The organism is Methylopila sp. Yamaguchi (assembly GCF_002897035.1).
Taxonomy (GTDB): domain Bacteria; phylum Pseudomonadota; class Alphaproteobacteria; order Rhizobiales; family Methylopilaceae; genus Methylopila.
Genome location: NZ_BAUX01000006.1, coordinates 112,772 through 221,932 on the forward strand (window position 1 = coordinate 112,772; position 109,161 = coordinate 221,932).

Below are 109,161 nucleotides of genomic sequence, written 5' to 3' on the forward strand. Positions count from 1 at the left end.
CACCCGGATCATCAACGAGGTCCGCGGCGTCAACCGGGTCGTCTACGACGTCACGTCGAAGCCGCCGGGCACGATCGAATGGGAGTAATTTTGGCTGCCTGTGCGCCGCATTAGCTTACAGTAGCGAACGCGGCGGCGCTCGCGTTTCGCGGGACCGGCTTACGGCAGGGGCGGTTTTGTCCTCCGCCAAGACATCACGACCGTCAGCGGCACAGTAGCTCCTGACGGCGATTTAGCTGATCGAGACGGGCTGTAAGTTCGGGGCGAGCAGCGCGTCTTCGCGCCGCTGCGCCACGGGACGCCGGGCCCTCAGATCGGACCGGAGCGGAGAGAGCTCGGCTGTCACGGCGAGTCTGAAAACGCCGGCGTGGGATCATCCACCTTTCAAAAATCTTCGCCGGCGGCCCGAAGAGGCTCGGAGAGCTCGACGGGCGGGCGCTCCGATTCCTGAGCGGTGGACCCCGGCGGCGAAGCGTAGGGCCCTCGGCGCGGTCAGCCGGCGAGGGCGGCGCTCTCCGTTCCGCGCGGATCAGACCTGGGCCATGCCGCCGTCGACCGGCAGTTCGGCCCCGGTGACGAAGCTGCTCTCGTCGCTGGCGAGGAACAGCGCGGCCGAGGCCACTTCGTCGGCGCGCGCCATACGGCCGAGCGGGATCAGCTTCGTCAACGTCTCGCGCACCTCATCGGAGACGGCCGCCATCATGGCGGTGTCGGTCGGTCCGGGCGCCACGACGTTGACGCGGATGTTGCGGGGCGCCAGCTCGTTGGCCCAGGTCCGCGCGAACGAGCGCACGGCGGCCTTGGTCGCACCGTAAACGCCATAGCCCCTCGTGCCGATCGCGTCGGCGATCGAGCCCACCAACACGATCGAGCCGCCGTCCGGCATGATCGCCGTGGCGGCCTTGGCGGCGAACAGGAGCGCGCGCACGTTGAGATCGAAGGTCCGGTCGAAATGATCTTCGCTGACCTGATCGAGGGGCGCGAACTCGGAGACGCCGGCGTTGACGGCGAGCACGTCCACCCGTCCGGCCTCGCGGCTCGCCGCGTCGAAGAAGGCGGCGAGCGCCGTCAGGTCGGCGGCGTCGAGGCGGCGCGCGCGCACCCTGCCGGCTCCAACCTCCACCTCGCCCTCTTCGGCGCGACGACTGGTGGCGTAGACTGTGGCGCCTTCGGCCGCGAACCGCTCCGCGATGGCGCCGCCGATGCCGCCATGGCCGCCGATCACGACGGCGATCTTTCCTGAGAGCCTGCTCATATGTCCTCACATCATCGGTGATGACGAGGAAGTATCGATTGCATATCTAATCACAAGAAGGCACCGGGTGGTGCGTAGATATCGAGGCGTATACCCATGGCCAAGGATGTGCTCGCGCTGCCGCTCGATGTCGCCGCGACGCGGCCCATCCTCGAACACATCGCCAACAAGTGGACTGTACTGATCTTGAGCGTGCTCTGCACGCGGCCGGCGCGGTTCAAAGACCTCAAGCGCCGGCTCGACGGCATCACCCACAAGGCATTGTCCGAGGCGCTGAAGCGTCTGGAGCGCAACGGCCTTATCAGCCGCAAAGTGCTCCCGACTCAGCCGATCGGCGTCGAGTACGCCATCACCGATCTCGGCTGCTCGCTCCGCGAACCCTTCGCCGCCCTCTACACGTGGTCGCTCGCCAACGGCTCCGCGATGGAGAGCGCGCAGTCCGCCTACGACGCATCGAGACGAAACGGGGACAACTCAATATAACGTTGCGAATATTCGCTCAGCCATGAAGTCGATGAAGGCGCGCACTTTCGGGGCGCGCGCCGACATCGCAGGCCAGACAAGCGAAACACTGCCACGGTCCTCAGTGTAATCCGCGAGGATGGCCTGAAGACGTCCCGCCGCGATGTCGTCCCGCACGAGATAGCTTGGCGCCTGAATGATCCCCAATCCGCTCAGCGCGGCGGATGCGAGCGCCTCGCCGTCGTTCAAGATGATGGCGGGCTTGATCGGCTTCGTCAGGCGTGAAGGCTTGAACGCCCAGACCTCCGGCCGTCCGGTCGTGGGGAACCGGTAATGGACGCAGCAATGCTTATGGAGGTCTGCGGGATCCTGAGGGATCCCGTGTTGTGCGAGATAGGCAGGCGAGGCGCACGTGATGAAGGTATGGGGGCCAATCCTTCGCGCGCTCAGCGTCGAATCGTCCAGTTCGCCAAGTCGTAGCACCACGTCGTAGCCGCCCTCGATGATGTCGACCTTCACGTCGTCAAGACTGATGTCGGTCGTCACGTCGGGGAAACGGATCTGAAAATCGCGAAGCGCAGGCATGACGACCTTGCGTCCGATCACCGTGGGCACGCTTATCTTGAGCCGGCCCCGCGGCGCTTTATGGAAAAGATGAAGTTCCTGCTCGGCGTCTTGCAGGTCTTTCAAGATCCGCACGACATAGCGGTGCAGGACGTCGCCTTCGCCGGTGACGGCAAGCGATCGGGTCGTGCGGTTCAGCAGGCGCAGGCCGAGGCGCGTTTCAAGTCGCTCCACCGCCTTGCCGACGGCTGACGCAGACAGCCCCAGCTTCCTCCCTGCGGCCGCGAAACTGCCGGTCTCCACGGCGGCTGAAAACGCGACGAGGCCGCTGAGGGACTCGATTGAAAGCATTGCCGACATAATGTCCGGGATATTCCGACGGATATCCCCATTCCGTCAATCGCAGCCAACATCCAAGATTAGAGCAAGACCCCGCTGCGAGACAGGCCCACGGCGCCAAGCCGCGTGGCGAGCCGCGAACATCGAGCGGGGCGCGGCGATTTCGATGCCGCTGTTCCAAGCAACGCCCGAAAGGAGAAACCTGTGATGTGCACTGAAGCGCGCGCTCTTGAGCGGAAGTCGTCGACCACCGAACCCGCGTCGACGTCGTCGCCTTTGGCGGCGCTGCGTTCGATCTTGTCGAACCCGACCGATCTTGACTTCGTCGAGCAGTTTACGACGGACGACTTCGTCTACGTGTCGCTCAACTATGACAATCCGGAACTAAGGCGGATCATGCCCTGGGCCGGAACCAACGAAGGCACGAAGGGGCTGGTTCAGACTTTCCTCGACGTCGGCCGCTATTGGACCGTCAACGACTTCCAGATCCAGGACAGCTTTGAAAACAAGGACGGCGCGGCGATCTTCGGCTACTTCACTTACACCTCGACCCTTTTGGGCAAGACGGTGACCTCGCCCTTCGCCGTTCTGGCGCGTGGCGAAAACGGCAAGCTGTCCTACGTGCAGTTCATGGAAGATACCTTCGCGACCGTCCGCAGTTTCAGGGAGAGCGGCGAGTATCTTATCAAAGCAAGTCCCTACGGGCACGCGACCAGCGTCTGAGATCAAGGTCCGGCAGGTAGAAGGCCCCCGAACGCTTAGCTTAAAACAGGCCAGAAGCGCTCCGCCGGTCCCCTCAGGCCGCCCCGGTCGAGCGCGAAGGCGCGGACCGCGCTTCGGAAGTCGTCCGTGAAGCGGAAGATCACCGGGATCTGGCTTCGATAGCAGGCGATGGCGTCCAGCCTCGGCTCGATGGCGGCTCCGATTGGAACGAGCACCGGCTCCGCTACGTGGTCGCGAACGGCGTCAAGCCGTCGATCGACGCCCTCCGGCGTGTGGATGGCGTAGGGGCAATCCTCGTAGGCGAAAACCTCCACACCGCGCCGGGCGAGCCGGCGCCCCGCTTCAAAGACGAGCTGATGGTCCACGTGAGAGCCTATGCCTAAGGGCACGAAAACCCGATCGCCGTCACGCCATTCGGGCAGCTGGGTCAGTTCGTCGGCCAGAACCTCTCCAAGCTCTTCCTCCTCGGCGTGCAGGCGACCGAAGAGCTCCTGGTCCGAGGTGTAGCGGTCGCCGCGGTAGATCGCGTCGGGGAGGCCCAGCCACCGCGCTTCGCAGCCGAGCGTCTTCGCGGCGGCGGCGTCCTCGGCCCGTCGCGTCGACAACACGCTGTCAGGCTCCTCGAGCCGCCACCGGGCGTGCTTCCAGGCGGCGAACTCGCCCACCATCGCGTCCACGAGTTCGCTTGCAAAGACGGTCACCATCCGTGGCGCCCACCCCCGCTCCGCGAGAGCGGCGACCACGCCGCCGCACGACAAAGGCACATCGTCGTAGTGGGGGCTCACGAACAGGCTGCGTGCTTGCAGGAGATCGACTGCTGCGGCTGTCATAAACGCGGTTCTAGTCCTCGTTCTCATGATCGATGGCGGCGGTGATGCGGTCCCAGCCGGCCAGGGCGAGTTCCGCGACAGCCGCGAGCTCGGCCCGATCCGCTCCGTCGCGGGCGCGGATCGCCATGCCGCTTTGCACCGTCTGCACCAGTCTTGCCAGCTTTGTCGTGTCCACGATCGCCGGCAGATCGCCGTCGCCCTTCGCTTGGTCGAAGCGCGCCTTGAGGATGTCGAAGCCTCCCGCGCGGGTGGCTCGCATAAGATCGCCGAGTTCGGCATGGCCTTCGCCGCCCACCGTGGCGAGCGTCGCCATGCAGCCGTGCGGCAGATCGCAGTCCGCGCCCGTCATGGCGACGGCGGAATCCTGGAGGAAGGCCAGCGCCGCTTCTCTCGCGGTCGCCGCTTTCCGGAAGCGGGTCCAGACCAGCCCCTCATAGGTCGCGCAATAGTGCTGAAGCGCTTCGGCGTAGAGCGCGTCCTTCGAGCCGAAGGCCGCGTAGAGGCTCTTCGTCCCGATCCCCATCGCCTCGGTCAGATCGGCGACCGAGGCGGCCTCGAATCCTCTGATCCAGAACAGCCGCATCGCGGCGACCAGCGCTTGCTGGCGGTCGAACTCTCGCGGCCGGCCGCGTACGGGACGCGTCGGCGACGGAGGCGCTGGTGCTGCGGCGTCATTGTGCATCATTCACTGCATAAATCTGTTGACCGCATGCCGCAACCGACCTACCGATTTATGCATCGACCGCTGCATAAAAGGAATCCGTCGTGGATCTGATTGGAAAACGCGCCTTGGTGACCGGGGGTTCGCGGGGCATAGGGGCGGCGATCGCGCTCGCGCTCGCGGAGAACGGGGCCGATGTCGCCTTTACTTACCAGCGCTCGGCGGAACGGGCTGCGACGGTGGTTCGTTCCATCGAGGACAACGACCGGCGTGGACTCGCCATCCAGGCGGACAGCGCCGACCCCGACGCCATACGCCGGGCCGTCGCCCAGACGGTCGGCGCGCTCGGCGGACTCGACATCCTCGTCAACAGCGCGGGCGTCGCGATCGCCGGGATGACCGCCGATCTGTCGCTGGCCGATCTGCAGACCATGCTCGACGTCAATGTTCGCGGGCCGGTGCTGTTCGCCCAGGCGGCGATACCGCACCTCGCGGCCGGAGGCCGGATCGTCTCCATCGGCTCGTCCTTGGCCGAGCGCGTGCCGTTTCCCGGCGTCACGGCCTACGCGATGTCGAAGTCGGCGCTTCTGGCGTTCACGCGAGGTCTTTCGCGGGAGCTCGGCCCTCAAGGCGTCACGGTCAACCTCGTTCTGCCGGGCTCGACCGACACGGACATGAATCCGGCTGACGGCGAGAACGCCGACTATCAGCGGAGTCTCACGTCCCTGGGCCGCTTCGGCGAGCCTCGCGAGGTCGCGAGCGCCGTCGCGTTCCTGGCCAGTCCCGCGGCCTGCCTGATCACGGGCGCGGTCCTCAACGTGGACGGCGGCTTCGCGGCCTGAGCCTGGGCCTGACCGGATGAGCGCCGAGCGACCCGGGGTGGTGCGGGTCGCGCCCCGCAACGGGCTCGCTGGCCCGCCACGAAGTCCGCCACCGCGCCGAGCGGCGGAGGCGCAAGGCGATGAGAGCGCCTAGCGCCTTGCGGCGGGATCCACGCGACGGCGCAGGACCATGCCGCCGTGATGCAAAGTGTCGGGGTCCACGAAGTCGCCGTCGGCGGTGAAGCCGGTGTCGTCCCAATACTCGATATGAGTCCCGGTCACTTCGTACCGGCCCTCGTAGGCGCGCTCGCGTACGCCCCGCGCCTCGACATAGCGGCCGGTCGTCAGAAGCTCGTGACGCACGCGGCCGTCGTCCGTCACCCACATGCCGGCATAGGGGGGGTCGGTTCGCATGGCGGCCTCCTCCGCGTGTGCTGATTGGGTCAAGAGGGCGGCGGTCGTCAGGACGGCAAGCGCGTGGCGCATGGTCAGCTCCTAGAGTTCTGCTGTGGCTGTCGGCTGCGTAAGCCGGCTATTGCGCGCGCGGCTCGTTGTTCTCGACGACCTGCTGGTAGGCGGCGAGATCCAGGAACGCCTCGGCCTCGACGACCAGGCCGTCCTTCATCCGCAGCATCCAGAGGAACCGGTTGCGGTAGGGCGCGCCCGAGGTCGTCGTCGCTGACCCGTCGAAGCGGATGAGGACCGTGTCGCCGACGGCGTAGATGCCGCGCACCTCAGGGACGACCGGCGTGGCGAGACGGCTCGTGAGGGGTTTCGACGCCCGCTCGACGAAGTCGGCCTGGTTGCGGTACGTGCCAGCGACCGGGCCTGAGCCGTGGATTGTCCAGACGACGTCGGGGGCGAGGAGCGCGGCGAAGACGTAGGTTCCGCCACGCCATTTCTCGAAGGCGTCGCGGACGATGGCCTTGTTCCGCATTTCGACCGAGGTGTCGTGTGTCTCCGCGCCCGGCTCGGACGCCGTGATTTCGGCGTGCGCCGGCCCGATGACGGCGAGGAGCGCCAAGGGCAAAAGCAGCCCGCGGCCCGCGACGGCAAGGCGGGAGCGCAGCAATGAGATGGTCATGGGATCGGTCCTTTCGCTGGCACGCGGGGGGGGGGGTCTCGTCTCGTCGTGGTCGATCAGAAGCCGAAGAGGCGCTCGGACTCGTCGGGCGTGATGCGGCGTGTGCTGTTGTGCTCGCGCACGATCTTCCAGGCGGCGCCCGTGCATCGCCACACCAGCGTCGAGCGTGCGCGGATCGCGACGATCGGCTGGCCTTCGGCGGGCTCGAGCCGCGCCGCGAACTCGAGCGTTGTGGTCGCCAGATCGCCGCGGACGATCGTCTCCGGACCGTCCAGGACGAGGTGGTGGGCGCGGCGCAGCGCCTGAAACGATCGCTCCCACAGCGCGCGGTACTCCTCGGCCGAGCGGGCGATCCGGTGATCGGGAGCCATGTCGTCATAGAGCGCGACGTCATCGGCCTCCCAGTCGTAGTACTTCCCGAGCTTCTCCCGGAAGTTCCAGGACTGGCCGGCGACGGGCTTGTCCCAGCCGACGAGGATCCACTCCTTGTGAAGTTCGGGGGCCGAACTCGCGCCTGAAGCGGCGCATTGCGCGGCGGGCGCCGATTGCGCCTGCGCCGCGATGGGGGCTGCGAGCGTGATGGTTCCGGCGGCGATGAGCGAGGACAGGCGGACACGCATCTCGTTCTCCTTCGACGTCAGGCGCAGCGAGCTACGGACGCTTGCTGCGGAACCGAGGGACCGCTGCGAGGCATGCAGCGCGTCGTGGAACGAGAACTAGAGATGGCCGGCGGAGCGAACAATTTGCCCAATCGTGACTGCGCCGGTAACATCAGATTACCAATGTCAGTCGATCTTGCCGGACTTTCCGTCTTCCTGGCTGTCGCGGAGACGCGGAGCTTTCGCGCGGCCGCCGAGCGGCTCGGCGTGACCCGGCCAGCCGTCAGCCAGACCCTTCGTCGGCTCGAGGATCGCCTCGGCGTCGCGCTGGTGCAGCGGACGACGCGCAGCGTCAGCCTGACCGAGGCCGGCGAGCAGCTGTTCCAACGCGTCGCGCCGGCGATCGCCGAAGTCGGCCTCGCTTTGGACGCCGCAGCGGATCGGGACAGCGCGCCGAGCGGCCTTCTGCGGCTCGCCGTGTCCTCGATCGCGGAGCGGTTCATCTCGGGGCCGCTGCTCGCGGGCTTCACCGAGGCCTATCCGGCGGTTCAGATCGACGTGACCGTCACGGACGAGGAGTTCGACATCGTCGCGGAGGGCTACGACGCCGGCGTGCGGCTCGGCGAGGTGATCGACCAGGACATGATCGCAATCCCGGTGTCGGGCGAGCAGCGCCAGACCGTGGTCGCCGCGCCGGCCTATATCGAGCGCTTCGGCGCGCCGTCGCATCCGTCCGAGCTGGCGCGGCATCGCTGCATCGGCTGGCGTCCCGCGCCCCAGACGGCGCCCTACCGCTGGGAGTTCGGCGAGGGCGGGCGGGAGTACGACGTCGCCGTCAATCCCGAGATCACCACCAACGACATGTGGCTGATGATCCGCACGGCCTGCGCCGGGGGAGGGATCACCTTCGGCATGGAAGAGACCTTCAGGCCCTACGTCGCCTCCGGTCAGCTGGTCCCTCTGCTCGAAGATTATTGCCCGCCCTTCGCGGGCTTCTTCCTCTACTTCCCCAACCGCCGGAATCTCGCCCCGAAGCTTCGGGCGCTGGTCGACCATGTGAAGCGGTCGCGATAGCGACGAAGGACCAACCCCTCTGCGCCGCCGTAATCGCACCGGCGAACGAGCGCGCCGTTTGCGGGATCGCCGCCGCGCCGCCCCTCCGGAGAGGGAAGTTCAAGGTTCTGATCGCCGGCCCCATGGCGACGATCAGAACATGCCGTTCGCGTTGGCCGCATGGTCGGGCACAATCTGCAGCACATCCAAGTGCTCGACGATCTTCCCCTGATCATCGAGCCTGAAGATATCGATGCCTGCGTAGTCATGATCGCCGGGCCAGCGCTGCAGGCAGTGAAGGACGACGTAGTCGTCCTCGGCCACCGCCCGCTTGATCTCGACGTGTTTGCCCGGCCACTCCCGGGCCATGCGCTCGAAATAGGCGATGAAGCCATTCTTGCCGCTCGCCACATGCGGATTGTGCTGGATGTACTCGTCGCCGACGAAGCGCTCCACCGCCTCGGCGGGTCGGAAGGCGTTGAACATCAGCTCATAGAAAGCGATCACGTTCGCCTTGTTGCGCCGCGGATCATGCACGACCGGCTCCTCTCCGCCGATTGACGTTCAGCCGGAAATGCGGGCGATGACCTTGATCTCGAAGTCGAAACCGGCCAGCCAGTTCACCCCGACCGCCGTCCAGTTCGGATAGGGCGGCTCCGGGAAGACTTCGCTCTTGACCTGCATGATCGTGCCGAACTGGCGTTCAGGATCGGTGTGGAAAGTCGTGACGTCGACGATGTCGTCCAGCCCGCATCCGCCCGCCTGCAGAGTGGCCTCGAGATTGGCGAAGGCCAGGCGAACCTGAGCCTCGAAGTCCGGTTCGGGAGAGCCGTCGCTGCGGCTGCCGACCTGACCGGACACGAACAGGAGATCGCCGGATCGGATCGCGGCGGAGTAGGTCTGCGACGTGTAGAGGTCCTGCCGCCCTGCGGGGAAAACGGCGTCACGCTGGCTCATCTTGATGTCTCCTATCGTGGACCGCCGAAAGCGGCGCCGATGGGCCGGGCCCTCAGGCGCGCGCCCACGCTCGAAGACGCATTGAAGCACGGCCCGGGCTGAGCGGACGACAAACGAGTTCCTCGCTTGGCCCTTTGCGGCGCCCGGCGGAACATGCCGCGACCCCCTGCGCGAAACGTCTGCAGCCCAGGGCGCCCCCGGAACCACAGCGCCGCCGCATGCGTTCACGCAACGGTGAGGGGTTAGAAGGGCCGGGCGTTTCAGCGGCGGCCCCGCTCAGGGAGGTGCTCCGCTATGCTTTGGACCATTATCGCGGTTCTGTTCGTTCTCTGGATCCTCGGCTTCGGCGTGTTCCACGTCGCCGGCGGCCTGATCCATCTTCTGCTCGTCGTCGCAGCCATCGTTCTGGTGCTGCAGCTGATCAACGGGCGCCGTACGATCTGACGGACGGTCGCCTGGCCGTCCCGATCTCAGGGGAAGGCCATGACGACGGCGGTCACGATCTACGGCATCAAAGCCTGTGACACGATGAAGAAGGCGCGCGCTTGGCTAGAGGCCGAGGGCGCGCCTTTTCAGTTTCACGACTACAAGACCGCCGGCGCGCCGCGGGAGAAGCTTGAGGCCTGGGCCGCGGAGGTCGGCTGGGAGACGCTGCTCAACCGGGCCGGCACGACGTTCCGCGGCTTGCCCGACGAAGACAAGCAGGGGCTGGACGAGGCCAAAGCTCTTGCGCTGATGGAGGCGAAGCCCTCTCTCATCAAGCGGCCGGTGCTGGAAGGCGCGGGCAGGCTTGTGGTGGGCTTCAAGCCCGAGACCTACGCCGCAGCGTTCAGGCGCTGACCGGCACCTCCGACACGTCCACCCACTCCGCGCCGACGATCTCGGCCATGCGCTCCGGCGCTACGGCGAGCGAGCTGCGGGAGGAGCCGGCGGCGGGGATCACGGTCTCATAGGCCTTCAGAGACACGTCGCAGTAGACCGGCAGCGGCGTGGCGAGCCCGAACGGACAGACGCCTCCGACGGGATGGCCGGTCAAGGCCGCGACCTCCTCCAGTCCCAGCATCCGCGGCTTTCCGCCGAACGCCGCCTTGGCCTTCTTGTTGTCGAGCCGCGCGTCGCCGCGGGTCACGACCAGCAGCACCCGCTCGCCCACCCGGAGCGACAGCGTCTTCGCGATCTGCCCCGGCGCGCAGCCATGCGCGGCGGCCGCCTCCGGCACGGTCGCCGTGCTGACCTGGTGCTCGACCACCGCGATGTCGGGCGCATGCTCGGCGATGAACGCGCGGACGCTGTCGAGGCTCACGGGGCGACGCTCCGGATGAGGGGGGAGGGGGCCGACCCTAGCCGATCCCGCGCCGCGCGCCACCCGTCAGCGGACGATGACCACCTTTGCGTTCGCCAGCCCGCGGGCGCGCACCAGAGCGTAGAAAATGGCGGCGTTCTTCGGATGCAGGCGGACGCAGCCGTGGCTCGCGGGCCGTCCGAGCGAGCGCACGTAGCCTGTCGCATGGATGGCGTAGCCGCCGTAGAAGAACACCGAATGCGGCATCGGCGACATGTCGTATTTGCGCGAGTACCACATCCGCTCGGTTCGGATCGGCCGCCAGCTGCCGGTCGGCGTCACGAAGCCGCGCCGGGCCGTGGAGACCGGCCAGGAATAGGCGAGGGTCCCGTCGACGGTCACGTCCACCCGCTGCTGCGAGAGGCTGACCCTTGCGATGACGGAGGCCTGCGCCGGCGCGCACATGAAAGCAGCCGCGACGGCGATCGCAGCGAACAACGTCCTGACCATGAGAGCACACCCCGAAACGCCGCAACCTGCGGTTCCGCGACTGTGGCGTAAATGAGGCGAACTGTCGAATCGCGCTGGTGGGGCCGGAGACGCCAGGCCTGATTTCGCGCTGCAGCCGGGCGGACGGCTTCGGGGCCAGCGCGTCGACGACGCTCCAAAGAGCCTTTAGATTTAACCCGTTCCAGACGGGTGGGGCTGCGATGGCGATTCTGGCGTTCGGGTTGGCGCTCTTTCTCGGAACGCACCTCTTCACACGGGCGGCGGGGCTTCGCGCCGCCCTCGTCGCCCGGCTCGGCGAGACCGGCTACAAGGGGCTCTACTCGCTTGCGTCCGCGGTCGGGCTGGCGGCGATCATCTACGGCTACAGCCACGCGCCCGCCGTCGCGCTCTGGAGCCCGCCGGGCTGGACGCGCCACATCCCGATCACGCTGATGTGGCCGGCGTTCGTTCTGCTGCTCGCCGCCTATCTGCCGGGCAAAATCCGGGAGCGCGCCAAGCATCCCATGCTTGCGGCGGTGAAGCTCTGGGCCTTCTCCCATCTCTGCGCCAACGGCGATCTCCCCAGCGTCCTGCTGTTCGGCGGCTTCCTCGCTTACGGGGTGATCGCCCGCATCCTGCTGAAGCGCCACGAACGCGCGCACGGCGCCCCGGCGCGCCGGGGATCGTGGCAGAACGACGTGGTGGCGGTCGCGCTCGGCACGGTGCTGTACGCCTTGTTCGGGGCGTTCCTGCACGCGGTCCTGATCGGCGTGCCGGCTTTCATCCTGTAGGGGCCGCCGCGCAAAGCGTTTGCCGCCGCGGGGGCGCGCCGCTATGGTGCGCGCCGCGCCGGGGGCGGCTTCGCCCCGCGGCCGCGCGTGCGTTTTCAAGACGTCAGGATTGCGTAAGGCCAGATGACCGACATTTTCCATGAGGTCCAGGACGACCTCCGCCGCGAGCGCATGAAGGCGCTGTGGGATCGGTTCGGATGGCTGGTCGTCTCCGTCGCAGTGCTGATTGTCGTCGGCGTCGGCGGGTGGCGCGGCTACGAGTACTACCAGGGTCGGCAAGCCCAGGCCGCAGGAGACCGTTACCAGGCGGCGAGCCGGCTTGCGGCCGACGGCAAGACCGACGAGGCGCGCGCCGCCTTCGCGAGCCTGGCGGCCGACGGCCCGAAGGGCTACCAGGCCCTGGCCCGTTTGCGTGAGGCCGACGTGGCGACGACCAAGGACCCGGCCGGCGCCCTCAAGATCTACGAAGGCGTGGCGAACGACGGCGGGGTCGATTCCCTGCTGCGCGACGCCGCTCGCGTGCGCGGCGGCTACATCGCCGTCGATCATGCCGCAGCCGCGGACGTGCGCCGGCTTGTCGAGCCGCTTGCGGTCGACGCCAGCCCGTGGCGGCATACGGCGCGCGAACTGATCGGCCTCGCGGCCTTCAAGGCGAACGACGTTACGGAAGCCCGCCGTCAGTTCGAGGCGATCGTGGCCGACGCCGAGGCGCCCGCGGGCGCGCGGCAGCGCGCCGACCTGATGCTTGCGGTGCTGCCGCCGGCCGCGCCGGCGCCCGCCGCCAAGGACGCGAAGTAAGTAAGTTCGTCGAGTGATGCTCCGGCCGGGGGACCACCGCCGGCCCGTTCAAGGGGGATGCCGCTTCCGTGACCGACCGTTCGAAACGTCTTCTGCGCCTGGCCGTCGTGGCGGCGCTCGCCGGCTCCGCCGCCGGTTGCGACACGCTCTCCAACATGAACCCCTTCGGCGAGAAGAAGACGCCGCTGGCGGGCGAGCGTCGCCCGGTTCCCCAGGTCGCGCCGAACCCGCCGGACACGGTGCCGCAGCCGCTCTCGGCGCTGCCGGCGCCCTCCGCCGCTTCGTTCGCCTGACCGCCTGACGGCCGCCTCTCGGCCGCCGGCGCGGATCAGGCGCCGGACCTGGGGTCTCCACCCAAGAAGGCCGCCGTCACGTGACAGATGCTCCCTCGCCCCTGCGTCCCATGCCGGTCGTCGCCGTCGTCGGGCGGCCGAACGTCGGCAAGTCGACGCTGTTCAACCGGCTCGTCGGCAAGCGGCTCGCGCTCGTCGACGACCGGCCGGGGGTGACGCGCGACCGCCGCGAGGGGGAAGGCCGCCTCGGCGACCTGACGTTCCGCATCGTCGACACCGCAGGCCTCGAGAACGCCGCAGAGGGCTCGCTCGAGGCCCGCATGCGGGCGCAGACCGAGGCGGCGATCACGGAAGCCGACATCATCCTGTTCATGGTGGACGCCCGCGCCGGCGTGACGGCGGACGACGAGCGCTTCGCCGACGTCGTGCGCCGCGCCATGCGCCCGGTCATCCTGCTCGCCAACAAGGCCGAAGGCCGGGCGGGCGTGGACGGCGCCTATGACTCCTATCGTCTCGGTCTCGGCGACCCGCTGCCGATCTCCGCCGAACATGCGGAAGGCCTCGGCGATCTCTACGACGCGCTTGCGGCGCTCATGCCTGAGCCGGACGACGAGGAGGACGCGGAAGGCGAGGGCGCTCCGCTGCGCATCGCCATCGTCGGCCGCCCCAACGCCGGCAAGTCCACGCTGGTGAACCGCCTCGTCGGCTCAGAGCGCATGCTGACGGGCCCGGAGGCCGGCATCACCCGCGATTCGGTCTCGATCGACTGGGAGTGGCGCGGCCGCCGCGTGCGGCTGGTCGACACCGCGGGCCTGCGCCGGAAGGCTCGGGTGATCGACAAGCTCGAGAAGCTCTCGGTCGCGGACGCGATTCGCTCGATCAAGTTCGCCGAGGTCGTCGTCGTGCTGCTCGACGCGACGATCCCGTTCGAGAAGCAGGACCTGTCGATCGCCGATCTGGTCACCCGCGAAGGGCGGGCGCTGGTCATCGGGCTCAACAAGTGGGACCTCGTCGAGAACCGCAACGAGCAGCTCAAAGCCCACGGCGAGTCGCTCGAGCGTCTGCTGCCGCAGGTGAAGGGCGTGACGCTTGCGCCGCTTTCCGGCCAGACCGGGGAGGGCGTGGACAGGCTGATGACCGCGATCGTCAAGACCCACGAGGTCTGGAACCGCCGCGTCTCGACCGCTGCCCTCAACCGCTGGCTGGAAGAGGTGCTCGAGCGGCATCCGCCGCCCGCGGTCGCCGGCAAGCGCATCAAGCTGCGTTACGCCACGCAGCCCAAAGCGCGGCCGCCGTACTTCGTCGTCTTCGGCACCCGCACGGAAGAGCTGCCGGACTCTTATGTCCGCTATCTCACCAACAGCCTGCGGGAAACCTTCGACCTGCCGGGCGTGCCGATCCGCGTGACGTTCCGCCAGCCGGACAATCCGTACGACAAGAAGTGAGCCATCGGTGTCGAAGCGCACGCGTTCGGAACAGTTTCAACGCGCGCTGCGGCCGATAACCGAATTTGTCGAACGTCGCCGGGTGGCGGCGCCGTCGCTTGCCAGCATGGATCGTGCGGGCCTTCGCGCCGCGGCGTTCGGCTTCTCCACCTACAACATCGGCGACGATGTCCAGTCCTATGCGGCGCTTGCGCGCCTGCCGCGACTCGACGCCCTGATCGCGCGCGACCGTATGGCGATCGAGGCTCTCGACGGTCCCCATCTCGCGATCTTCAATTCTTGGTTCAAGCAAGGGCAGGACTACCGTCTGCCGCATCGCTCGATCGAGCCGGAGCTGTTCGGATTCGCCCTGGGCGCGGACAAGTTGCTCACAAGCCCGTGGCGGGGATGGCTCGCGGCGCGGGGACCGGTCGGGGCGCGGGACACGGACAGCGTCGACCTTTTGAGGTCAGCCGGGATCGCCGCGGACTGGGCCGGCTGCCTGACCCTTTTCATTGGGAAGGGGCTGGCGCCGGTTCCCGCGTCGGAGCGGCGGGGCGTGCTCATCGTTGACCTGCCGCAGGAGGCGATCGACGCTCACGTGCCGGCGGAGTTGCGCGAGGGCGCCGAAATCATCAGCAACTTCCTTCCCGCTTTGATCCGTCTCGATCCGTTGATGCGGTTCGCGACGCTCGCGCGACTGCTCGAGCGGCTGCGGACGGCGAAGCTCGTTATCACTCGGCGGCTCCACATCGCGTTGCCGAGCGTAGGCTTCGGCACGCCTGTCGTGGCGCTGCCCGACAGCGACATCAGCAACGCCCGCCGTCGCTTCTCCGGCTTCGACGAATTCCTTCCGACCGCGTTCCTGGACGATGCGCCGGGGCTGGCGGCCCTCGACTGGTCGACCGTCCGGCCGTCGCGCATTCCGGCCTCTCTCGCCCGTTCCGAGGAAGCCTTGGAAAGCCGCCTCGCCGTCCGCTTTGGCCAGACGGCGCCGGCTCTGATCGCGCCGCTCTATGACGGAGCGCCGTTGACGCTGCGCAATCCCGGGCTCGGCCCGGAGCCGATGACGGTTACGCTCTCCATGCGCGGACTCCGCCGCGACTGCCGTCCGACGTGGTGGTCGACCGAACGGATCGAGCTGGACCTGCCCTGGTTCTCCGGCGTGGAGCGCTTCATGCTCGATGTGGCGGTGACGGCGCGGCGAACCCACGCCTCGACTCGCGTCGGCGCGCTTCCCGATCTGCTCCTGCGGTGAGCGCCAAAGCCGTTCGGCGCGCCTTTCAGATCAGGCCGGCGTCGCGGTAGAGCGCGGCGACGCGGTCGCGCTCGGTCTCTAGGAAGGCGGCGTAGGCTTCGCGCTTCAGCCGCAGCGGAAGCCAGTGCCGGCGCCCCAGGACGTTCGCCCAGGCCGGCGTCTCCAACAGCAGACTGACCGCTTCCGCGATCTGGCCGACCAGGCTGGGGTCCATGGTGTTCGGCGCGGCGAGGCCGCGCCAGTCCACAAGCTCCAGGTCGACGCCGCTTTCCCGGAAGGTCGGCGCGTTGAAGCCGTCGACGCGCGCGCCCGCCGAGATCGCGAGAGCGCGCACCGAGCCTCCCTTCAGCTGTTGCGCGTAGGCCGGCACGCCGCCCGCGACCACGCTGATCGCTCCGCTCATCAGCGCGCGGAACATCTCGCCCGGCTCGTCGATCGCGGTGTAGCGCAGCGCCCTCGGACCGAGTTGGTAGGCGCGCGCGAGCGACAGGCAGAGCATGTGGCTCGCGCTGCCGAGCTCCCGGCCGGCGATGAGGGTCCGCGACGGGTCGCGGCGGAGCGCGGCCGCGAGGTCATCGAGCGTCTGCAGCGGCGATTGCTCGGGCACCAGCAGCACGAGGTGTTCGCCGCAGACCCGCTGGACGGCGGCGGTGTCGTCGAGCGTGATCGCCCGCCTCGCGAGGATGGACGCCCCGAGCGTGCCGAGGCTCGTGGCGAGGAGCAGCGGCTTCGTCTTCGGAGTGTTGACGAAGCGCTCGAGCCCGACGACGCCGCCCTGGCCGGGCGCGTTGGTGACGGCGGCGGAGACCGCGCCGTTCATCTGGTTCAGGCCCTCGGCGAGGGCGCGGGCGACCTGGTCGAGGCTGTCGCCGAGCGAGGCCGGGGCGATGATCTCGACGGTCAGCGCCGCGTGGGCCGCGCGCGGCAGCGCGCCCGTCGCAAGGAGCGCCGCGATGGCGCGGCAGGCCGTGCGGCGGTCTGGAGCAAGCATGAGGAGGCCTTGGTGCTGCGCATGCGGCCCGCGCGTGGGCTGCGCGGGGAGGGCTGGGGTTCTCGCGCGCCGACGCGCCGCGTCAAGGGCGCGCCGCGGTCAGTCCATCCGGGCCTGGATCTCGCGGCCGAGCGTGAAGGCGAGCTGCTCCAGGATCACCGGGCTCTCGCAGACGTAAGTCAGGGCCTGCGAGCGCTCGTCGTAGATCCGGGTGTCCCAGTCGCGCGCCTGCTCCTTCTGCTGGAACTCGGGGGAGTTCTGCGTCGCCATGTCCTTGCGCTCGGAAGCGAGCTTGAGGCTCTCCTGCTTGATCTTCTCCGACAGCGCGCGCTGCTTGCGGGCGTAGCGCTCGATGCCGGCCAGGATGGCGGAACGCGTGGTGTTGAGCTCCTCGAAGGCGCCGGCGAAGAGCAGCGTCAGCTTGGCGTTCTTCTCCGCCCCCGCGTCCTTCGCGAACTTGTCGATCGCAGCGGCGGCCTCCTCCGGCTTCGTGCGGCGGGCGACGATGACCGGCACGAGGTCGGCCACGGCCTCGTCCTGCCGCCAGGTCTCGAGCGCCTGCTCGAGCGGAGGGCCGCTCCACATCTGGCCGTAGCCGAGCGCGCCGACCTTCGGCTGGATGCAGGGCCAGTCGGGATCGGCGGCGGCGCGGCGGTCGCCGCCGGGCTGCGCGGCGCGCGGCGTCGGCGCGGGCAGCGGAGTCTTGGGGCCATCGGCCGCGGGGGCGGCGGCCGGGGCCTGCGCGCCCTGGGCGAAGGCCTGCGGGGCGAGGCTCGCGCCTGCGAGCAACGCCGCGAGCGCCGCAGCGGTCAGGCGGCGAAGCGGAGTGGTCATCGGTCGTCTCCCGAAGCATCCGGCGGTTCGGGGAGCGCGCGCGACGCGCTTCCTCCGCCTTCTCGTTCTGTGGGGAACTTAAGCGCGAAACCGCGCGCCGCCAGCCTCATTTGGCCGCATCCGGCCCGCCTCGGCGGCCCGTCAGCCCGGCGGAGGGATCATAGGCGTAGATCGCGGCCAGCAGGCAGGCCGCGCCGAACCCCGAGACCACCGCAAGCGAAGTCCACTCGACCTGCCCATAGAGCGCGAAGCGGATCAGCTCGACGGCGTGGGTGAAGGGATTGTAGCTGCAGATGTGCCAGAGCAGCACGTTCGCCTGCTGGATCCGCCACAGCGGATAGAGCGCCGAGGAGGCGAAGAACATCGGGAAGATCACGAAGTTCATCACGCTGGCGAAGTTCTCGAGCTGCTTGAAGATCGACGACATCGCAAGCCCCATCGCGCCAAGCATCAGCCCGCTCAGGATCAGCGCCGGCAGCACGGTGAGGTAGCCCCACAGGCTGTCGGGCTGCACGTCCCAGAAGTAGGCGACGGCGAGGAACGCGTAGGCCTGGAGCAGCGACACCGCCACGCCCGCGACGAGCTTGGACACCAGCAGGAACCAGCGCGGGTAGGGGCTCACGAGCAGGATGCGCATAGCGCCGACCTCGCGGTCGTAGACCATGGAGAGCGACGACTGCAGCCCGTTGAACAGCTGGATCATCGCGATCAGTCCGGGCGCGATGTAGACCTCGTAGAGCACGTAGGTCTCGTAGGGCGGGATGATCGATACGCCCAAGGTCGCGCGAAAGCCGGCGGCGAAGATGAACAGCCACACCAGCGGCCGCACCAGCGCCGAGAGGAAGCGGCCGCGCTGGTGGACGAAGCGCAGGCTCTCGCGCCAGACGATGCCGCCCATGCAGACGAGATAGCCGCCGAAGCTGACGTCCCGCGCGGGCAGGAAATCGGGCGAGCGCTCGCTGAGCGCGACAGGGGCGCGGTCGACGAGGCTCATGCCGCTGTGTCCGTCTTGCGTTCGGCGGCCGTGTTCGGCCGTTCGGTCTCGGCCACGGCGGCCATGAAGGCGGTCCCGACGTCCTCGCTTCCGCCGCGGGCCCGCAGGTCGTCGATCCGGCCCTCCAGCAGCACGCGGCCCTTGTGCAGCACCACGACGCGGTCCGCCGCCTCGATCTCGTCCACCAGATGGGTCGCCCACAGCACGCCGATGCCGTCGTCGTCGATCAGCCGGCGCACCTCGTCGAGGATCGCCCGCCGCGACCCGATGTCGAGCCCGACCGTAGGCTCGTCGAGGAGCAGCAGGCCGGGCCCGTGCAACAGGGCGCGCGCGATCTCGACCCGTCGCATCTGCCCGCCTGAGAGCGCCCGGACCTTTTCCTTCGCGCGCGCCGCAAGTCCCACCCGCTCGAGAACGGCGAGGCTGCGTCGCCGCGCCTCGGACCGCCCGATGCCGTGCAGCGCGGCGTGGTAGAGCAGGTTCTGCAGGACGCTCAGCTCCAGGTCCAGCGTACGCGACTGGAACACGACCCCAAGCCGCGACAGCGCGCGGCTTGGCTGTTGACGGACGTCATGGCCAAGCACCGCGATCGCGCCGCTGCGGTTCTCGTAGAGCCGGGTGATGAGCGAGAACAGCGTGGTCTTGCCCGCGCCGTTCAGCCCCAACAGGGCGGTGAAGGCGCCCGAGGGCGCCGTGAGGCTCACGTCGTCCAGCGCCTTCTTCGCCCCGAAGGCGTGGGTGACCCCGGAGACGCGCAGCGCCGGAGCGCGCGTCTCGGCTGCGATTTCGCTCATGCCGTTTCCGCTTAGCCGTTCGGTGTTCAGGCCGTCGGTCCAGCGGGCTTAAGAGCCCGCGGGCTGGCGGAGGTTATGGCGCCCGGCTCTCGCAGGAAAACCGGGCGAAAAGACGAAGCTTCAGGGAACCGCGACCGCGCCCCAGGGCGAACGGCCGACGGTGACCGACTTCGTCACCTTGTCCGACGCCACGTCGACGATCGAGATGTCGTTCGAATTGCCGTTGGTCGTGTAGAGCCGCGACTCGTCGGGCGAGAAGGCGAGCTGCCACACGCGCTGGCCGACCAGCAGGTACTTCTTGACCGCGAAGGTCTCGGTGTCGACCACCGCGACGCGGTTGGCGGGTCCCAGCGCGACGAAGGCGGTCTTGCCGTCCTTGGTGATCTTGACGCCCACCGGCTGGATCGCTTCGGCGGTCACGCCCGGGATCTCGAAGGTGATCTTCTTGAGGATCTGGTGGGTCGCCGGATCGATCACAGAGACGGTGCCGCCCACCTCGGCCGAAACCCAGACCTGCTTGTTGTCGGCCCGGAACTCGGCCACGCGCGGACGGCTGTCGACCACGACGTTTTCGACGATCTGGTTGGTCGCCGTGTCGATGAAATGAGCCATGCTCGTCGTTTCGGACGTGTTCACGAGGATCTTGCCGTCGGGGCTGATTCCCATGCCCTCCGGCTCCACGCCCACCGGCACTTCCGCCAGCTTCTGCGCCGTGTTCACGTCGACGATCGTGACCATGTTGTCGTCTTCGTTGGCGATGTAGAGCGGGTTGCCCGAGGGGTGCAGAACGAACAGCTCCGGGTCGGGTCCCGAGGGCAGGGTCTTCACCAGCTTGTGGGTCGTGCTGTCGTAGACTTCGACGCGGTTGTCGTCGCTCGTGCAGACATAGATCAGCTTGCCGTCCGGGCTCGCGGTGATGCCGCGGGGGCGGCGGCCTGTCTTGATGGTCTCCACCACCTTCAGAGTCGCGCCGTCGATCACCGACATGGTGTGGTCGCGCTCGTTGCTGACGAAGATCTTCTCCGCCGAAGCCGGCCCTGCGAAGGCGAGCAGGGCGGCGGCGGCGGCGCCGGCGGACAGCAGCCGGGCGGTTCGGGAAGGCCTGCGGGGCGGCGCGTCGGTCGTCATGAGGTCTCTCCGGGAGAGGGCGCGCGGTCCGTGCGGCCGGCGCTTCGTGTTCTGGGGCGTTCGATCGGCGATCGGACGTCGTGTCGGTCAGAGTGTCCAGTTAGTCACGGCTTGGACATGCGGCAGGTCGTTTCCGGCCGGTCGTAGCCCATGGTGTCAAGCAGGTTGGTCTGGTGCAGGAAGCCCTCCTGCGGCGAGACCGACACGAGCGCCGCCGGCTGGGCCAGCAGAATGGGTTGCCGCAGCTGGTTGTCCCAGTCGCGGTAGCTGAAGGACTGCCCCTTGAAGCCGGCGAGCTCGAAGGTCGGTCCGAAGATGAACTCGCGGAGCTTCTTGGGATCGTTGGTCTTGGTGCGGGTCGCGGATTCCCCGATGGTGCGCATGGCGAGCCACATCTGGAAATCGAGCGGGCGCATCACGCGCTTCGACTGCTTGTAGAACCGATTCTGGAGCTGCGAGGCGCCCCAGTTTTCGAGCGTCGCGTGCCAGGTGGTCGGCGTCAGGCCGGCCGTGCCCGCGGTCGGCCGCGGGTCCCATGTGCGCCAGCCAATCAGTTCGCCGAACTCGCCAAGTTCGTCGGCGATCATTGCGACGTCGTAGGCGACGTTCTGGGTGAACACCGGCACGTCGTTCTGGGCGCTCACGCGGGCGTCGGGCCCGAAGTTCCAGGTCCGCTCCTCGACGATCTTGGCGCCGAACTTCTTCGCGGAGCGCCGGATGTCGGCCGCGTATTTGCGGTCCTCCTCGCGCCGCCCGGTGAGCAGCAGCCAGTTGGTCCAGCGCTTCCACACCAGGTACTGGGCGAGGGCGTCGGTCAGCATCGCGCGGTTGGGCGCCGTATGAAGCACGTTCGACCGGCAGTCCTTGCCGCGGAGCTCGTCGTCCGGAGCGCCGGCGTTGAACAGGATGACGTCGCGGTCCTTGACCGCGTCGGACATCTTGAGAAGCTGATCGGCCGGGACCGCGAGCACGATAAAGGTCGCGCCCTGCTCCAGCAGCCGGTTGAACGCGGGCATCGGGTCCTCGCCGAAGGGGACGAGCTCTTCGACGAGCTGGAAGTCCTGCTTCAGGAAGCGGCCGGTGGTGTTGTTGTCGACGATCCCAAGACGTGCGCCGGCGATGCCGTCGTCCTCGGGGGGAAGCGTGGCGATCGTGTCCCACCACGGCGGCGGCGTCGGAAACTGCCGAAGCACTCCGAACTTGAAGGGCATGGGCGCGGCGGCCGGCTTCGCGGCGGGGGCGGGGGCCGCCGGCGTCGGAGCCGCGGCGGGAGCCTGTGCGGAAGCGGAGGGCGCGACAAGGCTCAGCCCGAGCGCGACGATGAGCGCGCGCGCGGCGACGCTCCGCCGGCGGGCGACCGCGGCCTTCGACAGGACCATGCACGAACCTCCCTGCGGGCGGTTGATCCGCCGCATTGTTAGACCGACCGCGATAAAGCGCGATACGCGTTCAGCGCCTGAGCTAGATCGCAACCGGGAACAATTCCACCTGTACGTCCGTAGGAACGCAATATATAAGAAAATAATAAGTCATGACGTTTGCTTGAATAACCTGCAAGGGGTTGCAACTCTATCCTAAGCTCCAATACCCAGCGGCGGCCGGCTCTGTCGTAATCCGGCGAATGCCCAATAAACCGAACAGCGCCGCCAAAACGGCGGCATAGGGAAACCGATGATGCGATTCGTGTCCTGGACGGCTGCGGCTGTCGCCTGCGCAGGGGTCGCGGCGTGACGAACCGCCACATGTGTGCGCTCACCCGGCGCAGCGCCGTGCTGGGCGCCGGCGCTCTCGGCGTCGCGCTTGGGGCAGGTTTTGGCCCGGTCCGGGCCGCCCGGCCGCTGCGCCTCGCCACCTTGAAGTTCGGGACCGTCAACTGGCTGCTCGACACGGTCGCGGCCGAAGGGCTCGACGTCCGGGAAGGCGTGACGCTGCAGCGGACGCAGCTCGCCTCGACGCAGGCGCTGACCGTGGCGCTGCAGGCGAACGACGCCGACCTCGTGGTCAGCGACTGGACCTGGGCGATGCGCCGGCGCGCGGACGGCGAGAAGGTGCAGTTCGCGCCCTATTCCAGCGCCCTCGGAGCGCTCGTCGTCGGCAAGGAGTCGAAGATCAACGGACTTGCCGACCTGAAGGGCAAGAAGCTCGGCGTCGCCGGCGGACCGCTCGACAAGAGCTGGCTGCTGCTGCGGGCCCGCGCCCACGACCTTGTCGGCGGCGACATCGCCACCATGCTGGAGCCGGTGTTCGGCGCGCCGCCGCTGCTGTCCGAGCAGCTGCGGCTCGGTCGGATCGACGCCGTGCTGACCTACTGGCAGTTCGCCGCCCGCCTTGACGCCGAGGGGTTCCGCAAGCTGACGGACGTCACCCAGCTTATGGGCGAGCTCGGCGTGACGCCGCCGCCGCCGCTCGTCGGCTTCGTCTGGCGCGAGGAGCTCGCGAACGCCGAGCCCGGGGCGCTTTCCGGCTTCTTCCGCGCGGTCGACGCCGCCAACCAGATCCTGAAGTCCTCGGACGCCGCCTGGGACCGGCTGAAGCCTTCCATGCAGGTGAGCTCGGACGCGGAGTTCGCGCGCCTTCGGGAGTACTTCCGAGCCGGCGTGCCGGGTCCCTGGACCGAAGCGCAGCTCGCGTCGTCGAAGAAACTCTATGATCTGCTGGCGGATCTCGGCGGCGCCGACGTGGTCGGCGCCAATCCGCGCTTTGATCCCGCGCTGTTCTGGTCGCCGAAAGCGTAAGGGGCGGTCCTTGGCCTTTGCAGGACGGCTTGGTTGGTCGGCGCTGTCGCTCGGCGTCTTCGTCGCGCTGTGGTGGATCGCGGCGCTCGTGGTCGACAGCCGTCTGCTGCCGGACCCGCCGACGGTTGTCCGGGCGCTGGTCGTCGCGGCGGAAACCGGCGAGCTCATCTTCAACCTGCTTGTTACCCTCGCCCGCGTCGCCGCGAGCTTCGCGATCGCCATGCTCGTCGGCTCGGCGCTCGGCATCCTGCTCGGCCTGTCGCGCACCGCCGACCGGCTGCTCAGCCCCTGGGTGGTGCTGTTCCTCAACCTGCCGGCGTTGGTCATCATCATCCTGGCCTATGTCTGGTTCGGCCTGAACGAGTCCGCCGCCATTCTCGCGGTCGCGATCAACAAGATCCCCAACGTCGCCGTGACCCTGCGCGAGGGCGCGGTGGCGCTTAGCAGGGACCTCGCCGAGATGGCCCGGATCTACCGCTTTGGTCGCTGGAAGACGCTCCGCCACGTCATCCTGCCGCAGCTCGCGCCGTTCTTCGCCGCGGCCGCCCGGTCCGGGCTCGCGCTGGTCTGGAAGATCGTGCTGGTGGTGGAGCTTCTGGGACGTCCCAACGGCGTGGGCTTCGAACTGCAGAGCTCGTTCCAATTGTTCGACGTGGCGACCATCCTCGCCTACGCGCTCGCCTTCGGGATGATCGTCCAGGCGATCGAGCTCGGGTTGATCCAGCCCTGGGAGCGGGCCGCCAACAGGTGGCGCCGATGACCGCCGTCTCAATCGAGATCGCCGCCAAGACCTTTCCGGCATCAGGCGGAGCGCCTGCGCGCCGGCTCTACGCGGATTTCTCGCTCGAGGTGGCGGACCAGTCGTTCACCGCGCTGCTTGGACCCTCGGGCCTCGGCAAGACGACCCTGCTGAACCTGATCGCCGGCGTCGACCGCGACTTCGAGGGGCGCGTAGCGTTTTCCCGCGAGGAGCCCCGGATCGGGTACGCGTTCCAGAGCCCGCGGCTGCTGCCGTGGCGGACCGTGCTCGAGAACGTTACCCTGCCGTTACCCAAAACAGCCGCGTCGTTAACCCGCGCGCTCGGTTTGTTGACCGAGATGGGCCTGGGCGACGCCGCCGACGTCTACCCCGAGCGTCTCTCGCTCGGCATGCAGCGTCGCGTCGCGCTCGCCCGCGCCTTCGCGCTCGAGCCCGACTTGCTGCTGATGGACGAGCCCTTCGTCTCCTTGGACGAGGCCAACGCCGACCGCCTGCGCGACCTGCTCGCAGAGCTGATCGCGCGGCGTCCGACCACGGTGCTGTTCGTGACTCACGACAGCCGGGAAGCCGTCCGCCTGGCCGACCGGCTGGTGGTGCTGGCCGGTCCGCCCGTCCGGGTTGAGCAGGACGTCGCGGTGACCCTGACGCCCGAACAGCGGACCATGCCCGGCGAGGTCGACCGGTTTCGTGAGGCCTCGCTGGGACTTAGGCGCGGCGCAGTGGCGTGAGGCCCGTCAGAACGCCCCCGGAAATCCGCCGCCGTCGATCAGGATGTTCTGGCCGGTGACGTAGCCGGCCTGGGCGGAGCAGAGGAAGGCGCAGAGCTGGCCGAACTCCTCTGGCTGGCCGAAACGCTTGGCCGGATTTCCGCCGCGGCGCTTGTCGGCGACCTCCTCCGGCGTCACGCCCAGCAGCTTCGCCTCCGCCGGAAAGCCCCCGCGCAGGCGGTCGGTGTCGAACATACCGGGTAGGATGCCGTTGATGGTCACGTTGCGGTGGGCGACCGTCCGCGCCACGCCAGCGAGGAAGGCCGTGAGGCCCGCGCGGGCGCCGCTCGACAGGTCGAGGCCCACGATCGGGGCCTTCACCGAAGCCGAGGTGATGTTGACGATGCGGCCGAACCCGCGCTCCGCCATGCCGTCGATCACCTGCTGGATCAGCTCGATGGGCGTCACCATGTTCGCCACCACGCCCTTCAGCATGGCGTCGCGGTCGAGCTCGCGGAAATCCTTGCGGGGCGGACCGGCGTTGTTGTTGACGAGGATGTCGGGGTTCGGAGCCGCGGCTAGCAGGGCGGCCTGACCCTCCCGCGTCGCCACGTCGCCGACCACCGGGATGATCTGGGCGCCGGTCGCGTCGCGGATTTCAGCCGCGGTCTTTTCCAGCGACGCGCCGTCGCGCCCGTTGATCACGACGGTGCAGCCTTCGGCGGCGAGCGCCGTCGCGCAGGCGCGGCCGAGGCCCTTGCTCGATGCGCAGACGATGGCGGTGCGGCCGGCGATGCCGAGATCCATGGGGAGCTCCTTGATCTAAAGGCGGCGCGCGGGCCGCTCGACGTGAGACCGGACCTAGGCCACCACGCCCTACGCGTAAAGCGCCGAAGACGGCCTTGCGCAGCCATGAGCCACACGCGCGTCGGCCGCGCTTTGAAGTTTTCGCAAAAGAGATCGATTTAGTGTAAGCGCTTGCGGCCCGCGCTCGGGCCACTCCCGAGCGACGCCTTGCGCCGCAGGTCCCGTCCCGCGGCGGCCCGATCCGAAAGGCCTCTATCTGTGTCGATCGACCGTCAGTCTCATCTCAAGCGGCTCGAGGACGAGAGCATTCACATCATGCGCGAGGTCGCGGCCGAGTTCCGCAACCCGGTGATGCTCTATTCCATCGGCAAGGACTCGTCGGTGATGCTTCATCTTGCGATGAAGGCGTTCTACCCGTCGAAGCCGCCGTTCCCGCTGCTGCACGTCGACACGACCTGGAAGTTCCGGGAGATGATCGCGTTCCGGGACGAGACCGCGCGGCGGCTCGGCCTGGAGCTGATCACCTGGACGAACGCGGATGGCAAGGCGCAGAACGTCAACCCGTTCGACCACGGGTCGTCCTACTACACCCACGTCATGAAAACCGAGGCGCTGAAGCAGGCGCTGACGCATTACGGCTTCGACGCGGCCTTCGGCGGCGCCCGTCGCGACGAGGAGAAGTCGCGCGCCAAGGAACGGGTGTTTTCCTTCCGCACCGAGACCCACGGCTGGGACCCGAAGAACCAGCGGCCGGAGCTCTGGCGGCTCTACAACGCCCGCATCCATAAGGGCGAGTCGATCCGGGTGTTTCCGCTCTCCAATTGGACCGAGCTCGACATCTGGCAGTACATCCTCGCCGAGGAGATCCCGATCGTTCCTCTCTACTTCGCGGCGAAGCGGCCGGTGGTCGAGCGTGACGGCATGCTGATCATGAAGGACGACGACCGCCTTGTCCTGAAGGACGGCGAGTCCGCTGAGGAGCGCCTCGTGCGGTTCCGGACGCTCGGGTGCTATCCGCTGACCGGCGCTCTCGAGTCCGACGCCGCGACCCTGCCGGAGATCGTGCGCGAGATGCTGATCGCGCGGACTTCCGAACGCTCGGGCCGGCTGATCGACCACGACGAGTCCGCTTCGATGGAGAAGAAGAAGAGGGAAGGGTACTTCTGATGGCCGAGCTCGCGATCGCCGAGAAGGCCGAGGCCTTCGTCGACTACCTCGCCGCGCAGGAGCGCAAGGGCCTGCTGCGCTTTCTCACCTGCGGCAGCGTCGACGACGGCAAGTCCACCCTGATCGGACGCCTCCTCTACGACACCAAGCTGATCTTCGAAGACCAGCTTGCGGCGCTCGAACGCGACAGCCGGCGGCACGGCACTACGGGCGAGGACATCGATCTCGCGCTTCTCGTCGACGGCCTGGAAGCCGAGCGCGAGCAGGGCATCACGATCGACGTCGCGTACCGCTTCTTCACGACCGACAAGCGCAAGTTCATCGTCGCCGACACCCCCGGCCACGAGCAGTACACCCGCAACATGGCGACCGGCGCATCCACCGCCGACGTCGCCGTGTTGCTGGTCGACGCCCGCCATGGCGTCGCGGTGCAGACCCGCCGGCACGCCTTCATCGCCTCCCTGCTCGGCATCCGCCACGCCGTGCTGGCGGTGAACAAGATCGATCTCGTCGACTTCGACCAAGGTCGTTTCGAGGAAATCCGCGCCGAGTTTGAGAGCTTCGCCAAGGGGCTGAAGTTCGACACGCTGGTCTCGATCCCGCTGTCCGCGCGTTACGGCCACAACGTGCTCGGACGCTCCGACCAGATGCCCTGGTACGGCGGACCGACGCTGGTCGAGCATCTCGAGACCGTTCAGATCGAGGATCGCGTCAGCGCCCAGCCGTTCCGGATGCCGGTGCAGTGGGTCAACCGGCCGAACCTGAACTTCCGCGGCTTCTCCGGCACGATCGCAAGCGGCGCGGTCCGCGTGGGCGACAGCGTCGCCTCGGCGGTCTCCGGACGAACCTCGACAGTGGCGCGCATCGTCACGATGGACGGCGATCTTCCGGAAGCCGGAGCGGGCGACGCCGTGACGTTGACGCTGGCCGATGAGATCGATGTCTCACGCGGCGATCTGCTAGCGGCCGCCGAAGCCCGGCCTGACGTGGCGGATCAGTTTTCCGCGCATCTGGTCTGGATGAGCGACGCTCCGCTGTTCCCGGGCCGCCCCTATCTGCTCAAGATCGGCGCGAAGTCGATCACGGCGAGCGTCACGGAGATCAAGCACAAGATCGACGTGAACAGCTTCGAGCACCTCGCGGCGAAGGAGCTGCATCTCAACGAGATCGGCGTGGTCAACGTCTCGCTGGCGGCGCCGGTCGCCTTCGATCCCTACGAGCTGAACCGCGACACCGGCGCGTTCATCATCATTGACCGGCAGACGAACGCGACCGTCGGCGCGGGCATGATCGATTTCGCCCTGCGTCGGGCGACCAACATCCATTGGCAGGCGCTCGACGTCGACAAGGCGTCGCGCGCGGCGCTGAAGGGGCAGAAGCCGGCGATCCTATGGTTCACCGGCCTGTCCGGCGCGGGCAAGTCGACCGTCGCCAACCTTGTCGAGAAGCGGCTCCACGCCATGGGCCGGCACACCTACGTGCTCGACGGCGACAACGTCCGCCACGGCCTCAACCGCGACCTTGGCTTCACAGACGCGGACCGTGTGGAGAACATCCGACGCGTGGCGGAGGCGGCCAAGCTGTTCGTCGACGCCGGCCTCATCGTGCTGGTGTCATTCATCTCGCCGTTCCGCGCCGAACGCCGGATGGCCCGGGACCTCGTCGAGGCGGATGAGTTTCTTGAGGTCTTCGTGGACACGCCGATCGACGTCTGCCGCACGCGCGATCCCAAGGGTCTTTACGCCAAGGCCGACGCCGGCCAGATCAAGAATTTTACAGGCGTCGATAGCGCCTACGAGACGCCTGAGCATCCCGAGATCCATCTCGACACGGTTGCGGCGACGCCGGAGCAGATGGCGGACGAGGTGATCGGAGAATTGAAGGCGAGAGGATTGATCGAGGTCTGACCGGCGAAGAGCGCCCTCGACTACTGCTCGCGAAAAAGGCGCCGCTCAAAGAGCGCGCCTTTTTCAGACGATCAAAGATTAACGCGACGCCAGAGGGCTTTCTAGACGGTCTTGCTTTTGGAGAGCGTCAGCGATCAGCGTTCTAAGGGTGATGATCCGACGGCTGGGGCGTTCGTCGTTCGGTCTAATCTCTTTGTCGTGGGTCTTTCGTTTCATCTGCCCGCTCTAATCGTTGTTTGTTGCTGTAACAACGCGTGTCGGACGTTAAGGTTTCAGGCGAAGATCAGGCGCGCAACCTCACCATTCGTCGTCCCTGTCGGCTTCCTTGCATGTGTAGCCGATGAAACAGTCCGGCTCGTCGGATGCGCGGACCCAGGCGGCTTCCGTGACCTCGGTCGGCTGGCAGAAGCGGCCGTCGCGAACGAAGCGGTCATAGGTGCGTGGCCCCGTGCTGATGACCGCGGCGCCCGAGCGCTCGAGAAGCGCATGCAGGCGCGCGCAGGAGAGCGAGGGGGCATAAGGGCGACCTTGCGCGGCGGCAGGAACCACTACGCCGACGACCGCTAAGACGACCACGGCCCGAGCGAGCCTTTGGAGGACGCGATGAGTCATTAGGCCTGAACGTCGAAACGGCCCAGGAGTTTCATCGAGCTCCCTCAGCTTTTCGGCTCGTCGCGGCGCAGAAGATAAGAATCCATGATCCAGCCGTTCGCCGCGCGCGCTTCGGCGCGGCGACGGGCGATCTCCGCTGCGACAGCCTTCAGCCGGCCGGAGATCAAGATCTCGTCCGGGGTCCCGACATAGGCGCCCCAAAAGATCTCGAAGGCGTCGCTTTCAGCGAGCGCCTCGTAGGCGTCTTCAGCGTCGAGCATCACCACCACGCTGTCGACGTCCTGAGAGAGCCCCGCGGCGAGCCGGCGACCCGTGGTGATCTCAACCGGCGAGCCGATCCGGTTCAACGTGGTCCGGTGTTTGGCGACGAGCGCCTGGATGCTGCTGATGCCGGGGATGACCTCCCACGCAATGTCATGCCGGCCGCTGTCGGCGATCGCGCCGACGATCCGGATCGTGCTGTCGTAGAGCGAGGGATCGCCCCATACGAGGAAGCCGCCGCATTCGCCCTCTGAGAGCCCGGCGATCAACTGTTCGAACACCTCCTGCTTACGGGCGTTGAGGTCCTGCACCTGTCCGGCGTAGTCGCCGTCGCGGTCACGCTCGGGACTGACCGCCTCGATGAAACGATACGGCCGCTCGGTGAGGTGCTGGCGGCAGATCTCCTTGCGCAGCGCGATGAGCTTGTCCTTGGCCGGACCCTTGTCCATCAGGAAGACCGCGTCGACCTGGTTCAGCGCCTTGACGGCCTGGAGGGTGAGGTGGTCGGGGTCTCCTGCGCCGATCCCGATGATCTTGATCGTCTTCGCCACAGCGTCCTCCGGTCCTCGTCGACGCCGCCTCTTACCAGTCCCGGAGGCCGGGGAAAACGCGACGTGTCGCCGAGCGGACGGTCCCGGCGCCGCGGAGGTCAGATCTGGTAGACGAAGCTCGTCATGCCGTCGCCGCCGAGGTCGCGCATCTCGGCGAGCGTGCGATGGTCGAGCACGCCGGCGATCGCTTCGCGCACCTCCAGCATCATCATTCGCACCTCGCAGCGCCCGATGTCCTCGCAGTCCTGGCAAGGCGAAAAGGCGGAGCGGCTGGCGCAGGGCAGCGGCGCGAGCGGCCCGTCGAGCACCCGGATGATCTCGCCGACGGTGATGCCCTCGGCGTGCTGCGCGAGCATGTAGCCGCCGGACTTCCCCTTTTTGCTGCTGAGGAGGCCGGCGTTGCGCAACTCGCCGAGAATGGCGTCGAGGAACTTCTTCGGGATGCCGTTTCGGTCCGCGATTTCGGCGACGAAGGTGGAGCGGCCCGGCGGCAGGCCCGCCAAGTCCACCATCGCCTTCAGTCCATACTTGGCCTTCTTGGTTAGCATGGGAGCGCGCTCACACGGTCGGACTGGGCATGGGAAACATCGAACATAATCACTCTATGGAATAAATAGACATTATGGGCAAGGAAGGTATGGCCTGAGCCGGACTGTCCTCAACCCAGCTCCGGCGCTGGCCTTTCCGCCGACACGCGCTAGCTCGCTCGGTCCGCCATGAGCCTGACCGGAGCCATCGATGAAGCCGCACGTCACCTGCCTGATGTTGACCTCGCTCGATGGGCGCCTCGGCTCCGGGCGTTCCGGCCCGGGCGCCGAGGAGGAGATCAAGGCGCGCGGCCGGGCCTTTGAGGCGGCGCACGACGAACTCGGCGGCGACGGGTGGATCATCGGTCGCGTGACCGCTCAGGAGATGTCGAAGGCCGCGCCGCATCCGCCGGCGGAGCCCGGACGGCCCGCGCGTCCGGCGCACGTCGCCCGCCGCGACGCAGGGGCCTACGGGATCATCCTTGATCCTTCCGGCAAGGTGCATTTTGAGAGGGGCGACATCGGCGGCGACCATGTGGTCGTGCTGCTCGGCGGCGAGGTAAGCGACGCTCATCTCGCTGAGCTCGCGGCGGACGGCGTGTCCTACCTCGTTGCGGAGGGCCCAGAGATTGATCTCGCCGCGGCGCTTGACGTCCTAGCCCGCGAGTTCGGCGTGAAGCGTCTGCTGCTGGAGGGCGGCGGCGGGGTGAACGGCGCTTTCCTGAAAGCCGGCCTCGTGGACGAGGTCGTCGTGCTGGTGTGGCCGTCGATCAACGGCGTCACCGGCGAACGAGCGATCTTCGAGGCGGGGGAGGAGGGGCTGGCCAACGTTCTGTCGCTGGAGCTCACAAGCTTCGAGGCGCGCAGCGGCGTGGTCTGGCTGCGCTACGCCGTCGCGCCGCGGTCGTCCTGAACGCCGCCTTCAGCGGTAGATCGGGAAGGCGCGGCAGAGCGCGCGCACGTCGTCCCGGATGGCGGCGAGGGCCGCCGCGTCGAAGGGAGCGCTGACGGCGGCGGCGATCCAGTCGCCGATGCGGCGGAATTCGTCGACGCCGAAGCCCCGCGTCGTTCCCGCGTTGCTCGAGAGTCGGAGGCCTGAGGGCGCCTCGGCGGGCCGAGGATCGAACGGGATCAGGTTCTTGTTCGCAGCGAGGCCCGCGCTCTCCAGCGCCTTCGCGGCGACGTCGCCGTCGACGCCCTGATTCACCAGATCGACCAAAACCATGCTGGTGTCCGTTCCGCCGCCGACGAGACGCACGCCCGCCGCGGCCAGCGTCTCGGCCAAGGCGCGGGCGTTGGCGACGGCCGCCCTGTTGTAGGCCTTGAACTCGGGGCGGAGCGCCTCCCCGAAGCAGGCGGCTTTGCCGGCGACGACGTGGAGCATCACCGAGCCCTGAACGCCGGGGAAGATGCCGTAGTTGATGCGGTCGGACAGCGCCTCGTCGTTCCAGAGCGCCATCGCCCCGCGCGCCCCTCGCAGCGATTTGTTGGTGGTCGACGTCACGACGTGGGCATGCGGAAACGGATCGGGATAGACGCCGGCTGCGACCAGCCCCGCGAAGTGGGCCATGTCGACCATGAGCCAGGCCCCGACCTCGTCGGCGATGGTCCGAAACCCGGAGAAGTCCAGCGTCCAGGCGTAGGCGGAGCCGCCGGCGACGATGATCTTCGGCCGATGCTCGAGCGCGAGCGCGCGCACCTCGTCGAGATCGACGCGCTCGGTCTCGCGACTCACGCCGTAATGGACGATCCGGTAGTCTCGCCCAGTCAGCGTCGCGGGGTGGCCGTGGCTGATGTGGCCCCCGGCGGAGGTCTTCATCGACAGGATGACGTCGCCGATCCCGAGTAGGCCGAGAAACACGCCGTTGTTGGCGTTCGAGCCGGAATGGGCCTGGACGTTGGCGAAGCGGCAGCCGAACAGACGCTTCACCCGCTCGAGCGCAAGCGCCTCCACAGCGTCCGCGAACTCCGCCCCGCCGTAGTACCGGGCGAAGGCGAAGCCTTCGACGGTCTTGTTGGTCATGACCGAGCCCTGCGCCTCGAGCACCAGCCGGGAGACGAGGTTTTCGGAGGCGATCAGCTCGATCCCGTCCTGCTGGCGCTCGAGCTCGCCCCGCAAGGCGGCGGCGAGCTCCGGATCGGCGTCGAGCCCTTCGGTGAAGTAGCCGTCGTGGACCACGGACATGACGATCGAACCTCCGGAGCCGTCTGGTCGCGGCGACTCGTTCGCCGCGGCGATCCCGCCAAGTCATCGGGGCTTCAGAGGTCGGCGGCAACCGTCCGCGCGACGCCGCTTTGCGCCGCCCGACCTGGAGGACGTCATCGCCTTCGCAGGCGATGCATCCGTAAGGGCTGGCGCAGGGTCGCTCCGAGAGCCGTCGGCTCCGAGAGCGTGGCGAACAGCCGCTCGACCTCGCCGCGCGCCGCGGGCAGGGCGCTTCGGCGGGCCGGATCGACGGCTACCAGCCGCTCAATGAATTGCTCGACGTCGCGGAAGGGCTCCACGCGCTCGAACTCCTCGATCGACGCCAAGATCAATGGCTCGCCGTCGGCGCAGGCGTGATCCAGGGCGGCCTGCGCGGCGGCGCGGATCGCCGTCTCGTCCTCCAACGGGCGCATGGCCTCGAAGAACGTGCCTTCCGCTAAGGGCTCCACGATCACGATGGGAGCGTCCGGGGCGGCGACGCGGGCGATCTCGGAGAGCGCGGCGGCGAGGCTCTCGCTCGGCACGTGATGCAGGCTGTTCAGCATCACGACGCCGTCGAAGCTGGCGTCGGCGAAGGGCAGGGCCTCGGCGCCCGACTGCTCGACGCGCAGGTCAGGCCCCGCCTGGCGCGCGGCGAAGACCGCGGCGCCGTCGGGATCGACGGCGGTCATGCGTGCGCCCCGACGCGCGAGCGCCGCAGACAGCCGGCCCTGGCCGCAACCCACGTCGAGGATCGCGCGTCCCTCGAGGGGCCCGAGCGCGGCGAGGATTTCGGCCGCGGTGTCGGCCACGCGGCGCGCCACGGGTCAGGCTTCAGCCGGAGCGAGCGCCGCCGCGACCTCGGCGCGGATCGCCGCGGTGTGCTCGCCGAGCTCGGGCGGGCGCGCGCAGGTGGTGTTGGCGGTGAGAGGCGAGGTCGGCAGGTCGAAGGTCTCGCCGGAGGCGAGCGTCGCCGTCATGCGGGTAAGGGCGGGGTGGGCGGCCATGTCGCGCACGTCCGACACCTTGGCCCAGGCGAGTTGGTTCGCCTCAAGCCGCGCGATCATCTCGGCTCGCGTCGAAGGACCGAAGGTCTCCTGGATGATGGCCGCGAGCGCGTCGCGGTTCTCCACCCTGAGAGGATTGTCTGCGAAGCGCGGATCGGCCACGAGGTCGGGCCGGCCCAGCGCGCCTTCGCAGAATCGGACCCATTCCGCCGGGCTCTGCACCACGATGACGACGCCCCCGTCCACGCAGTCGGCGACGTGGTAGGGGAAGATCGACGCGTGGCTGAGCCCGGTGCGGGGGGTGATCCGGCCCTGGTGCTCGTAGTGCAGGAACGGCACCGCCATCCACTCGGCCATGGAGTCGAACATCGCGATTTCGATCGCCTTGCCGCGGCCGGTGCGCTCGCGCTCGTAGAGCGCCTGGAGGACGGCGGCGTGGGCGTTCATACCGGTGCCGATGTCCGCGATCGAGACGCCGACCTTCACCGCCTCTTCCGGCGTTCCGGTGACGCTGCAGATGCCGCTTTCGGCCTGCACCAGCATGTCGTACGCGCGCAGGCCTCGGGCAGGGGTCGACTGCCGGTAACCCACGATGTCGAGCGCGATCAGGCGGGGATGGCGCGCGACGAGATCCTTGGCGCCGAGACCGAGCCGCACGCTGGCGCCCGGCGCGAGATTCTGCACGAACACGTCGGCCTTCGCGACCAGCGCATGGGCGAGCGCCAGATCCGCCTCGGACTTAAGGTCCAGGGCCGCGCTCTCCTTGCCTCGGTTCAACCAGGCGAAATAGGCGCTGATCCCCTTCACGCTGCGGTCGTAATGCCGCGCGGTGTCGCCTTCGATCCGCTCGAGCTTGATCACCCGCGCGCCGGCGTCGGCGAGCCGCATCGTGCATGTCGGAGCGGCGACCGCCTGCTCAAGGCTGACGACGAGGAGGCCTTCGAGCGGACCGGTCATCGGGAATCCTTCAGTACGAGCGGGGCAGGCCGAGGACGTGCTCGGCGATGTAAGACAGCACGAGGTTCGTCGAGATAGGCGCCACTTGGTAGAGGCGCGTCTCCCGGAACTTGCGTTCCACGTCGTACTCCTCCGCGAAGGCGAAGCCGCCATGGGTCTGGATGCAGGCGTTCGCGGCTTCCCAGGAGGCGTCGGCGGCCAGCATCTTCGCCATGTTGGCCTCGGGCCCGCAATCGAGGCCGGCTTCGAACTTTTCGGCGGCCTCGCGGACCATCAGCTCCGCCGCACGCATGGCGGCGTAAGCCTTGGCGATGGGGAACTGGACGCCCTGGTTCTGGCCGATCGGCCGGCCGAAGACGCTGCGCTCGCTGGCGTAGGCCGTCGCTTTCCGGATGAACCATTTAGCGTCGCCGATGCACTCGGCGGCGATCAGGATGCGTTCGGCGTTCATGCCGGAAAGGATGTAGCGGAAGCCCTTGCCCTCCTCGCCGACGAGGTTCTCGGCCGGCACGCGGACGTCGTCGAAGAACACCTCGGTGGTCGCGTGGTTCATCATCGTCCGGATCGGCCGGATGGTCATGCCGGCCTGCTTCGCCTCCGCCATGTCCAACACGAACACGGACAGGCCGTCCGTGCGCTTGGCCGCCTGCTCCTTCGGCGTGGTGCGGGCGAGCAGGAGCATCAGGTCGGAGTGTTCGGCGCGGCTGGTCCAGATCTTCTGGCCGTTCACGACGTAGTGGTCGCCGTCGAGGCGGGCGAAGGTCTTGATCGAGGAGGTGTCGGTGCCGCTGGTCGGCTCGGTCACGCCGAACGCCTGCAGGCGAAGCGCGCCGGAGGCGATGCCGGGCAGGTACTTGGCTTTCTGCGCGTCGCTCCCGTGCCGGAGCAGCGCGCCCATGATGTACATCTGGGCGTGGCAGGCCGCGCCGTTGCAGCCCTGCAGCTGGATTTCCTCGAGCACCGCCGCCGCGGCGGAGAGCGGCAGCCCGACGCCGCCATACTCCTCCGGAATGAGCACGGAGAGATAACCGGCCTCGGTCAGCGCCTCGACGAAGGCGGAGGGGTAGGCCATCTCGCGATCGAGCCCGCGCCAGTACTCGCCCGGAAACTGCGCGCAGAGCTTGGCGACGCTCTCGCGGATCTCCGCATAGGTCTCGCGCGCGGCTGTCGTCATGGCGTCTCGTGCTCCCTGATGAGGGGAAGCGTTAGCGGCGCCCAGCCATGCCCACAAATAGCAATCGTGGCTTTGAGGTATCGCGTTCTGATCTAGCTCGCGTCACCCTCGGTCGGGCGCGAGCTTGTGGCCAAGCCAGACGCCCCGCCCGACGAGGTCCGCCGCGATCTCCATGAAGGCGTCGCCGACGAAGCGAGCGGCGGGGCTCACCGGTCGATCCGCTGGAAACGCCAGAACCACCCGGCGGGTGGGAGCGGGATCAACAAGAGGAGCGGCGGAAAGCTCTCCGCGCTCGACCTGCGCGTAGATCGGCGCGAGCGGCAGGATCGTGGGCCCGAAGCCGCCGCGCACCAGCGCGATCATGCCGCCAAACGAGTCCGCCTCGACGCTGGCCGTGAGCGCGATCCCGGCCTTGCGCGCGCAGTCCTCGACGATGGCGCGCAGGCCGTGACGTGGGCTCGGCAGCACCAGGTCGCGCCCCGCGAGGCTTGCGAAGGCGACCGCCTCGCTACGATCGAGCCCTTCCTCGCCTGCGCCGACCAGAAGCAGGCTTTCCGTCATCACCGGGCGAATGCGCAGCGAGCGCATGGGCTGCGGGTCATAGGAAATGCCGATGTCGACCTCGCCGCGCTGCAGCCAATCCAGCACATGGCCGGAGAAGGCGGATGCGAAGCGGATGGCGAGCTGGGGATGCTCGCGCTTGACCCGGGCGGCGACCGGCACGGTCGCGATCTCGGCGACGGTCGAGGTCATGCCGATCGTGACGGCGCCGCGATAGGACGAGCCGCCCCCCGAGGTCGTGGCCCGAATGGCGTCGAGTTCAGCCATGATGCGGGTCGCGTGGGCCAGCACGTCGCGCCCCACGTCGGTGATCTGCATGCCGCGGCCGTGGCGCTCGAACAGCGGCTGGCCGATCTCCTGCTCCAGCATCCGGATCTGCCGGCTGAGCGCGGGCTGCGCGATGCGCAGCCGATCCGCCGCCTTGCTCAGGCTGCCAAGCTCGGCCACGTGGATCAGTGTTTTGAGCTGGTGGACGTCCATGTCCCGGACCTATCGCCGAATGCTAAAGCTGAGTTCGCGATATAACATTTCTCGATGGTCGCGCCCTCCGCTACCTCTTGGGATCGAGGCGCCGCTCGACCGGCGCCCGTGACAGGTCCGAAACAGGGCCGATGGGAGGATGGGAATGGTCTTCAGGCGCCTCGCCGCTGCGGCGGCCTTCGCTTTCGTTTCGACAGTCGCGCCGGTGTCGGCGCAGGACTTCCCCAAGGGACCGGTCACAATGCTGGTGCCGTTCGCAGCGGGCGGACCTACCGACGTGGTCGCCCGGCTCGTCGCGCGGGTGATGGAGAAGGAGCTCGGACAGCCGGTGCTGGTCGAGAACGCGACGGGGGCCGGCGGCACGCTGGCGTCCGGCCGGCTCGCCCGCGCGGCGCCCGACGGGCAGACGATCCTGCTGCACCACATGGGCATCACCACAAGCGCAACGCTCTATCGCAAGCTCGCCTACGATCCTAAGACCGCCTTCGGCTTCGTTGGTCAGGTCACGACAGTTCCGATGCTGCTGGTGAGCCGGCCGAACTTCGAGCCGGCCGACTTCAAGGCGCTGCTCGCCTACATCAAGGACAACAAGGACAAGGTTTCGCTCGCAAACGCCGGCCCCGGGGCGGTGAGCCACATCTGCGGCATGCTTTTCATGCAGCTGACGGGCGTGAAGCTGACGACCGTGCCCTACAAGGGGACCGGCCCCGCGATGACCGACACGATGGGCGGACAGGTCGACCTGCTGTGCGACCAGACCACCGGCGCGACGGGTCCGGTGAAGACCCATAAGGTGAAGGCCTACGCCACCGCGACCGCCGAGCGCATCCCCGTGCTGCCGGACGTGCCGACCGCCGCCGAACTCGGCCTCAAAGGCTTCGAGGTCGGCGTCTGGCACGGCATGTACGTTCCCGCCGGGACGCCCGCGCCGGTGGTCGACAAGCTCAACGCCGCTCTGAAGGCCGCGCTCCACGATCCCGAGACCGTCAGGCGCTTCGCTGAACTCGGCACGGCGCCGGTGTCCGACGCGGAAGCGACGCCGGAGGGCCTGAAGGCGAAGTACTTCGCCGAAATCGACCGCTGGGCGCCGATCATCAAGGCCGCCGGCGAATACGCCGACTGATCGTCCTTGCCAGGCGCCCCCGCCGCGTTCCGGCGTGGGCGCGGCATCCCGGAGAGCCGACCCCATGACCGAGAGCCTTCCCGCCTACAAGATCGTCGGCGAGCGCCGCTTCCGCGAGACCTCCGGTCTCTATTTCGAGGATTTCGAGCCCGGCGATGTCTACGAACATCGGCCAGGCCGGACGCTCCTCGATGTGGACAACGTGTGGTTCACGCTGCTGACCATGAACACGCAGCAGGTCCATTTCGACGCCGCCTACGCCGACAAGACCGAGTGGAAGAAGCTGTTGGTGGACTCGACCTTCACGCTGGCGCTGCTCACGGGGATGAGCGTCCGCACCGTGAGCGCGAAGGTGGTCGCCAATCTCGGCTGGGATAAGGTCAAGGCGACCGCGCCGGTGTTCGCCGGCGACACGCTCTACGCCGAGAGCACGGTGCTTTCGAAGCGCGAGTCCAAGAGCCGACCGCAACAGGGCATCGTCACGGTGCTCACCCGCGGCGTGAACCAGGACGGCGCCGAGGTGATGAGCTTCGAGCGGACCATGCTGGTGTACCGCCGCGGTCAGTCGCCGGAAGAGGCCGCGAATTACTGAGAGTCTCTCTCCAGAGGTCGACGCCAGGGAGCTCCGATAAGCGATCGCCGGGTTCCGTCAGGCGCGGCCTCGCTCGGCAAACTTTCCTTGAGGCGGAGCGTTGGGTTGATCCGGGGGCAATCAACCGGAGACTGACATGAGCGACCTGACGATCACCGACCTCGCGGAAAAGATGCGCGACATCGATTTCGCGATGCTCTTCACAACGACTGACAACGGCGCGCTGGCGGGCCGTCCGATGAGCAACAACCGCGACGTCGAATACGCTGGGGATTCTTTCTACTTCACCTTCGAGCAGTCTCGGACGGTGGCCGACGTCGAGCGCGATCCCAAGGTCGCGCTGTCATTCCAAGGGTCCAAAGGGCTTCTGGGCAAGCCGCCGCTCTTCGCCTCCGTGCAAGGCGTCGCCGAACTGATCCGCGACAAGGGCGCGTTCGCGCAACATTGGACCAAGGATCTCGACCGCTGGTTTCCGGACGGCGTCGATACGCCGGGGGTCGTGCTGATCAAAGTGCGCGCCGAGCGTATCCACTACTGGAACGGCGAAGACGCCGGCGAGATCCGTCCCTGACGGCTGCTTAGCTCGCCCTCTCGCGGCTGAAAAAGCGAAAGGAGCGCCGACAAGATCGACGCTCCTCGCCTCAGTTCAACTTGCCTGCCGGATCTCGTCGCGGCTCGGAAGCCGCCAGTTCGGCCGAATGTAGTGGCAGGTGTAACCGTTGGGAAAACGCTCGAGATAGTCCTGGTGCTCGGGTTCGGCCTCCCAGAACGGCCCGACTGCTGCAACCTCGGTGACCACTTTGCCCGGCCAGAGCCCGGACGCGTTGACGTCGGCGATCGTCTCCTCGGCGATCTGACGCTGGACGTCGTCCACATAGAAGATCGCCGATCGATAGCCGAGGCCGCGATCGTTGCCCTGACGGTTCAGCGTCGTCGGGTCGTGGATCTGGAAGAAGAACTCCAGCATCCGTCGGAAGCTCGTGATCTTCGGGTCGAAGATGATCTCGATCGCTTCGGCGTGGGTGCCGTGGTTCCGATAGGTGGCGTTCGGCACGTCGCCGCCGCTGTAGCCCACCCGGGTCGAAACCACGCCCGGCTGCTTCCGGATCAGGTCCTGCATGCCCCAGAAGCACCCGCCGGCCAGAACCGCGCGTTCGGTGGTCGTGCTCATCGCCGTCTCCTTGGGTTGGATCATGGGCAGAATATCGGGACGACCGAGAGACTTTTCAAAGCGCTTGATCAGGCGCGCGAAGGGCCGGGCTTCTCCAGCATAATGCGCGAGCTCTTTTCGACGAAGTCGCGGATCGCGCCGGACATCATCGACAGCATCAGAGGCACCTCGATCTCGCCCCGGACGAGCGCGTCCTCCACCTCGATGGCGACGCGGACGGACTGCCCCATGGCGGAGATCTGAAGCGCCAGCTTGTCTTCGGCTGTCCATGAGGACGAGACCGTCCCGCCGCCTGGGATGTGCCTCTCCAAGGCGGGGAGCCCGTTTTCGATCCGGCGTTTCGCTTCAGCCCGGCCAAGGCTGTGGGGGATCTCGAATTTCAATGCGCCGCTCCCGTCCGTTGACGGGCGCTGCCTATCACATTTTGGCGCGGCCCAGGATGACGCGGGCGGGGAAGCGCTCTCACGCTCCGCAGTTCCGGCGGCGCGAGCCGAGAGCGGTCTAAACGGGCGCGCCGTTGTTGCGGGTGATCTGCACCTTGGGCCGACCCTCCACGCCGCCGAAGCTCCGGTAGACGTAGTCGGTCTTGCCCGAGTCCGCCGCCTTCAGCGCGAGCGAGGTGATCTTGGCGTGGAACGGCGACAGCGAGCAGGCGGGATCGGCGTTCGCCGGGTCGCCGGTGATCGCCAGCGCTTGGCAGCGGCAGCCCCCAAAGTCGATCTCCTTGCGCGGGCAGGAGGTGCAGGGCTCCTTCATCCAGCTCGTGCCGCGGTAGGCCTCGAACGCGGAGCCGTGCTCCCAGATCTCCGACAGGCTCTTGTCGGTGACGTAGTCGAACACGAGGTGGGGGATGGTCTCGGCCGCGTGGCAAGGGAGCACCTTGCCCTGGGGCGTCACGTTCAGGGACTGCTTTCCCCAGCCGCCGACGCAGGGCTTCGGAAGGCGGGCGTAATAGTCAGGCACCACGGCGTCGATGACGAGCTTCCCCTGAAGCTCCTCCCGCAGCCGCTCGACGGTGGCCGCGGCCGCCATCACCTGCTCGCGCGTCGGCATGAGCATGTTCCGGTTCTCGAGCGCCCAGCCGTAGTACTGGGAATGAGCGATCTCGACCCGCCGGGCGCCGAACTCCAGCGCCATGTTCACCAGCGCCTCGATGTTCTCGATGTTGGCGCGGTGGATCACGGCGTTGATGGTCAGCGGCAGACCAAGCTCGAGCACTTGGCCCGCAAGAATGCGCTTCTTCTCATGCGCGCCCTTGAGGCCCGCGATGCGGTCGGCGTTGTCGGGCAGCGCATCCTGGATCGACAGCTGGACATGGTCGAGGCCGGCGTCCGCCAACTCCTTGAGCTTGTCGTAGGTGACGCCGATCCCTGACGTGATGAGGTTGGTGTAGAGCCCGACCTTCACCGCATGGGCCGTCAACTCCACGATGTCCCGGCGCGCCGTCGGCTCGCCGCCCGACAGGTGGAGATGAAGCACGCCCATGGCGGCGGCTTCCGAAAACACCCGCTTCCAGGTCTCGGTGTCGAGCTCCAGCGAGCGCTTCTCGAGGTCCACGGGATTGGAGCAGTAGGGGCAGGACAATGGGCAGCGGTGCGTGAGTTCCGCCAGCATCCCAAGCGGCGCCGGCGGCGGCACGCGGGTCGCCGTGGACGGGTTCGGAACGGTCATGTCGTTCATCGCGCGTTCCTTTCCATCGTGCCGAGACTGCGTCCTTCATGGCGCCGTCCCAGCGAAGCGCGTCCGGCCTGAACGGCTCTAGGCATGGCCGCTCGGAAATTCCCTCGCCGTCGCCTCAGTTCAGATCCAACACGCGCTTGGCCTGAAGATCGGCCAACATCTTCTTCACGTCAGCCTCAATCGTCTCGCGGGGGGCCGCATAGGCGGTCGCGAGATCGTCGACGATCGCCGTGACGGTCCGAACGCCGTCGCAGCGTTCCAGCACCGCGACTGCAATCGCGTCCGGCTTCAGCACGCGCTCGGGCGCGAGCAGGAGCCATTCGTTGCGCACCTCGTCACGGCGAAGACGCACGCCGCGCGGAAGTTTCGGAACCGCGTCCGAGGACACCTCGATCATTCCGCGGCCTGCTGGGCGTCGCCGCGCTCGGCCCGGAACGCGTCCGGCCAAGGCTTGGCGTAGATATAACCGTGCTCCAGAGCGTCGAGCATGCTCCAGAGCATCGAGCACTTGAACTCAAGAGCCGCGATCGCCGCGTCCTGATGCTCGCGGGTCTTCGCATGCTCGAACACGTAGGCGAGGGCGAAGTCGCTGTCGCGTTTGGCCTGAACCGGGCGCTTGTTGAAGTAGGCCAGCGTCTCAGGCGTCACGTAGTCGTAGTGCGCCAGCATGCCCTCTGAGCGCACCTTGATGACGGACGGGGAAAACAGCTCGGTCAACGAGGAGGCGATCGCCTCGAGCAGCGGGCGGTCGCGGCAGAACGAGATGTAGGCCGTCACGGCGAATTTGGTCGCGGGGAGGGCGAGCCGGCCAGACATCACGGTCTCGCGGTCGAGGCCAAGATCGTCGGTGAGCTTCAGCCACTTGGCGATGCCGCCCTCGCCCTCGCGCTCACCGTCGTGGTCGATGATGCGCTGACGCCATTCACGCCGCATGGCGGCGTCCTCCAGCCGCGCGAGGATTTGGGAATCCTTCTGCGGGATGCAGGCCTGATAGAGGTACCGGTTGAGCGCCCAGGCCTCGACCTCGGTGCGAGTGCACTGGCCTGATTGCAAACGGATCTGGAAGGGATGCCGGCTGTGGTACCGCCGGGCGCCGACGTCGCGAAGACGCGCCTCGAGTTCGGCGTTTGAGAGAAGGTCTGCCATCGCGAAGTCCTCCGCAGATCTCAAGCCGCGGTTGTTCCGCGGTCTTCGAACGTCCGTTCCGAGGCGAGGCCGCCCAGCGCGACCTCCAGCCCGTCTTCCGACACCCGCCATCCCGCCGCCTCGACCGCCTCTCGCTCCGCCGAGCCGTCGACCAGGATGCGGTTGGTGTTGTTGATGTGAATGTAGATCTTCTGACCCACCTGCACACTGTCGAAGGCGTGCAGCGATCCGCCTTCCCCCGAGATCGGCACATGCCCCATGCGGCGTCCGGTCTTTACGCCGACGCCCGCCTGGCGCATTTCGTCGTCCTCGAACACCGTGCCGTCGAAAAGCAGCGCGTCTGCGCCGTCGACACGGGCAAGCACGCCGGCGTCGACCGTCGCGCATCCCGGTATGTAAACCAGAGTCGTCCCGTCGCGCGTGATCTCGACCCCGACCGTGTCGCCGCCGGCGTCGCCGATGGTGAGGTTCTCGGTCTCGAGATAGAGCGGCACCTTCCCGGGGACCCCGAAGAACTCGATCGTCGAGTCGTCTATCCGGAACGGCTTGTTCAGCGCCACGACTTCGCGCGCGACCATGTCCTTCGCCAGCACGCCAAAGATCGGATTGGCGTCCAGAATGCCGGAGATCTGCGAGGTTGCGTAGACAGTTAGCGGCGAACGCTCACGCAGCGTGATAAGGCCATCGACGTGGTCCACGTCGCCGTTGGTGAGAACCACGGAACGGATGGGTGTCTCTCGCAGCCCTGTCGGCTGCAGCAGAGGCGTCGCCAGAATCTGGGAGCGAAGGTCGGGAGACGCATTGAAGAGCGTCCAGCGCCCGGCTCCAGTCTCGACCGCGATGGACGACTGCGTGCGACGCTTCACGCGTGGATCGTTCTTCCACGCCAGATCGCACACCGGACAGCGGCAATTCCACTGAGGAAAGCCGCCGCCGGCGGCAGATCCAAGGACGACAAAGCGCAACGTCATGATGTTAATCCGCCGCTGCGCCTGTCATCCCTTACTACAATCCAACTAAGCTCAGAGCTCAGCCGGGCTGTAGGACGTGACTTCGAGGCCCACCGGGGTCTCAGAGACGATCGGAGCGGTCCAAATGGCCATTGTAGCCTCCTTCGGGGTTTCCTAAGACTTCCGCGCCGACGGATAGCATCCGGTTCGATTTGGCGCACGGTGGAATATAGCTTCCGCGCCACCCCGCCGCCATAGAACTCCGCCTTAAATCTTGGTAATGCGGAAGCCTTTTTCTCAAGAACCTCTTACGTTTGCGTCGGCCATGGGGACCGGCGACGGCGCGTCGTCGCCGCAATCCCGCCGTGCTCTTGGCCGCGTCTCATTTTGCTGCAACCGATCGCATCGGCGCCGGGTCGACGGCATCATCCGTTTGTCGGAGGCGGGGAGATCGGTCCGGCAGATTGATCGGTTGACCGTTCGCTTGACGCGTCAAGCGGGGTTGATCATTGTCCCGCGCCATGAAGGCCGAGCCGTCGACCCGCATCAACCGGATCGTCATTATCTGCGGTTAGCTGAAAAGCGGGCCGCGGCGGTTTTTTCTTGATCTTTGGATGAGAGAAGAACGACCTCCCGGCCGATGAGGAGGACGGCGCTTGTCTGCGCTTAAGATCTACAACTCGCTGACCCGCACGAAGGATGACTTCGCGCCGATCGATCCCACGAATGTGCGGATGTACGTGTGCGGGCCGACGGTCTACGACCGCGCCCACATCGGCAACGCGCGCCCGGTCATTGTCTTTGATCTCATGTACCGGCTGCTCCGCCATCTCTACGGCGCCGAGCATGTGACCTATGTCCGCAACGTCACCGACGTGGACGACAAGATCAACGCCCGCGCCGCCGAGCGTGGGATCAGCATTCGCGCGTTGACCGAAGACACCGCCCGCGGGTTCCGCGAGGACGTGGCGGAGCTTGGGACGCTGCGGCCGAGCCACGAGCCGCGCGCGACCGAGTTCATCTGCCGCGGCGCGGACGAGCTCGACATGGTGAAGCTGGTCGAGCGCCTGATCGCCCGCGGCCACGCCTACGAGGCGGACGGGCACGTGCTCTTCGACGTCGCGTCGATGCCCGCCTATGGCCGCCTTGCGCGTCGTTCGCTGGACGAGATGGAAGCCGGCGCCCGCGTCGAGGTCGCCTCATACAAGAAAGGCCCGATGGACTTCGTGCTGTGGAAGCCTTCGAAGGAGGGCGAGCCGGCCTGGACGTCGCCCTGGGGGCAGGGCCGTCCGGGCTGGCACCTCGAATGCTCCGCGATGTCCGCCGCGCTGCTCGGCGAGACCTTCGACATCCACGGCGGCGGCATCGACCTGATCTTTCCGCACCACGAGAACGAGATCGCCCAGTCGACCTGCTGCTTCGGCCGGGACACCATGGCGAACGTCTGGATGCACAACGGTTTCCTGCAGGTGGAGGGCGAAAAGATGTCGAAGTCCCTCGGCAACTTCGTCACTATCCGCGAGGTGCTGGCCGACTGGCCGGGCGACGTCGCTCGCCTCGCCATGCTCTCGGCCCATTACCGGCAGCCGATCAACTGGACGCTCAAGGGCCTCCAGGAGGCCGAGCGGACGCTCGCGCAATGGTTCGACGCCGCGGCGGGCGAGGCTGACCCGCGGCCGGCCGAGACCGTGGTCGAGGCGCTGTCAGACGACCTCAACACGCCGAAAATGATCGCCGAGATTCATCGCCTCAAGTCCGAGGGTCGCCGCAAGCCGCTCGCCGGGACGCTCGCCTTCCTCGGTTTCCGGCCCGATGTGCTCGCTGACTGGCAGGCGGCCAAGGCGCCGGAGCTCAGCGTGCCTCAGGAGGAGATCGAGCGCCTCGTCGATGCGCGGCTCGAGGCTCGCCGTGAGCGAAACTGGGCCGAGGCCGACCGGATCCGCGACGAGTTGCTCGCCAAGGGCGTCGTGCTGAAGGACGGGGCCGGCGGCACCACGTGGGAGGTCGCCCGGTGAGCGACGCGTCGTGACCCGCGAGCGGGTCTATCTGTTCGACACGACGCTGCGTGACGGCGCGCAGACGGCGGGGGTCGACTTCACGCTCGCGGACAAGATGGCGGTGGCGACGATGCTCGACCGCTTGGGCGTCGACTACGTCGAGGGCGGCTACCCCGGCGCGAACCCTACCGACACGGCGTTCTTCTCAGAAAACCGAACCACGCGGTCGACGTTCGTGGCCTTCGGGATGACGAAGCGGGCCGGGCGGTCGGTCGAGAACGACGCCGGCCTTCAGGGCGTGCTGCAGGCCAAGGCGGCCGCGTGCTGCTTCGTGGGCAAGAGCTGGGATTTCCACGTCGTCCATGCATTGGGGATCACGCTCGAAGAGAACGTCGATCAGATCCGCGAAACCGTCGCCGCCGCAATCGCGGCGGGGCGGGAGGCGATGATCGATTGCGAACACTTCTTCGACGGCTACAAGGCCAATCCGGATTACGCGCTGGCCTGCGCCAAAGCGGCCTACGACGCCGGCGCGCGCTGGGTGGTGCTGTGCGACACCAACGGCGGCGCGACGCCGGACGAGGTCGCGGCGATCGTAGCCAAAGCCAAGGCGGTGGTGCCGGGCGCGAACCTCGGCATCCACGCCCACGACGACATGGGCCTCGCCGTGGCGAATTCGCTCGCCGCCGTCGATGCTGGCGTGCGGCAGATCCAGGGCACGCTGAACGGCCTCGGCGAACGCTGCGGCAACGCCAACCTCGCAACGCTCATCCCTACGCTCAAGCTGAAGCCTGACTACTCCGAACGGTTCGAGATCGGCGTGTCGGACGAGGGTCTCGCCACCCTGACGCAGTTGTCGCGCGCCTTCGACGAGCTCTTGAACCGGCCGTCGAACCGGCACGCGCCTTACGTCGGCGCGAACGCCTTCGCGACCAAGGCGGGCATCCACGCCTCGGCCATTCTGAAGGATCCTCGCACCTACGAGCACGTCTCGCCGGAAACCGTCGGCAACCACCGGCGGCTGCTGGTGTCGGACCAGGGCGGCAAGTCCAACCTCGTGTCGGAGCTCTCCCGCATTGGGGTGGAGGTCGACAAGGCGGATCCGCGGCTCGACCGGCTGCTCGCCGAGGTAAAGCGACGCGAGGCGGAGGGCTACGCCTACGAGGGGGCCGACGCCTCCTTCGCCCTCCTGGCCAACCGCGCGCTCGGCCGCGTGCCGGATTTTTTCGCGATCGAAAGCTTCCGCGTGATGGTGGAGCGCCGCCACAACGCGCTGGGCGAACTCGCCACCATGTCCGAGGCGGTCGTGAAGCTGACCGTGGACGGCGAGACGCTGATCACGGCGGCTGAGGGCAACGGTCCGATAAACGCGCTCGACGTGGCGTTGCGCAAGGATCTCGGGCGCTACCAGCCTTACATCGCCGACCTCAGGCTCACGGACTACAAGGTCCGCATCCTGAACGGCGGCACGGAAGCCGTCACCCGCGTCCTGATAGAGTCGACCGATGGCGACGGCGTCGTTTGGACCACGGTCGGCGTGTCGCCCAACATCATCGACGCCTCGTTCGAGGCGCTGGTCGACAGCCTGACCTACAAGTTGCTGAAGGCGGGCGCGCCAGCGCCGCAAGGCGCCGTTCGCCAGATCGGGCCGGCGGACTAGCGCCGGCCAATCTCCCGGTCCTCGACGCCGCGGTCCGAGCCGAGAGCCGGCGTCTCGGAGGGGGCCGCCGGCGCGGGCACCTCCAGCCGTCGGCTCGCCGCGGCCTGAGCCGGCGGGAGCGCGGCGTTTTACATTCGGGCGTCGAACTCCGACAGCGCTCCGGATGGAGGCTGCGGAGCGTAGGTCGCGACCCAGCGGACGTTCTGACGGAGCACGGCGAAATAGGCGCCGAAGTTCGCCGAGCGCTCGGAACGACCCGGCTCGTTCCAGTACCATGCGCCGGAATGCCAGAAATTGTAGGGCGAGGTGTTGACTCGCTCGTACGTCCCCGTGCTGTAGAAGACGCCGGGATTAAACGCGTAGCGGGGCCAGCTCACCGGCTGCGTCGAGAGAAGCGCGCCGGCCTGAATTGATTGAGGAACCGCGCGTAGTCGAGCGGCGACAACCGCCACCCTCCGTAGGAGCTCACGATCCTGACCGATCCATGGCGCTTAACAGTAGGTGATGCCACCTAGGCGTCGTAACGGAACCTTACGAGTCAGACCCGTAGCCCGCGGCTTTGAGCGGTTCGGAGGAAAATTGACGACGGTGCAGGATGACTGTCACGAGCGTCGTCGTCACGAGCAGCGCCCAGGGGCTGACGAACCAGCCGATGTAGGCCAACGAGAAGAACAGTCCGCGGAGGCCCCGGTTGAAGTGCCGTCCAGCCTCGATGTTCATCCGCGCCGCGCGCTCCAGCGCGACGTCCATTTCCGGCGTGTCGATCTCCTCGCGCGGCGGAGCGCAGACGATGAGGATCGAGCCGTAGTTGAACAGCCGGTACGCCCAGACGAACTTGAAGAAGGCGTAGACCAGGATGGCGGCGAGGCCGAGGATCTTCGCGTCGTAGACCTCGCGGGTGGTCACGAGGCCGAAGGGTAGGGCGGCGAACACCTCGACCGCCTCGCTGCTCGCGCCGAGAGCCGCCAGCGCGCCGCCGATCGCGATGAGAGAGGTCGACGCGAAGAAGGCCGACCCGTTCTGAAGCCCCTGCATCGTGATCGAATCCGGCATCCGGTTCTCGCGCGCCGCCATCCGCCGCATCCAGTCCCGGCGCCGTTCGGCCATCACGGAGTTCAGGCTGCGCCGCGACCGTTCCGACCACGTGTAGTGGCCGAACCAGACGATCAGAAAGTAGATTACGGCGGCGATGTCGAGCGGCGAGCCGGTCAAGGTCATGCTCGGGAGTTTAAGCGCGGCGCGCGGCGGATGCGCAATGCCGCCCGGCTCACAGCAGCCCGAGAGAGCGGAGCTCGGCCACGAGATGCGGCGGGAGGCCGGGCGCCGCGGCTTCGTCCGTCGCCGCGTCCTTCGGGGCGTCGGCGCCCGGCAGGTAGCGCCAGCCCTGAAACGGACGCCGCGGCGCGGGACGCGTGGCGATCAGCTCCGGCGACAGCACCAGATCGCACCGCTCGATCCCATCGGCGCCTTTGGCGGAGCGAAGGTCGACGAGAGGCTGGCGAACCAGGATGACGCCCTTGATCACCCAGTAGAGCGAGCCCCCGTCGAGCAGCTCCGCGGCGCGCTTCGGCGCCATCCGGGTGGTGTGAACCTGCTCTTCCGGCAGTCCGCGACGCCGCTTCTCGGCCATGCGCTCCACGACCCACGACCGCAGATCCTCGACCGAATCGCAACCGACGCAGAGTTTCTGGAGGTGGAGCGGCATTAGGGTCTCACGGCCGGGGACGTTGTCACCTTAGCCCGTCGCGCTTCCTGTGCGGGCGCCGAGTTCAATGCGTCCACAACAGAGCCGGTACAGCCGTTTAGATGCCCGGAGCGCGTTGCCAGCCGGAAACGTCGAGCTTGTTGCGCAGGCCCTTGCAGGGCTGCACCGTGACGCCGGGCACCACCGGCACGCGGCGCCGGTTCGCTTCCGACAAACCCCGCATTGTTTCCGCGCAGGCGATGATGGTGAGGCCGGGAGCCTTCAGACGCGCGATGTCGCGCTGGACGGTCGTCGTGCCGGGGATCACCGAGATGACGCCCCGGTTCGCAAGGATCAAGTTGAACTTGCGGCCGCGTCCGCCTCTGACGAAGTCCGAGCCGGCCCTGAGCGCGCGCTGAAACCCGGCGGGATCGTGGTTCTCGACGGTGGCGTACTGTTCGTCACCCGGCGCAGCTTGAACGGGCGCGGCGAAGCCGAGGAGCAGCGCCGCCGCGGCGATGGCGGCGGCCGGCAGTAAAGGCGAAAACGTCATAAGCGTCCTCCGGACGAAGGGGGCGATCTGCGTCGCCCTCCCGTTCATTCCTCGTTCGAAAGCAGTCCCCTGAAGACATGCTCCAGGAAGTTGCGCTCCTGCCCGGCGGTCGGCGTGACCTCGCCGATGAAGTCGAAGAGGCGTCCGTCCTTGAGGCCGAAGTTGGCGATTCGCTGAACACGGCGGTTCTGGTCGAAATAGACCGCGACCACGCGTTGATCGGTGATCGTCGGATTCATGAAGGCGACCGAGCGCTTGGTCGTCTGGGAGATGTAATAATAGACCTCTCCCTTCAGCGTCGCGGTCGTGGAAGGCGTGCCGAGCACCACGAGCACCTGCTCCTGGCTCGAGCCGACGGGCACCTGCTGCAGGGAGCTCTCGGAGAGGACGTAGCCCTTTTGCTGCGTCTCGGCGCAACCGGCGAGCGCGACTGAGGCCAGTCCGAGAACGAGCGTCGCCGCGGCGGCGCGCCCGGTGGCGGTCGTCTTCCCAAGCGAGATCGGCATGTGCTGGACTTCCTCCCGAAACGCGGCACGCGCAACTCATGACGGGTTGACGCGCCCGTCGCCGGACTTGTGCCACCGCCGCACTTGGCGTAACCCGCGGCACGGCCCAGTTCAACAGGCGAAAGCGGCTGCGGTCCGCAGCCGCGCAGCGGTTCCAAGGCGACGACGGGCGATGGTGTTTGGTCTGTTCCAGCGGCGCGATGCGCCCACGCCGTCCACGACCGAGCGCGTCTACGGGCTGATCGTCGCCCAGGCGCGCGCGCCGATCTTTTATCGAGAGCTCGGCGTGCCCGATACGGTGATGGGGCGCTACGAGATGATCGTGTTGCACGCCTTCTTATATTTCCACCGGCTAAAGGCGGCTGAGCCCGCCGCGAAGGACGCGGCGCAGGACGTGTTCGACCTCATGTTCTCCGAGACGGACTCGGCGCTGCGCGAGATTGGCGTCGGCGACCTGACGGTTCCGAAGCGGATCAAGAGCATGGCGGGCGTGTTCTACGCGCGCGCCGCGGCCTATGACGCCGCGCTGACCTCGGCCGACGACGCTGACCTCATAGCGGCGCTCGCGGCGGGCCCGTTTGAAGGCGCCGACGCGCCGGGCGCCCGGCCGCTTGCGCGCTACCTCCGCTTGTCGGTCGAGGCGCTCGCGGCGCAGTCCGTTTCCGCGCTCGTTCAATCCGGACCCGCGTTCCCGCAGGCGGAGGCTTCATCATGACCGCATCGCCCTTGTCCCGCCCGATCGCTGTGGCGGACGTCGGTCCGAATGGCCTCACCGTGGACATCGTGGCTGACGCGGCCGAACGCGCGGCCTTGGCGAAGGCCAATGAGGCGATCGCGGTGGAAGACCTGCGCGCCGAAGTCACGATGCGGCCGTTCGGGAAGGACGGGGTCGCCGTCTCGGGCCGCGTCGACGCCAAGGTCCAGCGCATGTGCGGCGTGACGCTCGAGCCGTTCGTCGAAACGGTCAGCGAGCCGATCGACGTCCGTTTCGCTCCGGCCTCCGAGGTCTTGGCGGTCGAGGAGGGCGGCGAGATCGAACTTGGGCCGGACGACCCGCCGGACCCCTTCGTGGGCGGCGTGATCGACGTCGGCGCCGTGGTGTCCGAGTTCCTGACGCTCGGCCTCGATCCCTACCCCCGCAAGCCCGGCGCGACTTTCGAGCAGCCTGAGGATCCGGACGGCGACGGATCGCCGTTCGCCGAGCTCCGAAAGCTCAAGCGTCCCGATGACGGGGGGTGAGCGCAACGTTCGCCGAGGGTTGCCACCCCGTCGCCAACCGTTATGGTCCGCGCGCGCCGCGCTCCCCCGGGCGTTTGCCCGCGTCCGCTGAGAGATCTCGTCTTCTGCGCCCCATGACCGACACAGTCCGCCTCGCCCTCGACGCCATGGGCGGCGACCATGGCCCCTCAGTCGTCGTGCCGGGCGCCGCGCTCGCGCTCGCGCGCAAACCGGACATGACGTTCCTCTTCGTTGGCGACGAGGCGAAGATCCGGCCGCTCGTCGACGCCGAGCCGCGGCTGGCCGGGCGCTGCGAGATTCTCCACACCGACGTCGCCGTGCGCATGGACGACAAGCCGAGCGTCGCGCTCCGCAAGGGGCGTTGGAAGTCGTCGATGTGGCTCGCCCTCGACGCGGTGAAGACCCATCGCTCCGACGCGGTCGTCTCCGCCGGGAACACCGGGGCGCTGATGGCTATGTCCCGATTCTGCCTGAGGATGATGGCGGACGTCGAGCGCCCGGCGATCGCGGCGATCTGGCCGACGCTCCGCGGCGAAAGCATCGTGCTCGACGTCGGCGCGACCATCGGCGCCGACGCCCGACAGCTCGTCGACTTCGCGGTGATGGGCTCCGCCATGGCGCGGATCCTGTTCGATCTCGATCGGCCGACCGTCGCGTTGCTCAACGTCGGCGTGGAGGAGATCAAGGGCGTCGAGCAGGTGAAGGAAGCGGCCCGCATCCTGCGCGAGGAGGATTTCCCCGCCCTCGACTTCCGCGGCTTCGTCGAGGGCGACGACCTCGGCAAAGGCACAGTCGACGTGGTCGTGACGGAGGGTTTCTCCGGCAACATTGCGCTCAAGACGGCGGAGGGGACTGCGCGTCAGATCGCGGAGTACCTGCGCTCGGCCATGGGCCGCACCTGGCTCTCTAAGCTTGGGTACCTGTTCGCGCGCGGGGCCTTCGACACGCTCAAGGAAAAGATGGATCCCCGAAAGGTGAACGGCGGCGTGTTTCTCGGTCTTGACGGCGTGGTGATCAAGAGCCACGGCGGGACCGACGCCGAAGGGTTCGCCTCCGCGGTGGAGGTTGGCTACGAAATGGTGCGGTACGATTTGATGACGAAGATCCGGCAGGGGCTGCTTCACGACCACGGGGCCGACGCGCCCCCGCCGTCGCCGGCGTCTCTCGCGGGAGCGGCGTCGTGAGCCGCATCCGGTCCGTGGTGCGCGGTTGTGGGGCGTATCTCCCCTCGGAAGTGCTGACGAACGCCGATCTGGCGAAGACGGTCGACACGTCGGACGAGTGGATCGTCCAGCGCACCGGCATTCGCCAACGCCACATCGCCGCCCATGGCGAGATGACCTCCGATCTCGCGCTCTTCGCCGCGCGCGAGGCGCTCGCGAACGGCGGCGTCGAGGCGTCGGAGATCGACCTCATCATTCTCGCGACGGCGACCCCGGACAACACCTTTCCGGCGACCGCCACGACCGTTCAGGCGGCGCTCGGCATCACGCACGGTTTCGCGTTCGACGTGCAGGCGGTTTGCTCCGGATTCCTTTACGCGCTTGCGACCGCCGACAAGTTCCTCATGTCGGGCCAGCACAAGCGCGCGCTGGTCATCGGCTCGGAAACGTTCTCGCGCATCCTCGACTGGACCGACCGCGGCACCTGCGTGCTGTTCGGCGACGGCGCCGGCGCCGTAGTTCTCGAAGCCCAGGAGCAACCCGGCGAGAGCAGCGACCGAGGCGTGCTGACGACGCATCTGCGCTCCGACGGGCGGCACAAGAGCAAGCTGTTCGTCGATGGCGGTCCGTCGTCCACCGGCACGGTCGGCCATCTCAGGATGGAGGGTCGCGAGGTCTTTCGCCACGCCGTCGGCATGATCACCGACGTGATCGAGGACGCCTTTGCGGCGACCGGCGAGACCGCGGACAGCATCGACTGGTTCGTTCCGCACCAGGCCAATCGCCGTATCATCGACGCGAGCGCCCAGAAGCTTCACATCGCGCCGGAAAAGGTGGTGCTGACCGTCGACCACCACGGCAACACCTCGGCCGCTTCCATACCGCTGGCCCTCGCGGAGGCGTGCGCCGACGGGCGCATCAAGCAGGGCGACCTCGTGCTGCTCGAGGCGATGGGAGGCGGGTTTACCTGGGGATCCGCCCTTGTGCGTTGGTGAGCGTTCGACGAACGAAGGAGCGGCGCACGTTGACCATCGCTCCCGTGCTGAATAGCCTTTAGCCTCAATAACCTCTCGCCGCGAAAGCGAGAGGGCGGGCGGCCATCCGGGGGAAGCGATTGATGACGGGGCGCACGGTGACGCGCGCTGATCTGTGCGAGGCGGTCTACCAGAAGGTGGGCCTGTCGCGGACCGAATCGGCGTCTCTGGTCGAAATGGTGCTGGCCGAGATCGGGGACTGCCTCGAGCGTGGCGAGACGGTGAAGCTTTCGTCGTTCGGCTCGTTCGTTGTGCGCGGCAAGGGTCAGCGCGTCGGGCGGAATCCGAAGAGCGGCCAGGAAGTTCCGATCCCGCCCCGCCGGGTCATGGTGTTCAAGCCGTCGAACATTCTCAAGGACCGCATCAACGGCGCCGCAGGCGCCGCCGCCAAGCCTAAGTCGCGCTCGAAAGCCAAGGCGAACGGCGCGGCCTGACGGAAAGAGGTGAGCTGTGGAGAAGGGTCCCGAAGCCTTCCGCACGATAAGCGAGGTCGCCGAAGAGCTTGGCGTTCCGCAGCACGTGCTGCGCTTCTGGGAGACCCGTTTCCCGCAGATCAAGCCGATCAAGAGGGGCGGCGGACGCCGCTACTACCGCCCCAACGACGTCGATCTCCTCACCGGCATCAAGCGCCTGCTGTACGGCGAGGGCTACACGATCCGGGGAGTCCAGCGGATCTTGAGAGAGCAGGGCGGCCGGAAGGTCGCGGCCTATGCGGAGGGCGGCGCGCCTGCGTCTGACGCCGCGGATCAGGATCCGGCCGAAGCGCGCGCCGACCGCGCCGCGGAGGCCGAAGCGTCGGTCGGTTTGCTGGGCTTGCAAGCCGGGCCGGAACTCTGGGCGCCGCAGCGCCGGCCCTTGTCCGAGGTTTCCCCTTCCGCCCAAGTGACGGCTCCTGCGCCAGCCGCCGCCCCCGCTCGCGTGGAGCCCCTGCCTGAATCCGCTCCGAAGCGCGCGACATTCGCTCTGCCGGAGGGTCACGCGGAGCGGCTGCGAGCGGCGCTCGCCGAGCTCGAGGCCTGCCGCCGTCTGCTCGACGAACGGCTTTAAAGCTCCACATAGGGTTGCGTACGTGTCGCCCCGCCCGTTAACGGAATGTGAGTGGTATCCGAGGGGAGATGCGCGGGATGGCGTGGGATTCGAGCGTTGCGTAGACGAAAGCCCCCCGGCGTGCGCCGGTCGTTGTTGGCCGGCGCGGCTGCGGCCGCGCTGTGCGCGGGAGGAATCGCGCACGCTCAGCAGGACGCGCCGCCCGCCGCAACCTCCGCCGCGGCGACCGCCGTCGCCGGCGTCTCCTACGTCACCACCGTCTCCGTCGTCGGTGGAGACGCCGCCGTTCAGAAGATCGTCGACGACACCTCCACCCTCAAATCTCTTCAGAAAGATTCGCCGCCGGGCGCCGCCGGGCTCGTCGGGCGCGCCAAGGTCGACATAGAGCGGCTTGCGGCCGCGCTGATGGCCACCGGGCGCTACGGCGCGATCGTCGACGTGACCATCGCCGGCGTCTCCGTTACGACGACCAGCGCGCCTGACGTGGCGCAGCGGTCGCGACGACCGGTGCCAGTGGTGATCAAGGTCGACCCGGGTCCGGTGTTCACAATCGGTCGCGTCGCCATCCGCAATGCGGAGCGCTCCGTCGTCCTGCCCCGGATCGAGCCTCAGAAGATCGGCCTCTCAGCCGGGGCGCCGGCGCCCTCGTCGGCGGTCTTCGGCGCAGAGGCCAAGATCGTCGACCAGTTGCGACGCGATGGCTATCCCTTCGCCAAGGTCGCGAACCGCGAGGTGATCGCCGACCACGCGGCGAAGAAGCTGGACGTGACGATCGACGTCGCGGCCGGACCCCGCTCGCCGTTTGGCGAGGTTTCGATCAACGGCACGAAGGACGTCGACCCGGCGGTGGTCCGCGGCCGCGTGCCGTTCGAACCCGGCGACCGGTACGACCCGGAGAAGATGGTCGAACTGCGGGACGAGCTTGCGAAGCTCGACGTGTTCTCCTCGATCCGCGTGAAAGAGGGGACCGCGCCCGACGCCCAGGGGCGCGTGCCGGTGACGATCGACGTGGAGGAGAAGAAGTTCCGCTACGTCGGCGCGGCCGCGAAGTACAGCACCACCGACGGAGCGAGCGTCAGCGCCTACTGGGGCCACCGCAACCTGTTCGGCGGCGCGGAGAAGCTGCGCGTGGAGGCGAGCGCCTCGCGCCTGATCAGCAACGATCCGAAGGACTACGAATACGCGGTCAAGACCTCGTTCGAGAAACCCGGGATCTGGGGCGGCTTCGACGACCTGCTGGCCGAGGTTGAGGCGATGCGCGAGCGTCCCGACGCCTACTGGCGCGACGGCGCCCGCGCCGCCGTCGCCATCCGCCGGCGCCTCACCAGCGACCTCTCGATCCAGGCGGGTCTCGAGGTCGAGGGCTCGACGATCCGGGACACCTTCCGCGAGAAGGATTTCCTGCTGGTCGGTCTCCCGCTCGGCGCGACGTTCGACAACACCGACAGCAAGCTCGACCCGACCGAGGGCTTCCGCGCCACCCTGACGGCCGCGCCATACTTCAACACGACCGGCGACGCGCCTTCGCTGAACATTATCAAGGGGCAGGTCTCGGCCTACCAGAAGCTGGACGAGGACGCCCGGTTCATCGCCGCGGGGCGCATCGGCTTCGGCTCGATCATCGGGCCGAGCGCGATCGAGGACGTGCCGGCGAACCGGCGGTTCTTCGCAGGCGGCGGCGGTTCGGTCCGCGGCTTCGCCTACCAGAGCGCCAGCCCCTACTGCGATTCCTCGCGGCCCACGCCTAAGCGGGCCCTCGACTGCAAGAAGGACACGCCCGTCGGCGGCCGAAGCCTGCTCGAGGCGTCCGCCGAGATGCGGATCAAGATCACCGACACCATCGGCGTGGTCCCCTTCGTCGACGCCGGCGCCGCCTTCGACAAGACCTATCCGGACTTCGGCGAGAACATCCGCGTCGGCGCGGGCGTCGGCCTGCGTTATTACACCGCGATCGGACCCATTCGATTCGACGTGGCGACGCCTGTCATGGGCAAGACGAAAAACGATCCGCTGGTCGCATTCTACGTGAGCGTCGGACAGTCGTTCTGACGAAGCAGGGCCTGGATAGACGGTATCCCTGTACATCAGGCGTCCGCGCAGGCTCTATGGACGAACAGTCCGCCCAATCAGCGCCGCGAGGCGATCCGGGGCGGCATGCGAACGGAATCCGATGGCCATTCTGAAGCGCGCGCTGATCGTCCTCGTCGTCCTGCTGATGATCCCGGTCGTTCTGGTCGCTGGGCTCTTCGTCTTCGCCCGCACCGAGACGGGTCTCGCGACGATCGCGAATCTCGCCCAGACCTACGGCAGCACGGCCGACTCGAAGATCGCGATCGGCAAGATCGAGGGATCGTTCCCGGATGATCTCACCATCCGCGACCTCGCTCTGGCCGATCGCGATGGCGTCTGGCTGACGATTGACCGGGTGCGTCTCGCCTGGGCCCCGCTCGCTCTGTTTTCTCGCAAGGTGCAGGTCGAAGCGCTGGAGCTCGGTCGCGTGGACGTCGCGCGCGCGCCAAATCTGCCGGCCTCGACCGAGCCGGAACCGGTTTCCGATCCCAACGCGCCGCTGATCCCCGACCTGCCCGTCGAGATCGAGTTGAAGCGCCTTGCGGTGGACGATCTCAATCTCGCACAGGCGCTCATGGGCGTGCCCGCGCGGCTCGCCGCCGACATGTCCGCGTCGCTGCGCAACCCACGGGACGGGGTCGACGCTCGCTTCGACGTGCGCCGCATCGATGGCGTTGCAGGGCGGATCAAGGGCTCCGCAAGCTTCTCCCCGCAGACCGAGCGGTTTCAGATTTCGATCCGCGGCGGCGAACCCGCCGGCGGGCTGATCGCGCGGCTGGCCGACATGCCCGGCCAACCTCCAATCGATTTAGGGATCGAAGGCGGCGGAACGCTCGACGCGCTGCGCGTGCAGGCGGCGCTGACGGCGGGAGACCGGGGCCGGCTCGATGCGGTGGTGGAGTTGGCGGGCGAGGGGGCGGGACGCAGGGTCAAGCTCTCGCTTGACGGCGACGTCGGACGCATCGCGCCGCCGGCCTACGCCGCGCTCGTGGATGGCCCGACGAAGGCGAACATCGACGCCTTCGTGCCCACGGAAGGCGCCATCCGCATCGCGGACGCCGTGTTCGATCTTCCCGCGGCCCGCCTCGCGGTCAAAGGCGCAGTCGATCTGGCCGCCGAGACGCTCGACGTCGCCTATGACCTCAAGGCGGGCGACGCTTCGCGCTTCGCGGCCCTGCTGCCGCCGGGGATCGCCTGGGGCGCCATCTCCGCGGTCGGTTCCGCGAAGGGGCCGTTCACGCACCCCCACATCGTGGCGACGGTCGACGGGACCGGCCTGAACGCGACGCAAGGCGGCGCGGCGACCGCGCATATCACTCTCGACGCGGAGCCGAACGGACCGCTTACCGACGATGCGACCCGAATTGCGGCGAAGGGAACGATCGACGCCAAGAGCGTCACCTTCGCCGACGACCGGCTGCTCGCCGGGGCGGGTCGGGACCTAACGGCGGCCTTCGACTTGGTCGCCACCGTCGCCGGCGCCGCGGACATCGCGAAAGCGGACGTCGCGCTTGGCGACATCAAGGCGTCTTACGCCGGCGCCGTCTCCGCGGACATGGCGAAGGGCAAGATCATGCTTGCGGCCGCAGATCTCTCGCCTTTGTCCGCGTTGGCGGGGCGCGCCTTGGCGGGGTCCGCCAACCTCGCGGCCGACGTCGATGTGGCCTTCGATCTGTCGCGGCTGGCGGTCGCGGCGAACGGCGAGGGCAAGGGTCTGAAGGTCGGCGTCGATCAGGTCGACGCGCTGACCGGAGGCGACCTCGCGATCACGGGCGGAGTGGTGCGCGCCGAGAACGGCTCGTTCGCGTTCAACGGTTTGAAGCTCACCGGCAAGCACGTCTCGCTGGCGGCGGACGGCTCCGCAACCCTGCAGGACGCCGACGTCACCTTCCGCGCCGAGGTCGAGGATCTCTACCTCGTCGATCCCCGCGCGGCCGGCCGCGCCACGCTCGACGGCAAGCTTACCGGCCGGCTCGACGATCTCGCCGTGACGGCGAAGCTCGCCGTTCCCGAGGGTCGGGCGATGGACCGTGTGATCAAGGACCTCACCGTTGACGTCGATGCGACGGACGTGACCGGCGCGGTCGGCGGGGTCGTCCGTCTCGGCGGCTCGCTGGACGGTAAGCCCGTGCGTGGCCAGGGGCGGCTCGTCACCGAGGCCGACGGCGCGCGCAGGCTTGAGGACGTCGACCTCGTCGTCGCGACCGCGAGCGTCAAGGGCGGCGTCTCGATCACTCCCGCAGGGCTTGCGACCGGCCGGATGGCGATCGCCGCTCCCGACCTCGCGGAAGTCGGCGCGCTGGCGTTAATGGAACTCGGCGGTCGGCTGTCCGCGGACGTCGGGCTTTCTGTCGAAAACGGCGTGCAGAAAGCGGTTGTGACGGCGAACGGCGCCGACATCGCCGCGCCGGGCGCTCGCGTCGGCAAGATCGACGTCGCGACCACTGTGCTCGATCCCACCGGCAAGATCACCGTGGACGGCGTCGTCAACGGATCTGGGATCGCGGTGGGGGGGCAAGTCGTCGAACGTCTCGCGATCAAGGCGAAGGGCGCGCCGGACGGCATGGACGTGACCGCCGACGTGACGGCGCTGGGCACCGCGGCCTCCGCCGCCGGTCGCGTGGTCTATGCGCCGGCTGAGACTCGCATCGACCTGTCCAAGCTCGATCTGAAAGGCGGCGGCCAAGAGGCGACCCTCGCAGGCCCCGCAAAAGTGCGACTGATCGGACCGGACGTGTTCATCGACGCCTTCGCATTGAAAGCGGGACAGGGCGGCGCCTTGGACCTATCGGGCAAGGCGGGCCAGACGCTCGATCTCTCCGTCGTCATTCGCGATCTGCCGCTTGCGCTCGCCAACGCCTTCGCGCCGGACCTTGGCGTGCGCGGCGCGCTGGGCGCGACGGCCAAGGTCACCGGACCCGCCACGGCCCCCGTCGCCGACTTCGACGTGACGATGCGCGACCTCTCCATGTCGCAGACCCGCGCGTCCGACGTCGGGCCGCTGACGGTCGCGACCAAGGGGCGCTACGTCGGCGATCGGGTGACAACCGACACCACCGTAACTGGCGCCGGCGGGTTGCGGCTGACGGCCGTCGGCTCGGCGCCGATCGCCGCCGGCGATCTCGACATGGACGTCTCGATCCGGGCTCTGCCGCTGAAGCTCGCGAACGGCTTCGTTGAGGGATTCGGGCTAGCAGGTCAGCTGAACGGCGACGCCAAGGTGACCGGTCCGATCGCGGCTCCGCGGGGAACCTATGCGGCGAAGATCGACGGGTTCACCTCCTCGAGGGCCAAGGGCGTGCCGGCCGTGGCGATCGAGACCAAGGGCGAGCTCCAGGGCGTCCGCGTCACGACCGACACGGTGATCACCGGCGGCGGGGGCATCCGGGCCACAGCGAAGGGATCGGCACCGATCGGCGCCGGCCCGCTCGACATGGACATCGCCATCGCCGAGCTGCCGCTGTCGCTTGCGAACGCCTTCATGCCGGAGCTCGGGCTCGCCGGCAGGCTCCAAGGCGGCGCTAAGGTCACCGGCCCAGTCTCGGCGCCGCGCGGCGGCTACGACTTCAAGATCACCGGTCTGACGGCGGCCCAGGCCAGGGGCGTGCCGGCGCTGCAGGTGACGACCAAGGGCGAACTCGAAGGCGCCCGGGTGACCACCAACACCGAGGTGACCGGAGGCGGCGGGCTGCGACTGACGGCGAGGGGCGTCGCGCCGATCGGCGCCGGCGACCTCGATCTGACGGTGGAGCTTCGCAGCGTTCCCGTGGCGCTGGCGAACGGGTTCTCGCCCGGCCTCGGCGCACAGGGCACGTTGCAAGGGGACGCCAAGGTCTCGGGTCCGATCGCCGCGCCTCGCGGAACCTATACGGTGAAGGTCTCCAACCTCTCGACGGCGCAGACGCGCAGCGCGGGCGTGCCGGCCGCGCAGATCGACAGCAAAGGTCGGCTCGAAGGCGTGCGCGTCGTGACGGAGACGGTCGTCACCGGCGCGGGCGGGCTTCGGGTCACCGCGAACGGGTCGGCGCCGCTGGGACAAGGGAACCTGGATCTCCGCGTGGTTGGGCGCGCCCCGCTCGCCTTCCTCAACGACACGCTTTCGGTCTCGGGAGACCGCGTCGACGGCGCCGCCAGCTTCGACGTGAAGGTCGGCGGATCCACGTCCGCGCCGGCGATCGACGGCACGGCGCGGCTCGAGAACGCGTCCTACTCCAACCGCGCCTCGGGTCTCCAGCTGCGCGGCATCCAGGCCGTCGTCGCCGGCAGCGGAACGAACGTCGAGGTTAGGAGCCTGCGCGCCACCACCCGCAATGGCGGCACGATCTCAGGCTCCGGACGAGTGGCGGTCGATCCCGGGCGCGGCTTCCCGGGTGAGATCCGCATCCAAGCGCAGAACGCTGAGGTCGTGGGCACCGACATCGTGACCGCTGTGATCGACAGTAACCTTACGCTTCAAGGGGCGCTCGCCCGCAGGCCGATCGTCTCCGGCAACATCCGGGCGCGGTCCGTGGAAATCCAGATCCCGGATCGGCTGCCCGCTCAGTACACACCGCTCGAAGGCGTCAAGCATCGGGGCGCGCCGGCCCGCGTGACGTCGCAGCTCAAAGCCGTGAACGCCGGCAAGAAGACTGCGAAGTCGGAGGACGGATTTGTCGCGACCCTCGACATCGACGTCCAGGCCAATGACCGCATCTTTATTCGCGGAATGGGCATCACGTCGGAAGCCGGCGGCTCCATCAAGTTGGCCGGAACCTCGGCCAATCCGCAGCCGGTCGGCGCGTTCGAACTGCGCTCCGGCCGCGGCCAGATCGTGGTCATCGGCCAGAGGCTCACCTTCACCCGCGGATCGGTGTCCTTCGCCGGCGATCTCGATCCGACGCTCGATTTTCTCGCCGAGACCAAGGCGCGGGACATCACCGCCCAAGTCATCGTGACTGGGACCGCGTCGCGGCCGCAGATCAACTTCACCTCCCAACCGACGCTGCCGACCGACGAAGTGCTGGCGCGTCTGCTGTTCAAGAAGTCGGCCGGCGAACTGAACGCGAGCGAAGCGCTGCAACTGGCGCAGGGCCTCGCGCAGTACACCGGCGGCGCGGGCTCCGGCGCGCTCGACAGCGTGCGCAAGAGCCTGGGGGTGGACGTCCTCGACGTCACCGCGGGCGACGGGCAGGGCGGAGGACCTGCGGTGGGCGTGGGTCGGTATATCTCCGACAACATCTATCTCGGCGTCCGTCAGGGCACGAGCCCGGACTCGAGCCGGGTCACCGTCGACATCGACGTGACGAAGAACGTGAAGGTCCAGGGCGAAACGGGCGCGAGCGGCGACGCCTCCGCTGGCGTCGCCGTGGAATGGGATTACTAGCGTTGTGACGGACGGCGAGGCCGAGCGCCGCGCGAAGATCACGGCCGCCGTCGAGGCGGTAAGGACGCGCTTTCTCGCGAGCTTCGACGACAGGTTGGCGGAGCTTGAAAGCCTCGCCGCGGCGGCCTGCGCAGGCGACGAAGACGCTCGCGTCGCGCTCCAGCGGGGCCTTCACACGGTCGCGGGAACGGCGCCGACGCTCGGGCTTCACGACCTCGGAGCAGCAGTCCGGGCGCTTGAAGAAGCGGTGGGGCGGGGCGAGCCGCTTGGGAGAGGAGAGGTTAGCGCCAAGCTTCGAACGCCGCGATCCTGAAGGCAAGAGCTGCGGCATGGCGTGCATAGCGAATCAACTGTTGCGCATTTAAATTGTATTGCGGCAAAATCGTGGCCCAGGGGCGGGGGCAACGATGACCTGGGCGGCGCGGTGGGCTATGGCCGCTGCAATTCTCGCGGCGGCGCCGGGTGCGGCGTGCGCGGGAGCGTTCACGCTTAGGAACGGTGAGACGAAGCTGTTTGCGACGGCCTACGTGACGTCCGGCGATCATTACTTCGACGCTCGTGGGCGGCTCAGAGCGCGCGATCGGCTCAAGAAGCAGGAGCTTCAGCTCTACGTCGAACATGGCGTCACAGATGGCCTGACTGTCTTTGGCGCAGGGGCTCTTCAGCAGATCACCGTCTCGGGCGAGGAGCGCGCGCAAAGAAGCGGCTTGGGGCGCACTGAGCTCGGGGCGCGCATCCGACTGGCCGAACCCGGCGCCTGGATCGTCTCCGCGCAGGGGGGAGTCGTGATCGCCGGCGCGAAGCGTTCGGATGGCCTTGCCGCGATCGGCGAGACGGATGATCAGGTCGACGTGCGTCTTCTCGTGGCGCGCAGCTTCGACGCTTTCGCGCGGCCGGCCTTCCTCGACGTCCAAGCGGGCTACAGGACGCGGAGCGGCGATCCCGCGAACGAGATCCGGGTCGACGCGACGCTTGGCGTCCGCCCCGCCCCACGCTGGTTGCTTCTGGCGCAGAGCTTCAACGTCTTCGGCCAGGGCCGATGGGACGGCCCCTATGCGCTGAAGCAGCGCACCCACAAGGTTCAAGCGGCCGCCCTCCTTGACCTGACGTCGACGATGACGATTTACGCCGCTGTCTTCGCAACGCCTGCGGCGCGCGACGCGCTTGACGAGCGTGGCGCGCAATTGGGAATCGGCTACCGGTTCTGAGCCGGGGTGCGGCGAAGGGACAAAGCCGCGGGCCTTTATCCGACCGCGCGGCTTTGGTTCACTGCGCCCGCTGGCCCCAGGGCCCAACAGGCCTCCGATGACGCTCCACGCGGACGGCCGACCACCGGAAGGAAGCACACGCATGAAGTTTCAACTGCTCGCTGCGGCGGCGGCGTTGTTGGTCGGCTTCGCCGGCGCGGCCGAGGCTCATGGCCCGACGCGCCAGAAGACCACCCAGTCGATTGAGATCAACGCGGCGCCCGACAAGGTCTGGACCGTGATCGGCAACTTCCAGGACATGAGCTGGCTGCCGCCGGTCGAGAAGACCGAGGGCTCGGGCGGCAACGACAAGGATGCGACGCGCACGCTGACGCTCAAGGGCGGAGCGACCGTCAAGGAGCAGCTTACGAAGTACGACGCCGACACGAAGACCTACGCCTATCGGATCACCGAGGTTGACGTGAAGGTGCTGCCAGTCACCAACTACTCCTCGCACATCAGCGTCAAAGGTGAGGGCGACAAGTCGACGGTGACGTGGCAGGGCGCGTTCTACCGCGGCTTCCCGAACAACGATCCGCCGCCGGAGCTCTCGGACGAGGCGGCCATCAAGGCCGTTAACGAGCTCTACCAGGCCGGCCTCGCTTCGGTGAAGGAAAAGGTCGAGAAGGGAAGCTGACCCCTCCCATGCGCGCGGCCATGGTCGCGCTAAGCCTCGTCGTCGCAGGCGCCGCCAGCGCCGACGAGGCCTTCATCACGAACCAGAACGGCGACGACCTAACCGTTCTCGATCTGGCCACCGGCAAAACTGTCGCGACCATCCCCATCGGGGGAAAGCCGGCGGGCGTTGCGGTGAGCGCCGATGGGGCGCGAGTCTACGTCACTAGTCCCGAAGGCAAGGCGCTGACGGTAGTCGACGCGGCAGGCCGTACGGTGCTCGATCGCATTTCGCTGGAAGGCGGCCCGCTTGGCGTCGCCGTCCATCCCGGCGGCTCGCCCGTCTATGTGGCGGACTGGTACGCGAAGCACATCCTCGTCGTTGATCCCGTCGCTCGCGCCGTGACCGCCCGCGTCGACGTCGGCGCTTCACCTTCCGGCCTTGCGGTGACGCCGGACGGCGCCACGCTGCTCTCGGCGGACCGGGACTCTGATCAGGTGTCGTTCGTCGACCTCAAGACCCTGCACCGCGTCGCCACGGTCCCAGTCGGCCAGCGTCCGTTCGGCGTGACCATCGACCGCGACGGCCGGCGCGCCTACACGGCGAACGTGGGCAGTAACGATGTCTCCGTCATCGACATCGCGAGCCGAAAGGTGGTGGGAGTCGTGAAGGTCGGTGAACGGCCCTATGTCGTCGGTCTCGCCGCCGACAGGGCGTTCGTCAGCAATCAATACGCGGAGAGCGTCTCCGTGTTCGACGTCACGACGCTGCAAACGCTCGCCACGGTGCCGGTCGGGGAGTACCCCGAAGGCGTAGAAGCCTCCGCGGACCAGACGAAGATTTACGTCGCCAATTGGTTCTCGAACGCGGTGTCGGTGATCGACGTCGCGACCTTGAAGGTCGAGAATACGCTCGATGTGGGCGATGGGCCCCGGGCGTTCGGCGCGTTTATCCGGCCGACGCCCCGGCAAGCAAAGCCTTAAGGTCCGACGCCAGCGCGATGGGATCAAAGGGCTTGGCGATGACGCCTAAGGCTCCGAGCTCCTTGAACCGCTGGATCTCGCGGCCCTGCGTCCGCGCGGTCATAAAGACAACGGGAACCCCTCGTGACTCGGGCCGTTCCCTCAACCGAAACAGCGTCGTGGGGCCATCCATCTCGGGCATCATCACGTCGAGGAGTATGACGTCTGGAAGGCAGTTGCGAACCGCGGCCAAAGCTTCGGCGCCGGACGAGACCGTCTCAACGGTGATGTCGGGATCTAGGCTGAGCGACATGCTGACGATCTCGCGGATGTCCGCCTCGTCGTCGACGTAGAGAATCCGCAAGCCGCGCCCCCCAAGGCGGGTCGTCGTTAGGCGATCGCGCCCATCGCGCTCCAGATAATCGCGCCGGACATCAACGCGAGACCAATAACGTCACCGGTCAGCAACTGACGTTCAATTGGGTTATGCGGCGCAGTGTTCAGCATCGAATCATCGACGAAATCAATGTCCGATTCGGCATAGTCGATGATCTCATCCGGCCGAGCCGGCGTCATGGAGAACGTGTCGACCGAGCGCGAACCGACGTCTATCGGGCGAGCACTCGAGGTCTTGGCGGTTTCGAGAACGTAAAACATGAGCGGCGCTCAGCTTGTTAAGTTGATTGCCGTGTGAACGTGCGAAAGGGCCGCCGCGTTCCCGCGGGGCCCCAAATCTTCACGAAATCTTTAAATCGGGCGTGACGCGGGTCGCCGCGTTAAGCCTCTTCGTCTTCGTCGAGCAGATGCTCGACCGCTCCGATGGCCACTTCGAGATCCGCGATCTTTCGCAGAGCGCCGTCGGAAGGTAGCGTTTTCGCCTTGGCGGCGGCGGTCAGGAGTTCGCGCTGGGCCGTCTTCAGACGGTCGAGCAAAGCCTGGTAGTCATCCATCGGCGGAGCGGTCCTGGGAATTGGGGAGGCGCGAAGCGCTGGCTTCACGGGGCGCCCGATCGACGTTTCGAAAAGAATGGTCGGAGCGAGAGGATTTGAACCTCCGACCCCTAGTCCCCCAGACTAGTGCGCTAACCGGGCTGCGCCACGCTCCGACACCCTCGCGGGTCGCGATGCTCTAGAGCCATTCCGCGCTCGGCGCAACCCGTCTTCGACGTCTTCAGCCTCTGCAAACGCGTCCGGAAGCGGTCTCTCACACTGCTCCTGAAGACCCGTGGCTCGCGGCTCTGGCCAAAAGCTCGATCGTCTTCGGATCGCGCTCCCCGCTGCAAAAGGTCTCGAGCGCGCGCGCGAAGACGCCGCGGTCGGGGCTCGCCTGCGCGAACAGCGTCGCCGACGAGCGGAACTTCATGTCGTCCGGCGATCCGAAGATGCCATGCAGCCCGCGGTCCGCATGCTGCAACGTCGCTTCGAAGCTTTCCGCGAGCCGGGGCCCAAGCGTGGGATGGGCGAGGTAGGCCCGCGCTTCCTCGATTGACCCGACGCCGTAGAAGGTTGCCGTCGTAGAGATCCCGAGACCTCTCAGCTGGGGGAAGACGAACCACATCCAGTGGCTGCGCTTCCTGCCGGTCCGCAGCTCGTCGAGGGCCGTGGCGTAGATCCCCTCCTGCGCAAAAACAAAGCGGTCAAGGTTGAACGGGTCGCTGGACATCACTCACCTCGCAACTCTGGAGCGGACGCAACGCGAATGCTCCATTGATAACGATCCGTCGCGCACCTGGCGGCGATTCCGCGGACGATCGCGTCGGACGTCTGTAATTTTTTCCCGACCGCCCCAATAGATGATACCGAGCCGCCTCGAGGAGTGTGACATGGCGCGTGCGGACGGACGGACATCTACGGGCAACGAGGGCCTCGACGTCGTGTTGCGGGGGGGCTTGGTCACGAACCGGCTCTATCTGCTCGAAGGGTCGCCGGGCTCCGGAAAGACCACGCTAGCTCTTCAGTTCTTGCTGGACGGGGCCGCGCGGGGCGAGCCAGGTCTTTACGTGACGCTATCCGAAACCGACGAAGAGCTGCGCGGGGTCGCGGCCTCTCACGGATGGTCCCTCGACACGATCTCCATCTTCGAGCTCGCCGCCGCCGAGGAGGCGCTCGGCGCGGAGAGGCAACAATCGATTCTCCACCCCTGGGAGAACGAGCTGGGCGGCACCATCCAGTTGATCAAAAGCGAGGTGCAGCGGATCAGGCCGCGCCGCGTCGTCTTCGACAGCCTGTCTGAGATGCGGCTGCTCGCGCAGGATCCCTTGCGGTACCGCCGCCAGGTGCTCGCGCTCAAACAGTTCTTCGCCCCGCTCGACGTCACGGTCTTCATCGTCGACGACCTCACCGGCGAAGAGTCAGGTCAGCGCGACGCGCATCTTCATAGCCTCTGTCACGGTGTCATTACCCTGCAGCGGCTCACGCTCGACTTCGGCGCCGCCCGTCGGCGGCTTGAGGTCCAGAAACTGCGCGGCGTCGACTTCATCGGCGGGTACCACGACTTCGTCCTGCGCAAGGGCGGCCTTGAGGTTTACCCGCGCCTGATAGCGGCGGATCACCACGAGCCGTTCGTGGGAGAGCCCGTCCCGAGCGGCGTCGCGGAGCTCGACCAACTTCTCGGCGGCGGCCCGCGTCGGGGCACGACCACCCTGATTTCAGGGCCGGCCGGCGCGGGCAAGACGACGATCGCGCTGCAGTACGTCTTCGCCGCTTGCGAGCGTGGCGAGAACTGCACGATCTACGAGTTCGACGAGCGGATCGGCACCATGTTGTCGCGTTCGAAGGCCATGGGCCTCGATCTCGAGGCTCATATCGAGGCGGGGCGGCTCGTCATCCAGCAGATCCACCCCGCTGAAATTTCGCCGGGAGAGTTTGCCTGGCGCGTGCGCCAAGAGGTTGAGGGGCGCGACTCCCGCCTTGTCATCATCGACAGCCTGAACGGCTACCTGGCGGCGATGCCTCAGGAGCAGCAACTCCTCCTGCAGGTGCACGAGCTGTTGTCGTACTTGAACCAACGCGGCGTAACGACGTTGCAGATAAACCCTCAGACAGGGCTTGTCGGGAGCATGGTCACCGGATCGATCGACATCTCCTACGTGTCTGACGCGGTGATACTTATCCGCTTCTTCGAAGCGGAGGGGCGCATACGCAAGGCGATCTCGGTCCTGAAGAATCGCAGCGGCCAGCACGAAGACGCGGTCCGCGAGCTGAGGATTGATTCGCAGGGCGTTCGAGTCGGCGCGCCGCTGTCGGAGTTTAGAGGCGTCCTGACGGGCACTCCCGAATATGTGGGGCCCCAGTCGCCGCTGATGGAAGATCGCGGCGATGGCGCCTAGCGATCCGAGCGACAACATCTGCGTCCTGGTCTGCGCTCCATTTGGCCACGACGCCGTCAGCACGGTCGCTCTGCTTCAGGAAGCCGGCTACGGCGCAAGGGCTCTGGCGGATCTCTCAGACGCGGACGCCCTTCGGGACGAACGCATCGGAGCGCTGTTGCTGACCGAAGAGGCTTTGCGGCACGGCGACGCGGGGCTGACGCGCGCTCTGGACGCTCAGGAGCCCTGGGCGGATCTGCCCATCCTGTTCCTGACTGCGCCGCGATCGCGGGCCACGCCCTGGCATATTGAGCACGTTCGTTTCCGCCTGCCGCCAAGCGCCACCAACGTCATCGTGTTGGAGCGCCCCATCGGGGCGGTGTCGCTTGTGAGCGCGGTCGCCTCGGCGCTGCGCGCCCGCCGCAAGCAGTACGAGATTCGGGACAGCATCGCCGCCCAGAAGCGGGTGGCCGACAAGCTCGATGAGCTGGTGCAGGAACGGACACGTGATCTGGAGCAGGCGCTGCAGCAGCTTCGGACGGAGGTCGCGGATCGCGAGCGCGCCGAGGAACAACTGCGCCAAGCTCAGAAGATGGAGGCCGTCGGCCAACTCACCGGCGGCATCGCGCACGACTTCAACAACATGCTTACGGGCGTCATAGGCTCACTCGACATCATTCGGCGACGGATCGACTCAGGCCGCCTTGACGACCTCGAACGGTTCATGACGGCGGCCTCCACGTCAGCGCAGCGCGCCGCGAACTTGACCCAGCGCCTCCTCGCCTTCTCGCGCCGCCAGTCGCTTGATCCACGGGCCATCGACGTCAACGCGCTCGTGCGCTCGCTCGAAGAGCTGCTGCTGCGGACGATTGGCGAGAGCATTGTGTTGCAGCTCTCGCTGGCTGAGCCGCTCGACGCCGCGATCGCCGACGCGAACCAACTGGAAAGCGCGATTCTAAATCTTGCGATCAACGCGCGGGACGCAATGCCGGACGGCGGGGCGCTCACAGTCGAAACTCGGGAGGTCGAGATCGAGCCCGGCGCACGGCACGATCGCGACCTCCCGGCGGGCGCTTACATCGTCATCACGATCGCCGACACCGGCGTTGGGATATCGACGGAGAGGATGAAGAAGGTGTTCGACCCCTTCTTCACCACCAAGCCGATCGGCCAAGGCACGGGTCTGGGTCTGTCCATGGTCTATGGCTTCGCGAAGCAGAGCGGGGGACAGGCCAAGATCTCAAGCAGGGTCGGGCAGGGCACGTCCGTCAGCCTGTACCTGCCATCCGCGGGATCGTCGTCCGTTCAGGCGGCCGCGGTGCAGCCGGTCGGACCGCGGATCGCGGACGGCGATGGCGAGCGCGTGCTGATCGTCGAGGACGAGGACGCCGTCCGACAGGTGCTGCGGGAGGCCCTTAACGAGCTTGGCTACGAGACGGAGGAAGCGGCGGACGCACAGGCGGCGCTGCGGCTACTCGCCTCGGAACGACGCTTTGACATGATGATTTCCGACGTCGGACTGCCTGGCATGAACGGCCGCCAGCTGGCTGACGAGGCGCGGACCGCCCGGCCGAGGCTGCCGATCCTGTTCGTGACGGGATACGCGGAAAATGCGGAGTTTCGCGCCGGATTTCTTGGCGCCAACATGTCCATGATCACCAAGCCGTTCACGCTCGAGACCGTCGCTGACAAGATTCGAAGCATGCTGGCGGTCCAAGCGCCGCCTCGGAGCCGCGCGATCGCGCCCGATCAAGCGCCGCGCGCCGACTGACGCAGTCTGGTGCCGGTTGAGGGGATCGAACCCCCGACCTTCGGTTTACAAAACCGCTGCTCTACCGCTGAGCTAAACCGGCGCTGGCGCTACTCGCCGTGTATTGTCAGTGACCGTCAGCCCGCAACTCAACTCCACTCGATTGGGCTGCGGCGTGTCTTATGATCGCCCTTGGTGGACGCCCGCTCATCGCCTGAAGTAGCGGCGCGGTCAAGCGCCGCCCAGCGGTCTTTGCATGATGACCGTGTCGAGCCACCGCCCGAACTTGAAGCCGACGTCCGTCATGGTGCCGACCATGCGAAACCCAGCGCGGGCGTGAACGGCAATCGAGCCGGCGTTCGCGCTGTCGCCGATCACGGCGATCATCTGGCGGAGCCTCCCCGTCGCTTCGCAGCGGAGGATCAGCTGCTCCAACAAGGCGCGTCCGAGGCCGCGGCCTTGCGCCGCCGCGGCAAGGTAGATCGAGTCCTCGACCGTGTGGCGGTAGGCTGCGCGGGGTCTGTGAGGGCCGGCGTAAGCGAAGCCCACGACCACGCCGCCGACCTCCGCGACGATGTAGGGCAGCCCGACGTCCTGCACCGCGCGCATGCGCCGGGCCATCTCCTCGACAACAGGCGGAACCTCCTCGAACGAGGCGGTGCCGTGCAGCACGTGCTCGGCGTAGATCCGGGCGACGGCGGAGACGTCGCCGGGCTCCGCGGTGCGGATCGACCATGCGCCGGCGTCGTTCGTCATGGGGCGCGCTCCCGGACAGGACCCTGCGGGGGAGCTCCGACGCTCCGCCGCAGGGCGAGGGTTCAGCCCCCGAAGGACTTCGCGATCAGCGCCGGCTCGTAGGCGCCGGCGGTGAAGCTCTTGCCGGTCGACAGCGCCGTCACGGTCACGACAGCCGGCGAGAACAGGCCGGCGTCGCAGGCGTAGAAGTCGTAGTTGTAGCCCGCGAAGATCTCCCCGAACGGGCGGCCGTGATCGCGCGACGTCGAGGAGGGAAGGCCGTTGGCGAGCTGCTCGGCCTCGTCCTCCGGCCCTTCCACGTAGAGCGAGATCTCGCCGCCATAGAGCACCGCGTCGTTGGTGCGGCCCATGCCGGACATGAAGTCGGCGGCCGGCGGCGGGACCGGCGCGACGCCCGCGCCGTCCACGATTCGCTCCAGCGGGAAGTGCAGCGAGTGCGCCTTGTGCAGCGCGACCTCGAGCACGCGGCCGACCACCTGCACGGAGCCCGCGAGGCTCGTCGTGGGGGTGAGGATCAGCGTCAGTTTGTCTTCCGCCACGCCGCACTCCTTGGCGATGTGCGCGATCAGCGAGTCCGGCGGGCGCTTGTCAGTCTCGAGCACGAGCGTCGCGGTTTCCGCGGCGTCCTTGTAGCCGAGCTCTCCGAACAGCTCCTCCTTGGCCCAGAGAGCGCGCGCGGGGCCGGAGCCGAGGGCGAAGAAATCGCCGTCGGACAGGCTCCAGCCCGCGTACTGGCTGCCGAGGCAAGCGATCACCGGATCGACGGTGGTGATCTGGATCGCCGTGTTCCAGCGCGGGAAGCGCGTGTCGGGGGCGAAGGTCGCCCTGCCCATCCCGCCGAGGCAGATCTCGGTGATGCGCCGGCCCGCCTCGAGACCGCCTCGGACGGCGATGCCGGCGTCGACGATGGTCGCGCCGGTCGCGGTGCGCTCCACGCCGAGCCGCAGCGTCTGGGCGTCTGCGATGAGGGAGGCGACGTGCGGCGCGACGAGGGCGCCGACGCTGGGGCGGGATTGGGTCATGCGGACACCGTTGTTCGTGTTGGCCGGGCGGCCGGAAGGACCGCGCCGAGCGAGGTTAGGAGGCGCAAGCGCCGCGCTGAGACCAGCCCGCGCGCGGCCTCGGGAGTGGCGGCGGCGGCGAACGCCGTGCAGACCGGCGCGCCGCGGGGAATGACGTCGTCGGCCGCGGGCCAGTCGGCGGTCCACGAGGGCCGCTCGAGGCCGGCGACGGCGCAGTCGGCGGGAGCGTAGATAACCGCCGCCGCCTGGGGCGCCAGGGCCGCGGGCGGCGCGGTGGGATGCCGCCCTGCGGAGGCGTCCAGATGAGCGGCGAGCAGGGACGCCGGTCCCCGGTCGAACACGTCGAGCGTCGCGCCGGGTCGAGGATTGACCTCAAGCACGACGAAGGCGTCGCCCTCGACCAGAAGATCGAGACTCGCAAGTCCGCGCAGGCCGGTTTCCGCCACGATCCCGTCGATGCAGGTCTCGACGGCTGATCGCATCGCGTTGGTGACCGGCACAGGCCCGACCGCCCCGCCGTACCGGAACGGCGCGTGCGCCGCCGGGTCGCTCCATTGACGCGAGAAGCCGATGAGCATCGCCCGGCGACCGTCGGCGAGGAACAGCGCCGAGAGCGGAGCGCCGGCTGCGGGTTGCTGGAAATAGCGGCCGCGCGCCGCGCGTCCGCCAAGGCGAATATGCCCTCCGCCGGACGCGCCGGCGCGCTTGGAGAGCCAACCCGGCCGCGCGTCGGCGGCGACGGGCGGATGCGGCGCCTCGATCCGACGCAACATCGCGGCGAGCTCGAACGGGTCCTTGAGCTGCGCCACGGTCTCGGCGGAGGCTCCGCTCACCGGCCAGCGACGATCGATCGCGGCCATTAGTCCCGGCGCGTGCTCGAAGCCGGCCCCGAGCACGACCGGCGTTCCAGGCGGCGCATGCCGCTCGAGCGCCGCCAACAGCCGGCGGCGGACGAATCCGCGCGCCCCCCCCTCGACGCGCACAGCCCGCGCCGCATGCTCGCGCGTGTCGGCGTCGGCGAACAGGTCGAGGCTGAGCGCGCGCAGACCCGCGCGCTTCGCCGAACGCGCGAGCGCGCGGGCGGAAAGGGCGACGACGACGACGTCGAAGGGGTCAGGCCGAAAGGGTGCGGGCGAGCTCATAGGCCTCAAGGACGCCCACTCTGAGCGCCACGTCGGAATTGCGGATCCGCTTCAGGATCTGGTGCTGCACCTGGTACTTCAGCTGGCCGATCACCAGAGCGCCCACGCCGACGCCGTAGGGCAGGGCGATCCCATCGTCGTTGGCGCCGACGCCCGCGATGCCCGTGGGGGGCACGGCGTTGATGTCGGCCGCGACCAGCAGGCTTGTGGCGGCCTCCAGCACGTCGCGTGAGATGACCTCGACGCCGGCGGAAGCCGCCGTCAGGATCACCTCGGCCTGCGGCACGAGCGCCTTCTTCTCGGCGTCGTCGGTCGCGACGGCGCAATCCAGAATGACGCCGAAGCGCTTCTTGAAGTCGATCGCTTTGACCTCGACGTCCTCGATCACCCGGTGGCTGACGAGCGTGACCTCCGCGCCCTGCTGGGCGGCGATCACCGCCGCGATGCCGCCGACGATGCCGGTCGCGCCGTAGATCTGCACCTTCGCGCCCTTCAGGCCTTCGGGGCGCTTCCCGGCCAGATGCTTCTCAACCAAGGCGATCATCGCGGCCGCGGTGGTGAAGGAGCCTGCGGGGTCGGCGAAGATCGAGATCTCGAACGGCGCGAACAGCGCGCCGCCTGCGGCCTTCATCTGGTCGAGCGCCAGGCTCGCGTCCTTGCCGCCGATGAACAGCACGGTGCGCTTGGCGTCGTCCGGCGAGCGCGAGAACATCGCGTCCTGGGTGAGGCCGACGACGTCCTTGAGACCCACCTCGACGTTCGCCGAGATCACGTGGAAGCCCGCGTCCACCGCCATGTTCACGTCGAACGGGCTCGTGTGCTTGAGCGGCGTGATCATGTGGAAGATCGGTTCAGCGTCGGACATGCGTCTCTCCGGTAAGCAGAAGACCCTCCGCGCCGGCGTCGCCGGGAAGGTCCTCGATGTCGGCCCCGCGGCGCGCGCCGCGGGTGATTTCGAAGGCGACGTTCGGCCGGCCGGCGAAGCGCGCGCGGAGCTCCGCCGCGAGCGCCTCGGCCTCCCGCGCGTCGCCGAGGACGGCGAAGCCGGTCGGGCCCCATGAGCTCTGGCCGACGCCCGGCACGCCGCGCGCTTCGATCACGGCCAGGGCCTCCGCGACGTCGGCGCTGGTGAAGCGCCCGCCCTGAGCCTTTGCGAAATGATCGCCGAGGCGCCGCTGCATCTCGCCGATCGCGCGTCCGAAGGCGTGCGCGTCCCCTTCGGCGGCGGCGGGCATCGCGCCGAGCACGGCGAGACGGCACAGCCGATCGGCCAGCTCTTCGGGGAAGGGCGGCAGGCTCGCCATCGCGGCGGTCTCGCGCTGACCGCTCAGCCCGGCGAGGGCGTGGTCGTAGATCAGCAGGATTCGCCAGGACGAGGGGATCGCAGCGCGGGCGACGATCGGCGGCGGCTCGTCGCGGGCGCCGCGTCCGCCGTCGAGAATCACCCCGCCGGTTTCAAACGCGCCGAGGCCGATGCTGGAGCGCTGGCCGCGTCCCAGCGACGCGGCGAGCGCTCGGGGGCTGACGTTCAACGCCTCCAACCGCGCCAGAGCCGCCCCGACGGCGAGCCCGAGTTGAGTGCCCGATCCAAGGCCGGCGTGCGCCGGCAGGGCCTCCTCGACCTCCACCGCCACCTTGTCGGACAGCTTGAACGCGGCGGCGAGCGTGCGGACCGCAGCCGCGGCGCGGTCGGCGTCAGGGCCCGTCGCGCTCAGGCGGGGCGCGCGGCGCAACGTCACGCGGGTGACAGGCGTCTCGAGGGAGAGGCCGAGCCCGCCGTAACGCCGTCCGAGAGCGCCGCCGAGATCCAGGAAACCGACGTGCAGGCGCCCGGGCGCGCTCACCCTTACGGCGTGCGGCGCTTCCGAGCCGCGTCGGGGCGGCGTTGCTGGCGTGCTGGTTCGGTCCATGGCGTTTCCGCGCGCACCTTAGGGGCAGCAAACCGCCCGCGCCATCCTTGCGGGATGCGCCAAAAGCCTAGCCGGACGAAACGTCGCGCCGCGTTGCGCGGGTTGATCCGCCCATGTAACGGTCCCGGTCAAATCAAAAACCCGAGGAGCGCCCAAGTGGCCGATCCGAAAACGACGATCCCGCCTGAGGAAGTCGAACGGCGTCTCGCCGCTGACCTTCCCAAGTGGCGGCTCGAGGACGGCTGGATACGCCGCACCTACAAGACGACAGGCTGGAAGAGCACGCTGATGGTGATCAACACCGTCGGCCATCTTGCCGAGGCGGCGTGGCACCATCCCGATCTGACCGCCTCCTACGCCTGGGTCGAAGTGCGTCTCATGTCGCACGACGCCAAGGGCATCACCGAGCGCGATTTCGAGCTCGCGGCGAAAATCGAGAGCGTCGTGCAGTGGAAGCCCGCGGAAGACGACGCCCTCGAAGGCACACCCCAAGGCGACCTTCGCTTCTCCTATGTGAAGTATGACTGAGGGCCACATGGCGGAAACGACGAGCCACGACGTCGTCTGCCCGTTCTGCGGGATCGGCTGCGACGACGTCACGCTCACCGTCGACGGCGCCGCCGTCACGGCGGCGGAGGGAACCTGCGGCCGCGCGGCGCAGCTGTTCGCGCGCTCCGGCGCTCCGGCGCCTTCGGCGCGGATCGCGGGCAGGGACGTCTCGTTCGAGGAGGCCGTGGCCGAAGCTGCGAAGCGCCTCGGCGCCTCCAAGACGATTGCCTATGCGGGCCTCGGGACCGACGTCGACGGCGTTCGCGCCGTGCTGAAGCTCGCCGCCAAGACCGGCGGCAGCGTCGACCACTACGCCTCCGAGGGCATGTTTCGGAACCTCGCGAGCTCCCAGCGCAAGGGCTGGGTCGCGACCACCTTCGCCGAGGTGCGGAACCGCTGCGACCTGTTCGTCGTGGTGGGCCCCGATCCGTCAAAAGCCTATCACCGAGTCTACGAGCGGGTGCTGCCGGCGACGGGTCGCTTCGTCGAAGGCCCGCGCCGCGTGGTCTTTCTCGGCGGCGCCCCGACCGAGGACGCCAAGAGCCAGCTTGAGGGTCTGAGCGTCGAGATCATCGCGACGCCCGAAGGCGGCCTGGTCGACGCGCTGTCGCAGCTGTCGGCGCTTGTGGCGGGGTCGGTTCCTCCCGCCGCCGGCCCTGAGATCAAGGCGCTCGCCGAGGCGCTGAAGGCCGCCCGCTACGGCGTGCTCGCCTGGAGCGCGGCCTCGCTCGACGACGACGGCGACCTCGTGATCGAACGCGCCGTCTCGGTCGTCGACGCGCTCAACGTCACCACCCGCGCAGCCTGCCTTCCGCTGTCCGGCAAGGACAACCTCACCGGCGCCTACCACGCCACGCTCTGGAACGTCGGTTTCCCATTGCGCGTCGGCTTCCGCGACGGTGTCTCGGACCATGACCAGACGGCCTACGCCACTGCGAACGCGGTCAAGGAGGCCGATCTCGTGGTCTGGACCTCGGCCTTCCGGCCCGAGCTTCCGCCAGCGTCGGCCGCTGCGGTCATCGCGCTTTCGCATCCGGACACCGTGTTTGACACGGAGCCGGCCGTGTTCATCCCCGTCGGACAGCCCGGGCTCGATCACCAGGGGCTCGCGTTCCGCGCCGACTCCGTTGTCGGTCTGCCGCTGCGCCGCTATCGCGACGCGGGGCTGAAGAGCGTCGCGGACGTCGTGACGCTCATTTCGGAGGCGCGCGCATGAGCGCCGTGCGGATCATCAACGGCCGGGTTCTGGACCCGGCGAACGGCGAGTCCAGCGTCGTCCGTGACGTCGTCATCGACGGCGGCCGCATCGTCGACGCCAAGGGCTTCTCCGGAGCGACGGAGACGATCGACGCCCGGGGCGGCGTCGTCATGGCCGGCGCGATCGACATCCACAGCCACATCGCCGGCGGCAAGTCGAATATCACTCGGCTGCTGATGGTCGAGGAGCAGCGCGCCAACCGCGAGCCCAAAGGCGACTTCTGCGGCTGTGGCGGCGGCCTCTCCACCATGACCGCGCACGCCACCGGATGCCGTTACGCCGAGATGGGCTACACCGCGGTGTTCGAGCCCGCGATGGTCGCGGCCAACGCTCGCCATATGCACGCCGAGATGAAGGACATCCCCTTCCTCGACACCGGCGGATACGTGGTGCTCGGCAACGACGACTTCCTCCTGGACCTGATCTCGAGCGGAGCCGGCCAGCAGGCCGTCAATGACTACGTCGCCTGGCAGCTCGCGGCGACCAAGGCGATGGCGGTGAAGATCGTCAATCCGGGCGGCATCAACGCCTTTAAGTTCAACCAGCGGAAGCTCGATCTCGACGAGGCGAACCCGCACTACGAGATCACGCCGCGCACGATCCTGACCACGCTGATCAAGGCCGTGACGGAGCTGGGCCTCGCCCATCCGATCCATCTCCACGGCTGCAATCTGGGGGTTCCCGGCAACGAGGACACGACGCTCGCGACCATCGCGGCGACGGAAGGACTGCCGCTGCACATGACGCATGTGCAGTTCCACTCCTACGGAACCGAGGGCGACAAGAAGTTCTCGTCCGGCGCGGCCAAGATCGCGGAGGCGGTCAACGCCAACCCGAACATCTCGATCGACGTCGGGCAGGTGATGTTCGGTCAGACCGTGACCGCCTCGGCTGACCTGATGTCGCAGCACCGCAACCGCGGCATCGCGTCGCCGAAGCGGTGGATCGGGATGGACATGGAGATGGACGCCGCCTGCGGCATCGTCCCCTTCGTCTACAAGGAAAAGTCCTTCGTGAACGCTCTGCAGTGGGCGATCGGGCTGGAGCTGTTCCTGCTGGTCGAGGACCCCTGGCGGATCTTCCTGACGACCGACCACCCCAACGGCGCGCCGTTCACCACTTATCCGCACCTCATTCGGCTGCTGATGGACAAGGACTTCCGCGACGAGCACTTCGCGCGGCTGCCGAAGGCGGTGCGCAAGCACTCGATCGTCGGCGAGCTGAAGCGCGAGTACACGCTGGAGGAGATCGCGATCGTCACCCGCGCGGCGCCCGCCAAGATCCTCGGCTTCAAGGACCGTGGCCATCTCGGCGCGGGCGCGGTGGGCGACGTGGTGATCTACCGCGACGATCCGGACCGCGAGGCCATGTTCACCAAGGCCGACTACGTGCTGAAGAACGGCCAGGTCATCGTGAAGGACGGCGAGATCGTCAGCATCGCCTACGGCCAGACCCACCAGGTCGCGCCGGACTACGACACGGGGATCGAGACGAAGCTCGACCGCTGGTTCGACGAGGCGATGGGCTTCAAGGCGAAGACGTTCAAGATCGCGGACGACGAGATCCGCGACGGGCAGGGCGCGGTCACCCACGCCACGACGAGGTCGGCATGATCCTGAACGGCGTCGAGATCCGCGATTCGTTCGCGGAGGCGTTTCCGATGGTCGGCACGCGCCTGATCATCACCGCCGACACCCCCAAGTGGGCGATGATCGCCGCGAAGACCATGACGGGCTTCGCGACCTCGGTCATCGGCTGCGGCTGCGAGGCCGGCGTCGAGCGCGAGCTCGCGCCCGAGGACACGCCCGACGGCCGTCCGGGCGTGGCGGTGCTGATCTTCGCCATGGACATCAAGGGCCTGAAGGCCGTCGTGCCGCTGCGCATCGGCCAGTGCGTGCTGACCTCGCCCACCTCCGCCTGCTACGCGGGCATGGAGGGCGGCGACGTCGTCTCCATCGGCAAGGCGCTGCGCTACTTCGGCGACGGCTGGCAGATCGCCAAGAACGTCGACGGCCGCCGCATCTGGCGCGTGCCTGTCATGGAAGGAGAGTTCGTCTGTGACCACGAGAGCGGCACGGTTTCGGGCGTCGGCGGCGGCAACATCCTGATTCTTGGAACCTCGCGCGCGGAAACGCTCGCGGCGGCGGAAGTCGCCGTCGAGGCGATGGAGAAGGTCGAGGGCTGCATCCTGCCGTTCCCCGGCGGCATCGTGCGCTCAGGCTCAAAGGTCGGCTCCAAGTACAAGGGCATGTTCGCCTCCTCGAACAACGCCTACTGCCCGACGCTGCGCGCGCAGACCGAGACCAAGCTGCCCCCGGAGGTCGCCTCCGTGCAGGAGATCGTGATCGACGGCGTCAGCTTCGAGGCGGTTTCGGCCTGCACCAAGGCGGGCATCGAGGCGCTGGTGGCGCTCGGGCGCGACAAGGGCGTGGTCGCGATCGACGCCGGCAACTACGGCGGCAATCTCGGCCCCTATCACTTCAAGCTGCGGGAGATCATGGCGTGACCGGCTTTGTCCTCACCCCCCGCGGCGCGTTCGACGCGCGCGTCGACCTCACGGGCGCGCTTCCCGGAGCAAGCGACCTCGAGCGGCTGTCGATCGGCTACGGCTTCCGGCGCGTGGCGCTCGGCGACCTGTTCTCCGTGTCCGGCTCCGGCGCGGATCGGCTGACGATCGCCGGCGGCTCGCCGCTGCTCGACCGGGTCGCGGCCGGGCTCACCTCGGGCGAACTCGTGGTCGACGGCGACGTCGGCGCTGAGCTGGCCAAGGGCGCGACGGGCGGCTCGGTCGTCGTGAACGGCTCGGCCGGCGCCTATGCCGCGAGCGAGCTCGCGGGCGCCCACGTCACCATCTCCGGCGACGTCGGCGAGCGGCTCGGCGCCGCCGGCGACGGGGCCCGGCGTGGACTCAGCTCCGGAACCGTCGTGGTTGGCGGTTCCGCTGGCCTTCGGGCGGGCGAACGCCAGCGCGGCGGCGTCATCGTCGTGAAGGGCGACGTGGCCGAAGGCGCCGCGACCGACCTGATCGCCGGCACCTTCGCGGTCGGCGGCGCGCTCCGCGGCCTCGCCGGACGCGGCATGAAGCGCGGCACATTGCTGCTGCGCTCCGCGGAGGGGCTGTCGTCCGGCTTCGCGGACGCCGGCGAGCACGACCTCGTCATGCTGCGAGTGCTGGTTCGCCGCTCCGAGGCGCTGGCCGAGCTGTTCGGCGAGGGCCTCACGCGCGCGCGGCGTTTCGCGGGCGATCTCAACGTCGCCGGCAAGGGCGAGGCGCTGATCGTCAGCGCCTGACGCGTCGGTCAGTATCGGTCAGGCGGGCGAAGACGAGCCCGCCGACAAGGCCGGTCGTGCACATCAGCGCAAGCCCGACCGCGCCTCGGACTGCGGCGACCAGCGTCGGCATCGGGGTGAAGAACCCCATGACCGCAAAGGCGGTCCAAAGCCCTGCGACGCCCGCGAGCCCCAAAATCGCCGTCCGCCAGCGCGGCGCAAAGCGCGTGGCGAGCAGGCCGACGAGGAGCGCGGGCAGAAGCGCCGCGCCCGCGATCGCCGCCATCACCGGTCCGAACCGCACGAGGTCCTCCGCGGTCGTCGCCGCGTTGAGGCCGAGGGTCAGCGGCGCCCCGAGAAGGGCGAGGGCGGCGAGGTTCACCTGCGTCTGCACGACGCTGGCGACGAGCGCGGTCGCGAGCACGGCGAGGCCAAACGGAAGCGCCAGTCGCAGAGCCTTGGTCACGGGTCTCGAATCCTCTCGCGCAGTCGTGCGGCGCTTCGCCCCTTGCCGCGCGGGGGCGCGACCCAACCCTTTGTAGCGCGCAACCCCACCGGAGCGACCCTTGCCACGCGCGTTCGCCGCCGCCGTTCTGGCCCTTGCCCTGACGCCCCTCGCAGCCCGCGCGGACGCGCCCCGCGCTGATCCCGCAAGCTACGTCGTCGAGATGGTCGTCGCGGGCCTCAATCGGCCGTGGTCGGTCGCCCTGTTGCCCGACGGTCGCCGCTTGATCACCGAAAGCGCGGGCCGGCTGCGGGTGGTCTCGGCCGCCGGTGAAATGCGGGACGTCGCGCTCGACGGCCTGCCGTCGATCTACAACGGCGGGCAGGGCGGCCTGATGGACGTGGTCCCGGACCCGGACTTCGCGGCCAATGGGTGGATCTACCTCACCATGAGCTACGGCGAACGCGGCGCCAACGGCACGCGGCTGGTGCGGGCGACGCTCGCCGGCGAGCGGCTCGAGGACGTCCGAACGCTGTTCAGCGGCACGCCGAAGAGCGGAAACTCCAACAACGGCGGCCGTCTCGCCTTTCTTCCAGACGGCACGCTGGTCCTCGCCATCGGCGACGGCTTCGATCGCCGGGAGGACGCGCAGGATCCCTCGAACCACCTCGGCAAGCTGGTGCGCCTCGACCGCGACGGCGGCGTCCCTGCCGACAACCCATTCGCCGGTCGGCCGGGGGCGGCGCACGAGGTGTTCAGCCTGGGCCACCGCAACGTGCAGGGCGCCGCCGTCGATCCCGCGGACGGCGCGCTGCTCGTCTCCGAGCACGGACCTCGCGGCGGCGACGAGATCAACCGCATCCGGCCCGGCGCAAACTATGGCTGGCCGCTCGTCACCGGCGGCCTCGATTACACCTTCGCCCGCGTCACCCCGTTCCGGGAGCTCACCGGCTACGAGGCGCCCCTGCTTGAGTGGACGCCTTCAATCGCGCCGGCCGGGCTCGCGGTCTACGCTGGCGCGCTGTTTCCCGGCTGGCGCGGCGACCTGCTGGTTCCCGCGCTAAAGGAGAAGGCGGTGCGTCGGGTCCGGCGGGAGAGCGGCCAGATCGTGGGGCAGGAGCTTCTGCTTGCCGAGCGCGACGAGCGGATGCGCGACGTGAAGGTCGCGCCCGACGGGTCGATCTACGTCCTGACGGACGGGCCGGACGCCAAGCTGCTGCGGCTGGTCCCGCCCGCGCGCTGACCGCGTTCTAAGATCCGGGGGACGCCTCGGCGCCGATCGCGAGCCAGGCGCGCGCTGCGTGGGAGAGGTAGGCGCCGCGCCGCCAGACCATCGCCATGTCCCAGCGCGCGGCCGGCTCCTCGAGCGTGACCCGGGCGACGCCGGGATGGGGGCGCTGCTCCACCATGAACTGCGGCAGGAACGCGACGCCGACGCCGAGCGCCGCCAGCTCCACGATGAAGTCGATCTGGCTGCTGCGCGCCGCGATCGACGGCTCGAAACCGGACGCGCGGCATGCGTCGAGCAGGATGCGGTTTAGCGCGAAGCCTCGCTCAAACAGCACGAACGGCTGCTCGCGCAGGTCCGCCATTCGAATCGAAGGGCGTTCCGCCAGCGGATGGCCGGTCGCGAGCAGCGCCGCCAGCGGCTCCCGCCGCACGATGCGCCATTCGAAATCGTCCGCGACCGGAAGCAGCGAAGCGGCGAGGTCGATCTCGCCCGCCCGCAGCAGCTCCTCCAGCCGATCGCTGCCGTACTCCACCAGCCGCACGTCGACGCCGGGGTAGCGCTGGCGGTACACGGCGAACAGTGGCGCGAACAGCGTGCTGCTGCCGATCGGCGGGAGCCCGAGCCGCAGCGAGCCGCGCTTCAGGCCCCGCACCTCGTCCAGCTCCGCGAGCAGATCGTCGCGCTCGGCGAGCAGCTTCACGGCGCGGCGGTACACGGTCTCGCCGGCGGTCGTCAGCGCGGCGCGGTGGCCCACGCGGTCGAGCAGCGTCATGCCGAGCTCGTCCTCCAACTGGCGCACGGCCTTGCTGACGGCGGACTGGGTCGTGAACACCGTCTTGGCGGCGTTCGAAAAGCCGCCCTGCCGGACGACCTCCACGAAGGCGCGCAACGTCCGGAACTCCATTATCATTCCTATAAGGACTGATCAAAAGTCTAACAAGTCATTATGGGCATAACGCATCGGGGTGTAGAAGGGGGCCTGGAGATTTTCGCCATGACCGCCGCCCGGATCGCCGTTTCCCTTCGCCGCAGCTTTCACCACAGCCGGCTCGCCCAGATCGCGTTGATCGCGGCGCTTTGGCTCGTGGGCGAGGCGGTCGTGCGCGTTTCCGGCGCGCCGCTGCCGGGCGCGGTGGTCGGCCTGGGGCTCACGCTGCTGCTGCTCGCCACCGGCCGGCTCAGCCTGTTCAGCCTGCGCCGCGGCGCGAACTGGCTGATCGCGGAGATGCTGCTGTTCTTCGTGCCGCTCGTCGTCGCGGTCGTCGACCATCACGAACTGCTCGGCCTGCTGGGTCTGAAGATCCTGGTGGTGATCCTGGGCGGCACCGCCGCCGTCATTGGGATGACCGCCTTCACCGTCGAGCTGTGCTGCCGTCTGGGGGCGCGCCATGGACATGCGGCTTGAGGCGTCGCTCGGCCAGGCGCTGCTCTGGTCGGCGGCGACGATCGGCTTCTATCTCGTCGCGAAGGCGCTCTACCGCCGCTGGCGGCTCTGGTGGCTCACGCCGCTCGCGGTGACGCCGGCGCTGGTCGTGGGGGCGGTTCTCGCGCTGCACGTGAGCTACGCCGACTACATCGGCGGCGCGGGTTGGCTGGCGGTGCTTCTCGGTCCCGTGACCGTCGCCTTCGCCGCGCCGATCTACGAGCAGCGCGGCCTGATTCGCCGGCATTGGCCGGTGCTCGCGGCCGGCATGGCCGCGGGCAGCGCGACCGCATTCCTGACCGGCTGGGGGCTCGCGACCCTGCTGGGGCTCGACGACGAGCTGAGGCTCAGTCTGCTGCCGCGCTCCATCAGCACGCCGTTCGCCATGACGGTTTCAGGCGACATCGGCGGCACGCCGGAGCTGACGGCCCTGTTCGTGATGCTCACCGGCGTCCTCGGCGCAGCCTTGGGCGACCTCATGCTGAACCACTTGCCGATCCGTTCCGCGCTCGCGCGGGGCGCGCTGTTCGGAGTCGCCGCTCACGGCGCGGGCACGGCGCGGGCCCATGAGATCGGGCGCGAGGAGGGCTCCATCGCCGGGCTGGTGATGGTGCTGGTCGGCCTGATGAACGTGCTGGCCGCGCCGCTCGCGGCGATGCTGCTCCGCTGAGAGCACGCGGACGTGCAACTCCCAAGGCCTTGGCTGGTGGCTGATCACCGCCATGTTCTCACCGCGCCTCGGGCTCTGCGCAGGAGAGCGTGGCGGCCCGCGGCGGGACGGTGTATCGCGTGGGATACGGACGCGTTCGCGCGACTCGGGGCGAATCTGTGGCGCGCGGACGGCGCGCGTGGGACGGGGAATTGACGATGCGGTTTTGCATTCAGGCGCTGCTGGCCGCGGCGCTCGTGACCGGAAGCGCGGCTGCGGCGGCGGCGCAGAGCACCCCGGCGCTGTACGCCCAGACGGAGCAGACGCTGCGCGCCAAGCTGAAGTCGGCTTACGCCGGACAGCCGGCCCGCTTCGGCTTCGAGAACTTCCGCCGCCGCAGTAACGGCAAGGACGAGGCGGTCTGCGGCCAGGCGACGATTTATCTCGGCCGCGACAAGCCGAGCCTCGTGCGCTTCGTCTACCGCTACAACGCCGGCGACGCGGCGATCGAGACCCTGGGCGCCGAGGACACGCGGACCGTTCAGGCGCTTTGGACGCCGCTCTGCCTGCGCGGCCGCCCGATCGAGTGAGCGTCCCTCTCGTCATCCTCGCGGCCGTGGCGCGCAATCGCGTCATCGGCCGCGACAACGACATGCCCTGGCGGCTGTCGAGCGACCTGAAGCGCTTCAAGGAGGTCACGATGGGCAAGCCGCTCATCGTCGGCCGCCGCAACCACGCCGCCATCGGCCGGGCGCTGCCGGGGCGCGAGACCATCGTGCTGACCCGCGACCGCAAGTTCCGGGAGGGTGGCGTCCACGTGGCGCACGACCTCAAGGACGCGCTCGGGCTGGCGGAGGCGCTCGCCGAGGAGATGGGCGCCGACGAGATCATCAGCGCCGGGGGCGGCGAGATCTACGCGCTGACCATTCCGCTGGCGCAGCGCATGCGGCTGACCGAAATCGACGCCGAGCCTGAAGGCGACGTGCTGTTTCCGGAGTACAATCCCGCGGAATGGCGGGAGACGTTCCGCGAGGCCCATCCGGCCGGCGGTCGCGACGACCATGCCTTCGTGTTTCGCGACCTCGTGCGCGAGCGCGGGCTGAAACGCTTGTGATCGAGGCGACCCGCTTTCGCCATTGACGGCCGATCACGCGCACGCCACCTGCGGAGCGCTTGAATCCCTTCGCGTTGAACGCGGGAAAGCCGTCGCCTATAAGCGGCGCGTGACATCGAACGGCGCGGGTTCCCGTCCGTCATCCTGAAGGAGCATCGATGCCCTGGAGCAACCAGAGTGGCGGCGGCGGAGGCGGCGGCCCTTGGGGAAGCAAGCCCGGCGGGCCTTGGGGACAAGGTCCCCAGCAGCAGGGCCCCACGCCGCCGAATCTCGACGAACTGATCCGCCGCGGGCAGGACCGTCTGCGTACCGTCCTGCCGGGCGGCGGCGGCGGATCGCGCGGCGTGCTGGTGCTGGCCGTGGTGGCGGTGGTGGCCTGGGCGCTCTCAGGGTTCTACCGCGTCGAAGCCGACGAGGAAGGCATCGTGCTGCGCTTCGGCGCCTACAACCGGACCACTCAGCCCGGCCTCAACTTCCATCTGCCCTATCCCATCGAGACGGTGCTGACGCCCAAGGTCACGACGCAGAACTCGATCGAGGTCGGCATGCGGACCAACGTCGGTCGGAGCACCGCGGTCTCCTCCCGCGAGGTGCCGCAGGAAAGCCTGATGCTGACCGGCGACGAGAACATCGTCGACGTGAATTTCTCGGTGGTGTGGATGATCAAGCCCGCCGACGTCAGCAGCGGCCGCCCGAGCGGCGCGGCGGACTATCTGTTCAATCTCCAGAACCCCGAAGGCACGATCAAGGCGGTGGCCGAGAGCGCCATGCGCGAGGTGGTCGGCCGTTCGAAGCTTCAGCAGATCCTGACCGAAGGCACGCCCGAGACGGAAGCCGCGAGCGTGCCGACCACGGCTCCGGGAGCTCCTCCGATCGAGCCGGTGCGGCCGAGGGAAGAGGTCCAGTCGGCCGCCGTCACAGCGGCGGCGGTCCGCGAACTCATGCAGAAGGCGCTCGACGGTTACGACTCGGGCGTCGAAATCGCTCAGGTCCAGCTGCAGAAGATCGCTCCTCCCGGCGACGTCATCGAGGCGTTCCGTGAGGTGCAGGCGGCGCAGGCGGATCGCATCCGCCTGACCAACGAGGCGCAGGCCTACGCCAACCGCGTCGTCCCCGAAGCCCGTGGCCGCGCGGCCCAGACCATCCAGGCGGCCGAGGGCTACAAGGCCGCCGTCGTCGCCGACGCGCAGGGACAGGCGTCGCGCTTCAGTCAGGTCGCGGCGGTCTATCGGACGGCGCCGGACATCACGCGCGAGCGGCTGTTCCTCGAGACGATGGAGCGGGTGATCGGGGGCGTCGACAAGGTCATCATCGATCCGAAGGCGTCCGGGCAGGGCGTGGTGCCCTTCCTTCCGCTCGATCAGTTGCAGGGCGCCGCCCAGCAGCAGAGCCAGCAACAGCGCCAGGCGCCGCGCGCGACCGTCGGCACGGGAGCGGGCCAATGAACCGCAACATCCTCGGCGGTTTCGTCGCCGCCATCGTCGTGTTCGCGCTCGTCGCGGCGTACAGCTCCCTCTACGTCGTGACGCAGACCGAGCAGGTCATCGTGCTTCGGTTCGGGCAGCCGGTCGACACCGTCACCCAGCCGGGCCTGCACGCCAAGCTGCCGTTCATCGAGAGCGTGACCCGCATCGACAAGCGGATCCTGGACCTCGACATGCCCGAGCGCGAAGCGACGGCGAACGATCAGAAGCGCCTCGTCGTCGACGCGTTCTCGCGCTACAGGATCATCAACCCGCTGGTGTTCCGTCAGGCGGTGTCGGCCTCCGTCGAGCAGGCGAACACCCGCCTCACAAACGTGTTGAACGACGCGCTGCTCGAGGCGATCCGTTCGAACAGCTTCCAGCAGATCGTCCGCGACCGGCGCGACCAGATCATGGCTCGCATCCGGGACCAGGCGAACCGCGAGGCCGCTCGCTTCGGTGTCCAGATCGTCGACGTCCGGATTCGGCGCGCCGACCTGCCGGAGCAGAACTCCAAAGCGGTGTTCGAGCGGATGCGCTCCGAACGCGCGCAAGAGGCGGCGCAGATCCGCGCGCGCGGAGCCGAGCAGGCGCAGGGCATCCGCGCGCGTTCGGATCGCGACGCGCAGGTCATCGTGGCGGAAGCGAACCGCGACGCGGAGATTACGCGTGGCCAAGGTGAAGCCGAGAAGACCAAGCTCCTTGCCGACGCCTACGGCGGCCAGCAGGATTTCTTCGCCTTCTACCGCTCGATGCAAGCCTATGAGGCGAGCATGAAAACGGGGACCCGGATGGTGCTGGCGCCGGACAGCGAATTCTTCCGCTTCTTCCAGCGTCCTTCGGGCCTACCTGCGGCTCCGGCCGCCCCCGCCCAGGCGCAATGACCGACCTGTTGGCCGCCCTCGGTCTCGTGCTCGCGATCGAGGGCGTGCTTTTCGCCGGGTTTCCCGGTGCCGCGAAAAGGGCGAGCGCGAACGTGGTCGCGACGCCCGAAGGCGTATTGAGGACGATCGGCCTGTTTTCGGCCCTCGTCGGCGTGATCCTCGTCTGGCTCGTACGAGGCTGAAGAGCGCCAGGCAGGTCTAAGGCGCCCCGGCCCCGTCCTCTTTTCGCCTTTTCGTCGTCGTGTAGAGTGGCGGCCGAAATCGGACGCGCCCCCGCCCGCGTCCAACCAGCTTTGAGGAGACGTCATGAGCGAGCCAGCCGTCCGCAAGGCGATCCGCGCCCGCCGCGCGCTCGCCTTCGCCCTCGCCGCCGCGACCGCGGTCTCGCCGATGGCGCTCGCGCCCGCCCAAGCCCGGCCGGCGCCCGACAGCTTCGCCGACCTCGCCGAAGGCCTGCTCGACTCGGTGGTGAACATCTCCACCTCGCAGAACGCCCCGGCCCAGAAGGAAGTGACCCCGCCGAAGGCGCCCGAGGGCTCGCCGTTCGAGGAGTTCTTCGACGAATTCTTCAACAAGCGGAACGGCCAGGGCGGCCCGCAGCAGCGGCAGCGCAAGCAGAGCTCGCTCGGCTCCGGCTTCGTGGTCGACGCCAGCGGGATCGTCGTCACCAACAATCACGTCATCGACGGCGCTGACGAGATCGTCGTGAACTTCCCCGACGGCACCAAGCTGACCGCCGAGCTCGTAGGCAAGGACGCCAAGACCGACATCGCAGTCCTGCGGGTGAAGCCCACGAAGCCGCTGAAGGCGGTGAAGTTCGGCGACGCGCAGAAGCTCAGGGTCGGGGACTGGGTGCTCGCGATCGGCAACCCGTTCGGTCTGGGCGGCTCGGTCTCGGCCGGCATCGTGTCGGCGCGCGACCGGAACATCAATTCCGGCCCCTACGACAACTTCATCCAGACCGACGCCGCCATCAACCGCGGCAACTCCGGCGGACCGCTGTTCAACATGAACGGCGAGGTCGTCGGCATCAACACGGCGATCATCTCGCCGTCCGGCGGCTCGATCGGCATCGGCTTCTCCGTCCCGGCGAACACCGCCCAGCCGGTGGTCGATCAGATCCTCAAGTTTGGCGAAACGCGCCGCGGCTGGATCGGCGTCCGCATCCAGCAGGTCACCGACGACATCGCCGAAAGCCTCGGCGTTTCGGGCGCCGAGAAGGGCGCGCTGATCGCCGGCGTCAACGACGACGGCCCCGCCGCAAAGGGAGGGATCGAAGTCGGCGACGTGGTGCTGAAGTTCGACGGCAAGAGCGTGCGCGACATGCGCGATCTGCCGCGGATCGTCGCCGACACCCCGATCGATCGCGAGGTCGAGGTGGTGCTGCTGCGCAAGGGCAAGCAGGAGACCCGCAAGATCACCGTGGGTCGGCTGGAGGAGGCCGAGCCGAAGAACGCCGCGCTGAAGCCCCCGACTGCGGCCGAAGAGCCGAAGACCGGCGCAGCGCTCGGCCTGCGGTTCTCGTCGGTTACGGATGAGCTGAAGACCAAGTTCCAGCTGAAGCCGGACGCCAAGGGCGTGGTCGTCACCGGCGTCGACGAGGGCTCGAACGCTCAGGAGAAGAACATCCAGCCCGGCGACCTGCTGATCGAGGTGGCGCAGGAGACGGTGCAGACGCCCTCCGACGTCGCCGCGCGCATCGATGCGCTGAAGAAGGACGGCAAGAAGACCGCGTTGCTTCTGCTCTCGAATCGCCAGGGCGACGTCCGGTTCGTGGCGGTGTCGATCGACTGAGCGCCGCCGTCCGACGGGGCGGAGAGGTTAGAGCTTCACCGCCTCGTTGAGTCGTCCGAGTTCGGCTTCGATCAGCTTCATCACGCCTTCGCTGGTGGTCGCAAGCGCGTTCATCTCCTGAGCGACCACGTTGAAGCCCACGCCGTGCTCGGCGGCGCGCGCCGCCTCTATGCGCGCGTTCAGCGCCAGCAGGCGCAGGGTCTTCAGCGTCTTGAAGATTTGCGCGATCGAGCCGTTCATCGCCTTCACGGAGGCGCGGCCGCTGTCGAGCTTTTCGGCCAGGCGCGTGAGTCGGCTGGACTCCAGGATGATGCCGTCGAGATACTGCGGCGTGCCGGTGACGGGATCGGGATCGCACGCGCCTCCGGTCTCGTGGACATAGCGCCAGCCGCCGTCCGGGGCCTTGAGGCGGTAGGCGACCTGCCACCGGCCTCCGGTCTCGAGCGCTTTGGCCACGGCGTCGTTGACGCTCTGGATGTCTTCGGGATGGATCAGCGCGCTGAACGACTTCCGCTGGCGCACGAACGCGTCGCCGTCCTCTCCGGTCAGGGCCTGGAAGCCCGACGACACCCACACCATCGCGTAGTCGTCGCGATTGAGGCCGCGATAGAGGAAGCCGTCGATGCGGCTGCCGATGCTTTCCGTGTAGTCCGCGAGATCGATGACCGCCGCGCCGCGCACGCTCGACATGGGAAGACCTTGGTCCAGAGCCGGGTCGAACGCGCCGCCCGCACGTCCGATCGTGGCGATTGGATCGTCACAGGCTTAACGAGACGTTTCGCGGGGCGAAAAATCGTTGCGCGGCACGGGGATGCGCCGAAAACGCCTTTCCGTTGGGCGCCGACATCGGCGGATCTGGGCTGCGGACTGATGACGACCGCGGAATTTGCTTAGCCGGCAGGCAAACGCGTCAGCCTGAGACGATCTCATCGGACGTGTAGCCCTGTAGATAGAGCAGGGCGCTGAGATCGCCGTGATCGATTCGCACGTGAGCCGCTTCTGCGACCGCAGGTTTCGCGTGGTAGGCCACTCCGAGCCCGGCCCCGCCCAGCATCGCGAGATCGTTCGCTCCGTCGCCCACCGCCAGCGTGTCCGTGCGATCCAGGCCCTTCGCTTTGATCAAGTCGTTCAGCGCGGCGAGCTTCGCGTCCCGGCCGAGGATCGGCTCCACCACCCGGCCCGCCAGCAGGTCCGCTTCCACCTCAAGCACGTTCGCGCGGTTCTCGTCGAAGCCGAGCTTCGCGGCCACGGCTTCGGTGAAGGCGGTGAACCCGCCCGAGACGAGCGCCGCGTAGGCGCCGTTCGCGCGCATGGTGGCGACGAGGGCGAGGCCGCCGGGCGTCAAAGTGATGCGTTGGTCCAGCACGTCGGCGATGGTCTCCGCGGCGGGCAGGCCCTTGAGCAGCGCGACTCGCTCGCGGAGCGCCGGCTCGAACTCGATCTCGCCGCGCATCGCCCGCTCGGTGATCGCGGCGACCTTGTCCTTCAGACCTAGCCCCGCGGCGAGTTCGTCCAGGCACTCCTGCTCGATCATGGTCGAATCCATGTCGGCGATGAGCAGGCGCTTGCGGCGGCCCTCGACCGCGACGACGGCGACGTCGACCGGAGCGCGTTCAATCGCGCCGAGAAGGCGACGGCGGAGCGCGCGGCGATCGCTCTCGCCCTCCACGATGAACTCGGCCGCGACGCCGCCGTCGAGCATCCGCACTTCGGCGCCTTGGACGACCTGCGCCGCCTTCATAACGAGCGCGGCGTCGACCACGGGCTCGTTCGGGTTGGCGATCAGCACGGCGGCGAGGGCGGACATGGACACTCCGGCGGAGAAGGAACGTGGCGGGCGCAATCCTCGTGTCTATAACGACCGCGCGGCGCGCAGGGAAACGGACGGCGCGCAGGTGAGGGCGATGAGACAGGATCCATGACGGCGCCGATCGCGGCGGTTCTGATCGCGGGCCCGACCGCCTCGGGCAAGTCGGCGCTGGCTCTCGCCCTCGCCGAACGCTGGGGCGGCGTGGTGGTCAACGCCGACGCCACGCAGGTCTACGCCGACCTTCGAGTCCTGAGCGCTCGTCCCGCGGACGCCGATCTCGCCCGCGCGCCTCATGCGCTCTACGGCCATGTAGACGGCGCAACGCCCTACGCCGTCGGATCCTGGCTAGAGGATGTTAAGGGCGTTTTGAGCGGCGGTCGTTTGCCGATTGTGGTCGGGGGAACAGGCCTCTATTTCGATGCGCTGACCCGAGGCTTGTCGACGGTGCCCGAGATTGCGCCGGAGATAAGAGAGCGGTGGCGCCGCGCCGGCGGGGCGGACGTCGATCTCCACGCGGAGCTCGCCGCGCGCGACCCGGTCATGGCGGCCCGGCTCAGGCCGTCCGATCCGCAGCGGCTCATGCGCGCGCTGGAGGTGATCGAGAGCACGGGCCGCTCGTTGAGCCGGTGGCAGCAGGAGACGGGCGCCCCGCTGCTTCCGCCGGAGGCAGCGCTCCGGCTGGTGCTGGCGCCGGACCGATCGGCCCTGGACCTCCGTATCGCGCGGCGGCTCGAGGCCATGCTGGAGGAGGGCGCAGCGGAGGAAGCCGAGCGCCTCGTCTCACGCGGTCTGTCCGAAGGAGCGCCCGTCATGAAGGCGGTCGGCGTCCAGGCCTTCGCCGCGTGGAAGCGCGGCGAAATCGCGCGGGAGGAGGCCGTCGAGCGCACCCGCCTCGACACGCGACGCTACGCCAAGCGGCAGTCGACGTGGTTTCGCAATCGCATGGCGGACTGGCGCCATGTGGCGCCCGAGGACGCGGAAGCGGCAGCCCTCGACGCGCTGGCGGCCAGGGGCGTCGGGGGACGGTAGGTCGTACGGCGGAGCGGCGGCTGTTACGCCGCCGCGGCCCGACGCTTCGCGCTTTCGGCCTCCGCCGCGGCGAGCAGGATGCAAATCGCGATCCCCTCTGAGGCCGCCTTCACGTCCGCAAGCGAGGGGAAGGACGGCGCCAGCCGGAGGTTCGAATCGTGCGGGTCCTTGCCATGAGGCCAGGTCGCCCCGGCGCCGGTCAGCAGCAGGCCGGCTTCCTTGGCGAGCTGGACCACGCGCGAGGCGGCGCCCTCGACCACGTCGACGCTGACGAAGTAGCCGCCCTCCGGCTTCGTCCAGCGCGCCGCGCCCGTCCCGGCGAGCCGGGCCTCGAGCGCGTCCGTCACCGCGGCGAACTTCGGGGCGAGCAGGGCGCGGTGCTTATCCATGTGGGCGTGCAGGCCCGCTTCATCCTTGAGGAAGCGGACGTGACGGAGCTGGTTCAGCTTGTCCGGCCCGATGGTGCGCTTCGAGGCGCTCGCCAGGAACCACTTCACGTTGGCGGCCGACGACGCGAAGAACGACAGGCCTGCGCCGGCGAGCGTCATCTTGGAGGTCGAGGCGAAAACGAAGGCGCGGTCGGGGTTGCCGGCCTCGGCGCAGGCGTCGACGACGTTGAGGATCTCGCGCTTCGCCTCCGTCAGGTGATGCAGGACATAGGCGTTGTCCCAGAACAGCCGGAAGTCCGGCGCCCCGGTCTTCATGGTCGCGAGCCGACGGATGGTCTCGTCGGAATAGACGTCCGCCGACGGGTTGGCGTACTTCGGGACGTTCCACATGCCCTTTACGGAGGGGTCGCGGACCAGTTCCTCCACCTTGTCCATGTCGGGCCCGTCGCCGACGAGCGGAACGGGGATCATCCTGATCCCGTACTCCTCACAGATGGCGAAGTGCCGGTCGTAGCCGGGGACAGGGCACAGGAAGGCGATGTCGCTCTCCTTGCTCCAGGGTCGCTCCGATCCCGGAACGCCCTTAAGCAGAGCCCAGACGATCGTGTCGTGCATCAGCGCGAGGCTGGAGTTGTCGCCCACGACGATGCGGTCCGGGGTGGCGCCCAGCGTGCCGGCGAACAGCGCGCGGGTCTCGGCGAGACCTTGGACGCCGCCATAGTTGCGGGCGTCCTCGCCGGCTTCGGAAATGTGGTCGCGGTTGCCCGGCAGGGCGAGCATGCCTTCCGCGAGGTCGAGTTGCTCCGGCGCCGGCTTGCCGCGGGTCATGTCGAGCTTCAGCCCGCGGGCGCGGAACGCGTCGTAGTCGGCGCGGGTGCGGGCCGTCAGGCCCTCGAGATCGGCGGCGGAGAGATCGGCGAGCACGGCGGGCGTCCTTGAAACGAAGGGCCTAAGTCTTTCGGCGACGCTATACGCGCGCGAGCGTCGCCGCGCCAGCAGGCGCCGACGTCAATTCAGCGCCTGCGGCGTCATGGTATACCTGTCGACGAGACACTCGAGCGGACGCAGGGCGGACCATGCGCATTCTGGTTTTCCAGCATCTCGACGTAGAGCATCCCGGCGTGTTCCGCGACATTTGGGACGCCAAGGGCCATGACTGGATCCCGGTCGAACTCGACGCCGGCGAGCCGATTCCGGAGCTCGAGGGGTTCGACATGCTGGCGGTCATGGGCGGCCCCATGGACGTCTGGCAGGAGGACGCGCATCCCTGGCTCAAGCCCGAGAAGGCCGCCATCCGCAGTTGGGTGCGGGATCTGCGCCGACCCTATTTCGGCGTCTGCCTGGGTCATCAGTTGCTCGCAGATGCGCTTGGCGGCCGGGTGACGCCGATGGACGCGCCCGAGGTTGGACTGGCGCGAGTCGATCTTACGGAGGCCGGAGCGTCCGATCCGATCTTCGACGGATTTCCGCGGACGATCGAAACCCTGCAGTGGCACGGCTGCGAAGTGTCCAAGCTGCCGGAGGGCGCCGTCGCTCTCGCCGCCAACGCCGCCTGCGCGGTGCAGGCGATGCGGTGGGGCGACCGCGCCTACGGCTTTCAATACCACTCCGAAATCACGCCCCAGACGACCGAGGACTGGACGCGGATCCCGGAGTACCGCGCGAGCCTCGAGCAGGCGCTCGGGGTGGAGGCCGCCGCGGGCCTAGGCGCGCAGGTCGAGCCGAAGCTGCCGGCGTTTCGCGCCGACGCGGAACGGCTCGACCGCAACTTCGCGGCGATCGTGGCGAAGCTCGGCGCCACGGTCTGAACGGTTCGCGTCAGCGGGCGGGCGGGGCGGGGCTGTCCGTCGCCAGGCGCTTGGTCGGGGCGGGACGACTTGCCCGCGCGCGCTCCGGCCCCCGGCGTCGGGCCCCGATCAGGCTCGACGCCGCGGCCGCCAGCCCGAACGCCAGCGCCCAACCGGCGGGGCGGACGCCATAGCCGGGATCGAGGTTCGCGCCCAGCACGCGCCAAGGATCGACGCCTGTGGCGAGCCCGTACCACAGCGCTTCGGAGGCGGCCGTGAACAGGCCGGTCGCGACGGCGAGGCCGAGCAACCAGGGCAGGGCGATCTCGCGGCCGTCGTGACGGGCCTGCAGCCAGCGCCAGCCCATGGCCCAGCCGAACAGGCCCCACATCAGCATGGGTTCGCCGACATCGAGCTTGGACTGCATGGCGAAGTGCAGCACGGCAAGACCCGCGATGCCGTAGGCCGCCTTGTGGAGCTGGCCCCAGCGCTTCGCCCCCATCCGCCGCACCATGCCGTCGGTGGAGGTGGCCCCCAAGGCGATCAGGCCGAGCAGCGCCACGAAGCCGACCGCAAGATAGATCCGCAAGACGATCTCGGTCGCGATCCGGCTCAGCACGAGCTCCTGGTCGATCGCGTAGAGCCCAAGATGGAGGGCGGCGTAGGCCAGCGCCGCCAGCCCGATGCGGCGGCGCACGAGCTGCAGCCGGCTCCAGTGCCAGAGCCGCCGGAACGGGGTGACGGCGAGCGACAGCAGCAAGAACCGGAAGGCCCAATCGCCAGTTAAATGGATGGCGTCGTAGATCGGACGGGCCGAGGCTTCTCCTCCCGGCCGCAGCGCCGCGCCGGAGGCCGCGCCGCCGAACGCGGAGGGTCCGTCGGGCGCGAGGCCCGGCGGGACGCCGAAGGGCGGCGCGAGGGCTGGGCCCGAGAAGTCGCCGTTCGCGGCGCGCAGGGCGAGCCAGACGGCCGGGGCCATGAGAGCCAGGAGCGTGAGCGCCAGCAGTGGCGAGAAGCGGCCGGAACGGTCGCGAAGGAGCGGCATCGGAACGTCCTGCGTGGTGGTTCGATCTCGTCTACGAAACCTTCGGTTCGGCCGTTACCCCGGCGACGTCCGTCGCTGAGAAAAGCGCAAAACCCCTTAAATTTGAGAGGCGTCGCGAACCCCGGCTTAGGGCGTGCGTGGCATTGTGAAGGCCAGTCACAGGTGCCCCCGCCCCATGTTCAAGCTGCGTGATGTGCGTGCGTTCGTTCGAGTCCCGCGAATACGAAATCGTAGCGCCGCCCTGTCGTTGTGCTACGCGGTCGGCCTCTTGGCCGATCAGATCATAGGCGTCGGGGCCGCGGGGTATCCATTGCTCCTGATCGCGGCGCCGGCGGCGGTCGGCATGCTGGTGCGCACGGGCGATCGGCTCGATCCGATCGATCTGCTGAAGCTGTTCGCGGTCCACATCGTCATGGGCCTGCTCTTTCGCTTTCCGCCGGAGGCGACGCTCTGGGCCGGCGCGCGCGACGTCGCGACGATCGCGGTCGGCGTGCTCGCCTTCCAGCTGATGCGCCGCCGTGGCGCGGTCGCGTCTCCCATCGGCCTGATGGGCGCGCTCCTCGTCGTCGCCCTCGCAAGCTCGCTTGCGGCGGTGGCGGTCGAAGCGGCGGCCATGCTCGGCGGCGGCGCGCTCGACGGGGTCCGGCTCGCCGCGCTGATGATGGTCGGCGTGGTCTCGATGACCCTGATGCTGTCGATCAGCATCACGCAAGGCAGGGACCGGTCGAAATCTTTTCTCGACAGTCAGGTGACCAACGAACGCGAGCCCCGCGCCTGGGAATATGTCGGCGCGGCGGCGGTCGCCATGCTCATGGTCGAGTTTTCGATCGTGACCGGCTGGCCGGTGGCGGCCCTGGCGGCGTCGGTCGCTCTGCTCTGGTTCGCGCTGCGGCTTGGCCTGTTCGCGACGACGGTCGCGGCTTTCGGTTTCGCGGTCCTCTTCCTCATGCACGGCGCGGCCGCGCCCTGGCCGGAGCCGTTTAGCCCCGCGCGCACGGCGGCGGGCGACATCCTGCGCTACGTCGCGCTCGCCTTGCTGGCGACGCCGAGCATCGTCGTCGCGACGGTCGTGTTCGAGCAACAGCGCCTTAAGCGGATGTTCGCCTACCGCGCGCGCCACGACGCGCTCACGCGCCTCACCAACCGTGCCCACTTTCTCGAGATGCTGCACGCCTACGCCGAAGCGGCCCGCCGCCAGGAGCGGCGATTCCTTTTGCTGCTCGTCGATCTCGATCACTTCAAGGCGGTCAACGACACGTTCGGCCACGCGCGCGGCGACAAGATGCTGATCGCGGTGTCGTCGCGCATCCGCGCCTCCTTCCGGGCGACCGACGTCGTCGCGCGCCTAGGCGGCGACGAATTCGCCGTGATCGCGCCGATCTCCTCGGTCGAGGACGCCATGAGGCTCGCCAAACGCGTCGTCGACAACGTCTACCAGGACTGCGATCTCGAGGGCGTCTCCCTCCGCCCGAGCGTCACCGTCGGCGGGGTGCTCGCGCCGGACAACGGCGCCGGGTCGGAGCGGCTGCTGCTGCTTGCGGACGAGGCGCTCTACAAGGCGAAGGCCGCCGGCCGGAACTGTTGGCGGTTCGCGGGCGACGAGCTGCGGCGGCCGGCGATGCTCCCCCCGGCTGCGGCGGTCGCGGCTCCCGACCACGAGTTCGAGACGGTTTTCATCGACTGAACCTCGGTCGGCATGCGGGCGCCGCGCCTGCCGGCGCTCATCACTGGGGCAAGCTTTATGCCTTGACGAGCGAACGGCGCGCGCGTAGCGTCCGCGCAACTTTACGACAGGAGCGGCCACGTGGCGCGCAATCTCATTCTCGTAAGCAGGGCGTCATCCCAGGAGCGGACCAGATAGGTTCGCTTCCGAGTGATGACGCCTAAGCCAAGGGCTCCCCAGCGGGCCCTTTTTTGTTGTCCGGCGTCCAACGCGGCGTCGGGTGGTTTCAGGGTCGATACGGCGAAAGGACAAACGCCATGACCGAGATGATGACCGGCGCGGAGATGGTCGTCCGCGCGCTGCAGGATCAGGGCGTCGAGCACATCTTCGGCTATCCCGGCGGCGCGGTGCTTCCGATCTACGACGCGCTTTTTCAGCAGGACAAGGTCGAGCACGTGCTCGTCCGGCACGAGCAGGGCGCGGCGCACGCGGCCGAGGGCTACGCGCGTTCGACGGGCAAGCCCGGCCTTGTGCTCGTCACCTCCGGCCCCGGCGCAACGAACGCCGTGACGGGCCTGACCGACGCGCTGATGGACTCGATCCCGCTGATCTGCATCACCGGCCAGGTCCCGACGCATCTCATCGGCTCGGACGCGTTCCAGGAGTGCGACACGGTCGGCATCACCCGGCCCTGCACCAAGCACAATTACCTGGTGAAGGACGTCAACGAGCTCGCGCAGATCCTGCATGAGGCGTTCTACGTCGCGACCAACGGCCGGCCGGGGCCCGTCGTCATCGACATCCCGAAGGACGTCCAGTTCGCGACCGGCGCCTACGTCGGACCGCAGAACGTCGTCCATAAGAGCTACCAGCCCAAGGTCGAGGGGGACATCGAGCGCATCAAGGCGGCGGTGCAGCTGATCGCCTCCGCAAAGAAGCCGGTGTTCTACACCGGCGGCGGCGTCATCAACTCCGGTCCGCGGGCGAGCGAGTTGCTGCGCGAATTCGCGGCCCTCACCGGCGCGCCGGTGACTTCGACGCTGATGGGCCTCGGCGCCTATCCGGCTTCGGGCCCGGCGTGGCTCGGCATGCTCGGCATGCACGGGACTTACGAGGCCAACCACGCGATGCACGATTGCGACGTGATGGTCTGCATCGGAGCCCGCTTCGACGACCGCATCACCGGCCGGCTCGACGCGTTCTCGCCGAACTCGAAGAAGATCCACATCGACATCGACCCGTCGCAGATCAACAAGAACGTCAAGGTTCAGATCCCGATCATCGGCGACGTCGCCCATGTCCTCGCCGACATGATCCGGATCTGGAAAGCGACTTCCGCCAAGATCGACGCCGACGCGCTCGCCTCCTGGTGGAGCGAGGTCGACGGCTGGCGCGCGCGCAAGAGCCTCGGCTACCGGGGTTCGCAGGAGGTCATCAAGCCTCAGCATGCGATCGAGCGGCTGTACGAGCTGACCAAGAACCGGAAGACCTACATCACCACCGAGGTCGGCCAGCATCAGATGTGGGCGGCGCAGTACTACCGCTTCGAGGAGCCGAACCGCTGGATGACCTCCGGCGGCCTCGGCACCATGGGCTACGGACTGCCGGCGGCGGTGGGCGTCCAGAAGGCGCATCCCGACGCGCTCGTCATCGACATCGCCGGCGAAGCCTCGATCCAGATGATGCTTCAGGAGCTATCGACCGCGGTCCAGTACAAGCTGCCGGTCAAGGTGTTCATCCTGAACAACGAGTACATGGGCATGGTGCGGCAGTGGCAGCAGCTGCTGCACGGCGGCCGTTACTCCAACTCGTACTCCGAGGCGCTGCCGGACTTCGTGAAGCTGGCGGAAGCCTATGGCGGCACGGGCATCCGGGTGCAGGACCCCGCGGACCTCGACGCAGCCATCCAGGCGATGATCGACGCGCCGGGCTTCGCCGTCGTCGACTGCCTCGTCGACAAGATGGAGAACTGCTTCCCGATGATCCCCTCGGGGCGGGCGCACAACGAGATGCTGCTCAACGACGACGCGGACGAGAGCATCAACGCCGCGATCACGGGCGCCGGCCAGGCGCTGGTGTGATCCGCGCCTGAAGGACGCGTCATCCCGGACGGCCGAAGGCCGATCCGGGACCGTCCTCAGGATCGAGCGCCCTTTTCTTCGGAAGACGATCCCGGCTCTCGCTCCGCACGACCGGGATGACGTCCTTGTCCAACGCATAAGAAGAACCCCATGCCGCCTCTGCCGACCGGTTCCGCCTACTTCATGGACGACGCGCATCCGCCGCTCGCCCGCCACACGCTCGCGATCCTCGTCGACAACGAGCCTGGCGTGCTCGCCCGCGTCATCGGCCTGTTCTCGGGTCGCGGCTACAACATCGACAGCCTGACGGTGTCCGAGGTCAGCCACGAGAGCCATCTCTCCCGCATCACCATCGTGACCACGGGTCCCGACGGCGTCGTCGATCAGATCAAGAGCCAGCTGGACCGGCTGGTGCCGGTGCATTCGGTGGTCGACCTCACGCTGACCGGCAAGGCGCTGGAGCGCGAACTGCTGCTCGTGAAGGTGCGCGGCAAAGGCGACGATCGCGTCGAGGCTCTGCGCATCGCCGAGGCGTTCCGCGCCCGGGTGATCGACGCGACGACCGAAAGCTTCGTGTTCGAGCTGACGGGCAAGCCCGACAAGCTCGATCAGTTCATCTCGCTGATGGTGCCGCTCGGCCTCGTGGAGGTGGCGCGCACCGGCGTCGCCGCGATCGCTCGCGGCCCCGAGGGCATGGCGGCCTGATCCGAGGGCGACCCCGTCCGACGGTTCCCGGAAGACATCCTTAACGCTCCTTGGAAATGTGGCGGAAATGCGCGGCGGCACCTTCCGCGCGACGTGGACCGTCGTTTGCGCGCTGGATAGAGTTCCTGTGCCTGCACCCCTTTTTGTCCGTCGAACGAAAGGGGCGCGCTCTTCGGGCATGGGGGATCGGATGTTTCGTGGGGCCAAAACGGGTCTAGCCGCAGCGTGCTTGGCGGTCGGCCTCGCGACCGCCGCTCAGGCGTTCGAACCGGTTCGCACCGACCGGTTGGTGTCGAAGGTCGACGACACGAAAATCCTCGTCCATCTGCGGGAGTTGCAGGCGATTGCAGAGCGGCGCGGCGGCAATCGCGCCTCGGCAACTCTTGGATACCTCGACAGCGTCCGTTACGTCCGCAGCGCCCTGGCGGCGGCGGGCTACGACGCTCAGGCCCGACCGTTCGAGTTCGACCTGTTCACTGAGAACGCCCCACCGGTCTTCAACAGGATCGGGCCAGATCCGACCACGTTCACGCCCGACGTCGACTTTGCGACCGCGGAGTACTCCGGGAAGGGCGACGTCCGTGGATTGGTCGCGCGGGTGGGGCATACTCAGGTGCCGCCGCCCGCCGAACCGGGCTCGACAAGCGGGTGTCTGGCGCGTGATTTCAACGCCGTGTCGGGCCGCATCGCGCTGATCCAGCGCGGCACGTGCTCGTTCCTTCAGAAGGTGCGGCTGGCGGAGGCCGCCGGCGCAATCGGCGCAATCATCTTCAACGAAGGGCAGCCCGGGAGGGACGACCTTCTCGTCCCGACGTTCAGCGAGCGGGTGGCGATTCCGGTGGTCGGCGCCACCTACGCGCTCGGGCGGCGACTCTACGAGCAGTCGTTCAACGGCGCCGTTCGTGTTCGGCTGGTGGTGGACGCAACCACGGAGACGGTCGCGAGCTACAACGTCATCGCCGAATTGCCGGGGCGCAACGCCGACCGGACCGTCGTGGTCGGCGCCCACCTCGACTCGGTCGCGGCGGGGCCGGGGATCAACGACAACGGCTCAGGCGCGGCGGCGCTGCTGACGATCGCAAGCGAGCTCAAGGCGCTCGGCCTCCAGCCGCAGAACACCGTCCGCTTCGCCTTCTGGGGCGGCGAGGAATCTGGCTTGCGCGGGTCGACGCACTACGTCACGCAACTGACGGACGCCCAGCGCGCGAAGATCGCGTTGAACCTCAACTTCGATATGCTGGGTTCGCCGAACTTCGTGCGGTTCGTCTACGACGGCGACGGCTCGATCGGCGATCCCGGCCCGCCCGGCTCGGACATCATCGAGCAGGTCTTCACGGACTTCTTCGACAGCCGCAACCTTCCGAGCGCGCCGAGCTTGTTCGATGGACGCTCAGACTATTTCGCCTTCATCGAGGCCGGCATCCCTGCGGGCGGTCTGTTCTCCGGCGCGGAGGACCGGAAGTCGGCGGCCGAAGCGGAGCGGTTCGGAGGCGCGGCGGGCGAGCCCTATGACGCCTGCTACCATCAGGCGTGCGACACGATCGCCAACGTGAACCCCGGCGTGCTCCGGCAGATGGCCAAGGCCGCCGCGCACGCGGTGTACACCTTCGCCATGACCAAGGAAGACGTCCGGGCCGCCCCCACAGCCCGATCGTCTCAGCCTCGTCCGAACGCCGCCGCGAAGGCGGAGTACCGCGGGCCGAAGCTGGTGCGCTGACGCCGGCGAGGCTCGCGCGCAGACGCGCCCTGGTCTGTACGGGGAAGACTTAGACCGGGCGTGGCTCGCGCGAGATCAGGCTTGCGCAGCCCGGCGGAATGGGCCATACGACCGAACCGTAACGTACGGTACGGCAAGATGGACGGCGGCGGTCGAGACGGTCAGAGCGAGGGAATGACGGAGCGGCGCGAAGCTGTGCTCGCCGCCGTGCTCGCGCTTCTCGTCGAAAAGGGCGCCGCGGCTCTCACTATGACGGCTGTCGCTCGCAGCGCGAGTTGCTCCAAGGAAACGCTTTACAAGTGGTTCGGCGACCGCGACGGGCTGCTCACCGAGACCGTCCGCTGGCAGGCGTCCAAGGTCCGGGCCGGCGCTTACGACCGCCAGCATCTCGACGCCGGCGCGTTGCGGGAGAGCCTCGAGGGCTTCGCAGCGAACTGGCTGAGCGTGATCTCGTCCGAGACCTCGGTCGCCCTGAACCGCGTGGCGATCGGGCAGGCCGAGACCCTGGGCGGGATCGTGCTGGCGAACGGGCGCTTCGCGATCGGGGAGCGGCTCAAAGGCCTGCTGCTGGACGCGCGGAGCGCTGGACTGGTCGCCTTCGACGACGCCGAGGAGGCGTTCCGCACCTTCTTCGGCCTCGTGGGCCGGGACGTTCAGATCCGCTTGCTGCTCGGCGACCGGTTCACGATCGACGACGCCGCCATAGCCGACGACGCGCGGCGCGCCGTCCAACAGTTCCTTGCCCTGTATGGGGCGACGAAAACGCCGGCGAAGGCCGGCTGATCTCCACGAAAACTCCCATAGGGAAGGGCCTCAGGATGCGCGTTTATTACGACCGCGACGCCGATATCAACCTCATCAAGGGCAAGTCCGTCGCCGTGATCGGCTACGGCAGCCAGGGCCATGCGCACGCGCTCAACATGCGCGACAGCGGCGTGACGAACGTGATCATCGGCCTGCGGCCGGGCTCCGCTTCGGCGAAGAAGGCCGAAGCGGAAGGCTTCAAGGTCATGTCGCCGGCCGAGGCCGCGAAGGTGGCCGACGTGGTCATGATGCTGACCCCGGACGAACTGCAGGCGGACATCTACAAGGAGAGCCTTGAGGGCAACATGAAGGAGGGCGCGGCCCTTCTCTTCGCGCATGGCCTCAACGTGCACTTCAACCTGATCGAGCCGCGCAAGGACATCGACGTCCTGATGGTGGCTCCCAAGGGCCCGGGTCACACCGTCCGCGGCGAGTATCAGAAGGGCGGCGGCGTGCCGTCGCTGATCGCGATCGCCCAGGACTACACCGGCAACGCGCACGACATCGGCCTGTCCTACGCCTCGGCCATCGGCGGCGGCCGCGCCGGCATCATCGAGACCACGTTCAAGGAAGAGTGCGAGACCGACCTGTTCGGCGAGCAGGTCGTCCTCTGCGGCGGCCTCGTCGAGCTGATCCGCGCCGGCTTCGAGACGCTGGTCGAGGCGGGCTACGCTCCCGAGATGGCTTACTTCGAGTGCCTCCACGAGGTGAAGCTGATCGTCGACCTCATCTATGAGGGCGGCATCGCCAACATGAACTACTCGATCTCGAACACCGCCGAGTACGGCGAGTACGTCACCGGACCGCGCATCATCACCCCCGAGACCAAGCTCGAGATGAAGCGCGTGCTGGCCGACATCCAGGGCGGGATCTTTACCCGCAACTGGATGCTGGAGAACAAGGTCAACCAGACCTCGTTCAAGGCGACCCGCGCGAAGAACGACGCTCACCAGATCGAAGAGGTCGGCGAGAAGCTCCGCGCCATGATGCCGTGGATCAAGGCCAAGGCCATGGTCGACAAGGCCAAGAACTAAGACGCACAGAAGGGCCCGGAGCAGACTTTGGGCCCTTCGCCCCTCGGGCGCGGCGGAATTGGATCGAGGCCTCGATCCTTCGTTGAACTGAGCGCCTTAACCGTCGTTCCACTTCTTCTGCGTGAGGATCGTCATCCCCTTCATTGGACCTGACGATGCGCCTTCATAATAGCGAAGCCGTCGATCCGACCGAGGCGGCCTATCTTCGGGCCGTGCTCGAAGCCTACGCGCGCCAAGTCCCCGTTCTCTACGTCATCCTCACGATCAGCGCGGTCACCCTCGCGGCTTCGCATCTGCGCGTCGCGCCGCTGGCTCTCGCCGTGGCGGCGCCGGCGGTCCTCATCGCAATCTGCACGTTGCGGATCGTAACATGGGCGCGGCGCCGCAACCGGCCGATGGATTACCCCGCTGCGCGCAGGGCGTTGCGGACCGCGAACATCCTCGGTCCTGTGCTCGGCGCGGGCTTTCTCGGCTGGGCGCTCGCTCTGTTCCAATACAGCGACCCATTCCTGCAGGCCCACGTCATCTTCTTTTGCGGGTTCACCGTGGTGAGCTGCATCTTCTGCCAGCTCCACGCACGAACGGCTGCGCTCGGCGTGACCCTGGCGGTCGTGCCGGCCTTGACGCTCTTCCTCCTAACGCGTGGTCAACCGACGCTCGTCGCGATCGGCGTCAATCTCGCGCTCGTCAGCGCGGCCATGGTGCGGATGCTCTTCGTGCACTCCCGAAGCTTCCGGGAGATGATCCTCGGTCAATTGGAAACGAAGCGGCTGAGCGACGAGAACTACCGCCTCGCCAATCTCGACAGTCTGACGTCGCTTCCCAATCGTCGTCGCTTCTTCGCGCGCCTCGACGAGGCGATCGAAAACGTAGGCAGTCGGGGGCGCTTCGTGGTGGGCGTCATCGACCTCGACGGGTTCAAGCCCATCAACGACCTCTACGGCCATATCGCGGGCGACAAGGTGCTCATCGAAGCGGGGGACCGCTTGGCGGCGGCCGCGGGAGACGACACCTTCATCAGCAGGCTGGGCGGCGACGAGTTCGCGGTGATCTTCGCAGGGAGCGTCAGCGACGCCGAAGCGCTCGGTTTTGCGGAGCGGATGTGCGCGGCCTTGCAGGCCCCCTTTGCGCTTCAGGGCGGCTCGGCGAAGATCTCCGCGTCAGTGGGTCTGGTGTCCAGCGACCAATGCGGCGGGTCGGCGAAGCTGCTGTACGAGCGCGCGGATTACGCTCTCTATTTCGCCAAGGGCGCCCGGCGCGGCCATCCCGTGATGTTCTCTGCGGAGCACGAGACCGCGATCCGCCGATTCCACGCGGTCGAGCAGGCGCTCATGAGCGCGGACATCGACCGGGAGTTCTCGCTGAACTACCAGCCGATCGTCGATGCGCGCACCGGCAAGGTCGGTTCGCTCGAGGCCTTGGCGCGTTGGACGTCGCCGACGGCGGGGGTCGTGTCGCCGGCGGATTTCATCCCAGTCGCCGAGCGCAGCGAACTGATCAACTACATCACGCAGGCGCTGCTGCGGCGGGCGCTGGCCGACGCGGCCGCTTGGCCGGATCACGTCGGCCTGTCCTTCAACCTTTCAGCGCGCGACCTCTCGCCCGAGGCCATGCTTGGGATCATAGGTTTGGTGCGGGCATCAGGACTTGATCCGAAACGGCTCGTGTTCGAGATCACCGAGACGGCGGCCATGCGGGACTTCGCGCTCGCGGAAAGCGCGCTGAACGCCCTGCACGCCCTTGGCGTGGGCGTCGCGCTCGACGACTTCGGCGCCGGACATTCGAGCCTGACCTACGTGAGGCTTCTACCGCTGGACGAGATCAAGATCGACCGCGGCTTCATCCTCGACATCGAACGCGACCCGACCTCGCGGGACATCACGAGGTCGATGGTCGATCTCTGTCGCAATCTGAAGCTCGCCTGCGTGATCGAGGGGGTGGAGACGGAAACCCAGCGCGACATCCTGACCGGGCTGGGGTGCCGGCTGATGCAAGGGTATCTCTTCAGTCCTCCGCTCAAGGCGGAGGACATCCCGCTCCGCCTCGGAGACGCGCTCCTCGCGGCCTGACCGTCAGCCGATGGAAAGCTCCGGCGCCTCACGCAGCTTCGCGGCGTCGCGCAGAGGCGGCGCGCCGAACAAGCGGCTGTACTCCCGTGAGAACTGAGAGGGGCTGTCGTAGCCGACGGCGTGACCGGCCGAGGCCGCGTCCCGGGCCTGGCTCAGGATCAGCCGTCGGGCCTCCTGCAGCCGCAGCTGTTTCTGGTACTGCAGCGGGCTCATCGCGGTCACCGTCTTGAAATGCGCGTGCAAGGCGGAGGGGCTCATGCCGGCGGCGTCGCACACCGAGTCGATGCGGAACGGCTCGCGGAAATTGCGCCGAATCCAGTCGATCGCCCGGTTCACTTGGCCGAGCTTGCTGTCGGCCAGCGCGATCTGGCGCAGCCGCGACGCCTGATCGCCCGTCATGAGGCGGTAAAGGATCTCTTTCTCGACAAGCGGGGCGAGGGCGCCGATGTCGTCCGGCTGATCCAGCAGCCGCGTCAGGCGCACGACGGCGTCGATCAGGTCCGGCGTCATCCGCGCAAGCCCTAAACCCGGCCCGGCGGGAAGGTCGCGGCGGTCCAATCCGTGCTCGATCATCATCGCGCTTAAAGCTGCGGGATCGAGATCCAGACGCAGCCCGAGGTACGGCTCGGCGTCCGACGCTTCGGTGACCTGCGCGACAATGGGCAGATCGACCGAGACGACCAGATAGCGCGCAGGATCGTAGCCGTAGATCGCGCCGTTCAGCATCACCTGCTTGCGGCCTTGGGCGATGATGCAGAACGCGGGCTCGTAAAGGGCGTGGACGGGCTCGGTCGGCTGTGAGGACCGAAACAGCGAAAGGCGCGGGACCGCCGTCGCGGTGACGCCGTCTTCCGTGGCGTATCGCGCAATCATCGCCGCGAGTTCGGTGGTGTCGGCCATCGCCGCATCTCCTTGTCGATCCCCGCCGCGTGCTCGGATCGCAGCGCCGGAGGATTGCATCGTCGCGCCGCAACATAGGAGGGCGACGCGAGCCTAGGCTAGAGCCGCGCCATCACGTTCGGAGGATCGTGCAAGATTTCCGGAGGATCGGGGCGTCGGCGCGTCGTGTACCGGAACATGCGACCCGACCGCTCGGTAAAGCGATCGTTTCTTCCGCTCGCGTTGCGTCGCTGACGAAAACGGGGGAGAAACGCCGGCTTCTCCGCCACCCTCGAGATCCCCGGCCCCCAATGACCTTCGACAGCGTGATGACGACGGTGCTCGAGTTCGTGCGGGAGCACGAAGCCTGGGCGCCGGTGATCGTATTCGTTCTCGCCTTCCTCGAATCGATCGTCGGGCTGTCGCTCGCGGTTCCCTCGACGCCGCTGTTCGTCGGCGTCGGCGCGTTGATCGGCGCAAGCAACATCGCGTTCTGGCCGATCTTCGCAGGCGTCGCGCTTGGCGGCTTTCTGGGGGACTGGGCGTCCTATGCGCTCGGCTATCGCCTGAAGGACCGGGTGCTGGAATGGAAGACGATCAAAAGCCGGCCAGAGATCATTCATCGTACGCAGCACTTCGTGCAGAAGTGGGGCGCGCCGGGCGTGTTCGTCGGCCGCTTCATCAGCCCCATCCGGTCCTTCGTGCCTTTCGTCGCCGGCATGTTCGAGATGGGGCAGGTTCGCTTTCAGGCGGCGAACGCCAGTTCCGCGGTTGTCTGGGCCTACATCCTGCTCGCGCCAGGCGGCGTCTTCCTGCGCGACTACTTCGCCTGACGCATCAGCGCGGACGATCGTCGCAATCACCGATCGGAACTCGACGGGCCGGCGGGAGCGGCGCTAGAACCGGCGCGGCAAGAGCGGGGCGCGCTGATGAACATCCTGTCGATCCAGTCTCACGTCGCCTATGGCCACGTCGGCAACGCCTCCGCGGCGTTCCCGATGCAGCGTCTCGGCCATGAGGTCTGGGCGATCAACACCGTGCAGTTCTCGAATCACACGGGTTACGGCGCCTGGCGCGGCCCCGTGTTTCCCGCCGAGGCCATCCGCGAGGTGGTGACCGGCGTCGAGGAGCGGGGGGTCCTGCCGTCCTGCGGCGGGGTGCTGTCCGGCTACATGGGCGACGCGGCGATCGGCGAGGCGATCCTCGACGCGGTCGGCCGCGTGCGCGCGGCGAACCCCGAAGCGCTCTACTGCTGCGATCCGGTGATCGGCGACGTCGGCCGCGGCGTGTTCGTGCGGCCGGGCATTCCGGAGTTCATGCGGGACCGCGCCCTGCCGGCCGCGGACGTCGTTACTCCAAACCAGTTCGAACTGGAGTACCTGACCGGCGTCACGATCGGCTCGCTCGGCGCGGCCGTCGCCGCAGTCGACGCCCTGAGGGCGCGGGGCCCGAGGGCGGCGCTGGTCACCAGCCTGCGGACGCCCGAAACGCCGGAGGACGCGATCGATCTGCTCGCGGTCGACGGGGAGGGCGCCTTCCGCCTCCGCACCCCGCTGCTGCCGCTCTCGGTAAACGGCGCGGGCGACGCGATCGCGGCCCTGTTTTTCGTGCATCTGTCCACGACCGGCTCGGCCGCACAGGCGCTGTCGCTTGCGGGATCGTCCGTCTACGGACTGCTGAAAGCCACCGCCGAGGCCGGCTCCCGCGAGATCCTCACGATCGCTGCGCAAGACGAGTTCGTGCGCCCGAGCCGGCTGTTCCAGCCAGAGCGGGTGTAGAGCGGCGTAGCGGGCAAAGCGCCGCGCCGGTTTCCCGCAGGCTATGGGTCTTCAGGAGGAGGTTTTCATGGGCCGTCGGTATGTGATTCTCGACGTCTTCGCCGATCGTCCCTTTGCAGGGAACCCGCTCGCCGTGGTGCTCGACACGGAAGGCCTGGACGCCGCCGGGATGCAAGTGATCGCGCGCGAGTTCAACCTCTCGGAGACGGTGTTCCTGCTGCCGGCGGAGGTCGACGGCCGGAAGGCGCGGCTGCGCATCTTCATGCCGCACAAGGAGTTGCCCTTCGCAGGCCATCCAACCGTTGGCGCAGCCGTACTTCTCGGCCTTTTGACGGGCGTCGGCGCCAAGGGCGCGGAAGGCGCGTTCGAGGTGGAGGAGGCGATCGGCGTCATCGATTGCCGTGTGCTGCTGACGAGCAAGACCGCTGGCCGCGCTACGTTCACCCTGCCAAGGCTCCCTACCTCCGCCGGCGAGCCGTCGTCGGAGGAGGCGGCCGCGGCCGCGCTCGGAATCGAGGCGGCGGACATCGGCTTCGGCGCTCATAAGCTGGCGCGGTTCTCGGCGGGCAATCCCTTCACCTTCGTACCGGTGAAAGACGCCGCCACTGTCGCCCGCGTGCAGGCGGACAGCGCGCTGTGGGCGAGCGCATTCGGGGACGACCGGAATTCAGCGGTCTTCGTCTACACTCGCGAGACGGCCGACGCCGCCAATAGTTTTCACGCTCGTATGCTCGAGCCGGCGATCACCGAAGATCCGGCGACAGGCTCCGCCGCAGCCGCATTTGCCGGCGTCGTCATGGCGTTCGAAAGACCTGCGGATGGCGCTCACCTCATCAAGATCGAGCAAGGCTACGAAATGGGCCGCCCCAGCTCGATCGAACTCGGGCTTGATGTCGCCGGCGGCCAACTTGTGACCGCATCGGTCGGCGGATCGGCCGTCGTCGTCGCGGAGGGAACGCTGCTCGGCTGACGCGGGAGCAGTAGCAGAGAGGGAATTTTTAGAGATGTAGGCGTCTGAATGGTCCGGAAGAGACCAAGAGACCTCCACGATGCGGCCGAAAGAACCGGACAGCGCGCGCCGACGGCTATTTGCGGCCCTGGCGCTTAACTACGCGCTCACGCTTTTAGCTCTCGCCGCGAGCAACGTGTCGGTCGATTACCGCTCGTTTATAGCATTCACCCTCTGCATTATGCCCTTCTTGGCGCTTTCGGCGTTCGCGCACTGGCGGGAAGCGCCGCGGTTGGGCGACGCGCTCGCTGTGTTCGCGGTGGGTCTATTGGCGATGTCGCCAACACTTGCGCTCACCTACGCAGCCATCGGAGCGGCGCAGCCGCTGGCCGACGCGACCCTGGCGAGGTGGGACGCCGCGATCGGTTTCAATTGGCGCGCGTTCATCGCCTTCGTCGATTCACGCCCATGGCTCGCTGAAAGCCTGCGGTACTCCTATTCCGCTTTCAGTCCCCAAATGCTGCTCATCCCCGTTTGCCTCGCGCTTGCGGGGCAAACCCCACGCGCCTGCGCGTTGGTCTTCGCCTTCATGGTCCTCTGCGCTTCGGCGTCGCTGGTCAGCGTGTGGTTCCCCGCAACGGGAGCTTACGCCACCTACGGCGTCGGCCACGCGGACATGAAAAGCATCAACACCTGGTACAGCTTCGCGTTCTTGGACCAATTCAACGGCGTGCGGAACGATCCGACGTTCGTGCTGAGCCTGAACCATGCCGCAGGAATACTCACCTTTCCTTCGGTTCACGCCGGCGTTGCAGCCTTGTGCGTTTGGGG

Annotated in this window: 118 protein-coding genes and 2 tRNA genes (2 of these 120 only partly in view); 64 read left to right on the top strand and 56 right to left on the bottom strand. The window is 68.1% G+C overall.

What is annotated here, in order from left to right; translation table 11 throughout:
• Positions 1-88: the end of a glutamine-hydrolyzing GMP synthase gene (guaA, locus tag METY_RS08870; RefSeq protein ID WP_103121028.1), read on the top strand. 1,475 nt of this gene lie to the left of the window's left edge; only the last 88 of its 1,563 coding nucleotides appear in the window; the start codon falls outside the window, past its left edge; its stop codon occupies positions 86-88.
• 441 nt (positions 89-529) lie between these two features.
• Here guaA and METY_RS08875 read toward each other — a convergent pair whose 3' ends face one another.
• On the bottom strand, positions 530-1,255 hold the full coding sequence (locus METY_RS08875) for an SDR family NAD(P)-dependent oxidoreductase (protein ID WP_103121029.1): 726 nt from the start codon (positions 1,253-1,255) through the stop codon (positions 530-532).
• A 96-nt stretch (positions 1,256-1,351) separates the two neighbouring features.
• Here METY_RS08875 and METY_RS08880 point away from each other — a divergent pair, with 96 nt between their 5' ends.
• Positions 1,352-1,738 (top strand): winged helix-turn-helix transcriptional regulator, encoded by a 387-nt coding sequence (locus METY_RS08880; protein WP_103121030.1) that lies wholly within the window; start codon positions 1,352-1,354, stop codon positions 1,736-1,738.
• Here the strand turns inward: METY_RS08880 and METY_RS08885 are convergent.
• Positions 1,730-2,632, bottom strand: a complete 903-nt coding sequence (locus METY_RS08885; RefSeq protein ID WP_244593573.1) for a LysR family transcriptional regulator — start codon at positions 2,630-2,632, stop codon at positions 1,730-1,732. The two genes, METY_RS08880 and METY_RS08885, sit on opposite strands and share 9 nt — an antisense overlap.
• Positions 2,633-2,746: 114 nt before the next feature.
• Here METY_RS08885 and METY_RS08890 point away from each other — a divergent pair, with 114 nt between their 5' ends.
• Positions 2,747-3,343: a nuclear transport factor 2 family protein gene (locus METY_RS08890; RefSeq protein ID WP_244593574.1), complete on the top strand. Its 597-nt coding sequence runs from the start codon at positions 2,747-2,749 to the stop codon at positions 3,341-3,343.
• A 35-nt stretch (positions 3,344-3,378) separates the two neighbouring features.
• On the opposite strand, the gene METY_RS08895 is transcribed toward METY_RS08890, so the two are convergent.
• Both METY_RS08895 and METY_RS08900 read right to left on the bottom strand, forming a co-directional pair.
• Positions 3,379-4,173: a PIG-L deacetylase family protein gene (locus METY_RS08895; protein WP_160147332.1), complete on the bottom strand. Its 795-nt coding sequence runs from the start codon at positions 4,171-4,173 to the stop codon at positions 3,379-3,381.
• Between the two features lie 10 nt (positions 4,174-4,183).
• Positions 4,184-4,858, bottom strand: a complete 675-nt coding sequence (locus METY_RS08900) for a TetR/AcrR family transcriptional regulator (protein WP_103121033.1) — start codon at positions 4,856-4,858, stop codon at positions 4,184-4,186.
• Between the two features lie 80 nt (positions 4,859-4,938).
• Between METY_RS08900 and METY_RS08905 the strand changes: the two genes are divergently transcribed.
• A complete protein-coding gene (locus METY_RS08905) occupies positions 4,939-5,676 on the top strand; it encodes an SDR family NAD(P)-dependent oxidoreductase (RefSeq protein WP_103121034.1) in 738 nt (245 codons plus the stop codon).
• A 129-nt stretch (positions 5,677-5,805) separates the two neighbouring features.
• On the opposite strand, the gene METY_RS08910 is transcribed toward METY_RS08905, so the two are convergent.
• The 3 genes from METY_RS08910 to METY_RS08920 are packed head-to-tail and all read right to left on the bottom strand — an operon-like array spanning position 5,806 to position 7,359.
• Entirely contained in the window at positions 5,806-6,141 is a 336-nt protein-coding gene (locus METY_RS08910) for an Atu4866 domain-containing protein (RefSeq protein WP_103121035.1), read from the bottom strand.
• Between the two features lie 46 nt (positions 6,142-6,187).
• Positions 6,188-6,739 carry a nuclear transport factor 2 family protein gene (locus METY_RS08915; RefSeq protein WP_103121036.1) on the bottom strand — a complete coding sequence of 184 codons (552 nt, stop codon included), beginning with the start codon at positions 6,737-6,739 and terminating at the stop codon, positions 6,188-6,190.
• A 56-nt stretch (positions 6,740-6,795) separates the two neighbouring features.
• On the bottom strand, positions 6,796-7,359 hold the full coding sequence (locus METY_RS08920) for a YybH family protein (RefSeq protein WP_103121037.1): 564 nt from the start codon (positions 7,357-7,359) through the stop codon (positions 6,796-6,798).
• A 162-nt stretch (positions 7,360-7,521) separates the two neighbouring features.
• Between METY_RS08920 and METY_RS08925 the strand changes: the two genes are divergently transcribed.
• Positions 7,522-8,412 carry a LysR family transcriptional regulator gene (locus METY_RS08925; RefSeq protein ID WP_103121038.1) on the top strand — a complete coding sequence of 297 codons (891 nt, stop codon included), beginning with the start codon at positions 7,522-7,524 and terminating at the stop codon, positions 8,410-8,412.
• A 132-nt stretch (positions 8,413-8,544) separates the two neighbouring features.
• Here METY_RS08925 and METY_RS08930 read toward each other — a convergent pair whose 3' ends face one another.
• Together METY_RS08930 and METY_RS08935 are read right to left on the bottom strand one after the other, a co-directional pair.
• Positions 8,545-8,928, bottom strand: coding sequence for a nuclear transport factor 2 family protein (locus METY_RS08930; RefSeq protein ID WP_103121039.1), 384 nt, complete (start codon positions 8,926-8,928; stop codon positions 8,545-8,547).
• Positions 8,929-8,955: 27 nt separating this feature from the next.
• Positions 8,956-9,348: a RidA family protein gene (locus METY_RS08935; protein ID WP_103121040.1), complete on the bottom strand. Its 393-nt coding sequence runs from the start codon at positions 9,346-9,348 to the stop codon at positions 8,956-8,958.
• A gap of 294 nt (positions 9,349-9,642) precedes the next feature.
• Here METY_RS08935 and METY_RS08940 point away from each other — a divergent pair, with 294 nt between their 5' ends.
• Together METY_RS08940 and METY_RS08945 are read left to right on the top strand one after the other, a co-directional pair.
• Positions 9,643-9,792 (top strand): lmo0937 family membrane protein, encoded by a 150-nt coding sequence (locus METY_RS08940; RefSeq protein WP_103121041.1) that lies wholly within the window; start codon positions 9,643-9,645, stop codon positions 9,790-9,792.
• 39 nt (positions 9,793-9,831) lie between these two features.
• Positions 9,832-10,188, top strand: a complete 357-nt coding sequence (locus tag METY_RS08945; protein ID WP_103121042.1) for an arsenate reductase — start codon at positions 9,832-9,834, stop codon at positions 10,186-10,188.
• Here METY_RS08945 and METY_RS08950 read toward each other — a convergent pair.
• Together METY_RS08950 and METY_RS08955 are read right to left on the bottom strand one after the other, a co-directional pair.
• Positions 10,178-10,651, bottom strand: a complete 474-nt coding sequence (locus METY_RS08950; protein WP_103121043.1) for a YbaK/EbsC family protein — start codon at positions 10,649-10,651, stop codon at positions 10,178-10,180. The genes METY_RS08945 and METY_RS08950 overlap by 11 nt on opposite strands.
• Before the next feature lie 66 nt (positions 10,652-10,717).
• The gene (locus METY_RS08955) at positions 10,718-11,140 is read right to left on the bottom strand and encodes a L,D-transpeptidase (protein ID WP_103121044.1); all 423 of its coding nucleotides are present in this window, start codon (positions 11,138-11,140) and stop codon (positions 10,718-10,720) included.
• A 200-nt stretch (positions 11,141-11,340) separates the two neighbouring features.
• Here METY_RS08955 and METY_RS08960 point away from each other — a divergent pair, with 200 nt between their 5' ends.
• From METY_RS08960 to METY_RS08980, 5 genes are all read left to right on the top strand, one after another.
• Complete coding sequence (locus METY_RS08960; protein WP_103121045.1) at positions 11,341-11,910, top strand: NnrU family protein; 570 nt, start codon at positions 11,341-11,343, stop codon at positions 11,908-11,910.
• Between the two features lie 123 nt (positions 11,911-12,033).
• Positions 12,034-12,708 carry a tetratricopeptide repeat protein gene (locus METY_RS08965; RefSeq protein WP_103121046.1) on the top strand — a complete coding sequence of 225 codons (675 nt, stop codon included), beginning with the start codon at positions 12,034-12,036 and terminating at the stop codon, positions 12,706-12,708.
• A gap of 68 nt (positions 12,709-12,776) precedes the next feature.
• The gene (locus METY_RS08970) at positions 12,777-13,001 is read left to right on the top strand and encodes a hypothetical protein (RefSeq protein ID WP_103121047.1); all 225 of its coding nucleotides are present in this window, start codon (positions 12,777-12,779) and stop codon (positions 12,999-13,001) included.
• 110 nt (positions 13,002-13,111) lie between these two features.
• Positions 13,112-14,446: a ribosome biogenesis GTPase Der gene (gene der, locus METY_RS08975; RefSeq protein ID WP_103121048.1), complete on the top strand. Its 1,335-nt coding sequence runs from the start codon at positions 13,112-13,114 to the stop codon at positions 14,444-14,446.
• 106 nt (positions 14,447-14,552) lie between these two features.
• Positions 14,553-15,683, top strand: a complete 1,131-nt coding sequence (locus tag METY_RS08980) for a polysaccharide pyruvyl transferase family protein (protein WP_146035700.1) — start codon at positions 14,553-14,555, stop codon at positions 15,681-15,683.
• A 25-nt stretch (positions 15,684-15,708) separates the two neighbouring features.
• Here METY_RS08980 and METY_RS08985 read toward each other — a convergent pair whose 3' ends face one another.
• The 6 genes from METY_RS08985 to METY_RS09010 form a co-directional block, all read right to left on the bottom strand.
• The gene (locus tag METY_RS08985) at positions 15,709-16,674 is read right to left on the bottom strand and encodes a Bug family tripartite tricarboxylate transporter substrate binding protein (protein WP_103121050.1); all 966 of its coding nucleotides are present in this window, start codon (positions 16,672-16,674) and stop codon (positions 15,709-15,711) included.
• Positions 16,675-16,773: 99 nt separating this feature from the next.
• On the bottom strand, positions 16,774-17,508 hold the full coding sequence (locus METY_RS08990; protein ID WP_244593575.1) for a hypothetical protein: 735 nt from the start codon (positions 17,506-17,508) through the stop codon (positions 16,774-16,776).
• 106 nt (positions 17,509-17,614) lie between these two features.
• Complete coding sequence (locus METY_RS08995; RefSeq protein WP_103121157.1) at positions 17,615-18,406, bottom strand: ABC transporter permease; 792 nt, start codon at positions 18,404-18,406, stop codon at positions 17,615-17,617.
• A gap of 92 nt (positions 18,407-18,498) precedes the next feature.
• On the bottom strand, positions 18,499-19,296 hold the full coding sequence (locus tag METY_RS09000) for an ABC transporter ATP-binding protein (RefSeq protein WP_103121051.1): 798 nt from the start codon (positions 19,294-19,296) through the stop codon (positions 18,499-18,501).
• 120 nt (positions 19,297-19,416) lie between these two features.
• The gene (locus METY_RS09005; protein WP_200819635.1) at positions 19,417-20,424 is read right to left on the bottom strand and encodes a YVTN family beta-propeller repeat protein; all 1,008 of its coding nucleotides are present in this window, start codon (positions 20,422-20,424) and stop codon (positions 19,417-19,419) included.
• A 104-nt stretch (positions 20,425-20,528) separates the two neighbouring features.
• On the bottom strand, positions 20,529-21,803 hold the full coding sequence (locus METY_RS09010) for an ABC transporter substrate-binding protein (RefSeq protein ID WP_103121052.1): 1,275 nt from the start codon (positions 21,801-21,803) through the stop codon (positions 20,529-20,531).
• 363 nt (positions 21,804-22,166) lie between these two features.
• On the opposite strand from METY_RS09010, the gene METY_RS09015 reads away from it, so the two are divergent.
• The 3 genes from METY_RS09015 to METY_RS09025 are packed head-to-tail and all read left to right on the top strand — an operon-like array spanning position 22,167 to position 24,647.
• A complete protein-coding gene (locus METY_RS09015) occupies positions 22,167-23,159 on the top strand; it encodes an ABC transporter substrate-binding protein (RefSeq protein WP_103121053.1) in 993 nt (330 codons plus the stop codon).
• Positions 23,160-23,169: 10 nt separating this feature from the next.
• Positions 23,170-23,919 (top strand): ABC transporter permease, encoded by a 750-nt coding sequence (locus METY_RS09020; protein ID WP_103121054.1) that lies wholly within the window; start codon positions 23,170-23,172, stop codon positions 23,917-23,919.
• Positions 23,907-24,647, top strand: coding sequence for an ABC transporter ATP-binding protein (locus METY_RS09025; RefSeq protein ID WP_103121055.1), 741 nt, complete (start codon positions 23,907-23,909; stop codon positions 24,645-24,647). Before METY_RS09020 ends, METY_RS09025 begins: the two co-directional genes overlap by 13 nt.
• A 6-nt stretch (positions 24,648-24,653) precedes the next feature.
• On the opposite strand, the gene METY_RS09030 is transcribed toward METY_RS09025, so the two are convergent.
• Positions 24,654-25,433 carry an SDR family oxidoreductase gene (locus tag METY_RS09030; protein WP_103121056.1) on the bottom strand — a complete coding sequence of 260 codons (780 nt, stop codon included), beginning with the start codon at positions 25,431-25,433 and terminating at the stop codon, positions 24,654-24,656.
• Positions 25,434-25,691: 258 nt separating this feature from the next.
• Between METY_RS09030 and cysD the strand changes: the two genes are divergently transcribed.
• Together cysD and cysN are read left to right on the top strand one after the other, a co-directional pair.
• Positions 25,692-26,600 (top strand): sulfate adenylyltransferase subunit CysD, encoded by a 909-nt coding sequence (gene cysD / locus METY_RS09035; RefSeq protein ID WP_103121057.1) that lies wholly within the window; start codon positions 25,692-25,694, stop codon positions 26,598-26,600.
• Positions 26,600-28,507 (top strand): sulfate adenylyltransferase subunit CysN, encoded by a 1,908-nt coding sequence (cysN, locus tag METY_RS09040; RefSeq protein ID WP_103121058.1) that lies wholly within the window; start codon positions 26,600-26,602, stop codon positions 28,505-28,507. Before cysD ends, cysN begins: the two co-directional genes overlap by 1 nt.
• A gap of 297 nt (positions 28,508-28,804) precedes the next feature.
• On the opposite strand, the gene METY_RS09045 is transcribed toward cysN, so the two are convergent.
• From METY_RS09045 to METY_RS09055, 3 genes are all read right to left on the bottom strand, one after another.
• The gene (locus METY_RS09045) at positions 28,805-29,083 is read right to left on the bottom strand and encodes a hypothetical protein (protein WP_244593576.1); all 279 of its coding nucleotides are present in this window, start codon (positions 29,081-29,083) and stop codon (positions 28,805-28,807) included.
• An 80-nt stretch (positions 29,084-29,163) separates the two neighbouring features.
• The gene (gene cobF / locus METY_RS09050; protein ID WP_103121060.1) at positions 29,164-29,931 is read right to left on the bottom strand and encodes a precorrin-6A synthase (deacetylating); all 768 of its coding nucleotides are present in this window, start codon (positions 29,929-29,931) and stop codon (positions 29,164-29,166) included.
• Between the two features lie 98 nt (positions 29,932-30,029).
• On the bottom strand, positions 30,030-30,479 hold the full coding sequence (locus METY_RS09055; protein ID WP_103121061.1) for an RrF2 family transcriptional regulator: 450 nt from the start codon (positions 30,477-30,479) through the stop codon (positions 30,030-30,032).
• 190 nt (positions 30,480-30,669) lie between these two features.
• On the opposite strand from METY_RS09055, the gene METY_RS09060 reads away from it, so the two are divergent.
• Positions 30,670-31,371 (top strand): RibD family protein, encoded by a 702-nt coding sequence (locus tag METY_RS09060; RefSeq protein ID WP_103121062.1) that lies wholly within the window; start codon positions 30,670-30,672, stop codon positions 31,369-31,371.
• 9 nt (positions 31,372-31,380) lie between these two features.
• Here the strand turns inward: METY_RS09060 and glyA are convergent, their stop codons facing one another.
• The 5 genes from glyA to METY_RS09085 form a co-directional block, all read right to left on the bottom strand.
• Positions 31,381-32,643, bottom strand: coding sequence for a serine hydroxymethyltransferase (gene glyA / locus METY_RS09065; RefSeq protein ID WP_103121063.1), 1,263 nt, complete (start codon positions 32,641-32,643; stop codon positions 31,381-31,383).
• 134 nt (positions 32,644-32,777) lie between these two features.
• On the bottom strand, positions 32,778-33,455 hold the full coding sequence (locus tag METY_RS09070; RefSeq protein ID WP_160147333.1) for a class I SAM-dependent methyltransferase: 678 nt from the start codon (positions 33,453-33,455) through the stop codon (positions 32,778-32,780).
• A 15-nt stretch (positions 33,456-33,470) separates the two neighbouring features.
• Positions 33,471-34,607: a CaiB/BaiF CoA transferase family protein gene (locus METY_RS09075; RefSeq protein WP_103121065.1), complete on the bottom strand. Its 1,137-nt coding sequence runs from the start codon at positions 34,605-34,607 to the stop codon at positions 33,471-33,473.
• Positions 34,608-34,617: 10 nt separating this feature from the next.
• Positions 34,618-35,781 carry an acyl-CoA dehydrogenase family protein gene (locus tag METY_RS09080; protein WP_103121066.1) on the bottom strand — a complete coding sequence of 388 codons (1,164 nt, stop codon included), beginning with the start codon at positions 35,779-35,781 and terminating at the stop codon, positions 34,618-34,620.
• A 102-nt stretch (positions 35,782-35,883) separates the two neighbouring features.
• Entirely contained in the window at positions 35,884-36,822 is a 939-nt protein-coding gene (locus tag METY_RS09085; RefSeq protein ID WP_103121067.1) for a LysR substrate-binding domain-containing protein, read from the bottom strand.
• Between the two features lie 145 nt (positions 36,823-36,967).
• On the opposite strand from METY_RS09085, the gene METY_RS09090 reads away from it, so the two are divergent.
• From METY_RS09090 to METY_RS09100, 3 genes are all read left to right on the top strand, one after another.
• Positions 36,968-37,945 carry a tripartite tricarboxylate transporter substrate-binding protein gene (locus tag METY_RS09090; RefSeq protein WP_103121068.1) on the top strand — a complete coding sequence of 326 codons (978 nt, stop codon included), beginning with the start codon at positions 36,968-36,970 and terminating at the stop codon, positions 37,943-37,945.
• Positions 37,946-38,009: 64 nt separating this feature from the next.
• The gene (ripB, locus tag METY_RS09095; protein WP_103121069.1) at positions 38,010-38,537 is read left to right on the top strand and encodes a (R)-specific enoyl-CoA hydratase RipB/Ich; all 528 of its coding nucleotides are present in this window, start codon (positions 38,010-38,012) and stop codon (positions 38,535-38,537) included.
• A 136-nt stretch (positions 38,538-38,673) separates the two neighbouring features.
• The gene (locus METY_RS09100; protein ID WP_103121070.1) at positions 38,674-39,108 is read left to right on the top strand and encodes a pyridoxamine 5'-phosphate oxidase family protein; all 435 of its coding nucleotides are present in this window, start codon (positions 38,674-38,676) and stop codon (positions 39,106-39,108) included.
• 75 nt (positions 39,109-39,183) lie between these two features.
• Here METY_RS09100 and msrA read toward each other — a convergent pair whose 3' ends face one another.
• The 7 genes from msrA to pqqA all read right to left on the bottom strand — a co-directional run bounded on the left by msrA (position 39,184) and on the right by pqqA (position 43,637).
• Complete coding sequence (gene msrA / locus METY_RS09105) at positions 39,184-39,708, bottom strand: peptide-methionine (S)-S-oxide reductase MsrA (RefSeq protein ID WP_103121071.1); 525 nt, start codon at positions 39,706-39,708, stop codon at positions 39,184-39,186.
• A gap of 68 nt (positions 39,709-39,776) precedes the next feature.
• On the bottom strand, positions 39,777-40,091 hold the full coding sequence (locus METY_RS09110; protein ID WP_103121072.1) for a polyhydroxyalkanoic acid system family protein: 315 nt from the start codon (positions 40,089-40,091) through the stop codon (positions 39,777-39,779).
• A 118-nt stretch (positions 40,092-40,209) separates the two neighbouring features.
• Positions 40,210-41,379, bottom strand: a complete 1,170-nt coding sequence (pqqE, locus tag METY_RS09115) for a pyrroloquinoline quinone biosynthesis protein PqqE (RefSeq protein ID WP_200819641.1) — start codon at positions 41,377-41,379, stop codon at positions 40,210-40,212.
• Positions 41,380-41,503: 124 nt separating this feature from the next.
• Positions 41,504-41,785, bottom strand: coding sequence for a pyrroloquinoline quinone biosynthesis peptide chaperone PqqD (pqqD, locus tag METY_RS09120; RefSeq protein ID WP_103121074.1), 282 nt, complete (start codon positions 41,783-41,785; stop codon positions 41,504-41,506).
• Positions 41,782-42,534: a pyrroloquinoline-quinone synthase PqqC gene (gene pqqC / locus METY_RS09125; protein ID WP_103121075.1), complete on the bottom strand. Its 753-nt coding sequence runs from the start codon at positions 42,532-42,534 to the stop codon at positions 41,782-41,784. The genes pqqD and pqqC overlap by 4 nt, the downstream gene beginning before the upstream one ends.
• Before the next feature lie 20 nt (positions 42,535-42,554).
• Entirely contained in the window at positions 42,555-43,499 is a 945-nt protein-coding gene (pqqB, locus tag METY_RS09130; RefSeq protein ID WP_103121159.1) for a pyrroloquinoline quinone biosynthesis protein PqqB, read from the bottom strand.
• 57 nt (positions 43,500-43,556) lie between these two features.
• Positions 43,557-43,637, bottom strand: coding sequence for a pyrroloquinoline quinone precursor peptide PqqA (gene pqqA / locus METY_RS21775; protein ID WP_081761428.1), 81 nt, complete (start codon positions 43,635-43,637; stop codon positions 43,557-43,559).
• A 503-nt stretch (positions 43,638-44,140) separates the two neighbouring features.
• Here pqqA and cysS point away from each other — a divergent pair.
• Positions 44,141-45,499 (top strand): cysteine--tRNA ligase, encoded by a 1,359-nt coding sequence (gene cysS, locus METY_RS09140; protein WP_103121076.1) that lies wholly within the window; start codon positions 44,141-44,143, stop codon positions 45,497-45,499.
• Between the two features lie 10 nt (positions 45,500-45,509).
• Complete coding sequence (gene cimA / locus METY_RS09145; protein ID WP_103121077.1) at positions 45,510-47,141, top strand: citramalate synthase; 1,632 nt, start codon at positions 45,510-45,512, stop codon at positions 47,139-47,141.
• A gap of 128 nt (positions 47,142-47,269) precedes the next feature.
• Here the strand turns inward: cimA and METY_RS09150 are convergent, their stop codons facing one another.
• From METY_RS09150 to METY_RS09170, 5 genes are all read right to left on the bottom strand, one after another.
• Entirely contained in the window at positions 47,270-47,518 is a 249-nt protein-coding gene (locus METY_RS09150) for a hypothetical protein (protein ID WP_103121078.1), read from the bottom strand.
• 154 nt (positions 47,519-47,672) lie between these two features.
• Entirely contained in the window at positions 47,673-48,359 is a 687-nt protein-coding gene (locus tag METY_RS09155) for a DUF599 domain-containing protein (RefSeq protein ID WP_103121079.1), read from the bottom strand.
• Positions 48,360-48,408: 49 nt separating this feature from the next.
• Positions 48,409-48,846, bottom strand: a complete 438-nt coding sequence (locus tag METY_RS09160; protein WP_103121080.1) for a DUF1489 family protein — start codon at positions 48,844-48,846, stop codon at positions 48,409-48,411.
• 97 nt (positions 48,847-48,943) lie between these two features.
• Positions 48,944-49,378 (bottom strand): hypothetical protein, encoded by a 435-nt coding sequence (locus tag METY_RS09165; protein WP_103121081.1) that lies wholly within the window; start codon positions 49,376-49,378, stop codon positions 48,944-48,946.
• A 44-nt stretch (positions 49,379-49,422) separates the two neighbouring features.
• Positions 49,423-49,884 (bottom strand): outer membrane protein assembly factor BamE, encoded by a 462-nt coding sequence (locus METY_RS09170; RefSeq protein WP_103121082.1) that lies wholly within the window; start codon positions 49,882-49,884, stop codon positions 49,423-49,425.
• Positions 49,885-50,056: 172 nt separating this feature from the next.
• Here METY_RS09170 and METY_RS09175 point away from each other — a divergent pair, with 172 nt between their 5' ends.
• The 12 genes from METY_RS09175 (at position 50,057) to METY_RS09230 (ending at position 64,645) form a co-directional block, all read left to right on the top strand.
• Entirely contained in the window at positions 50,057-50,599 is a 543-nt protein-coding gene (locus METY_RS09175) for a ubiquinol-cytochrome C chaperone family protein (RefSeq protein ID WP_160147334.1), read from the top strand.
• A complete protein-coding gene (locus METY_RS09180) occupies positions 50,596-51,123 on the top strand; it encodes a YceD family protein (RefSeq protein WP_244593577.1) in 528 nt (175 codons plus the stop codon). The genes METY_RS09175 and METY_RS09180 overlap by 4 nt, the downstream gene beginning before the upstream one ends.
• A 113-nt stretch (positions 51,124-51,236) precedes the next feature.
• Positions 51,237-52,307 carry a phosphate acyltransferase PlsX gene (plsX, locus tag METY_RS09185; protein WP_103121085.1) on the top strand — a complete coding sequence of 357 codons (1,071 nt, stop codon included), beginning with the start codon at positions 51,237-51,239 and terminating at the stop codon, positions 52,305-52,307.
• A complete protein-coding gene (locus tag METY_RS09190) occupies positions 52,304-53,281 on the top strand; it encodes a beta-ketoacyl-ACP synthase III (RefSeq protein ID WP_103121086.1) in 978 nt (325 codons plus the stop codon). The genes plsX and METY_RS09190 overlap by 4 nt, the downstream gene beginning before the upstream one ends.
• A 122-nt stretch (positions 53,282-53,403) precedes the next feature.
• On the top strand, positions 53,404-53,754 hold the full coding sequence (locus METY_RS09195; RefSeq protein WP_103121087.1) for an integration host factor subunit alpha: 351 nt from the start codon (positions 53,404-53,406) through the stop codon (positions 53,752-53,754).
• 16 nt (positions 53,755-53,770) lie between these two features.
• The gene (locus METY_RS09200; RefSeq protein ID WP_103121088.1) at positions 53,771-54,367 is read left to right on the top strand and encodes a MerR family transcriptional regulator; all 597 of its coding nucleotides are present in this window, start codon (positions 53,771-53,773) and stop codon (positions 54,365-54,367) included.
• Between the two features lie 120 nt (positions 54,368-54,487).
• Positions 54,488-56,416 (top strand): autotransporter assembly complex protein TamA, encoded by a 1,929-nt coding sequence (locus METY_RS09205; RefSeq protein ID WP_244593578.1) that lies wholly within the window; start codon positions 54,488-54,490, stop codon positions 56,414-56,416.
• 121 nt (positions 56,417-56,537) lie between these two features.
• Positions 56,538-61,799, top strand: a complete 5,262-nt coding sequence (locus METY_RS09210; protein ID WP_103121090.1) for a translocation/assembly module TamB domain-containing protein — start codon at positions 56,538-56,540, stop codon at positions 61,797-61,799.
• Positions 61,800-61,803: 4 nt separating this feature from the next.
• On the top strand, positions 61,804-62,112 hold the full coding sequence (locus METY_RS21780) for an Hpt domain-containing protein (RefSeq protein WP_160147335.1): 309 nt from the start codon (positions 61,804-61,806) through the stop codon (positions 62,110-62,112).
• Between the two features lie 118 nt (positions 62,113-62,230).
• Positions 62,231-63,007 carry a hypothetical protein gene (locus METY_RS09220; RefSeq protein WP_244593579.1) on the top strand — a complete coding sequence of 259 codons (777 nt, stop codon included), beginning with the start codon at positions 62,231-62,233 and terminating at the stop codon, positions 63,005-63,007.
• Positions 63,008-63,149: 142 nt separating this feature from the next.
• A complete protein-coding gene (locus METY_RS09225; protein WP_103121092.1) occupies positions 63,150-63,683 on the top strand; it encodes an SRPBCC family protein in 534 nt (177 codons plus the stop codon).
• Between the two features lie 8 nt (positions 63,684-63,691).
• The gene (locus METY_RS09230; protein ID WP_103121093.1) at positions 63,692-64,645 is read left to right on the top strand and encodes a YVTN family beta-propeller repeat protein; all 954 of its coding nucleotides are present in this window, start codon (positions 63,692-63,694) and stop codon (positions 64,643-64,645) included.
• Here METY_RS09230 and METY_RS09235 read toward each other — a convergent pair.
• The 5 genes from METY_RS09235 to METY_RS09250 all read right to left on the bottom strand — a co-directional run bounded on the left by METY_RS09235 (position 64,611) and on the right by METY_RS09250 (position 66,286).
• Complete coding sequence (locus METY_RS09235; RefSeq protein ID WP_103121094.1) at positions 64,611-64,988, bottom strand: response regulator; 378 nt, start codon at positions 64,986-64,988, stop codon at positions 64,611-64,613. The genes METY_RS09230 and METY_RS09235 overlap by 35 nt on opposite strands.
• A gap of 26 nt (positions 64,989-65,014) precedes the next feature.
• Positions 65,015-65,281: a hypothetical protein gene (locus METY_RS09240; RefSeq protein ID WP_103121095.1), complete on the bottom strand. Its 267-nt coding sequence runs from the start codon at positions 65,279-65,281 to the stop codon at positions 65,015-65,017.
• 119 nt (positions 65,282-65,400) lie between these two features.
• Entirely contained in the window at positions 65,401-65,574 is a 174-nt protein-coding gene (locus METY_RS21215; protein ID WP_200819637.1) for a hypothetical protein, read from the bottom strand.
• 77 nt (positions 65,575-65,651) lie between these two features.
• Positions 65,652-65,729: transfer RNA gene (locus tag METY_RS09245), tRNA-Pro, on the bottom strand.
• A gap of 98 nt (positions 65,730-65,827) precedes the next feature.
• On the bottom strand, positions 65,828-66,286 hold the full coding sequence (locus METY_RS09250) for a DUF1810 domain-containing protein (protein ID WP_103121096.1): 459 nt from the start codon (positions 66,284-66,286) through the stop codon (positions 65,828-65,830).
• 160 nt (positions 66,287-66,446) lie between these two features.
• Here METY_RS09250 and METY_RS09255 point away from each other — a divergent pair, with 160 nt between their 5' ends.
• Both METY_RS09255 and METY_RS09260 read left to right on the top strand, forming a co-directional pair.
• Entirely contained in the window at positions 66,447-67,952 is a 1,506-nt protein-coding gene (locus METY_RS09255) for an ATPase domain-containing protein (protein WP_103121097.1), read from the top strand.
• Positions 67,942-69,702 (top strand): response regulator, encoded by a 1,761-nt coding sequence (locus tag METY_RS09260; protein WP_103121098.1) that lies wholly within the window; start codon positions 67,942-67,944, stop codon positions 69,700-69,702. The genes METY_RS09255 and METY_RS09260 overlap by 11 nt, the downstream gene beginning before the upstream one ends.
• A gap of 7 nt (positions 69,703-69,709) precedes the next feature.
• Here METY_RS09260 and METY_RS09265 read toward each other — a convergent pair.
• The 6 genes from METY_RS09265 to METY_RS09290 all read right to left on the bottom strand — a co-directional run bounded on the left by METY_RS09265 (position 69,710) and on the right by METY_RS09290 (position 74,445).
• Positions 69,710-69,784: transfer RNA gene (locus tag METY_RS09265), tRNA-Thr, on the bottom strand.
• Positions 69,785-69,912: 128 nt separating this feature from the next.
• Positions 69,913-70,437, bottom strand: a complete 525-nt coding sequence (locus METY_RS09270) for a GNAT family N-acetyltransferase (protein WP_103121099.1) — start codon at positions 70,435-70,437, stop codon at positions 69,913-69,915.
• Positions 70,438-70,499: 62 nt separating this feature from the next.
• Positions 70,500-71,459, bottom strand: a complete 960-nt coding sequence (mch, locus tag METY_RS09275; protein ID WP_103121100.1) for a methenyltetrahydromethanopterin cyclohydrolase — start codon at positions 71,457-71,459, stop codon at positions 70,500-70,502.
• Positions 71,456-72,601: an ATP-grasp domain-containing protein gene (locus METY_RS09280; RefSeq protein ID WP_103121101.1), complete on the bottom strand. Its 1,146-nt coding sequence runs from the start codon at positions 72,599-72,601 to the stop codon at positions 71,456-71,458. Before METY_RS09280 ends, mch begins: the two co-directional genes overlap by 4 nt.
• On the bottom strand, positions 72,573-73,466 hold the full coding sequence (locus tag METY_RS09285; protein WP_103121102.1) for an NAD(P)-dependent methylenetetrahydromethanopterin dehydrogenase: 894 nt from the start codon (positions 73,464-73,466) through the stop codon (positions 72,573-72,575). Before METY_RS09285 ends, METY_RS09280 begins: the two co-directional genes overlap by 29 nt.
• The gene (locus METY_RS09290; protein ID WP_103121103.1) at positions 73,453-74,445 is read right to left on the bottom strand and encodes a beta-ribofuranosylaminobenzene 5'-phosphate synthase family protein; all 993 of its coding nucleotides are present in this window, start codon (positions 74,443-74,445) and stop codon (positions 73,453-73,455) included. The genes METY_RS09285 and METY_RS09290 overlap by 14 nt, the downstream gene beginning before the upstream one ends.
• A gap of 222 nt (positions 74,446-74,667) precedes the next feature.
• Between METY_RS09290 and METY_RS09295 the strand changes: the two genes are divergently transcribed.
• Genes METY_RS09295 through METY_RS09315 form a run of 5 tightly spaced genes read left to right on the top strand, consistent with a single transcriptional unit; the run spans position 74,668 to position 79,609 of the window.
• Positions 74,668-75,039: a 4a-hydroxytetrahydrobiopterin dehydratase gene (locus tag METY_RS09295; protein ID WP_020185157.1), complete on the top strand. Its 372-nt coding sequence runs from the start codon at positions 74,668-74,670 to the stop codon at positions 75,037-75,039.
• A gap of 7 nt (positions 75,040-75,046) precedes the next feature.
• Positions 75,047-76,276 (top strand): hypothetical protein, encoded by a 1,230-nt coding sequence (locus METY_RS09300; protein ID WP_103121104.1) that lies wholly within the window; start codon positions 75,047-75,049, stop codon positions 76,274-76,276.
• Complete coding sequence (locus METY_RS09305) at positions 76,273-77,931, top strand: formylmethanofuran dehydrogenase subunit A (RefSeq protein WP_103121105.1); 1,659 nt, start codon at positions 76,273-76,275, stop codon at positions 77,929-77,931. Before METY_RS09300 ends, METY_RS09305 begins: the two co-directional genes overlap by 4 nt.
• Positions 77,928-78,824, top strand: a complete 897-nt coding sequence (gene fhcD, locus METY_RS09310) for a formylmethanofuran--tetrahydromethanopterin N-formyltransferase (RefSeq protein WP_103121106.1) — start codon at positions 77,928-77,930, stop codon at positions 78,822-78,824. Before METY_RS09305 ends, fhcD begins: the two co-directional genes overlap by 4 nt.
• Positions 78,821-79,609 carry a formylmethanofuran dehydrogenase subunit C gene (locus METY_RS09315; RefSeq protein WP_103121107.1) on the top strand — a complete coding sequence of 263 codons (789 nt, stop codon included), beginning with the start codon at positions 78,821-78,823 and terminating at the stop codon, positions 79,607-79,609. Before fhcD ends, METY_RS09315 begins: the two co-directional genes overlap by 4 nt.
• On the opposite strand, the gene METY_RS09320 is transcribed toward METY_RS09315, so the two are convergent.
• Positions 79,599-80,054, bottom strand: coding sequence for a hypothetical protein (locus METY_RS09320; protein WP_103121108.1), 456 nt, complete (start codon positions 80,052-80,054; stop codon positions 79,599-79,601). The genes METY_RS09315 and METY_RS09320 overlap by 11 nt on opposite strands.
• A 100-nt stretch (positions 80,055-80,154) precedes the next feature.
• Here METY_RS09320 and METY_RS09325 point away from each other — a divergent pair, with 100 nt between their 5' ends.
• A complete protein-coding gene (locus METY_RS09325; protein ID WP_200819638.1) occupies positions 80,155-81,276 on the top strand; it encodes a PQQ-dependent sugar dehydrogenase in 1,122 nt (373 codons plus the stop codon).
• Positions 81,277-81,283: 7 nt separating this feature from the next.
• On the opposite strand, the gene METY_RS09330 is transcribed toward METY_RS09325, so the two are convergent.
• Positions 81,284-82,168 (bottom strand): LysR family transcriptional regulator, encoded by an 885-nt coding sequence (locus tag METY_RS09330; RefSeq protein ID WP_103121109.1) that lies wholly within the window; start codon positions 82,166-82,168, stop codon positions 81,284-81,286.
• A gap of 90 nt (positions 82,169-82,258) precedes the next feature.
• On the opposite strand from METY_RS09330, the gene METY_RS09335 reads away from it, so the two are divergent.
• The 8 genes from METY_RS09335 (at position 82,259) to METY_RS09370 (ending at position 88,591) form a co-directional block, all read left to right on the top strand.
• Positions 82,259-82,669: a CidA/LrgA family protein gene (locus tag METY_RS09335; RefSeq protein ID WP_103121110.1), complete on the top strand. Its 411-nt coding sequence runs from the start codon at positions 82,259-82,261 to the stop codon at positions 82,667-82,669.
• Positions 82,659-83,357 carry an LrgB family protein gene (locus METY_RS09340; protein WP_444849080.1) on the top strand — a complete coding sequence of 233 codons (699 nt, stop codon included), beginning with the start codon at positions 82,659-82,661 and terminating at the stop codon, positions 83,355-83,357. Before METY_RS09335 ends, METY_RS09340 begins: the two co-directional genes overlap by 11 nt.
• A 197-nt stretch (positions 83,358-83,554) precedes the next feature.
• Entirely contained in the window at positions 83,555-83,926 is a 372-nt protein-coding gene (locus tag METY_RS09345) for a hypothetical protein (protein WP_103121112.1), read from the top strand.
• The gene (locus METY_RS09350; protein ID WP_103121113.1) at positions 83,923-84,450 is read left to right on the top strand and encodes a dihydrofolate reductase; all 528 of its coding nucleotides are present in this window, start codon (positions 83,923-83,925) and stop codon (positions 84,448-84,450) included. The genes METY_RS09345 and METY_RS09350 overlap by 4 nt, the downstream gene beginning before the upstream one ends.
• Positions 84,451-84,608: 158 nt before the next feature.
• Positions 84,609-85,895, top strand: coding sequence for a protease modulator HflK (gene hflK, locus METY_RS09355; protein WP_103121114.1), 1,287 nt, complete (start codon positions 84,609-84,611; stop codon positions 85,893-85,895).
• Positions 85,892-86,797, top strand: a complete 906-nt coding sequence (hflC, locus tag METY_RS09360; protein WP_103121115.1) for a protease modulator HflC — start codon at positions 85,892-85,894, stop codon at positions 86,795-86,797. The genes hflK and hflC overlap by 4 nt, the downstream gene beginning before the upstream one ends.
• Positions 86,794-86,979 carry a DUF2065 domain-containing protein gene (locus METY_RS09365; protein ID WP_103121116.1) on the top strand — a complete coding sequence of 62 codons (186 nt, stop codon included), beginning with the start codon at positions 86,794-86,796 and terminating at the stop codon, positions 86,977-86,979. Before hflC ends, METY_RS09365 begins: the two co-directional genes overlap by 4 nt.
• Before the next feature lie 124 nt (positions 86,980-87,103).
• Complete coding sequence (locus tag METY_RS09370; protein ID WP_103121117.1) at positions 87,104-88,591, top strand: Do family serine endopeptidase; 1,488 nt, start codon at positions 87,104-87,106, stop codon at positions 88,589-88,591.
• A gap of 27 nt (positions 88,592-88,618) precedes the next feature.
• Here METY_RS09370 and METY_RS21665 read toward each other — a convergent pair whose 3' ends face one another.
• Positions 88,619-89,281, bottom strand: coding sequence for a PAS domain-containing protein (locus METY_RS21665; RefSeq protein ID WP_103121118.1), 663 nt, complete (start codon positions 89,279-89,281; stop codon positions 88,619-88,621).
• Between the two features lie 220 nt (positions 89,282-89,501).
• Positions 89,502-90,398 carry a phosphoserine phosphatase SerB gene (serB, locus tag METY_RS09380; RefSeq protein ID WP_103121119.1) on the bottom strand — a complete coding sequence of 299 codons (897 nt, stop codon included), beginning with the start codon at positions 90,396-90,398 and terminating at the stop codon, positions 89,502-89,504.
• A gap of 111 nt (positions 90,399-90,509) precedes the next feature.
• Between serB and miaA the strand changes: the two genes are divergently transcribed.
• Positions 90,510-91,430, top strand: coding sequence for a tRNA (adenosine(37)-N6)-dimethylallyltransferase MiaA (miaA, locus tag METY_RS09385; RefSeq protein WP_103121120.1), 921 nt, complete (start codon positions 90,510-90,512; stop codon positions 91,428-91,430).
• Positions 91,431-91,453: 23 nt separating this feature from the next.
• On the opposite strand, the gene METY_RS09390 is transcribed toward miaA, so the two are convergent.
• On the bottom strand, positions 91,454-92,743 hold the full coding sequence (locus tag METY_RS09390) for an aminotransferase class I/II-fold pyridoxal phosphate-dependent enzyme (protein ID WP_103121121.1): 1,290 nt from the start codon (positions 92,741-92,743) through the stop codon (positions 91,454-91,456).
• 152 nt (positions 92,744-92,895) lie between these two features.
• On the opposite strand from METY_RS09390, the gene METY_RS09395 reads away from it, so the two are divergent.
• Positions 92,896-93,627, top strand: coding sequence for a type 1 glutamine amidotransferase (locus tag METY_RS09395; protein WP_103121122.1), 732 nt, complete (start codon positions 92,896-92,898; stop codon positions 93,625-93,627).
• 10 nt (positions 93,628-93,637) lie between these two features.
• Here the strand turns inward: METY_RS09395 and METY_RS09400 are convergent, their stop codons facing one another.
• Complete coding sequence (locus tag METY_RS09400; protein WP_103121123.1) at positions 93,638-94,651, bottom strand: sulfite oxidase heme-binding subunit YedZ; 1,014 nt, start codon at positions 94,649-94,651, stop codon at positions 93,638-93,640.
• Positions 94,652-94,919: 268 nt separating this feature from the next.
• Between METY_RS09400 and METY_RS09405 the strand changes: the two genes are divergently transcribed.
• From METY_RS09405 to METY_RS09435, 7 genes are all read left to right on the top strand, one after another.
• On the top strand, positions 94,920-96,335 hold the full coding sequence (locus METY_RS09405; RefSeq protein WP_160147336.1) for a GGDEF domain-containing protein: 1,416 nt from the start codon (positions 94,920-94,922) through the stop codon (positions 96,333-96,335).
• A gap of 296 nt (positions 96,336-96,631) precedes the next feature.
• The gene (locus METY_RS09410; protein WP_103121125.1) at positions 96,632-98,395 is read left to right on the top strand and encodes an acetolactate synthase 3 large subunit; all 1,764 of its coding nucleotides are present in this window, start codon (positions 96,632-96,634) and stop codon (positions 98,393-98,395) included.
• A 150-nt stretch (positions 98,396-98,545) separates the two neighbouring features.
• Positions 98,546-99,100 (top strand): acetolactate synthase small subunit, encoded by a 555-nt coding sequence (ilvN, locus tag METY_RS09415; protein WP_103121126.1) that lies wholly within the window; start codon positions 98,546-98,548, stop codon positions 99,098-99,100.
• Positions 99,101-99,329: 229 nt separating this feature from the next.
• On the top strand, positions 99,330-100,817 hold the full coding sequence (locus METY_RS09420) for a M20/M25/M40 family metallo-hydrolase (protein WP_160147337.1): 1,488 nt from the start codon (positions 99,330-99,332) through the stop codon (positions 100,815-100,817).
• Positions 100,818-100,991: 174 nt separating this feature from the next.
• Positions 100,992-101,600: a TetR/AcrR family transcriptional regulator C-terminal domain-containing protein gene (locus METY_RS09425; RefSeq protein WP_103121128.1), complete on the top strand. Its 609-nt coding sequence runs from the start codon at positions 100,992-100,994 to the stop codon at positions 101,598-101,600.
• Positions 101,601-101,635: 35 nt separating this feature from the next.
• On the top strand, positions 101,636-102,655 hold the full coding sequence (ilvC, locus tag METY_RS09430; RefSeq protein WP_103121129.1) for a ketol-acid reductoisomerase: 1,020 nt from the start codon (positions 101,636-101,638) through the stop codon (positions 102,653-102,655).
• Positions 102,656-102,810: 155 nt separating this feature from the next.
• Positions 102,811-104,724, top strand: coding sequence for a putative bifunctional diguanylate cyclase/phosphodiesterase (locus METY_RS09435; RefSeq protein WP_103121162.1), 1,914 nt, complete (start codon positions 102,811-102,813; stop codon positions 104,722-104,724).
• A gap of 3 nt (positions 104,725-104,727) precedes the next feature.
• On the opposite strand, the gene METY_RS09440 is transcribed toward METY_RS09435, so the two are convergent.
• The gene (locus tag METY_RS09440; RefSeq protein WP_103121130.1) at positions 104,728-105,624 is read right to left on the bottom strand and encodes an AraC family transcriptional regulator; all 897 of its coding nucleotides are present in this window, start codon (positions 105,622-105,624) and stop codon (positions 104,728-104,730) included.
• Positions 105,625-105,914: 290 nt separating this feature from the next.
• Between METY_RS09440 and METY_RS09445 the strand changes: the two genes are divergently transcribed.
• From METY_RS09445 to METY_RS09460, 4 genes are all read left to right on the top strand, one after another.
• Entirely contained in the window at positions 105,915-106,436 is a 522-nt protein-coding gene (locus tag METY_RS09445; RefSeq protein WP_103121131.1) for a DedA family protein, read from the top strand.
• A gap of 96 nt (positions 106,437-106,532) precedes the next feature.
• Positions 106,533-107,381 carry a pyridoxal kinase PdxY gene (pdxY, locus tag METY_RS09450; RefSeq protein WP_103121132.1) on the top strand — a complete coding sequence of 283 codons (849 nt, stop codon included), beginning with the start codon at positions 106,533-106,535 and terminating at the stop codon, positions 107,379-107,381.
• A 67-nt stretch (positions 107,382-107,448) separates the two neighbouring features.
• A complete protein-coding gene (locus METY_RS09455; RefSeq protein ID WP_103121133.1) occupies positions 107,449-108,351 on the top strand; it encodes a PhzF family phenazine biosynthesis protein in 903 nt (300 codons plus the stop codon).
• 79 nt (positions 108,352-108,430) lie between these two features.
• Positions 108,431-109,161 carry the 5' portion of a phosphatase PAP2 family protein gene (locus METY_RS09460; RefSeq protein WP_103121134.1) on the top strand. Its footprint extends 259 nt past the window's final position, so the window shows 731 of its 990 coding nt (coding positions 1-731); its start codon is at positions 108,431-108,433; its stop codon lies beyond the right edge, outside the window.

What these genes read in the sequence shown, in the direction of transcription:
- METY_RS08875 (WP_103121029.1), bottom strand. Translation starts at nt 1,255, where the DNA reads ATGAGCAGGCTCTCAGGAAAGATCGCCGTCGTGATCGGCGGCCATGGC.
- METY_RS08880 (WP_103121030.1), top strand. Translation starts at nt 1,352, where the DNA reads ATGGCCAAGGATGTGCTCGCGCTGCCGCTCGATGTCGCCGCGACGCGG.
- METY_RS08885 (WP_244593573.1), bottom strand. Translation starts at nt 2,632, where the DNA reads ATGCTTTCAATCGAGTCCCTCAGCGGCCTCGTCGCGTTTTCAGCCGCC.
- METY_RS08895 (WP_160147332.1), bottom strand. Translation starts at nt 4,173, where the DNA reads ATGACAGCCGCAGCAGTCGATCTCCTGCAAGCACGCAGCCTGTTCGTG.
- METY_RS08900 (WP_103121033.1), bottom strand. Translation starts at nt 4,858, where the DNA reads ATGATGCACAATGACGCCGCAGCACCAGCGCCTCCGTCGCCGACGCGT.
- METY_RS08910 (WP_103121035.1), bottom strand. Translation starts at nt 6,141, where the DNA reads ATGCGCCACGCGCTTGCCGTCCTGACGACCGCCGCCCTCTTGACCCAA.
- METY_RS08915 (WP_103121036.1), bottom strand. Translation starts at nt 6,739, where the DNA reads ATGACCATCTCATTGCTGCGCTCCCGCCTTGCCGTCGCGGGCCGCGGG.
- METY_RS08920 (WP_103121037.1), bottom strand. Translation starts at nt 7,359, where the DNA reads ATGCGTGTCCGCCTGTCCTCGCTCATCGCCGCCGGAACCATCACGCTC.
- METY_RS08925 (WP_103121038.1), top strand. Translation starts at nt 7,522, where the DNA reads ATGTCAGTCGATCTTGCCGGACTTTCCGTCTTCCTGGCTGTCGCGGAG.
- METY_RS08935 (WP_103121040.1), bottom strand. Translation starts at nt 9,348, where the DNA reads ATGAGCCAGCGTGACGCCGTTTTCCCCGCAGGGCGGCAGGACCTCTAC.
- METY_RS08940 (WP_103121041.1), top strand. Translation starts at nt 9,643, where the DNA reads ATGCTTTGGACCATTATCGCGGTTCTGTTCGTTCTCTGGATCCTCGGC.
- METY_RS08945 (WP_103121042.1), top strand. Translation starts at nt 9,832, where the DNA reads ATGACGACGGCGGTCACGATCTACGGCATCAAAGCCTGTGACACGATG.
- METY_RS08955 (WP_103121044.1), bottom strand. Translation starts at nt 11,140, where the DNA reads ATGGTCAGGACGTTGTTCGCTGCGATCGCCGTCGCGGCTGCTTTCATG.
- METY_RS08960 (WP_103121045.1), top strand. Translation starts at nt 11,341, where the DNA reads ATGGCGATTCTGGCGTTCGGGTTGGCGCTCTTTCTCGGAACGCACCTC.
- METY_RS08965 (WP_103121046.1), top strand. Translation starts at nt 12,034, where the DNA reads ATGACCGACATTTTCCATGAGGTCCAGGACGACCTCCGCCGCGAGCGC.
- der (WP_103121048.1), top strand. Translation starts at nt 13,112, where the DNA reads ATGCCGGTCGTCGCCGTCGTCGGGCGGCCGAACGTCGGCAAGTCGACG.
- METY_RS08980 (WP_146035700.1), top strand. Translation starts at nt 14,553, where the DNA reads ATGGATCGTGCGGGCCTTCGCGCCGCGGCGTTCGGCTTCTCCACCTAC.
- METY_RS08985 (WP_103121050.1), bottom strand. Translation starts at nt 16,674, where the DNA reads ATGCTTGCTCCAGACCGCCGCACGGCCTGCCGCGCCATCGCGGCGCTC.
- METY_RS08990 (WP_244593575.1), bottom strand. Translation starts at nt 17,508, where the DNA reads ATGACCACTCCGCTTCGCCGCCTGACCGCTGCGGCGCTCGCGGCGTTG.
- METY_RS08995 (WP_103121157.1), bottom strand. Translation starts at nt 18,406, where the DNA reads ATGGGCGGCATCGTCTGGCGCGAGAGCCTGCGCTTCGTCCACCAGCGC.
- METY_RS09000 (WP_103121051.1), bottom strand. Translation starts at nt 19,296, where the DNA reads ATGAGCGAAATCGCAGCCGAGACGCGCGCTCCGGCGCTGCGCGTCTCC.
- METY_RS09005 (WP_200819635.1), bottom strand. Translation starts at nt 20,424, where the DNA reads ATGACGACCGACGCGCCGCCCCGCAGGCCTTCCCGAACCGCCCGGCTG.
- METY_RS09010 (WP_103121052.1), bottom strand. Translation starts at nt 21,803, where the DNA reads ATGGTCCTGTCGAAGGCCGCGGTCGCCCGCCGGCGGAGCGTCGCCGCG.
- METY_RS09015 (WP_103121053.1), top strand. Translation starts at nt 22,167, where the DNA reads ATGTGTGCGCTCACCCGGCGCAGCGCCGTGCTGGGCGCCGGCGCTCTC.
- METY_RS09030 (WP_103121056.1), bottom strand. Translation starts at nt 25,433, where the DNA reads ATGGATCTCGGCATCGCCGGCCGCACCGCCATCGTCTGCGCATCGAGC.
- cysN (WP_103121058.1), top strand. Translation starts at nt 26,600, where the DNA reads ATGGCCGAGCTCGCGATCGCCGAGAAGGCCGAGGCCTTCGTCGACTAC.
- METY_RS09055 (WP_103121061.1), bottom strand. Translation starts at nt 30,479, where the DNA reads ATGCTAACCAAGAAGGCCAAGTATGGACTGAAGGCGATGGTGGACTTG.
- METY_RS09060 (WP_103121062.1), top strand. Translation starts at nt 30,670, where the DNA reads ATGAAGCCGCACGTCACCTGCCTGATGTTGACCTCGCTCGATGGGCGC.
- glyA (WP_103121063.1), bottom strand. Translation starts at nt 32,643, where the DNA reads ATGTCCGTGGTCCACGACGGCTACTTCACCGAAGGGCTCGACGCCGAT.
- METY_RS09075 (WP_103121065.1), bottom strand. Translation starts at nt 34,607, where the DNA reads ATGACCGGTCCGCTCGAAGGCCTCCTCGTCGTCAGCCTTGAGCAGGCG.
- METY_RS09080 (WP_103121066.1), bottom strand. Translation starts at nt 35,781, where the DNA reads ATGACGACAGCCGCGCGCGAGACCTATGCGGAGATCCGCGAGAGCGTC.
- METY_RS09085 (WP_103121067.1), bottom strand. Translation starts at nt 36,822, where the DNA reads ATGGACGTCCACCAGCTCAAAACACTGATCCACGTGGCCGAGCTTGGC.
- METY_RS09090 (WP_103121068.1), top strand. Translation starts at nt 36,968, where the DNA reads ATGGTCTTCAGGCGCCTCGCCGCTGCGGCGGCCTTCGCTTTCGTTTCG.
- ripB (WP_103121069.1), top strand. Translation starts at nt 38,010, where the DNA reads ATGACCGAGAGCCTTCCCGCCTACAAGATCGTCGGCGAGCGCCGCTTC.
- METY_RS09100 (WP_103121070.1), top strand. Translation starts at nt 38,674, where the DNA reads ATGAGCGACCTGACGATCACCGACCTCGCGGAAAAGATGCGCGACATC.
- msrA (WP_103121071.1), bottom strand. Translation starts at nt 39,708, where the DNA reads ATGAGCACGACCACCGAACGCGCGGTTCTGGCCGGCGGGTGCTTCTGG.
- pqqE (WP_200819641.1), bottom strand. Translation starts at nt 41,379, where the DNA reads ATGACCGTTCCGAACCCGTCCACGGCGACCCGCGTGCCGCCGCCGGCG.
- pqqD (WP_103121074.1), bottom strand. Translation starts at nt 41,785, where the DNA reads ATGATCGAGGTGTCCTCGGACGCGGTTCCGAAACTTCCGCGCGGCGTG.
- pqqC (WP_103121075.1), bottom strand. Translation starts at nt 42,534, where the DNA reads ATGGCAGACCTTCTCTCAAACGCCGAACTCGAGGCGCGTCTTCGCGAC.
- pqqA (WP_081761428.1), bottom strand. Translation starts at nt 43,637, where the DNA reads ATGGCCATTTGGACCGCTCCGATCGTCTCTGAGACCCCGGTGGGCCTC.
- METY_RS09155 (WP_103121079.1), bottom strand. Translation starts at nt 48,359, where the DNA reads ATGACCTTGACCGGCTCGCCGCTCGACATCGCCGCCGTAATCTACTTT.
- METY_RS09160 (WP_103121080.1), bottom strand. Translation starts at nt 48,846, where the DNA reads ATGCCGCTCCACCTCCAGAAACTCTGCGTCGGTTGCGATTCGGTCGAG.
- METY_RS09165 (WP_103121081.1), bottom strand. Translation starts at nt 49,378, where the DNA reads ATGACGTTTTCGCCTTTACTGCCGGCCGCCGCCATCGCCGCGGCGGCG.
- METY_RS09170 (WP_103121082.1), bottom strand. Translation starts at nt 49,884, where the DNA reads ATGCCGATCTCGCTTGGGAAGACGACCGCCACCGGGCGCGCCGCCGCG.
- METY_RS09175 (WP_160147334.1), top strand. Translation starts at nt 50,057, where the DNA reads ATGGTGTTTGGTCTGTTCCAGCGGCGCGATGCGCCCACGCCGTCCACG.
- METY_RS09180 (WP_244593577.1), top strand. Translation starts at nt 50,596, where the DNA reads ATGACCGCATCGCCCTTGTCCCGCCCGATCGCTGTGGCGGACGTCGGT.
- plsX (WP_103121085.1), top strand. Translation starts at nt 51,237, where the DNA reads ATGACCGACACAGTCCGCCTCGCCCTCGACGCCATGGGCGGCGACCAT.
- METY_RS09195 (WP_103121087.1), top strand. Translation starts at nt 53,404, where the DNA reads ATGACGGGGCGCACGGTGACGCGCGCTGATCTGTGCGAGGCGGTCTAC.
- METY_RS09210 (WP_103121090.1), top strand. Translation starts at nt 56,538, where the DNA reads ATGGCCATTCTGAAGCGCGCGCTGATCGTCCTCGTCGTCCTGCTGATG.
- METY_RS09220 (WP_244593579.1), top strand. Translation starts at nt 62,231, where the DNA reads ATGGCCGCTGCAATTCTCGCGGCGGCGCCGGGTGCGGCGTGCGCGGGA.
- METY_RS09225 (WP_103121092.1), top strand. Translation starts at nt 63,150, where the DNA reads ATGAAGTTTCAACTGCTCGCTGCGGCGGCGGCGTTGTTGGTCGGCTTC.
- METY_RS09230 (WP_103121093.1), top strand. Translation starts at nt 63,692, where the DNA reads ATGCGCGCGGCCATGGTCGCGCTAAGCCTCGTCGTCGCAGGCGCCGCC.
- METY_RS09240 (WP_103121095.1), bottom strand. Translation starts at nt 65,281, where the DNA reads ATGTTTTACGTTCTCGAAACCGCCAAGACCTCGAGTGCTCGCCCGATA.
- METY_RS21215 (WP_200819637.1), bottom strand. Translation starts at nt 65,574, where the DNA reads ATGGATGACTACCAGGCTTTGCTCGACCGTCTGAAGACGGCCCAGCGC.
- METY_RS09250 (WP_103121096.1), bottom strand. Translation starts at nt 66,286, where the DNA reads ATGTCCAGCGACCCGTTCAACCTTGACCGCTTTGTTTTTGCGCAGGAG.
- METY_RS09255 (WP_103121097.1), top strand. Translation starts at nt 66,447, where the DNA reads ATGGCGCGTGCGGACGGACGGACATCTACGGGCAACGAGGGCCTCGAC.
- METY_RS09260 (WP_103121098.1), top strand. Translation starts at nt 67,942, where the DNA reads ATGGCGCCTAGCGATCCGAGCGACAACATCTGCGTCCTGGTCTGCGCT.
- METY_RS09270 (WP_103121099.1), bottom strand. Translation starts at nt 70,437, where the DNA reads ATGACGAACGACGCCGGCGCATGGTCGATCCGCACCGCGGAGCCCGGC.
- mch (WP_103121100.1), bottom strand. Translation starts at nt 71,459, where the DNA reads ATGACCCAATCCCGCCCCAGCGTCGGCGCCCTCGTCGCGCCGCACGTC.
- METY_RS09280 (WP_103121101.1), bottom strand. Translation starts at nt 72,601, where the DNA reads ATGAGCTCGCCCGCACCCTTTCGGCCTGACCCCTTCGACGTCGTCGTC.
- METY_RS09285 (WP_103121102.1), bottom strand. Translation starts at nt 73,466, where the DNA reads ATGTCCGACGCTGAACCGATCTTCCACATGATCACGCCGCTCAAGCAC.
- METY_RS09300 (WP_103121104.1), top strand. Translation starts at nt 75,047, where the DNA reads ATGGCGGAAACGACGAGCCACGACGTCGTCTGCCCGTTCTGCGGGATC.
- METY_RS09305 (WP_103121105.1), top strand. Translation starts at nt 76,273, where the DNA reads ATGAGCGCCGTGCGGATCATCAACGGCCGGGTTCTGGACCCGGCGAAC.
- fhcD (WP_103121106.1), top strand. Translation starts at nt 77,928, where the DNA reads ATGATCCTGAACGGCGTCGAGATCCGCGATTCGTTCGCGGAGGCGTTT.
- METY_RS09330 (WP_103121109.1), bottom strand. Translation starts at nt 82,168, where the DNA reads ATGGAGTTCCGGACGTTGCGCGCCTTCGTGGAGGTCGTCCGGCAGGGC.
- METY_RS09335 (WP_103121110.1), top strand. Translation starts at nt 82,259, where the DNA reads ATGACCGCCGCCCGGATCGCCGTTTCCCTTCGCCGCAGCTTTCACCAC.
- METY_RS09340 (WP_444849080.1), top strand. Translation starts at nt 82,659, where the DNA reads ATGCGGCTTGAGGCGTCGCTCGGCCAGGCGCTGCTCTGGTCGGCGGCG.
- METY_RS09345 (WP_103121112.1), top strand. Translation starts at nt 83,555, where the DNA reads ATGCGGTTTTGCATTCAGGCGCTGCTGGCCGCGGCGCTCGTGACCGGA.
- hflK (WP_103121114.1), top strand. Translation starts at nt 84,609, where the DNA reads ATGCCCTGGAGCAACCAGAGTGGCGGCGGCGGAGGCGGCGGCCCTTGG.
- hflC (WP_103121115.1), top strand. Translation starts at nt 85,892, where the DNA reads ATGAACCGCAACATCCTCGGCGGTTTCGTCGCCGCCATCGTCGTGTTC.
- METY_RS09365 (WP_103121116.1), top strand. Translation starts at nt 86,794, where the DNA reads ATGACCGACCTGTTGGCCGCCCTCGGTCTCGTGCTCGCGATCGAGGGC.
- METY_RS09370 (WP_103121117.1), top strand. Translation starts at nt 87,104, where the DNA reads ATGAGCGAGCCAGCCGTCCGCAAGGCGATCCGCGCCCGCCGCGCGCTC.
- METY_RS21665 (WP_103121118.1), bottom strand. Translation starts at nt 89,281, where the DNA reads ATGTCGAGCGTGCGCGGCGCGGCGGTCATCGATCTCGCGGACTACACG.
- serB (WP_103121119.1), bottom strand. Translation starts at nt 90,398, where the DNA reads ATGTCCGCCCTCGCCGCCGTGCTGATCGCCAACCCGAACGAGCCCGTG.
- miaA (WP_103121120.1), top strand. Translation starts at nt 90,510, where the DNA reads ATGACGGCGCCGATCGCGGCGGTTCTGATCGCGGGCCCGACCGCCTCG.
- METY_RS09395 (WP_103121122.1), top strand. Translation starts at nt 92,896, where the DNA reads ATGCGCATTCTGGTTTTCCAGCATCTCGACGTAGAGCATCCCGGCGTG.
- METY_RS09400 (WP_103121123.1), bottom strand. Translation starts at nt 94,651, where the DNA reads ATGCCGCTCCTTCGCGACCGTTCCGGCCGCTTCTCGCCACTGCTGGCG.
- METY_RS09410 (WP_103121125.1), top strand. Translation starts at nt 96,632, where the DNA reads ATGACCGAGATGATGACCGGCGCGGAGATGGTCGTCCGCGCGCTGCAG.
- ilvN (WP_103121126.1), top strand. Translation starts at nt 98,546, where the DNA reads ATGCCGCCTCTGCCGACCGGTTCCGCCTACTTCATGGACGACGCGCAT.
- METY_RS09425 (WP_103121128.1), top strand. Translation starts at nt 100,992, where the DNA reads ATGACGGAGCGGCGCGAAGCTGTGCTCGCCGCCGTGCTCGCGCTTCTC.
- ilvC (WP_103121129.1), top strand. Translation starts at nt 101,636, where the DNA reads ATGCGCGTTTATTACGACCGCGACGCCGATATCAACCTCATCAAGGGC.
- METY_RS09435 (WP_103121162.1), top strand. Translation starts at nt 102,811, where the DNA reads ATGCGCCTTCATAATAGCGAAGCCGTCGATCCGACCGAGGCGGCCTAT.
- METY_RS09440 (WP_103121130.1), bottom strand. Translation starts at nt 105,624, where the DNA reads ATGGCCGACACCACCGAACTCGCGGCGATGATTGCGCGATACGCCACG.
- METY_RS09445 (WP_103121131.1), top strand. Translation starts at nt 105,915, where the DNA reads ATGACCTTCGACAGCGTGATGACGACGGTGCTCGAGTTCGTGCGGGAG.
- pdxY (WP_103121132.1), top strand. Translation starts at nt 106,533, where the DNA reads ATGAACATCCTGTCGATCCAGTCTCACGTCGCCTATGGCCACGTCGGC.
- METY_RS09455 (WP_103121133.1), top strand. Translation starts at nt 107,449, where the DNA reads ATGGGCCGTCGGTATGTGATTCTCGACGTCTTCGCCGATCGTCCCTTT.